The sequence below is a fragment of the Streptomyces liliifuscus genome (assembly GCF_016598615.1).
Taxonomy (GTDB): Bacteria; Actinomycetota; Actinomycetes; order Streptomycetales; family Streptomycetaceae; genus Streptomyces; species Streptomyces liliifuscus.
On sequence record NZ_CP066831.1, the window covers coordinates 6,648,256 to 6,762,075 of the forward strand.

Below are 113,820 nucleotides of genomic sequence, written 5' to 3' on the forward strand. Positions count from 1 at the left end.
GAAAATCGCAGCGAACTGCACACGGAGAAGCCCTGATTCTGCACCGGTGGACGCGGGTTCGATTCCCGCCATCTCCACTCATCCCATGTTAAACAAAGGCCCCGCTGCCCAGGCAGCGGGGCCTTTGTCGTGCCTGGACCCTTGTCATGAGCCGCGGGGCACACGGCGCGCGGCTCCGCCGTGGGGTTCGGCTGATTGCCTCCGGAGGCCTACTGTCCACGGGGCGCGTCGTCCGGGATGCTCCTGTGGCATGAGCAGACCCGTGAGTAGAACCGCGAAGAGTTCTGGGGAGCGCGTCGACTCCCGAATGAAACGGTGGATCTGGCCCGTCGTGATCGGGCTCGCGGCGGCCGCGCTCGGTTCGGGTTCGCCGGCCGGTGCGGACGCCGACCGGAGCGGACTGCCGGAGGCCATCGACACCATCCTCGGGGACAGCCGGATGGAGGGCGGGGCGGCGAGTGTCGTGGTCGCCGATGCCACGAGCGGCGACGTGCTGTACCAGCACCGGCCGACCGAGCGGCTGATGCCCGCCTCCAACACCAAACTGCCCACCTCGGCCGCGGCGATGGAGATCCTCGGCCCCGACCACAGGTTCACGACGGACGTCCTGACGAACGGCAGACGGCAGGGCTCCGTCCTGCGCGGCGATCTGTATCTGCGCGGCAGCGGTGACCCGACCGCACTCGCCAAGGACTACGACAAACTGGCCGCCGACCTCGCCACGTCGGGTGTCACCCGTGTCGACGGGCGGCTCCTCGCCGACGACACCCGCTTCGACAGCGCCCGGCTCGGCCGCTCCTGGGCCGCCGACGACGAGTCCGCGTACTACTCCGCGCAGATCAGCGCGCTGAGTGTCGCCCCCGACACCGACTACGACACCGGGACCGTGATCGTGGAGGTCGCGCCGGGCGCGGAGGCCGGGGACGAGCCGACGGTCACCGTCACACCGAAGACGGACTACGTCGACCTGGACGTCCGGGCCACCACCGTCGCCGCGGGAGGCTCGAACGACCTCACCGTCGAGCGGGAGCACGGCACCAACACCATCGTGGTCGGCGGTACGACGCCCGTGGGCGGCTCCGGCGCCACGGAGTGGGTGAGCGTGTGGGAGCCCACCGGGTACGCGGTCGCCGTCTTCCGGGACGCGCTCGCCGCACACGGGGTGAAGGTGACCGGGCCGACACGGCTCGGGCGCGCCACGCCCGCGGGGGCACGGCAGCTCGCCTCGCACGCCTCGATGCCGCTCAAGGACCTGCTGATCCCCTTCATGAAGCTGTCCAACAACATGCACGCCGAGATCCTCACCAAGGCCATGGGCCTGAAGGTCTCGGGGGAGGGGAGCTGGAGCGCCGGGCTCGCCGCCGTCAGCGGTTACGCGAAGGGCGTCGGCGTCGAAACGGGCAAGCTGCGGCAGGTCGACGGCTCGGGGCTGTCCCGGATGAACAACTTCACCGCAGGCCAGTTCGCCAAGCTGCTGCTCGCGGTGCGGGCCGAACCCTGGTACGCCGACTGGTACAAGTCCCTGCCGGTCGCCTGCGGCCCCGACCGGTTCGTGGGCGGCACACTGCGGACCAGGATGTGCGGGACGCCCGCGGCGCTCAACGCCCGTGCCAAGACAGGCTCGTTGACCGGGGCGTCCGGCCTCTCCGGGTACGTGACGGACGCGGGCGGACGTGAACTCGTCTACAGCATCGTGCTCAACAACTACCTCGCCTCCTCCGTGAAGCCGCTGGAGGACGCGATCGTGGTGACACTGGCGCGGTCCACGGCGGACGCGGCCGCACTGGTGAAGCCGGGCAGCGCGCGGGCGGCCGAGCGGAACGGGGACCTGGAGTGCTCGTGGCGCAAGCCGGTGAAGTGCTGAGCGAGTGCTGAAGGAGTGAGGTGCGGTCCAGGGCGTCTCGTCGACGCCCTGGACCCCACAGGGCCCGGGCGGTCAGGGCCGCGGCATCGTGCTCGCGCGTACCGTCAGCCGGGGCGACAGCAGCGTGGCCTCCGGTACGGCCGTGGCGCCGCCGAGCTTCCTCATCAGCAGTTCCACCGCCCCCGTGCCCACCTCGGCGGTCGGTATGGCGATCGAGGTGACGGGGACGCGGGTCTGCTCGGCCACCTCGTCCGGGCAGATCGCCGTGACCGACAGATCCCCCGGGACCCGTAACCCGAGTGCCTCGAACGCGTCGATCAGTGGCTCCAGGACCGGCTCGTTGTGCACCACGACACCCGTCAACGCGGGCCGCTCCCGCAGGAGTTGCTCGGCGACCCGCCGGGCCGCCGCGGGTGCCGCCTCGCACGGGTGCACCGAGGAGGCGATGCCGTTGCGGTCGGCCGCGGCGGTGAAGCCCTGGACCACCCGCTGGGCGAACCCGGTCTCCCGTACGTACACCTCGGGCGGTGAGCCCACCAGGCCGATCACCCGGTGTCCGAGGCCCGCGAGATGCTCGACGCACAGCTCGCCCGCCGCCCTGAAGTCCAGGTCGATGCAGGTCAGCCCGGCGGGCTCGGCGGGGAAGCCGATGAGGACCGACGGGCGGTCCAGGGCGCGCAGCAACGGCAGGCGCCGGTCGTGGAGTTGGATGTCCATCACGATCAGCGCGTCCACGAGGGCGGTGTCCGCGACCCGTCGCAGCCCGTCCTCGCCCTCCTCCTGCGTGAGCAGCAGCACGTCGTGGTCGTGCCGGCGCGCGGCGGTCACGACGGACACCGCGAACTGCATCACCACCGGCACATGGATTCCGGTCCGCAGTGGCACCACCAGTGCCAGCACGTTCGACCGGCTGCTGGCGAGGGCCCGGGCGCCCGCGTGCGGCCGGTAGCCCAGCTCGCGGATGCTGTCCTCGATGCGCTGCCGGGTCTCCTCGGAGATCGGGCGCTTGCCGCTCAGCGCGTACGAGACGGTGCTGGGGGACACCCCGGCGTGCCGTGCCACGTCGGTGATCTTCACCATGCTCAGCCCCGCTCCTGCTCGGGTCCCGGCTCAAGGGACTCGGGGTCCGACTTCGGGTCCGACTCGGGGCCCAGTTCGAGGGAGAGGAACCCGGTCCCGGCCTTCGCCCGCGCCACCCGTTCCCCGGCCGCAAGCGCCCAGGGCGCCGACGGGTCGCTCGACGAGGCACGCAGTGTGTCACCTTCGCGTACGACGGTGAAGGTCACGCCGTCCACGGGCACCGTGACCTGCGCGCCGCGGTCGAGCCCGTACGCGTGCAGGGTCACCCCGTCCGCGTGCGGATAGTCCGGCCGGTCGTCGACGGCTCCCACCGGGATCACCGCGCCCGGCCTGACGAGGAGCGGCACGCTGGAGAAGCCGTGCCTCTCGCGCACCCAGCGGGGCCCGGTCACCGGCCGGCCGGTCAGGAAGTGGGTCCAGGTGCCCTCGGGCACGTAGTACGACACCTCGCCCTCGTCGGAGAACACCGGCGCGACCAGCAGGTCCGGACCGAGCATGTACTGCCGTTCCAGATGCGCGCACCCGGGGTCGTCCGGGAACTCCAGGAGCATCGCGCGCATCATCGGGACGCCCTCGGTGTGCGCGGTGCGGGCGGCCTCGTACAGATACGGCATGAGGCGCAGCTTCAGCCGGGTGAACAGGCGCAGGACGTCCACGGCCTCCTCGTCGAAGAGCCAGGGCACCCGGTAGGAGGAGCTGCCGTGCAGGCGGCTGTGCGAGGAGAGCAGGCCGAAGGCGAGCCAGCGCTTGAAGAGGGCGGGTGTCGGGGTGCCCTCGAAGCCGCCGATGTCGTGGCTCCAGTAGCCGAACCCGGAGAGGCCGAGCGACAGGCCGCCGCGCAGCGACTCGGCCATCGACTCGTAGGTCGCCTCGCAGTCGCCGCCCCAGTGCACGGGGAACTTCTGGCTGCCGGCGGTCGCCGAGCGCGCGAAAACGACGGCCTCGCCCTCGCCGCGGTGCTTGCGCAGCACGTCGAAGACGGTCCGGTTGTAGAGGTAGGTGTAGTAGTTGTGCATCCGCTCGGGGTCGCCGCCGTCCGCGTACGCCACGTCGAGCGGGACCCGCTCCCCGAAGTCGGTCTTGAAGCAGTCGACGCCCTGCGCGAGCAGCGCCTCCAGCTTCGACGCGTACCAGTCGCGGGCGGCCTCACTCGTGAAGTCGACCAGTGCCATGCCGGGTTGCCACAGGTCCCACTGCCAGACGCTGCCGTCGGGCCGCTTCAGCAGGTGTCCGAGGGCCTTGCCCTCCGCGAACAGCGGGGAGCGCTGCGCGATGTACGGGTTGATCCAGACGCTGATGTGCAGCCCGCGCTCCTTGAGGCGGGCCAGCATCCCCTCCGGGTCGGGGAAGACCCGGGGATCCCACTCGAAGTCGCACCAGTTGAACTCCCGCATCCAGAAACAGTCGAAGTGGAAGACGGAGAGCGGGAGTTCACGCTCCTTCATGCCGTCGATGAAGGAGGTCACGGTCGTCTCGTCGTACGACGTGGTGAAGGACGTCGACAGCCACAGCCCGAACGACCAGGCGGGCGGCAGCGCCGGACGGCCGGTGAGGGCCGTGTACTTGCGGAGGATGTCCTTCGGCGTCGGACCGTAGATGACGTAGTACGTCAACTGCTGTGTCTCGGCGCTGAACTGCACCCGGGACACCGCCTCCGAGCCGACCTCGAACGACACCCGGCCCGGATGGTCGACGAACACGCCGTAGCCGGCGTCCGTCAGATAGAACGGCACGTTCTTGTACGCCTGTTCCGTGGCCGTGCCCCCGTCGGCGTTCCACATGTCGACGACCTGGCCGTTCTTGACCAGCGGCCCGAAGCGTTCGCCGAGTCCGTAGACCTGGGTCCCCACACCGAGGTTGAGCTGCTCGCGCAGATAGTGGCCGCCCGTGCCCGCGTCCCGCATGATGCCCATGCCCTTGGCGCCGCTGGTGGTCAGGGTGCGGCCGTCCGCGAGGAAGTCGACGTGCCAGGGGCCGGTGCGGCTCACCCGTACGGACAGGGCGCCCGCGGTGAGGGTCGCGGACTCCTCGTCGTACTCGGCGTGCGCCGCGAACTCCTCCCTCCCCAGTTCGAATCGGGGCCCGCGCGGCTCCTCGCCCTCGAAGTGCGTGAACGTGACGCCGATGACGTCCGGCATCGGCGCGTGTGCGCTGATCGTCACGACCGGTCCCTTCAGCAGGTCGCCGCGGTGGCGGATGGGCTGGGTCGGCGCGTGGATCGCCAACACGCCCTGCCCGGCGGTCACATCGAGGACCTCGACCGGATGGGCCGCGCTCACGCCCTCGCGCAGCATCCAGTAGCCGTCGGTGAACTTCACACGCACACCCCTTACTTGACCGCGCCCACGGCGATGCCGCGGGTGAGCGTCCGCTGGAAGACCAGGAAGAAGACGAGGGCGGGCAGGACACCCAGGAGCGCGGCCGCGTTCGTCATCGTGGCGTCCATCAGGCGCTGGCCCTGGAGGACACCGAGCGCCACCGACACGGTCTGGTTGTCGTTGGAGATCAGCATGACCAGGGGAAGCAGGAACTCGTTCCAGGTCCAGATGAAGAAGAAGACCAGGAGCACGCCGATGGTGGGCCGGCTGACGGGCACCACGATCCGCCACAGCACCTGCCACTTGTTCGCCCCGTCGATCCGGGCGGCCTCGATGATCTCGCGCGGGAACTGTCCGAGGACGGAGGCGAGGAGATACGTGCCGAAGGCGGCCTGGATCACGACGAAGACGATGATCACGCTCAGCCTGGTGTCGTACAGGCCCGCTTCCTTGCTCAGGTAGTAGACCGGGTAGACCAGCGCCTCCTGCGGCAGCATGTTCGCCAGCACGAAGAAGGCGAGCACCCAGGTGCGGCCCTTGATGCGGCCGATGCCGATCGCGTACGCGTTGAGGACCGACAGGACGACGGCGCCCAGGGCCACAGACCCGCTGATGAGCACCGAGTTGACCAGCTTCTGCCCGAAGTCGACGCGCTGCCAGAAGTCCTTCAGACCGTCGAGGTAGACGCCCTCGGGAAGGCTGAGCGGGCCGTTCGCCGAGTACTCGGCGGGCGACTTCACCGCGTTGACGGCGACGATCAGGAAGGGCAGGACCATGAAGAGGGCCCCGATGAACAGGGCGACGAGCACCGGATAGCGGCGGGCGGCGGTCATACTCGGAGCCCTTCCTCGGCGTCTTCGGCCCGGGTCTGGAGCTTCAGTCCCACGAGGGCGAGGACGAGGATGATCACGGTCAGGACGGTGGAGATCGCCGCCCCGTAGCCCACCTGCGTCTTCTCGAAGAACGTGGTGAAGGAGAAGTAGGAGGGCACGTTCGTCGCCCCGCCGGGCCCGCCCTTCGTGAGGACGTACACCGCCCCGAAGACCTTGAGCGCGGCGATCGTGCACCACAGGAGTACGACGTGGATCTCGGGCCTGATCTGCGGCAGCGTGATGTGCCAGAACCGCCGCCACCAGCCGGCGCCGTCCAGCTCGGCGGCCTCGTACAGCTGGGGATCGACGCGTTGCAGGCCCGCCATGAAGACCACGAGCGGGAAGCCGATCTGCACCCAGACCATCACGCCCATGACGGTGTAGAGGGCGAGGTCGGGGTCGCCGAGCCAGTCCTGCTGGAGGCCGCCGAGCCCGACGGCCTTCAGGAGCTCGTTCAGCGAGCCGTTCTCCGGCGCGAGGATCCAGCTCCACACGATGCCCGCGACCGCGATCGGCAGGACCTGCGGCAGATAGAAGCAGGCCCGCAGCACGGCGACCGTCCTGCTGCCGAAGTGCTTGCCGACGAAGTCGAAGAGGGCGGCGGCCAGCACGAGTCCCACGACGGTCGGCACGGCCGCCATCGCCACGACCATGAACAGGCTGTGCCGGAAGGACGCCCAGAACTCCGAGTCGTCCATCAGCTCCCGGTAGTTGGCGAGCCCGGTCCACTTCGGCGTACCCACGCCCTGCCACTCGGTGAAGCTCACGCCCGTGTTCATCAGGAACGGCACGACGATGATCACGAAGAAGGCGAGCGCTCCGGGGAGCAGGAACAGCGCGTACGAGTCGCGGGGGCGGTGCGGTCCCTTCGCCCGGTGATGCGCTTCGACAGCATCACCGCCCCGACTGCCCCGTCCGCTCCGACTGCCCCGGCCGCCCCGTTCGACGGTGACCGTCATGGGGCCTGTACGCCCTTCTCGTACGCCGATTCCACCGCGTCCAGGTAGGCGTCCGGTTTCGCGCTTCCCGTCATCAGCTTCTGGGTCTCGGAGACGAGCACGTCGTAGAAGCCGGCGACCGGCCAGTCGGGGTAGAAGGCCAGCCCGTCCCGCTCGGCGAGGGTGTTGAAGTTGGCGATCAGCCCCTTGGAGCGCGGGTCCGTGATGGCGGCGGGGTCGGCGGCCACCGGGACTCCGCCGTTGTTGCCGAGCAGGTTCTGGATCTTCTTCGACATGGTGATGTCGATGAAGTCGTACGCCAGGTCCTTGTTCTTGGCGCCCTTGGGGACCACCCAGAGGTTGCCGCCCGAGCCGAGGGTCATGTTCGACTCCGGCCACAGGAAGGTGCCCCAGTCGACCTTGCTCTCCGCGACGAACCGGCCGTACCACCAGCTGCCGGAGAACAGGATCGGGCTCTTGCCCTGGATGAAGGAGACCCCGGCGTCCTCCGCCTTCGTACCGGTGGACTTCTCGCTGATGTACCCCTTCTTCACCCAGTCCGCGAAGGTCTCGGCGCCGTACGTCCAGGCGGCGTCGTGGAAGTCGGGCTCGCCCTTGTAGAGCTCGTACGAGTCCACCCAGGCGCGATCGGCCTTCGACAGGGCCAGCTGGTAGAGGTACTGGTGGGCGATGTACTCGGCGCCCGCGTTGGCGAGCGGGGTGATGCCCTCGTCGACGAACCTGTCCATGGCGGCGGTCAGTTCGTCGAACGTCTTCGGCTCGGCCAGCCCGTACTTCTTGAAGAGGTCCTTGTTGTAGAACACCATCGTGTACTCGGCGTAGTTGGGGATTCCGTACCACTTCCCGGAACCCATCACGCCCTTGGCGTCGTACTGGCTGGTGGTCCGCACACCGGCGCTGAGCTTCTTGTCCCAGCCGCGGTTCGCCGCCTCCGCGGACAGGTCGGTGAGCAGCCCCTGTCGGGAGAGGTGCCCGGCCGTCGCGTTGCCCTTGTTGTACTCCATGAGGTCGGGCGCGTCATTGGAGTTGAGGACCATCGGGGCCGTCTTCTGGATCTGTTCGAAGCCCTTCTCCTCGAACTTCACCTCGACGCCCGGGTGGGTCTTCTCGAACTCCTTGATGGCCTCCGTCCAGGCCACGCCCATCGCGCTGTTGGGTGCCTCGTAGTGCCACAGCTTCAACGTCTTCCCGTCGGAGGACTCGCTGCCCGAGTCGCCGCCGCAGGAGGCCAGCAGCAGGGTGGTGCTCACCACCGCCGCGGCCACGGCCATCACACGCCTTCGTGCCGTCAACATCCAGTGCCTCCGGGGGAGTCGGATGGGTATCGGGACATCACGCAGCGTTCATCGAATCGTTTCGATGCGCGACGTCGAAGCGCTTCGACGGGGGAACGTATGTGGGGGCTGTGGGCGCGTCAATGGGGTGCGCGCGAATTGGGGCGGGTGTTCGGCGGGTCGGACGGGTGGGGTGTCGTCAGGGTTGGGCTTCGGCCTGGGCTTGGGCCTCGGCTTGGGCTTGGACTTGGACTTGGGGTGAGGCTTGGGGCTGGGGCTGGGCTTGGGCTTGGGGTGAGGCCTGAGCGTGGGCGTGGGCGTGGGCCGGGGCCGGGCGGCCCGTCGTTGCCGTGACCGAGATCAGGAGGGCGGTCGCCGCCGCTGCGACCGGTACTCCGTAGCCCGCGGTCGTCGACACGTGTTCCACGGCCCATCCGCCGGCCGCCGCCCCGCAGGCGATCCCGCCCAGCAGTCCCGTCACCGCCAGGGTCATCCCCTCGTTCAACCGGCCCTCGGGCGTGCGGTGCTGGACCAGGGTCATGCCCGTGACCATCGCGGGGGCGGTCGCCATCCCCGCCAACAGCAGCGCCCCGGCGAGCACCACGAGGGAACCCGTGAGGGAGGCGGCCAGCAGCGGCAGCCACATCAGGAGGGCCATCGCGGCGAGGGTCCACGGATGCCGCCGCTCGGCCGGGCCCGTTGCCCTCAGGGCCCCGTAGAGGAGCCCGGCGGCGCACGATCCGGCGGCCTGTAGCCCGAGGACGATCCCGGCCGCCGCCCGGTGCCCCTGCGCGTCGGCGAACGCGATCGTCACCACCTCCATCGAGCCGAACACCGCACCCGTGGCGAGGAATCCCACCAGCAGCGGCGGCATCCCGGGCGCCCGGACCGGCGACCGCGTCGCTGTGCTCGTACGGCCCCGGGCGGGCGGTTCCGTCGAGCGCTGGGCGGCGAAGGTGAGCACGCCGGTCAGCAGCAGGACGACCCCGACGAGGGTGCCGGCCTCCGGGAACAGCGCCCCGCACAGGGACGCGGCCAGTACCGGCCCGAGCATGAAACACAGCTCGTCGGCGGCCTGCTCGAAGGAGTTCGCGGTGTGGAGGCGTACCGGATCGCCCTTCAGCAGATACGCCCAGCGTGCCCGGGACATACCGCCGGTGTTGGGTGTGGTGGCCGTGGCGGCGTACGCGGCGAACAGCGTCCAGTCGGGTGCCCCGTACCGGACGCAGAGCATCAGCGCGAGCGAGCCGAGCGCGGCGATCGCCGTCGCGGGCACGGCGATCCGCGCCTGTCCGTGCCGGTCGACCAGCCGTGCCGTCCAGGGTGCCACGACCGCCGTCGCAGCCAGCCCGGTCGCCGTGACGGCACCGGCGAGCGCGTACGAGCCCCGCGCCCCCGCGATCATGATCACCGCGCTCACGCTGAACATGCCCATGGGGAGCCGGGCGATCAGATTCCCGAGGGTGAAGGCCCGGGTGCCGGGGATGGTGAAGAGGCGGCGGTACGGGTTGGTTCCGCGCCGAGGCCGCCCTTCCGGGCGGGAGGCCCGCCGCCGCGGTCCGAAATCGGCCACCACCAGGCTGTCGGCGGTGACGGCGGGGACGGTCGTACGTGCGTCGGGGTGGGGGCGGGACCGGGGTCGGGGGTACGGCCGAGGGGGCTGCTGGAGGGGTGGTCGGGGTGGTCGGGGCATGGATCAACGTTCGCCCGGCCCGTCGGCGGGGGTCCAACACTTACTCCGTACCGATTCACGCACCCGCGTTGTAGGTTCGCCGGATGCCCGCCCACCTCGACCCCCGCCTGCTGCGCGCCTTCCTCGCCGTCGCCGAGGACCTGCACTTCACTCGCGCGGCCGCCCGGCTGTACGTCGCCCAGCAGGCCCTCAGCCGTGACATCCGGCGGCTGGAGCGGGAGTTGGGCGCCACCCTCTTCGTACGCACCACCCGGCAGGTGACGCTCACCCTCGACGGCGAGCGGCTGCTGCCCCACGCGCGGCGGGCGCTGGAGGCGCAGGACGAGCTGCTGGCCGCCTTCGGGCGGCCGGACGCCGAGCGGCCCCTGCTCGTGGACGTGAACAGCCCCGGGCTGGTCTCCGGGCGCGTGCTGGCCCTGGCCCGTGAACTCGCCCCCGACTGCGAGCTGATGACCCGCTTCGAGAGCGGCCTCACCGGCGCCGCCGCCGAGCTGCTCGCGGGGCGGCTCGACGCGTCCTTCGGGCGGTTCGCGGGCCTGGACCCGGCGGTCCGCGCCCGCCTGGAACAGCAGCCCGTGCGGTACGAACCCATGGCCGTCGTGCTGCCGGAGGACCACCGACTGGCCGAAATGGATGCCATACCACTCGACGCGCTGGCGGGCGAACAGGTGTACGCGGGAGCCGGGAATCCCCGGACGCTGGAGTGGACCGACCTCGCCCGTCAGCTTTTCGAGGGACGCGGGATCGAGGTCGCGGCGCCGGCGCCACTCGCCGTCGGCACGGAGGAGTTCCAAAGGATCATGGCCAAGAAACGAAACCCCGTCCTGGCCGTGATGGATTTTCCGGCCATGCCCAAATCCGTCCTCCGGCCCCTGGTCGACCCGGTTCCGCTGTCACCGGTGTCGCTGGTGTGGCGGAAGGGACTGGTGCATCGTGGAGTGGAGGCGTTGCGCACTGCGGCGGCTCGGCTTGCGGGGGCGGAAGGGTGGCTGGAGCGTCCATCGGAGGGTTGGATTCCGGCCACAGATGCACTCATCATGATGAGCCGGGCCTGACACAGAACCCTCACTGTTGCTTACGTGCGCTACATTCATGGGCCGGGTGCAGTGTGATAAAGGGGGCGCTCGGGCCGGATGGGGGTCCGGTCCGGACGACGAGTACGAGTGCCCGGGTCGTACATGCACCCCTGTGAACCAGTCCCGTGGGGGGATGTGCGTGCGCGTGGAAAGTTGGCGGGAAGACGCCCAACCGGGTCGGAGCGATTCCGATCATCCGGGTGAGGGTGGAGCCGATCCGTCGGCCCGTCGTAAGGACGCCCTGTCGTTCCGTGGTGAGGCCGGTCAGGCGGCCCCTCGGGAGACCGATCAGCCGTTTCGCGGCGACTCCGATGGCGATGGGTTCGACGGCAGAGCCTCCGGCGGCAGAGCCTTCGGCCGTGGGGACTTCGGCCGTGGGGATTCCGGCCGTGGGGATTCCGGCCGTGGTGACTCCGCCCGTGGTGATTCCGGGCGGTGGGATTCCGATCGGCGCGACATCGACGGGCGTGACATCCAGGGGCGTGACGCCGACCGGCGTGACACCGACCGGCGTGACGCCGATGAGCGTGGGACCGACGTGTGGTTCCGCCGTGCTGCGGCGCCGTCGGTGCCGCGGCAGAGAGACGACGAGCCGAACGACCACGAGCCGAACGACAGCGACTACGAGCCGAACGACGACGGGCGGAACAACGACGTGCTGAGCGACGACCGGCGCGGTGACAGCCTGCGTGGTGATGGCCTGCGTGGTCAGGCCCTGCGTGGTGACGGCCCGTGGAGCGACGGCGAGTATCGGAAGTACGGCGAGCGCGGTGAACACGGTGCACGCGGTGAGCGCGGCGAGCGCGGGGAACAGAGAGACGGTGACTCGGGCGTGAGCCTGTCGCAGCCCGGCAGGTCCGGAGGGTCCGCCGGGCCGGTCGGGCCCGTGGTGTCCACCGAGCCCGCCGTGTCCACCGAGACCGTCATATCCACAGGGTCGGCCGGATCCACAGGGTCGGCCGGATTCACTGGGTCGGCGGGATCCGTCGGGTCCGCCGGGTCCCCCGGGTCCCCCGGATCCGTATGGGACGACGCCGATTCCGACGCCGCCCAGGACTCCTGGCAGGAGTCCGAGCACCCCGAGCACACCCACGACCCGCACGAGGTCACGGTCCAGCTCGACGGTGTGGGGCGGCAGTTGGAGGACTGGCTCGTCCAGCAGGCCAAGGGTGCCCCCAGCACCAAGGAGGCCTCGGACGGCCCGGTGTTCGTCGACGAGACGGGCCGCCGCAGCCGCAGGTACCGCAGGATCGGCATGGCTGTCGGCATGGCCTGCGCGGTCTACGCGGTGGTCATCCTCGCCACGCTCATGTCGGGCAACTCCAGCGCGCCCTGGCTCCCGGAACTGGGCCAGGAGCAGGAGGACAAGCCCGCCGGAAAGGTCGAGATCCCGCCGCTGCCCGCCGACTCCGCGGACCCGTCCGGCTCGGTGGTCCCCTCGCCAGGCGTGACGCCGTCGGCGGGTGGCACGGTGAGCGACGCGCCGGGCGCCGGCACCTCGACGGGCCCGTCGGCCAGCCCCACGGGCACGGGGAAGAGCGCCGATCCGAAGCCGTCGGCCACCAACACGAAGCCCGCCTCACCGAAGCCGACGAACACCGCGCCGTCGAACACACCCCCGGTCACGCCCGACCCCGAGCCGAGCGTCACCGAGAGCAGCGACCCCTCGGATCCGCCGGCCGACACCGACACGGTCGCCGGTGACCCGCTCACGCCCGGGCCGGTCGTCTCGCCGGACCCGAGCGCCGCCCCAACCGCACAGTCCCCGGAGAACACCCTCTGATGGCACCCCGCACCAGCCGCCGCGGTGCAGAGCGGGGCGCCGTCCGGCGTCGACGCCTGCCCATGCGCTATCTACTGCCCTCGCTCATCCTCGTCGCCCTGATGGCGATGCTGATGCTGCGCGGCTTCGTCCACAGCGAGATCCTCGCCGACCACCGCGTCCAGTCGCCGGCCGCGTCCGACCGGGTCCCCAAGGAGATCCTGGAGGGCGGCCCGGTGATCGACACCCGCAACGGCCGCGCGGACAGTGTGAACATCCCGGACCGCAAGCTGGTTCTGACCTTCGACGACGGCCCGGACCCCGAGTGGACGCCCAAGGTGCTCGACGTGCTCAAGAGGCACGACGCGCACGCCGTCTTCTTCATCACCGGCACCATGGCCTCGCGCCACCCGGACCTCGTTCAGCGCATGGTCGACGAGGGCCACGAGATCGGCCTGCACACCTTCAACCACCCGGACCTCTCGCTCCAGTCCAAGAGCCGGGTCGACTGGGAGCTGTCCCAGAACCAGCTCGCGCTGGCGGGCGCGGCCGGCATCCGGACCTCTCTCTTCCGGCCGCCGTACTCGTCGTTCGCGGGCGAGATGGACAACAAGTCGTGGCCGGTGACCGAGTACATCGGCAGCCGTGGCTACATCACGATCGTCAACAACACCGACAGCGAGGACTGGCGCAGGCCGGGCGTCGAGAAGATCATCAGCAACGCCACGCCCAAGGGCGGCAAGGGCGCCGTCGTGCTGATGCACGACTCCGGCGGCGACCGCTCGCAGACCGTGGCCGCGCTCGACCGGTTCATCTCCGGACTCCAGGACGACGGCTACCGCTTCGACACGCTCACCGCCGCCCTGAAGGTGCCCAGCGCGCACACCGAGGTCGCCGGCCTCGACCTGTGGAAGGGCAAGGCGTGGGTCGTGGCGGTCCAGGCCTCCGAGAACACGACCTCCGTGCTGGTCGTCGGCCTCGCCATCATCGGTGCCCTCGTCCTCGCCCGCTTCGGGCTGATGCTGCTGCTCTCCGTCCTGCACGCGCGCAAGGTCCGCCGCCGCGGCTTCAGTTGGGGGCGGCCGATCACCGAGCCGGTCTCCGTCCTGGTGCCCGCCTACAACGAGGCGAAGTGCATCGAGCAGACGGTCCACTCGCTCGTGGCGAGCGATCACCCCATCGAGGTGATCGTCATCGACGACGGGTCGAGCGACGGCACCGCGCGCATCGTCGAGAACCTGCGCCTGCCGAACGTACGCGTCGTGCGCCAGCTCAACGCGGGCAAGCCCGCCGCCCTCAACAGGGGTGTGGCGAACGCCCGTTACGACCTCATCGTGATGATGGACGGCGACACCGTCTTCGAACCGGCCACCGTCCGCGAACTGGTCCAGCCCTTCGGCGACCCGAGCGTCGGCGCCGTCGCGGGCAACGCGAAGGTCGGCAACCGCGACTCGCTGATCGGCGCCTGGCAGCACATCGAGTACGTGATGGGGTTCAACCTCGACCGCCGTATGTACGACATGCTCAACTGCATGCCGACCATCCCGGGCGCGGTCGGTGCCTTCCGGCGCTCCGCGCTCAAGCGCGTCGGTGGCATGAGCGACGACACGCTCGCCGAGGACACGGACATCACCATCGCGATGCACCGCGACGGCTGGCGGGTCGTGTACGCGGAGAACGCCCGCGCGTGGACCGAGGCACCGGAGTCCGTCCAGCAGCTGTGGTCGCAGCGCTACCGCTGGTCGTACGGCACGATGCAGGCGATCTGGAAGCACCGCAGGGCGGTCATCGAACGGGGCCCGTCGGGCCGCTTCGGCCGGGTCGGCATGCCCCTCGTCTCCCTCTTCATGATCCTTGCCCCGCTCCTGGCCCCGCTGATCGACGTATTCCTTCTCTACGGGCTCGTGTTCGGCCCCACCGAGCAGACGATCCTCGCCTGGTTCGGCGTCCTGGCGGTCCAGGCGATCTGCGCGGCGTACGCGTTCCGCCTCGACAAGGAACGCATGACCCACCTCCTGTCCCTCCCACTCCAACAGATCCTGTACCGCCAGCTCATGTACGTAGTGCTGCTCCAGTCCTGGATCACCGCCCTGACCGGCGGCCGACTGCGCTGGCAGAAGCTCCGGCGTACGGGCGCGGTCGGCCTTCCCGGCGCCGCGGGCCCGGGCGGCACCGCCGCGCAACAGCCGGAGATGGACCGGAGGCCGGTCGGATGAGCACGCCGCCCCCCGGGACTCCGTGGCCGGGGTCACCCGGCACTCCGGGCACTCCCGGCACTCCGTGGCCGGGCACGGACGCAGGAGCAGGCACAGGTACCGGAATCGGTACGGGTACGGGTACCGGAATCGGTACCGGCACAGGCACATGGGCCGGACAGGACACCTCGATGCACGACTCGTACGACGGGACATTCCCCGGCCCCGCCACGGCACCGGCCTACCCGGACGGAGGCCCGACGGCGACGAGGCCGGGGCCGGGTTCGGGTGCGGGTTCTGGGCCGGTGTCTGAGCCGGGCTGGGGTTCGGGACCGGGCGGGACTTCGGCCGACGCGTCGGACTCGGGGTCTGGCTCGGGGTCGAACTCTGCTTCGGACGCTGCTCCGGACTCCGCCAAGCGTTCCGGCCCCGTCCGGGACCGTTACTTCGACCTGCTCCGCGCGCTCGCCCTCTTCCGCGTGGTCCTCTATCACCTCACGGGCTGGGCCTGGCTGCCGCTGGTGTTCCCGTCCATGGGCGTGATGTTCGCGCTGGCCGGCAACCTGATGGCCCGCTCGCTGAAGCGCCCGGCCCCGCAGGTCATCCGCAGCCGCATCCGCCGCCTCATCCCCCCGATCTGGCTGCTGGGCGCGATCGGCGTCACCGGCATGGTCCTCCAGGGCTGGGGCCCGGACGAGGACGGCCACCCGGGCTGGTGGCTCCTCCACCTCACCTTCTGGATCCTCCCGATCAGCGATCCGCCGTACGCCGAGGGGCTGCCCGGAATCCACGGCTTCATCGGCGACAACTGGGCCTCGGACCTGGCGGGCCCGCTCTGGTACGTCCGCGCGTACCTCTGGTACGTACTGCTGTCGCCGTTCCTGCTCCGCGCCCTGCGCGCGCTGCCGGTGGCGACGATCGCGGCGCCGATCGCGCTGTCGGCGGCGTTCCAGCTCGAGTACCTGTCGCTGCCCGGTGAGCGGATTCCGTCCGCGCTGACGGACTTCAGCACGTTCGGTGCGTGCTGGATCCTGGGCATGGCGCACCAGGAGGGAATCCTGCAGCGCCTCCCGCGCTATGTGGTCCCCTCCGTCGCCCCGGCCATCGCTCTGCTGGGCCTCTGGTACGCCACGAACAACAACTTCACCGAGGGACACGACCTGGACAGCATCCCGCTGGCCCAGGCCCTCTGGTCGTGCGGCACTGTGATGCTGCTGCTGCACTTCAGCCCGTCCTGGTCGGAATGGCCGCGCAGGCTGCGCCGCTGGGACAAACCGATCACCCTGCTCAACTCCCGTGCCGTGACGATCTACCTCTGGCACAACACGTGCATCCTCATCGCCGCGACGCAGTGGGACCGCCTGTGGAACTTCGACGTGCTGTGGCAGAACGTGCCCTGGCTCCTGGAAAGCCCCTGGCCCGTCCTCGCCCTCACGTGGGTCCTCATCGGAGCCTGCGTCCTCTCCTTCGGCTGGGCGGAGGACCTGGCAGCCAAACGCCGCCCACAGCTGTGGCCGACGGGTTCGAAGAAGCCGGGCCCGAGCTCGCGGGGACACCGGGCCAAGGTGCGGTAGGCGTAGGCGACACGGGACTCCGATGTCGAGGTGACGCTTCCGGTTTGTTTGCGCGGGCCAAGTCGAGGACTTGGCCCGCGACTTGGAGTAGTCGCCTCGCTGCTCTTTAGGCCATCTCCTGTACCGAAATGCGAGCTTTGACGCCCAGTTCGTGACGCGGTTGATGCAATTCGCTCTGGTGTCGTCTCTTACCCCCTCGGTAGCGTGGCTGGGCTCATGTCCCCCTCGCCCCACCGGGAGCCGTCCGTGAACCGCCGCCCCACCCTGCTCGCAGCGATCGCGCTGACCGCCGCCGCGGCCCTGTCGCTGTCCGCCTGCGGTAGCGACGACAGTTCCAAGGACAAGGACAACGACAAGATCGCGGGCGCCGACACAGGCACCGAGAAGTCGGCTTCGCCAAGCGCTTCCGCTGCAGCGGCTGCTGGCCGGCCGAAGATCGAGCTGCCTTCGGATCTCCACTACACCTTTGAGTGGGACAAAACGGGTGACGCGGACAAGGACGCTGTCCTGTCCGACGGTGAGCAATTCATCAAGGCAACGGACCAGGCCATCGCCAACCAGGATCCGCTGGACCCCGCGTATCGCTTCTACTCCGAGGGGGAGTTGGCGGCGACCACTCAGGAGTACGTGCAGCGATTCGTGGATCACAAGGCTCGCACTACCGGGACCTACCGCTTCTATGACGAGTCGGTGACGGTCCGCGGCGATGGAACAGCGACGCTCACGTACTGCGAAGACCAGGGCAAGGCCTACAACAAGTACGTCAAGACTGGGAAAGTCGATAAGACCCCGGTGACCAAGAACAGTTACGTGCTCTACAACACGGCCTTGAAGAAGAACAAGGCCGGCGTATGGGTGACCCAGGACATGCTTTCAGAGAGGGCGAGTGGCAAATGCCAGCCGTGAAGAGGCGGGGAGTCGTTGTCGGCTCAGCTGTCGTCCTGATGCTCTTGGCCAACTCGGGCCTCGCATCAGCTGACGACGACTTCGGAAGTGGCAGTCAGAAGCCGAGTCCCCCACCGGTCTCCGGAAACGCCGATGACGACGGCACGCTTTCGTCAACGGCAGGTGCCGTTGTCTTCGACCGCTCGAAGAACGGCTCCGGGCAGTCGGCCGGTCCGGTCACCTCCACGGCGTCCAACTGGACTCCGCCCGCCTGCTATTACGCCCCCAAGTACTCCCCGGACCAGCTGAAGAATTACCTGGAGCCGATCTGGGAGGCGGGCTCGACCGGATACGAGTGGGACGCGGAGCAGCGTAAGAAGTTCGTCGGTGGTGACCCGTACAAGGACTTCAACAAGGACAAGGCCGGCGAGGGCTATTTCTGGGCCTCCTACGTCACGGAGGGCAGGGAGGGCGATCCCGGTGCGCTCGACTGCACCAGGGACTACTTCTGGGTGGACACGGGCGACCCGCCGCCGCCCGAGATCCCGCAGGCGATCACTCCCGAAATGCTGGCCCAGCTCGCGTACGCAGAGATCCGCGTGCCCTCGACCAAGGTTGAACTCGCCCCGGAGGGCACCACAAAGGTGAACCTGCCGACGTGGGCGTGGCTGGACGCTGCGGACTTCAAGCCGGTCTCGGTGACGGCGTCCGTCCCGCTGCTGGGCGTCCAGGCGACGACCACGGCCGAGCCGATCTCCCTGAAGATCGAACCGGGCACGGCCGACGCGACGACCTACCCGGCTTCCGGCGTGTGTGAACTCAACGGCGACCAGATCGGCGAGGCCTTCGCGAAGGGCAAGGCGGACGAGACCCCACCGTGCGGTGTGAAGTACCTCCGTTCCTCGGGCGACGACTCCTACAAGCTCCAGGCCACGGTCACCTGGAAAATCCACTGGACCGGCACCGGTGTGAACGGTGACCAGCCTCTGCCCGACGGCGAGTTCGGTGCCGACCAGGACGTGATCGTCCAGGAGATCCAGGCCGTCAACCGCTGACCGAGTTGCCTGCTTAAGCCGACTGGCCAACCGCTTTCCCGACGAGCGGTTGGCCGAGCGCCGTGAAGAACGGATAGCGTGATTCCGCTCTCAGTACGGCGGGCGAAACGGGGAGAGGTAACGGTCGTGGCGGAGCGGTTAGCGGTCGACGGGGATGAGCTCGGGCGCTTCATGAAGATGCTGAACAAGTCGACGGACTCGCTCAAGGGCGTCCGCAGGGCGTTGTCCGAAGCGAACATCACGGGCCTCGGCACCGACGACCTGGACTCCGCGTGCGAGGACTTCCAGGAGGACTGGAAGTACGGCTCGGAGGAGATCGGCAAGCAGACCGAGGACCTGGCCGAGATCATCGGCAAGAGCCGGGACAGCTACCGCGAGGTCGACAAGGCGCTGGAGGAAGCGCTGAAGAAGGCCGGGGACGGTAGCGGAGGCGGCAAGAAGTGACTCAAACGCCCGGTATCGAGCCGTCGCCCTTTTCCCAGTCCGAGGCCGCGAGGAACGGTCCTCTTCCACAGGGACTGAAATCCTCCCCGAGGATCGCGAACCCCGATTACCCCAACCTGGGCTTCAACCCCGTGCCGGGCAGCACCGAGACCGTGAGCGGCCTGCACAAGAAGCTCGCCGGCTGCGCGAAGGTCCTCGAAGACACGCGTGACCTGGTCACCAAGTTGATGGACGGCAGCTACTGGAAGGGTGACGCGGCCGTCGCCTTCCGGGAGCAGCTCGACGAGGGCCCGCTGCCGCTGAACCTGAAGAACGCCGCGCGTTCCCTTCGTAAGGCGGCCAAGCAACTGAGCCTCTGGGAGGGCGAACTCGACGACTTCCAGCGGCGAGCGAAACGCCTCGACGAGGAGGCGAAGGATGCGCGCGCTGCGGTCGACACGGCCAAGGGCAAGGCGACAACAGCGGGCGACGATCCGGCCCTGGACAAGAAGAAGAGCGCCGGACACGACGACGCTCAGAAGGCCCTGAACAGCGCGAACACAGCCGTCGATGAGGCAGAGGCCGACCTCGAGAAGATCCTGGGCAGAGCTCGGAAACTCGCCGAGGAGCATGAGAGTCAAGCTCAGTACCGAGCAGGCAAGATCCGTGACGCGACGAAGAAGCTGGCGCCACACGAGCCGGGGTGGTTCGACTCGGCGATGGACTGGCTCTGGGAGAACCTGCCGGACATCCTCAGTTTTGTGGCGGGGGTCGTCGGGCTGGTGGCGATCATCTTCGCCGGTCCGCTCGGGATCGCGATGGTGGCGGCGTTGATGCTGACAGCGTCGGCGATGAGTGCTACGGCCCTGTCGCTACGGCTCTCTGACGCCGAGACGTGGGAGTCCCTGAAAGACGGCTTCACCAAGGGGGAACTGGATGCCGACTTCTGGAGCAACGCCGTTTCGGTAGGAGCTGATCTTGCTGGGGCCCTGCCGGGAATTGGAGCAGTGGTCAAGGGCGGTGTTGAGGCCACCCACGCAATTCGAGCGGGAAGCCAATCACTTGGCTTCTGGCAGAGAGCCGCCACCTACGGTACGAAGACCCTGGATGAGGCGGGCGCCATCACGAGCCTTGACAACCCCTTGATCGCACGAGCGGTGCGGGGTCTCAGCAACCCTGAAGCGGCAGCCAAGGCAGTGTCGGCGACGTCGGGCGGGGTTGGTGCGGGCACCGGCGGCTTCGGCCTGTACAACAAGGTGGTGGACGCGGACGACGATGGCATCAAGAGCGGCGCCACTGCCGGAATCGACGGTACCCGCCTTGTCGTCGACAACGGCGGAATTCTCAACCTGGTCCGCCATGTCTTCTGACGCCTCGTGCACGGAGAGGAAAAGTCTGTGAATCCCGCCGACCACCGCACTGCCTGGGACCATCCGCCAACTCGCCGGGCCTGGACAGAACACATGACTATGACCGTCATCGCTCTCGTCGGCTGGGTTACTGCCTGGTGGACCCTGCTCTATGTTCTGATCGTATTCCTGTCCCCTGGGTTCGCCGTCCTTTTCGTGCTGCCTCTCCTCTACTCTCTACATCGAGCCGTCACCCAACTGCGCTATTTCCGCCCAGCACTCTTCATGCGGCGCATTCTACGGGCTTACCCCTGGCAGATCCTGCGAGATGTCCCGCACGGACTGACCAAGCGTCCCGAAGTCGTCGGCAAGCACTACGGATGGTTCGAGTTTCCCAACCCCGCTCGCTCCGACCAGCAACTGCCGCTCGTTTTCCCGCAGCACCTTCGTGTGGAGTGGTGGGCGCGTCGCATGGCTCCTCGCGCCAGGCCTCAGCTGAAGGATCAGATCGAGATCGTCTGGTTCGCAGGCGATCCGCGTTTCGTCGGACTCATTGCTGCCCCCACAAGCAGGGGAACGGCCCCCCGACGCCTGCACGTCATTGAGCAACGGACGGATGCGCAGACTGGTCAGCGTTTCGCGGACTGGGGTGCCACCCCCGAGGACATCGAACGTGGCCGACGGGCTGGCGTCCATCCCGTCCATCTCTGATTCGTATTGGGAAGCGTGCTCGTGAGTGCCCCCACCGTTATCCTCACCGACTCCGTCAACGACCCCGAAGCGGAGCTCTGGTTCGCCGAACCCGCAGGTTTCACATCCCTTCCCCTCGACGGCCTGCTGCCCGAGCCAGGGTCCCCGGCTGCTGACACCCTCCGTACTGCCGTTGCCCCGTTCCTCGACGCGGCGCCCAACGAGATGGTCCGCCAGCAATTCATCTCCCACTTCGCCTCAGGGCAGCAGTTGCTTTGGGCGTTGAGAGAGGTAGGCACCGTCCACTGCTCGATCGGCCTGCACCGCGACGACGTGGACGAGGCGGGCATGAATAGTGGCCAGCCGTTGCTCTCACTCTTCACTCTCTCCTGGCGGGACACGGCAGTGGCTCCTCGTGGCGTGACGGCCGCCCGAGCGCTAGCCGTCAACGAGGGCCGCACGCACATCGAGTATCTCGAACTACCCTGCGGTCCAGCCACGTTCAGCGAGTCAGTGTGCACACCATCAGCCGACAGTGGTCTCCCGCAGTTGTCTCTCTTGCAAGTCCACGCCCACTTGCCACACCCGGACTGCAAGCGCCTGGTCGTCCTCACACTCAGCACAACGGCTGTGGCTCGCCGCGAGCAGTACCGAGCGGTCCTCCAGCAGATCGCCGAAACGGTCAGTTTTGACGATCCGCTGGTACCCGGCACGAGCGAAGCGCGTTGACCGTGGAAACCGTGGGAGAAGGCTCTGCCGGCGGCGAGGACGGCACGAAGCGACGGCGTGGCCTGTCTTGTCTCATCATGGTGGGCCTCATCCTCGGGCTCTTCGTCGTCCCTGGTGTTGGAAAGGGGCAGTGGGGCCCGGAGGTCTGGCGCTGGGCTGGGACCTCCTGGCCCGGTGGGGCTTACGGGTTCGCGGTCGCAGTTGGTCTCGCCGTTCCCCTTCTGGCCGTGGTCTTCCTCCTCTGTGTGTCCAAGGCCGTGGAGCTGTGGGAGCCCGGACTCCGGCGCTTCACCTGGGGTGTGGGTGCCGTCGTCTGCATCGTCGTGCTTGAAGTTCTCTTCGGCGCCATCCTTGAAACGTGGCCCTTCGGCGGAGGCCGACGCGGCAGTCCCGGCGGTACAGACACCTCCAGGCGATACCCGGCCCTCTGGGTGACCGGCCTCGCCGCCACCCTTGTCGGAGTTCCTTTGGCCAAGCTGTTCATCCGCGTGTACGACAGGCTCTTCCCGCCTCATGCGCGCAGCGAGCCGTCGCGGCCCTGATTCCTGAGGCAGCCTTCGCGCACGCATCGGCGGCGCGTGCTTGGGTGTCCCAAGGTGTCCAACCGTTCAGGTGGTGCGTGGGGACGAATGCGCCTTCAGTGTTCGTATCAGCTCATGTAGGCGAGGGCGGGTGGTGACGAGGATGACGTCGGGTTCGTCGCTCTCGCGGAGGTGGACCGTTCCCGTAGAGGTGGTCGCCACGTAGACACAGTTGGCAGCTTCGGCGCTGTACGACGACTTCTGCCAGGTGAGTTCGGGCATGGAGGCTCCTCAGAGGTCTTGTGCGAGGCGCTGGATGAGGTCTCGGGACTTCCGCTCAGGCAGGGCTCGCGATTCCATGCGGTCCAGCACCGAGCGGTAGCGCTCCAACTGTGCCTCTGCGTCCAGGAATTCGCAGCCATGGTCGGTGTCCAGGACGATGGTGTCGAGCCCTGGAACAGAACCGACAGCGCAGGTGATGGGCTGGCCGGATGCCGGGAACCCCGCCTTCCCGAACGGGATCACCAGGATGGTGATCGTGGGCTGCTCGCTCATCTCCAGTAGATAGCCGAGTTGCGCTCGGCCGATCTCAGGTCCGCCGAAACCCATGCGCAGCGCCGCCTCGTGCACGATGGCCGTGTATGGGGTTGCGATTCGCTCGAAGAGAACGGCTTGGCGCTTCACGCGGTGCGAGACGCGGTGCTCGATCTCGTAGGACCGTAGCGATGGAACCGCTTCGCGCATCACCGCGCGGGCATGCTCCGCGGTCTGCAGCAGGCCGGGCATGTGGATCGTGACGGCCACCCGGAGTGCGGTGGCGTGGTACTCCAGCTCGGCTAGGTCCAGCAAGTTGGAGGGGAGCACGTCGCGGTACTCCTCCCACCAGCCACGGGTCCGTCGGCCGGTCATGGTGGCGATGGCGTCGACCAGCCGCTCGTCCGCGCAATCGTACGAGCGCGCCAGGGCGCGGACGCGGTCGGCGCTGAGGGAGCTGCGGCCGGTCTCGATCATGCTGACGCGTCCCTGGTTGACGCCCAGCAGCGTGGCGGCGCCGGTGACTGTCAGCCCAGCCCGCTCACGGAGTTTGCGGAGTTCGGCGCCCATTCGCCGCTGGCGCAGAGTCGGGGCGTTGGTGGGCGGCAAGACGCCTCCTTCCGGCCGCGTCGCGGCGCTCGGGTACCCCACACGAGGTAATCGCTGATGGATATCGAAGGTTTGGGAGATGCATCTCCTGGATGGCGCTAGCTTAAGACCGTACCGCCAACTGCCCGCGCCCCCAAGCCGGAAGCGCACCCGCCCAGGCACTGCCACCGCAAGGCGCGGACGTTGAGCGAGCCCAAGTTCTCTCTCCCATTCCTCTCCCTCTCCCCTTCCTCCCGGAGGCGTTCATGGTCACCGTAGCCCCGCCCGATACCTGGGCGTACGCCCTTCGCCTGCCCCATGACCCCCGTGCTGCACGCGTCGCACGTATGACCGTGCGGGCCGTGCTGAACGGGCATGGAATGGCCGAAGTCCTCGATGTGGTCGAGCTGTTGACGTCCGAGTTGGTCACCAATGCGTACCGGCACACGAAGGGGCCCGCCTCCCTGCGGCTGCGCGCGCCGGGTGAAGGCCGCCTGAGGGTCTTCGTGTGGGACACCAGCCCGTACATCCCCCCACCCTTCGATCGATCCTCGGACACCCACGCCCCGCCCCCGGCCTCGGCGGACGCCGAAGCCGGCCGCGGCCTCCTCCTCGTCCAGCAGTGCGCGGACCTCTGGGGCTGCTGGCCGCTCGGTGACGGCCGTCTGGATCGGGGCGCGGGGAAGCTGATGTGGTTCGAGGTGGGCGGGGCGGGAGCCCGGGGGAAGCGGGCGGCCGCATGATGCCCGACCGCCAGCCTGCCCAGGGCATCGAGCCCAAGACCGCGCCGCGCTCGCCGCAGTACACAACACGGGCAGCAGGGAAGACCCCGCATTCCGGTCCGGCATGGACGAACTGACCGCAGTCGAAGCGGAGGCGCAGGGCGGTGTCCGCGTGACCTGGCAATGGGAAGTACGACCCGGACGAACTGCACGTGGCAGGCGGCGCCCCTCCCGCCTTCCTTGCGGAGGTCGAGAAGCGGGTCGACGAGCTGGTCCGCGCCGCCGCAGCCTTCTGCGTCGACGGCACCACCCGCCAGGGCGAAGGGCCGAATGGAGGCTTCGCCCACGTGCCTGGCGGCTTCTTCAACTACTTGATCGTCCCCCGGCATGAACGGCTCTACATCATGCAGGTGACCTTCCTGTGACTGGCTTACCCCTGCCCCCTTTCCCCTGCATCCGTTGTCATCGCAGGGGAGGGGCTCAGTGAGCGCAGCCGGGTAGTTCGGCGGATGGAATGACGCTGCCGGCGAATCCGGTCAGCGCCCGTCAAGTGCCGTGCGAGTCCGAGTGACACGCCGCCTGCACAGCGTGTCACTGGGACTGAGCGCCCAATTGGCTCTCGTTCAGCGATTCGCCAACAACATCCGTACGCCGCCGCAGGCCCCTGGTCGCCCGTGAGCCCTACCCCCAGCCCCGGCTCGTACCCCCCACCCCGGCCGCCCGGCTCGTGCCCTGTTCATCGGGCCCCCGCCGCCAGCCCGTGGGGCGGCACGCCAGTCGGCTCCTGCGTCGATCCGGGCGCGGCCCCGCACCGCGGCAGCCGCACGAGTACAGGCCTGAGCACCCGCAGGAGTCTTCGCAGTCGCAGCCCTGGCACCCCCCTCACCAGTAGAAACCCCCCACCCCCCGAAAAAACCCTCACCGTGCCCCCCGCCCCGGGGTGAGAGCAAAGTTCCCGGGTGGTCACCCGTTGGCACAGGCCGGAAACGAGTCGTCCCTACCTTCGGGTGGACCAGCCGGAGAAATTGTGGAGGCGTGAGATGACAGCCCCGAGCAGCAGCATCGCACCGCGCAAGGGGGGCCGCTGGATCGAGCAGTGGGACCCGGAGGACGAGACGTTCTGGAAGGAGACGGGGGAGAAGGTCGCCCGGCGCAACCTGTTCTTCTCCGTTCTTTCCGAGCACATCGGGTTCTCGATCTGGACCCTGTGGTCCGTGATGGTGCTCTTCATGGGGCCCGAGTACGGGCTCACCCCGGCCGACAAGTTCTTCATCATCTCCATGGCCACGCTGGTCGGCGCCATCGTGCGCGTGCCGTACACCTTCGCGGTCGCGCGCTTCGGTGGCCGGAACTGGACCATCGTCGCGGCGAGCATGCTGCTCATCCCCACGATCGCGGCGTTCATCGTGATGGAGCCGGGGACGTCCTTCGGGACCTTCCTCGTGTGCGCCATGCTCGCCGGCGTCGGAGGCGGCAACTTCGCCTCCTCCATGACCAACATCAACTCGTTCTTCCCGTTGCGGAAGAAGGGGTGGGCTCTTGGGCTCAACGCCGGCGGCGGCAACATCGGGGTGCCGGTCGTACAGCTCGTCGCGCTCGCCGTCATCGGGGCCAGCGGCGGTCCGCGGGTGCTGCTCGGGATCTACATTCCGCTGATCGTCGTCGCCGCCGTGCTCGGGGCCCTCTACATGGACAACATCACGTCCGTGAAGAACGACACCGGTGCCGCCAAGGAGGCGGTGAAGGACCCGCACACCTGGATCATGTCCTTCCTCTACATCGGGACGTTCGGGTCGTTCATCGGATACAGCTTCGCCTTCGGGCTCGTGCTCCAGACGCAGTTCGGGCGTACGCCGCTGGAGTCGGCCTACGTCACCTTCATCGGGCCGCTGCTCGGCTCGCTGATCCGGCCCGTGGGCGGCTGGCTCGCCGACAAGTACGGCGGCGCGAAGATCACCCTGTGGAACTTCGTCGGCATGGGCGCCGCGACCGCCGTCATCGTGGCCGCCTCCATGGAGGAGTCACTGGCCCTGTTCACCACGGCGTTCATCGTGCTGTTCGTGCTGAGCGGGCTCGGCAACGGCTCCACGTACAAGATGATCCCCGGCATCTTCCAGGCCAAGGCCGCCGCCCTGGGGCTCACCGGTGAGGAGGCCGCGTCCTACGGGCGGCGGCTGTCCGGTGCCTCGATGGGGCTCATCGGGGCCGTGGGCGCGGTCGGCGGTCTCGGCATCAACCTCGCCTTCCGGCAGTCGTTCCTGAGCGTGGGCTCGGGCACCGGGGCCTTCGTCGCCTTCCTCGCCTTCTACGCGGTCTGCTTCGGGGTCACCTGGGCCGTATACCTTCGCCGCCCGGCGGCCGCCGAGTCCCCGGCGGTGACCGCTTCCGAGGCGAAGCCGCAGCTCAGCTACGCGGAAGTGTGACGTAACACGGATGACATCAAGCGGAACCGAGCCTGTCACGCATGATTGACAGGCTCGGTCATCCGCCATGATGCGGGCAAATAGGGCGTTCAGTGAACGCCCCGGAGCAGGACGCACCGGCCCTGGGACCGGGCGCCCCACCACGGAGGCTCCACGCGGTACGCCCCAACCCAGCGGGTGACGCAGGACGAACACCACTCGAGCGGGACGAGAGCCATGTACGAAGAGCAGCGACCGGAGCAACGCCCTGAGCCACGACCCGAGCAGCGAGCAGAGCAGCGATCCGAGCAGCGGGCCGAACAGCGGGCCGAACAGCGCGCCGACCGGCCCGATCACGGTCCCCTCGCCGGGTTCACCGTCGGTGTGACCGCCGCCCGCCGTGCCGACGAACTCGGAGCCCTGCTCCAGCGGCGCGGCGCCGCCGTCATGCACGCGCCCGCCCTGCGCATCGTGCCCCTCTCCGACGACAGCGAGCTGCTCGCGGCGACCAAGCAACTGCTCCACGAGGCCCCGGACATCGTGGTCGCGACCACCGCGATCGGGTTCCGCGGGTGGGTCGAGGCCGCCGACGGGTGGGGGCTGGGCGAGGACCTGCTCGACACACTCCGCGGAGTCGAGCTGCTCGCCCGCGGACCCAAGGTCAAAGGTGCGATACGGGCCCAGGGGCTGACCGAGGAATGGTCCCCGTCCTCCGAATCCATGGCCGAGGTGCTCGACCGGCTGCTGGAGGAGGGAGTCGAAGGGCGCCGGATCGCCGTCCAGTTGCACGGTGAGCCGCTGCCCGGGTTCGTCGAGTCGCTGCGGGCCGCGGGCGGGGACGTCGTCGGCGTGCCCGTGTACCGGTGGATGCCGCCGGAGGACATCGCCCCCGTCGACCGGCTGCTGGACGCCACGGTCACCCGCGGTGTGGACGCGCTGACCTTCACCAGCGCCCCGGCCGCCGCCTCGCTGCTGGGCCGCGCCGAGGACCGCGGACTGCTGCCCGAACTGCTCGCCGCCCTCAGCCACGACGTGCTGCCCGCCTGCGTCGGCCCGGTCACCGCGCTGCCGCTGCAGGCCAGGGGCATCGACACGGTCCAGCCGGAACGCTTCCGGCTCGGCCCTCTCGTACAGGTGCTGTGTCAGGAACTTCCGTCCCGGGCGCGAACGTTGCCGATCGCCGGTCACCGGGTGGAGATCCGGGGGCACGCCGTGCTGGTGGACGACACACTGCGGCCCGTGCCGCCCGCCGGAATGTCCCTGCTGCGCGCGCTGTCCCGGCGGCCCGGCTGGGTGGTGGCCCGCGCCGAACTGCTGCGGGCCCTGCCCGGCGCCGGCAAGGACGAGCACGCCGTGGAGACCGCGATGGCCCGGCTGCGTACGGCACTGGGGGCGCCCAAGCTCATCCAGACCGTCGTCAAGCGCGGCTACCGGCTGGCGCTCGACCCGGTGGCCGACTCCAAGTACGGCGACGACTGACGACCGCTCCGGCCGTGCCGCCCGTACAGCACCAGAGCCTGCGCCAGCAGGCCGAACGCCACGACGTGCAGTACGGCGCGTACGACGTTCCAGGCCACCCACGGGTCCTCGAACCTCTCGCGCACGGCGGCCGGATCGGCCGTCGTGGCCGGATTCCCGGCGTCCATGATCTCGTTGTTCAGCGGGATGTTGAAGACGACGGTGACCAGGAACGCGAGCGCGTACACGACGAGTGCCGCGAAGACCCACACCCGGACCCGTGGCGAGCCGCGCAACTGCCAGGCCGAGAAGGCCGTGAGCAGCAGGGCGCCGTTGAAGCTCAGCAGGAACACCGGGTTCTGGATGACGTCGTTGATGTTCTGGATGACCTCGATGTAGACGCGGTCGTCGCTGCGGGCCAGCGCCGGCATCACGTTGTTCGCGTACGCGTAGAAGAGCCCGGCGACCAGACCCGTGACGACCGTGGCCGCGACCAGTACACCCCCGGCGGTCGAACGCCGCCCCTTGTTGCTCTCTGTGGTGGTTGCCATGTCTTTCAGTCAACCGGCGGGTCCCGGCGGACGACATGCTTCGGACGCGCGCCCGCATAAGCGGACGTCCAGCGGGGAGAGCCGGGCGGCGCGAGGGAGGGTACGGCCCGGCGCGGGGCTTCCCGCCGCGCGCGGGGGAAGGCACTGTAGGGAGTACGGGCCCTGCACGGCCCCCTCCCGTACCCCCACTCACGACCACTCACCGACCCCGCATGGCGGCAACCCCAAGGCGGTGACAGGCACATGGCACTGGGCACGGCCACAGCCACGGCCTCGTACGAGCTGCGGTTCGACTCCGGACGGATCTGTCTCGATCTCCTGGCGACCACGCACCCCGAGGAACGGCTCGACTCGGCGGAGCCGTTGCGGGCCTGGATCACCGGATCCGGACTCGTCCCGGCGGGCACACCGCTCGCGTCCGTCGACTCCTCCTGGCTCGTCGGATTTCGCGAACTACGCAGCCATATAGGCCAGTTGGTGCGTTCTGAGCCCTCCAGGGACTCCCGGCCCTTCGTCATCGCGCTGGCCCGCGTGAACGAACTCGCCCGCACCGCACCGCCCGTGCCGAACGCGGTGTGGGACGCCGGAGGCTCGCTCGTACGCGCCCTGGACGGCCCGCCGGCCCCCGCCGCGCTGCTCGCCGCCGTCGCCCGTGACACAGTGGAGCTGCTGACGGATCCGGCCGCCCGCGCGAGCATTCGGCAGTGTGAGGGAGACAACTGCCCCATCGTGTACCTGGATACGTCCAGAGGGCGTCGTCGCAGGTGGTGCTCCAGTGAGGTGTGCGGGAACCGCGAACGCGTTGCCAGGCACCGGCGCAGAGCAGCCCTCGCGCGGGCTTAGAGTTCCTCCGTGAAGGAGAGCCCCCAACTTCCCCACACTCTCCTCACAAAGAATGCCCGTCACTTTGAACACAGCCGCGCCTGCGCCCGTATCCCGGGATGAGCGACCGACTGGGGGATCCCCCGGACACCGGAGGTAGGCGTGCGCAAGGATTCCGCCGTGGCCGATGAACGATTGCCGAGGGCCCGACATCGTATGTCCCAGCCCTCGGAGCCGGACGAGGAGCTGATGCGTGCGCTCTACCGTGAACACGCCGGGCCTCTGCTCGCCTATGTGCTGCGGCTGGTCGCCGGGGACCGGCAGCGCGCGGAGGACGTCGTACAGGAGACGCTCATCCGTGCGTGGAAGAACGCCGGGCAGCTCAACCGAGCTACCGGTTCGGTACGCCCCTGGCTGGTGACGGTCGCTCGGCGCATCGTCATCGACGGGCACCGCAGCCGGCAGGCCCGGCCGCAGGAGGTGGACCCGTCGCCGCTGGAGGTCATTCCCGCGGAGGACGAGATCGACAAGGCGTTGTGGCTGATGACACTCTCTGACGCGCTCGACGACCTGACCCCCGCCCACCGGGAGGTACTGGTCGAGACGTACTTCAAGGGGCGTACCGTAAACGAGGCCGCCGAAACCCTGGGGATACCCAGCGGCACGGTGCGCTCACGGGTGTTCTATGCCCTGCGTTCGATGAAGCTCGCACTGGAGGAGCGGGGGGTGACGGCATGAGCACATACGGGGGATACGGAACGGGTAGTCCTGGACCCATGCAAAGTTCGCAAGGGCAGGGCGATGTGCACGAGACGGTTGGTGCCTATGCGCTCGGCATCCTCGACGACGCCGAAGCCACCGCCTTCGAGGCGCACCTCGCGACCTGCGAGTGGTGCGGCCAGCAACTCGACGAACTCGCCGGCATGGAGCCGATGCTCGCCGCCCTGGCGGATCTGCCGGCGGCCCAGGGCACACCTGCCATCGGTGAGTCGCTTTCCGCCCGCCCGAGCCCACAGCTCGCGGACCGGCTGGTCGGCGAAGTCGTGGAGCGTCGGGTCAAGGCGAAGAGGAGCCGTCGCGCCTTCTTCGGGCTCGCGGCCTCACTGATCATCGGCGGCCCCATCGTCGCGATCGCGGCCACCGGCGGCGACACGGCCCAGGAGGCCAAGCCCCTGCAGTCCGCCAGTCCCGCCAAGGACGCCTTCACGCACATGACCGACAAGGTCGAGGCCACGGACCCGACCACCAAGGTCAGCGCCGTGGTGGGCATGGAGGGCAAGGCCTGGGGCACCCATTCGGTCCTGGAGCTGAAGAACGTCAAGGGGCCGGAGAAGTGCTCCCTCATCGCCGTCGGCAAGAACGGTGAGCGGGAGACGGCCACCACCTGGGCGGTCCCGAAGTGGGGCTACGGCATCAAGAACGCCACGACGGAGCAGGCCAAGAACCCGCTCTACGTACACGGTGGCGTCGCCATGAACCCCGAGGACATCGACCACTTCGAGGTCATGACCTTCGCCGGCAAGAAGCTGGTCGAGGTCGACGTGTAGGCGATCAAGAGCGGAAACGTAGCCTCACGGGCTCCCCTTCGCGTACGGTTGACGGCTGCCATGCACGTCAGAAGGGGGCCCGGTGGCCGCTCAGGTTCAGCAGGAAACGGCGTTCGATCCGGTGGGCGACTCCGTGCGCGACCGCGAGATCGGCGTCGAACAGGAACACCTGGACCGGGTGTACCAGCGCCTCGAGGAAAAGATCCACGAGGCGGAGTTCCTGATGAACGACGCCGCCCAGCGCGGCCAGGTCGGTACACCCGGAGCACTCGCGGAGCGTGACGCGCAGGTGTTCCGGGCGGGGATCCACCTCAACCGCCTGAACAACGAGTTCGAGGACTTCCTCTTCGGAAGGATCGACCTCCTCGCCGGCAAGGACGGCAAGAAGGGCCCGGACGGCGCGTACACGGCGGTGGAACCCGCCGAGGGCGCCGTACGGCCCGACAACACCGCGGAGATCGCGGAGACCCTCCACATCGGCCGTATCGGCGTCCTGGACTCGGACTACGCGCCGCTGGTCATCGACTGGCGGGCCCCGGCGGCCGCGCCGTTCTACCGCTCCACACCGGTCGATCCCGGCCGGGTGGTACGCCGCAGGGTCATCCGCTCCAAGGGCCGCAGGGTCCTCGGGGTCGAGGACGACCTGATGCGCCCGGAGCTGAAAGCTTCCCTCTCCGGCCGCGAACTGCCGGTGATCGGTGACGGCGCGCTGATGGCCGCGCTCGGCCAGGCCCGCAGCCACACCATGCGGGACATCGTCGCCTCCATCCAGGCCGAGCAGGACCTGGTCATCCGGGCACCCGCCGCCTCCGTCACGTACGTGGAGGGCGGGCCGGGCACCGGCAAGACGGCGGTCGCCCTGCACCGGGCCGCCTACCTGCTCTACCAGGACCGCAGGCGGTACGCGGGCGGCATCCTGATCGTCTCGCCCACGCCCCTGCTGGTCGCGTACACCGAGGGCGTCCTGCCGTCGCTCGGCGAGGAGGGCCAGGTCGCCATCCGCGCGGTCGGCTCCCTGGTCGACGGCGCCGAGGCCACGCTGTACGACTCCCCGGCGGTGGCCCGCGCCAAGGGCTCGTACAGGATGCTCAAGGTGCTGCGGAAGGCGGCGCGAGGGGCACTGGAGGCGCCGGGCGGACCCGGCCAGGGGCCCGCGCGCGGCAGGCGGAACGGGCAGGCCAGCCGCAACGGCCACAACGGTCAGGCCGGTCAGCTCGCGTTCGGCGACCCGGAGGACGGCTTCGCCGACGCCGACGACTCCGACGACGAATCGCAGGCTCCCTCCGCCGTATCCACCACCCGTCTCCGCGTCGTCGCCTTCGGGCGCCGGCTGGAGCTGGAGGCGCCCGAGCTGGACCGGATCCGCCAGAACGCGCTCTCGGGGACCGCCCCCGTGAACCTGCTGCGCCCGCGCGCCCGCAAGCTGCTGCTCGACGCCCTCTGGTCGCGGTCCGGCGCCGGGACCCGGCACACGGACCCCGAGCTGGCGGCCGAGCTGCGCTCCTCGTTCGACGAGGACGTCAGCTCCGAGGACAGCTTCATCGCGTTCGTCGACGCCTGGTGGCCCGAGCTGGCACCGAGTGCCGTTCTGGAGGCGATGGCCGACGAGAAACGGCTCGGCCGCTGGGCACGGCGGATCCTCAACCCCGGTGAGGTACGGCGGGTCGCCCGCTCCCTCAAGCGGGACGGCCTCTCCGTGCACGACGTGGCCATGCTCGACGAGCTCCAGGCGATCCTCGGCACGCCGGCCCGCCCCCGCAAGAAGCGGGACCTCGACCCGCTCGACCAGCTGACGGGCCTGGAGGAGCTCATGCCCGTACGCGAGGAGTCGCAGCGCGAGCGGGCCGAGCGGCTGGCCCAGGAGCGTACGGAGTACGCGCACGTCATCGTCGACGAGGCGCAGGACCTCACGCCCATGCAGTGGCGCATGATCGGCCGCCGGGGCCGGCACGCCACGTGGACGGTGGTCGGCGACCCCGCCCAGTCCTCGTGGTCGGACCCGGACGAGGCCGCCGAGGCCCGTGACGAGGCCCTCGGCACCCGCCCGCGCCGCCGCTTCACGCTCACCGTGAACTACCGGAACCCGGCCGAGATCGCCGAGCTCGCCGCCAAGGTCCTGGCCCTGGCCATGCCCGGCTCGACCTCCCCGTCCGCGGTGCGCTCCACGGGCGTACGGCCGCGGTACGCGGTCGTACGGGACTCCCTGGCCAAGACCGTGCGGGAGGAGGCGGCGCGGCTGCTCGACCAGGTCGACGGCACGGTCGGTGTCGTCGTCGCCATGAACCGCCGCGCCGAGGCCGCGCGCTGGCTCGCGGGGCTCGGCGACCGCGTGGTGGCGCTCGGCAGCCTGGAGGCGAAGGGCCTGGAGTACGACGCCACGGTGGTCGTCTCCCCGGCGGAGATCGCCGACGAGTCGCCGGCCGGGCTGCGTGTGCTGTACGTGGCGCTGACACGGGCCACCCAGCAGCTCACCGTCGTCTCGGCCGACCGCGACGAACCGGACGCGAACGGGGTGCCGGACCTGCTGCGGGACTGACCGGGCCCCGGCTCGCGGCCCGGTTCCGGCCCGCCCAGCGGGCCGGACCGGACCTCGCCGGAAGAACCTTCTCCGTGAACCTCCGGTACGGGAATTGCCTTACGGGGATCGTTTGTTACGGTTGGTGTGGCACCGGCCCGATCCAAGCCCCCGGGCCCAACCTTCGTCGCTACGAGCGACCACTTGCCGCGAGGCGAGCATGGCGGGTCGGTGTCATTGAACGAGTTCCGCTCGACATGTCGTGAGCGGAAGAGAGGTCCCTGTCACCCAGTGACAGGGGCCTCTCTTTGATTGAGAACAAAACGTTCGCAATCCGGGGCGGCTACCACGTACTCCGCGGTAGGTGCGACGATCGGACGGCAAACCCGCGAACCAGTAGCGCTCGCAGTACCCGGTGAAAGCAGAGGAAGTCGGCCATGGCAACGGCGCCCAGCGTCTCCTACTCGATTACGGTCCGGTTGGAGGTGCCCGCGAGCGGAACCGCGGTCTCCCAGATCACCACGGCCGTGGAGTCCCACGGAGGCTCGGTGACCGGCCTCGACGTGACGGCCTCCGGCCACGAGAAGCTCCGGATCGACGTCACCATCGCGGCGTCGTCCACGGCGCACGCGGACGAGATCGTCGAGCAGCTGCGCGGCATCGAGGACGTCACGCTCGGCAAGGTGTCCGACCGTACGTTCCTGATGCACCTCGGCGGCAAGATCGAGATGCAGTCCAAGCACCCGATCCGCAACCGTGACGACCTCTCGATGATCTACACCCCGGGCGTGGCCCGCGTGTGCATGGCGATCGCCGAGAACCCCGAGGACGCCCGCCGTCTGACCATCAAGCGCAACACCGTCGCGGTCGTGACGGACGGCTCGGCGGTGCTGGGCCTGGGCAACATCGGCCCGATGGCCGCCATGCCGGTCATGGAGGGCAAGGCGGCCCTCTTCAAGCGCTTCGCCGACATCGACGCCTGGCCGCTGTGCCTGGACACCCAGGACACCGACGAGATCGTCGCGATCGTCAAGGCGATCGCCCCGGGCTTCGCGGGCATCAACCTCGAGGACATCTCGGCCCCGCGCTGCTTCGAGATCGAGGCCCGCCTCCGTGAGGCCCTCGACATCCCCGTTTTCCACGACGACCAGCACGGCACGGCGATCGTCGTGCTCGCGGCCCTCACGAACGCGCTGCGCGTGGCGGGCAAGGCGATCGGTGACATCCGGGTCGTCATGTCCGGCGCGGGCGCGGCCGGTACGGCCATCCTGAAGCTGCTGCTCGCCGCCGGCGTCAAGCACGCCGTCGTCGCCGACATCCACGGTGTCGTGCACGCGGGCCGTGAGGACCTGGTGAAGGCCGCCGCCGACTCGCCGCTGCGGTGGATCGCCGACAACACCAACCCCGAAGGGGTCACGGGGACGCTCAAGGAGGCCGTGCGCGGCTCGGACGTCTTCATCGGTGTCTCGGCCCCGAACGTGCTGGACGGCGACGACGTGGCCGCCATGGCCGAGGGCGCCATCGTGTTCGCGCTCGCGAACCCCGACCCCGAGGTCGACCCGGCGATCGCCCGCCAGACCGCGGCCGTCGTGGCCACCGGCCGCTCCGACTTCCCGAACCAGATCAACAACGTGCTGGTCTTCCCGGGTGTCTTCCGCGGTCTGCTGGACGCCCAGTCCCGCACGGTCAACACGGAGATGATGCTTGCGGCCGCAACCGCCCTGGCGGACGTGGTGACCGAGGACGAGCTCAACCCGAACTACATCATCCCCAGCGTCTTCAACGACAAGGTCGCGGGCGCGGTCGCCGGCGCGGTCCGCACCGCGGCGAAGGCGGCGGGCGCGACGGCCTGAGCGGTCGTACCGCCCCTTCTGGGGCCGGGGGTGGCAGGTTCGTGGTGACGGGTGCGGGTCCGCTGTAGCCGGCCGCGCAGTTCCCCGCGCGCCTGGGTATCTCGGCCCCGAGGTCTCTCGAAACCCCGGGCATTTCAGCCCCTCCGGCGATTGAGGCGCGGGGGTTCGGGGGCGGAGCCCCTGAAATGCACGGGACTGGGTAGGGGAGGCGGGGGCGGGGAAATTCCCCGCCAGGTGGCGACTGTGACGGTTGCCACCCGGCCCCCGTACCGGCGCGTCGCCGGACGTGGGGCGACAGGCCGCCTCTAGGGTGGCGGCCATGGCTCAGTCCCTGACGGCCCACCAGGCCTTTCAGGCCCTGCGGTCCGCTGCCGGGAACCGACGGAGCGTCACCAATTCGAGGCCGTGGCGCTTTTCGTGTGACTCCCAGGGGTGCCGGATTGGCTTTCCCGCCGCAGGTGGGGGCAGGATGCGTCTTCGGGCGCGAGGGTCCGGCCACGGACCCGGGTCCGGGGACCGACGAGGAACCTGGCAGCATCGGCTTCGACGTGCCCAATATGCGGCTCCGCCGCGTGGCACGCCTCAACGGCAAGAAGAACACGGGAGTAACAACATGAACCGCAGTGAGCTGGTGGCCGCGCTGGCCGACCGTGCCGAGGTGACCCGCAAGGACGCCGACGCCGTTCTGGCCGCCTTTGCCGAGACCGTCGGTGAGATCGTCGCCAAGGGCGACGAGAAGGTCACCATCCCCGGCTTCCTGACCTTCGAGCGCACCCACCGTGCCGCTCGCACCGCGCGGAACCCGCAGACCGGCGACCCGATCCAGATCCCCGCCGGCTACAGCGTCAAGGTCTCCGCGGGCAGCAAGCTCAAGGAAGCCGCCAAGGGCAAGTGACCTTGCCGTCTACACCTCGCGGGACGGTGTTCGGCAGGTAGTGGCAGCTAGGTAGGCAGTAGTAGGAAGTGCGATGGGGCGGCACCCGGGATCCGGGTGCCGCCCCATCGCTGTCGCGCTCACCAATGGCCTCGAACGCCGGCCGGGCTGGACAGTGCCCGGCCGGGCCGAGTGGCGCCGGCCGGGCGGAGTCCCGCTAGCCGAGCGCCTTGCCCGGCAGCTCGACCTTCGCGCCCAGTTCCACGAGCTTCTCCATGAAGTTCTCGTAGCCGCGGTTGATCAGGTCGATGCCGTGGACGCGGGACGTGCCCTGGGCCGCCAGCGCGGCGATGAGGTACGAGAAGCCGCCGCGGAGGTCCGGGATGACCAGGTCGGCGCCCTGGAGCTTCGTGGGGCCCGACACGACCGCCGAGTGGAGGAAGTTGCGCTGGCCGAAGCGGCAGTGCGAGCCGCCGAGGCACTCGCGGTAGAGCTGGATGTGCGCGCCCATCTGGTTGAGCGCGGAGGTGAAGCCGAGGCGGGACTCGTACACCGTCTCGTGGACGATGGAGAGGCCGGTCGCCTGCGTGAGGGCGACGACGAGCGGCTGCTGCCAGTCCGTCTGGAAGCCCGGGTGGACGTCCGTCTCCAGTGCGATGGACTTCAGCTGGCCGCCCGGGTGCCAGAAGCGGATGCCCTCGTCGTCGATCTCGAAGGCACCGCCCACCTTCCGGTAGGTGTTCAGGAACGTCATCATCGAGCGCTGCTGGGCGCCGCGGACGTAGATGTTGCCTTCGGTCGCCAGGGCCGCGGAAGCCCACGAGGCGGCCTCCAGGCGGTCCGGCAGGGCCGCATGGGTGTAGCCGCCGAGCTTGTCGACACCGGTGACACGGATGGTGCGGTCGGTGTCCATCGCGATGATCGCGCCCATTTTCTGCAGAACGCAGATCAGGTCCTCGATCTCCGGCTCCACGGCCGCGTTCGACAGCTCCGTCACGCCCTCCGCGAGGACGGCCGTCAGCAGCACCTGCTCGGTCGCGCCCACCGACGGGTACGGCAGCGTGATCTTCGTGCCGCGCAGCCGCTGCGGAGCCTCCAGATACTGGCCGTCCGCGCGCTTCTCGATCGTCGCGCCGAACTGGCGCAGCACCTCGAAGTGGAAGTCGATCGGCCGGCCGCCGATGTCGCAGCCGCCCAGCCCCGGGATGAACGCGTGCCCGAGGCGGTGCAGGAGCGGACCGCAGAGGAGGATCGGGATACGCGACGAGCCCGCGTGCGCGTCGATGTCCGCGACGTTCGCGCTCTCCACGTGCGACGGGTCCATGACGAGCTCGCCCGGCTCCTCGCCCGGACGGACCGTCACACCGTGCAGCTGCAGCAGCCCGCGTACGACCCGTACGTCACGGATGTCGGGGACGTTGCGCAGTCGACTCGGAGCACTACCGAGCAGCGCGGCGACCATGGCCTTCGGTACGAGGTTCTTCGCACCGCGGACACGGATCTCGCCCTCCAGCGGGGTTCCGCCGTGGACAAGGAGTACGTCGTCTGAGCCGTTGACGGTCATGTATCTCGCGTTCCGGTTGGTTGGGCAGGGGCGAAGAAGCAAGCGTAATGGCCGCCTACCCCCCTTCAGTAAGCCCAAGGGCGCCCCAGGGACGTCATAGCTTTGCCACAACACGAACCGCTCCTAAACGGACACACGGGGTCACCGGCGGGGGCGTGCGCTCCACCTGCATCTGTACGCCCTGAGCTGCATTCACCCGGGTACGGGTATTGCCTCCCCCCGCACGGGGAAGATGCGGGATCATGTCTCGCATGACCGAGGTGTCCTCGCTCACAGGGCGGCTGCTCGTGGCCACGCCCGCCCTGGCGGACCCGAACTTCGACCGTGCGGTGGTGCTGCTCCTCGACCACGACGAGGAGGGCTCCTTGGGTGTCGTCCTCAACCGCCCCACACCGGTGGATGTGAGCGACATCCTCTCGGGCTGGGCGGATCTCGCGGGCGAGCCAGGCGTGGTCTTCCAGGGCGGCCCGGTCTCGCTCGACTCCGCGCTCGGGGTGGCGGTGATCCCGGGGGGCGCGTCGGGGGAGCGCGCTCCGCTGGGCTGGCGCCGGGTGCACGGGGCGATCGGGCTCGTGGATCTGGAGGCCCCGCCGGAGCTGCTGGCCTCGGCCCTCGGCTCGCTCCGGATCTTCGCCGGATACGCGGGCTGGGGCCCCGGACAGCTGGAGGACGAGCTCGGCGAGGGCGCCTGGTACGTGGTGGAGTCGGAGCCAGGAGACGTCTCCTCGCCCTCTCCGGAACGGCTGTGGCGCGAGGTGCTGCGCCGCCAGCGCAACGAGCTGGCGATGGTGGCCACCTACCCGGACGACCCTTCGCTCAACTGATGCCTCCCGGCTTCAGTACTCTTGCGTCTATGAGCACTCTTGAGCCTGAGACCCAGCCCCAGCGAGGCACTGGGACGGGGACCCTCGTAGAGCCGACGCCGCAGACGTCGCACGGCGACGGGGACCACGAGCGCTTCGCCCACTACGTCCAGAAGGACAAGATCATGGCGAGCGCGCTGGACGGCACGCCCGTCGTGGCGCTCTGCGGCAAGGTGTGGGTGCCGGGCCGCGACCCGAAGAAGTACCCCGTGTGCCCCATGTGCAAGGAGATCTACGAGTCCATGGGCGCCGGCGGCGACGAGGGCAAGGGCGGCGGCGACAAGAAGTGACGCCCCCGGCGCGCCTCCGGTGACCTCCCGCCCGGTGCGGGGTGCCGCCGGGCGCAGTGGCGCCGGGCGAAGCGCCGCGCGGTGCCTTGTCGTGGTCCAACTTCCCGGTGGGCGGACGGCGTTGCCGTGAGTGTGGGCCCCGGATGCGTTCTTTGGGCGCTTCCGGGGCCTTTGCACTGCCCGTGTACGAGCCACTCGTTGCACGGAGTGCTTCGAGTGGTCACAGAGTGGTTGAGACCTCTTGTGGCCGTGTTCATGTACTCCATAGCCTCCGACGTGTTGTGCAGCGCAAAACCACCATTGCACGTGCTGCAACGCGCTCCCCCGGAGGACGCCTCGTGAAGCTCTCGAAACTCATCGCCCGAACGGCCGCCCCGATAGCGGCGCTCGTCGTCGCCGGGCTCACGGCCACCGCCTGCGCCCCCGAGTCCTCCGACAACTCCGGGGGCAAGGACGAGAAGAGCGGCACCCTGCGGGTGTGGCTCTTCCAGGAGGTCGACACCGCACCGAAGGAGAAGGTCGTCGACGGTGTCGTCGCCGCCTTCGAGAAGGCCCACAAGGGCACGAAGGTCGACGTCCAGTACATCCCCGTCGAGACCCGCGCCGAGAAGATCAAGGCCGCTTTCAACGACCCCAAGAGCGCGCCGGACATCATCGAGTACGGGAACACGGACACGGCCGGTTACGTCAAGGACGGCGGACTCGCCGACGTCACCAAGGAGTTCACGGACTGGAACGAGTCCAAGGACACCGACCCGACCGCCAAGCAGTCCGTCACGGTCGACGGCAAGATCTACGGCGCCCCCTACTTCGTCGGCGTCCGCGCCCTCTACTACCGCACGGACGTGTTCGAGGAGCTGGGCCTCGAAGTACCCAAGACCCAGGCCGAGTTGATCAGCACCGCCAAGGCGATCCGACAGGCGAAGCCGGACCTGTACGGGCTCGCGGTCGGCGGCGCCTACACGTACGGCGCGATGCCGTTCATCTGGTCCAACGGCGGCGAGATCGCCGAGGGCAAGGGCGGCTCGTACGCCTCGACGATCGACGGCGCGGACGCCCAGAAGGGCATCAAGGCGTACACCTCGCTGTTCGGTGACGACAACTGTCCGGCCGCCAAGTGCGCGGGCATGGGCGGCAACGACACCGTCACCGCGTTCGCCTCGGGCAAGGCGGGCATGGCGATCGGCGGCGACTTCAGCCACGCGGCGATCGAGGCCGGGAAGGTCAAGGGCAAGTACGCGGTCGTGCCGCTGCCCGGCGTGAAGTCCGGTGAGATCGCTCCCGCGTTCGCGGGCGGCAACAACCTCGGTGTGCTGAACAGCACCTCGCACCGCACGCTCGCCGTCGACCTGATGGAGCAGCTCGCCTCGAAGAAGTCGCAGGACAAGCTCTTCGACGCGATGGGCTTCCTGCCGACGTTCACGGACGTGCGCCAGGACGTCGCCAAGCGCGAGCCGTTCGTCGCGCCCTTCGTGAAGACCCTCGGCGCGGGCGCCAAGTTCGTCCCGGCCTCGCCGGCCTGGTCCCAGATCGACGCGTCCCTCGTACTGCCCACGATGTTCCAGGAGGTCGTCAGCGGGCGTAAGAGCGTGGACGCGGCCTCGAAGGACGCGGCGAAGAAGATGAACGCCGCGTTCAGCTCCGCGGGGTGAGCCGGATGACGAACCGTCCGCTGCCGGGCCCGTCCGCCCAATCGCCCTCGCGCGAGGACGGGCCGGACGGGGCGGAGCCCGGGGCCGCGGCCTTGCCCGCGGCCCGTCGGGGCGCGGGGTCAGGTCCGGCGAAGGGTGCCTCGCCCGCACCCGTGACCGCGGCGGCCCGCCCGGGCCGCCGCGGCGGCGGGGGCCGCAGGTCCCCGCTCGCGCGCGGCGGATGGACTCCCTGGCTCTACCTCGCCCCCGCGCTCGTCGTCATCGGCGGGCTGCTCGTCTACCCCGTCTACCAGCTCGGGCTGATCTCGTTCCTGGAGTACACACAGGCACAGGTCAGCGGCGGGGAGCCGGCGACCTTCCAGGGGTTCGGGAACTACACGACGCTCTTCGGGGACCCGCAGTTCTGGCAGGTCCTGCTGGCCACCGTGCTGTTCGCCGGCGCGTGTGTGGTGTCGACGCTCGCGGTGGGCTGCGCGCTCGCCGTCCTCCTGACACGTGTCCGTGCCGTGCCGCGGCTCGCGCTGATGCTGGCCGCGCTCGGCGCGTGGGCGACACCCGCGGTGACCGGGTCGACGGTGTGGCTGCTCCTCTTCGACCCCGACTTCGGTCCGGTCAACCGGATCCTCGGGCTCGGCGACCACTCCTGGACGTACGGCCGCTACAGCGCCTTCGCCCTCGTCCTGCTCGAAGTGGTCTGGTGCTCCTTCCCGTTCGTGATGGTCACGGTGTACGCGGGCATCCGCGCCGTACCGGCCGAAGTGCTGGAGGCCGCGTCCCTGGACGGCGCCTCCCAGTGGCGGATCTGGCGCTCGGTGCTCGCCCCGATGCTCCGGCCGATCCTCGTGGTCGTCACCATCCAGTCGGTCATCTGGGACTTCAAGGTCTTCACGCAGATCTACGTCATGACGGGCGGCGGCGGCATCGCAGGCCAGAACCTCGTACTGAACGTGTACGCCTACCAGAAGGCCTTCGCGTCCTCCCAGTACAGCCTCGGCTCGGCGATCGGAGTGGTGATGCTGCTGATTCTGCTCGCCGTCACGCTCGTATATCTGAGGCTGATCAGAAGGCAGGGGGAGGAGCTGTGAGTTCCGCAAGTCCCGTGAAAACAGAAGGCTTTGTACGTGATTTCGCACGCCGTTCCGTACAGCGGCCGTGGCGGCTGGCCGCCGAGGCGTCCGCACTGCTGATCGCGGCGGTCGTCGCATTCCCCCTCTACTGGATGGTGCTCAGCGCCTTCAAGCCCGCCGGGGAGATCGAGTCGACCGAGCCGCGGCCCTGGACGCTGGACCCGACGGTCGATTCCTTCCGACGCGTCTTCGGGCAGCAGGAATTCGGCCGGTACTTCCTCAACAGCCTCGTCGTGGCGGTCACCGTGGTCGCCGTCTCGGCGCTCATCGCGTTTCTCGCGGCGACCGCCGTGACCCGATTCCGCTTCCGTTTCCGCACCACCCTGCTCATCATGTTCCTGATCGCGCAGATGGTGCCCGTCGAGGCCCTGACGATCCCCCTCTTCTTCCAGATGCGGGACCTCGGTCAGCTCAACACGCTGGGCGCGCTGATCCTGCCGCACATCGCCTTCTCGCTGCCCTTCGCGATCTGGATGCTGCGCGGCTTTGTGAAGGCCGTCCCGGAGGCGCTGGAGGAGGCCGCCTACATCGACGGGGCGAGCAGGACGCGGTTCCTGTGGCAGATCCTTTTCCCGCTGGTCTTTCCCGGGCTCGTCGCCACCAGCGTGTTCTCGTTCATCTCCGCGTGGAACGACTTCCTCTTCGCCAAGTCCTTCATCATCAGCGACACTTCGCAGTCCACTCTGCCGATGGCCCTCCTTGTCTTCTACAAGCCCGACGACCCCGACTGGGGCGGTGTGATGGCCGCGTCCACGGTGATGACCATTCCGGTACTGATCTTCTTCGTACTCGTACAGCGACGGCTGGTCTCCGGACTGGGCGGCGCGGTGAAGGACTGAGACATGACCACCACGGAACTGATTCCCGGGCCGCGGACCACGTCGACCTGGGGCGACGGTGTCTTCCCGCTCGACGAGGAGACGACCCTCACGGCGGGGCCCGAGACCGACGGCACGGCACGCTGGCTGCGCGCGGTGCTCGTCGCCGCCACGGGGCTTCCCCTGCGCGAAGGCGAACCCGGGCCGCCCGGAGGCGCGGCGGAGAACTCCGTCGAACTGCGCCTCGACCCGCAACTGCCGCCCGAGGGCTACCGGATCACGGTCCGCGACCGGCGGGCCCTCGTCGCCGGAGGCGGCCCGGCCGGGGTGTTCTGGGGCGCCCAGACGCTACGGCAACTGCTGGGCCCCGACGCCTTCCGGCGCGCCCCTCTGAGGCGCACCGGCTGGCAGTTGCCGGAAACCGAGATCCAGGACGCCCCGCGATTCGCCTGGCGCGGCCTCATGCTCGACGTCTCACGGCACTTCATGCCCAAGGACGGTGTCCTGCGCTATCTCGACCTGATGGCGGCGCACAAGCTGAACGTCTTCCACTTCCACCTCACCGACGACCAGGGCTGGCGTATCGAGATCAAGCGGTACCCGAAGCTCACGGAGACCGGATCGTGGCGGGCGCGCACCAAATTCGGCCATCGCGCCTCGCCCCTCTGGGAGGACAAGCCGCACGGGGGCTTCTACACCCAGGACGACATCCGCGAGATCGTCGCGTACGCCACCGAGCGGCATATCGCCGTCGTCCCCGAAATCGACATCCCGGGGCACTCGCAGGCCGCCATCGCCGCATATCCGGAACTGGGCAACACCGACGTCATCGACACGACCTCCCTCTCCGTCTGGGACACCTGGGGCGTCTCGAAAAACGTACTCGCCCCCACTGACAACGTCCTTCGCTTCTACGAGGGCGTCTTCGAGGAAGTCCTCGGTCTGTTCCCCGCGGACGCGGTCGCCTTCTCGGAGTTCGTCCACGTCGGCGGCGACGAGTGCGCCAAGGACCAGTGGGAGGCGTCGCCGACCGCGAAGACGCGGATCGTGGACCTCGGTCTCGCGGACGTGGACGAACTCCAGTCGTGGTTCATCCGGCACTTCGACAACTGGCTGGCCGCGCGCGGGCGCCGGCTGATCGGCTGGGACGAGATCCTGGAGGGCGGCCTCGCCCCGGGCGCCGCAGTGTCCTCGTGGCGCGGCTACCGGGGCGGCATCACCGCCGCGCGGGCGGGCCACGACGTCGTCATGTGCCCCGAGCAGCAGGTCTACTTGGACCACCGTCAGCACGACGGTCCCGACGAGCCGGTGCCGATCGGGTTCGTACGCACCCTTGAGGACGTCTACCGCTTCGAGCCCGTTCCACCGGAGTTGACCTCCGATCAGGCGCGGCACGTCCTGGGCACCCAGGCCAACCTGTGGACCGAGGTCATGGAGGACCGCACACGCGTCGACTACCAGGCGTTCCCCCGGCTCGCGGCCTTCGCCGAGGTCGCCTGGAGCGCACTGCCCGACCCCGCGGAGCGCGACTTCGCCGACTTCGAGCGGCGGATGGCCGCCCACTACGGGCGACTTGACGCCCTCGGGGTCTCCTACCGGCCCCCCGCCGGGCCGTTGCCGTGGCAGCAGCGTCCAGGAGTGCTCGGACGCCCGATCGAGGGAGCGCCCCCGAACGTGTGAGGTGCCTCCCAAGGGGTGTCGTCCGAAGCCGTTGCCCTGGGACGGTGACCCTCAAGGAGAAAGGCCCCCAAGGGCCATCGAAGGCTGCCAATTCGCGCTGACGGGCGATGTGGTGCGAAAACGGACCATCCGCTGGTGGCGGTAGGAATGCCTCCTAGCGGACCCCCGCGTCGAGGGGCGGGGAAGATGTGCCAGAGTTGCCACGTCCGCCCTGTCAGCACGTACCGTACGGCAACACAGGTGGGACCAGGTGGGGCAGCGGGAAGGGGCAGCCGGTTTGACCACGCACGCACCGCAGGCGGCGCAGGCCGTGACGCTGCCCGCCTCGCTGGACGAGGCCGTGGCGGCTCTCGCAGCCATGCCCGCGGCCGTTCCCGTGGCCGGCGGCACCGACCTCATGGCCTCCGTCAACTCCGGGCAACTGCGGCCCGCCGCACTCGTCGGCCTCGGCCGGATCAGCGAGATCCGCGGCTGGCAGTACCAGGACGGCCACGCGCTCCTCGGCGCGGGCCTCACCCACGCCCGCATGGGACGCCCCGACTTCGCCGCACTCATCCCCGCCCTCGCGGCCGCCGCCAGAGCCGCGGGACCGCCGCAGATCCGCAACGCGGGCACCCTCGGCGGCAACATCGCCTCGGCGTCCCCCACGGGGGACGCGCTTCCCGTGCTCGCCGCACTGGAGGCGACGCTCATCATCGCGGGCCCCGGCGGCGCCCGCCGCGAGATCCCCGTCTCCCACCTGCTCGCGGGCATGGAGATGCTCCGCGGCGGCGAACTCATCGGGTACGTGCGCGTGCCGCTCCTGCACGCCCCGCAGGTCTTCCTGAAGGCGACCGGACGGACCGGGCCCGGGCGCGCCATCGCGTCCGTCGCGCTCGTCCTCGACCCCGCCAGGCGCGGAGTGCGGTGCGCGGTGGGCGCCATAGCGCCGATGCCGTTGCGGCCCCTGGACGCCGAGCAGTGGGTCGCCTCGCTGATCGACTGGGACAACAACCGCGCGATCGTCCCCGAGGCGCTGCACGCCTTCGGGGAGTACGTCGCCGCGGCCTGCATCCCGGACCCCGCGCCCGCCGAGGACGGCTCCGCCCAGCAACTGCCACCCGCCGTACTGCACCTGCGGCGCACCGTCGCCGCGCTGGCCCGACGAGCACTGGGGAGGGCACTTTCGTGACCGACGACCAGCACGGAGAGAGCGGCCCCCGGTCGGGCAGCCGCTGGGATCCGCTGCCCCAGGGCGACTACGACGACGGCGCCACGGCCTTCGTCAAGCTCCCCGAAGGGGGCATCGACGCACTCCTGGCGGACTCGCCGCTCGCCGCGCCCGGCCACGGCTACGTACCGCCGCCGATAGCGCCCTCGCCCGCCACGGAGGACGGCGCCAATCAGGCCGCGCCCGGCTCCTGGGCCGCGCCGCCCGAGGGCGGACAGCCGCAGCCCGTGCAGTGGCCCGACTCCAACGCCCTGCCCGAGGAGCACCGGCAGGGCACCCAGGACGCTTTCGCGTACAACCCGGGGGCCACCGGCCAGTGGACCTTCGACGAGCCCGCACAGGGCGGCCAGGGCGGTCACGGGGACCAGGGCGCGCCCGGCCAGGACGTGACCGGACAGTGGTCCATTCCCGTCGCCGACGGTGATCTGCCCGACGAGTCCGGCGAGTTCACGACGTCGGCCCTGGTCGAGCAGTGGGGCGGCACGCCTCCGGCCACCCTGCCGGGCGGAGCGGCGGCGCCCTGGGCCAACGAGCCCTGGGCCCAGCAGCCGGCTCCCGAACAGCAGTCGCCCGCCGAGGAGGCCGCGGCCCACGCCGAGCACGGCGGCGTCGGGCCCAGCGCCGCGGAGATCGAGGCCGCCGAGATCATCGACGTCTCCGGAGAGCACGCCGACGAGATCGCCGTCTCCGTGGACCGCGAAGAATCGATGCGCGAAGGTACGATGCGCGACGAGCCGGGTGAGGCACCGGCCGGTCACGGCTCCCCGGAACGGTCCGACGAACCGGCCTCCGAGCCCGGGGCGCACTCCCCGGAGGAGACCACCGAGTCACCTGTCGACGCCGCCGAGGGACCCGCGGCCGACGACACCCCGGGTACGCCCGCGCACAACGACCACCCCCTCGCCTCGTACGTCCTGCGGGTGAACGGCGTCGAACGGCCCGTGACGGACGCCTGGATCGGCGAATCGCTGCTCTACGTACTGCGCGAGCGGCTCGGTCTCGCGGGCGCCAAGGACGGCTGCTCGCAGGGCGAGTGCGGGGCCTGCAACGTGCAGGTGGACGGCAGGCTCGTGGCGTCCTGCCTGGTGCCCGCCGTGACCGCCGCCGGGAGCGAGGTGCGCACCGTCGAGGGACTCGCCGCCGACGGACAGCCCTCCGACGTCCAGCGGGCGCTCGCCAAGTGCGGTGCCGTGCAGTGCGGATTCTGCGTCCCGGGCATGGCGATGACCGTGCACGACCTCCTGGAGGGCAACCCGGCGCCGACCGAACTGGAGACGCGCCAGGCCCTGTGCGGCAACCTCTGCCGCTGCTCCGGCTACCGCGGCGTCCTGAACGCCGTACGCGACGTCGTCGCCGAGCGGGAGGCCCACGCGTCCGGCGACAACGCCCCGGACGCCGCGCCCTCTGCGGATGCCCGTATCCCGCACCAGGCGGGCCCCGGCGCCGGAAGCGTCAACCCGTCCGCGTTCGAGTCACCACAGCCGCACCAGCAGCCGTACGGCCAGGACGGAGGCCAGGCGTGAGCAACGACACCGCCACCGCGACCACCGCGGAGCCCGGCACCGCCCCGGAGCCGCTGCCCCACGGCCTCGGCGTGTCCCTGCCGTCCGCGGAGGCCCGCGCCAAGACCGAGGGCACCTTCCCGTACGCGGCCGACCTGTGGGCCGAGGGCCTCCTGTGGGCCGCCGTCCTCAGATCACCGCACCCGCACGCGCGCATCCTGTCCATCGACACCACCCACGCGCGCGAGATGCCCGGAGTACGGGCCGTCATCACCCACGAGGACGTGCCCGGCACCGCCCTGCACGGCCGCGGCCGGGCCGACCGCCCGGTGTTCGCCTCCGAGGTCGTACGCCACCACGGGGAGCCCATCGCGGCCGTCGCCGCCGACCACCCCGACACCGCCCGCATGGCCGCGGCCGCCGTCATCGTCGAGTACGAGGCACTCGACCCGGTGACCGACCCGGAGCAGGCCTTCGAGGCCGAGCCCCTGCACCCCGACGGCAACCTGATCCGCCACATCCCGCTGCGCCACGGCGACCCGGACGCGGCCGGTGAGATCGTCGTCGAGGGCCTGTACCGCATCGGCCGCCAGGACCCGGCCCCGATCGGCGCGGAGGCCGGCCTCGCCGTGCCCCGCCCCGACGGCGGGGTCGAGCTCTACGTGGCGTCCACCGACCCGCACGCCGACCGCGACACGGCCGCCGCCTGCTACGGCCTGGAACCCGAGCGCGTGAAGGTCGTCGTCACGGGCGTGCCCGGCGCCACCGCCGACCGCGAGGACCAGAGCTTCCAGCTCGCCCTCGGACTGCTCGCCATGAAGACCGGATGTCCGGTCAAACTCACCGCGACACGCGAAGAGTCCTTCCTGGGCCACGCCCACCGCCATCCCACGCTCCTGCGCTACCGGCACCACGCCGACGCCGAGGGCAAGCTGGTCAAGGTCGAGGCGCAGATCCTGCTCGACGCGGGCGCGTACGCCGACACGTCGTCCGAGGCCCTCGCAGCCGCCGTCTCCTTCGCCTGCGGCCCGTACGTCGTCCCGAACGCCTTCATCGAGGGCTGGGCCGTACGCACCAACAACCCGCCCTCCGGACACGTACGCGGCGAGGGCGCCATGCAGGTGTGCGCCGCCTACGAGGCCCAGATGGACAAGCTGGCGAAGAAGCTGGGCGTCGACCCGGCCGAACTGCGCCTGAGCAACGCGATGGCCACGGGGGACGTGCTCCCCACCGGCCAGACCGTGACGTGCCCCGCCCCGGTCGCCGAACTGCTGCAGGCCGTCCAGGACTTCCCGCTGCCCGCCCTCCCGAAGGACACGCCCGAGGACGAGTGGCTGCTGCCCGGCGGACCCGAGGGCGCCGGCGAACCCGGTGCCGTACGGCGTGGCGTCGGCTACGCCCTGGGCATGGTCCACATGCTCGGCGCCGAGGGCGCCGACGAGGTCTCGACCGCCACCGTGAAGGTCCACGACGGCATCGCCACCGTGCTCTGCGCGGCCGTGGAGACCGGCCAGGGCTTCACCACACTGGCCCGGCAGATCGTCCAGGAGACGCTCGGCATCGAAGAGGTGCACGTCGCCTCCGTGGACACCGATCAGCCCCCCGCCGGGCCCAGCTGCCGCGGCCGCCACACCTGGGTGTCCGGCGGCGCCGTCGAACGGGCCGCCAAGATGGTCCGTACGCAGCTGCTGCAGCCCCTGGCCCACAAGTTCGGGATGTCCACCGAGCTCCTCCAGATCACCGACGGCAAGATCACCTCGTACGACGGTGTGCTGTCGACGACCGTCACGGAGGCGATGGACGGCAAGGAGCTGTGGGCCACCGCGCAGTGCCGCCCGCACCCCACCGAGCCGCTCGACGGCACCGGCCAGGGCGACGCCTTCGTGGGGCTCGCCTTCTGCGCGGTCCGCGCGGTCGTCGACGTCGACATCGAGCTGGGTTCGGTGCGGGTCGTGGAGATGGCGCTCGCCCAGGACGTGGGACGGGTGCTGAACCCCGCGCAGCTCGCCTCCCGGATCGAGGCCGGAGTCACCCAGGGCATCGGTGTCGCCCTCACGGAGAACCTGCGCACCGCGCGCGGGCTGGTGCGCCACCCCGACCTCACGGGGTACTCGCTGCCGACCGCCCTCGACACCCCCGACATCCGCATCGTCAAGCTCGTCGAGGAGCGTGACGTGGTCGCGCCCTTCGGCGCGAAGGCCGTCAGCGCGGTGCCGGTGGTCACCTCCCCGGCCGCGGTCGCCTCCGCGGTACGGGCGGCCACGGGGCGTCCGGTGAACCGGCTGCCGATAAGGCCGCAGGCGGCCGTGGTGACGGCGACGCAGTGACCCCTCCCGAGCCGCCGCGCTACGAACCGGGGCCGAGTGTCGGGAAACTGATGCTGTGGCTGCTGGTGTTCGTGCTGGCGGCGGTCGTGGTCGTCGCGGGCGGCGTGTACTTCGGTTGAGGCCGGCTGAGGTCGGTTGGGGCCGGGCTGAGGTCGGTTGAGGTCCGGACCCGGCCGAGCGTTGTCGGGAATCCGCTGGTCACGGCGGTGCCGGGGCGTTGTCAGTGGTGCCGCGTAATGTTCTGGGCAGTGGGGAGGACCGCTGGGCGGCGGGGCATCCTCCACGGATTCTCCATGCGTTTTCCGTGAGTCTGTCCACAGGTTCCGTGCGTGGTTTTCCGTGGTTTTCCCTGAGTGTGCCGCCCGGTCCGGTCCTGCCGGGGGACTGTGAACAACCATGCGCGGGGGAACGATGAGCACGACGGACGCCGGCACCAGGACGATCACCCTGACCGAGGACGAACTGGACCCGTATGTCACGCACGCGGCGACGCGGCGCTGGCTGGCGGGCCCCGGACTGCCGGGCGACGGCGGCCTGCTGACCTTCGAGGCACTGCGCACGGACGGCCCCCGGACGGTGGCGGACTCGACAGGCGACCCGGACCTGCTCGCGGACGACCTGCGGGATCTGTTGGTGATAGGCGCGCTGCGTGGCCCCGCCGACGCCGAGACGGAGTCGGTGCTGCTCGACGGAGCGACGGGCGAGGTCTCCACCACGTACTTCTTCCACGACCGCCCCGACCTGATGGACCGTCGCCCGCTCGCCCCCTCGCTCCAGGCGCTGACGGAGTTCGTGGCGGCGACGGAGGAGATGGCGGCCAGACGCGGCCAATTCGCCTCCTACGAGGGCCGGTTCGGGCCGAAGGCAGTGGCCGCGATGTCACGGCAACTGCTCGCGGTGTTCGAGGAGGGCACCGGCGGCGAGGTCCCGCCGTTCTGGCGGATGGCGGCGCTGATCCGCCCGCTGGCCCTGGTCGCGGGCCCGCCCGCCGACGAGACCCTGGCCCTGGACCTGCCGGACCGGCTGCTGGACCAGGAGTTCGGCCAGGGCCGGGTCGTGCGCTTCGAGGACGTCGACTTCCCGGCGGCGCTGGCGCACGAGCCGACCCGCCGCTTCCTGCGCGACACGGGACTGCCGGAGGACGGCTTCCTCTTCCAGCTGGACACGGACGTGCCGCTGCCGACCCTCGCCGAGTACTACGAGGACGAGCGCCCGGGCGAGTACACCGCAGCCGAACTCCCGGCAGGTTCCGACCACTTGATACGCCTGGGCCACCTCATCGAGGACAACAGCCTGGTCGTCGACGGCTCGACGGGCGCGGTCCTCAACTGGAGCGAGCCCGAGGCCACCCTGCACGCCCTCAACACGGACGTCTCCACCCTGGCCTTCACCCTCTGGCTGCTCCACCGCGAGAAGGCCATCGACGGCACCCTGTCCCACGAACTGACCACGGAGGCCTACGACCAGCTGGCCACGACGATGACGCAGACCCTCTCGACGGTCGACCCCACGGGCTCCGCCTCCCAGGCGGACTGGCACTACTGGACGGAACTGTTCCAGGACGAGGCGGGCGGGGTGCTGTGAGCCCGTCCCGTGCACGGGGGCGTGCCGCGGCCTGAACCAGTTCCGCACGGCCGCCACACACGCGTCGGGGCCGACCGCCTGACAGCGGCCGACCCCGACACCGAACAGAGGCCGTGGCGGGAATTGAACCCACGTGCCTCGCTTTGCAGGCGAGTCCCTAAGCCACTCGGGCACACGGCCAAGCTTGAGTCCGGGGTTCCGGTGTTCGGTCACCCGGTGTTCCGGACTCGTTGTGTCGACCGTAGGGCGCTGTCGGCAGGGGCTCAAGGGACGGGGCTGGGCTGCAATGGGACTGCCACACGGCGTTCATGAAAGGGGGCGGGGAGGGGACGGGGGAGGGTGGTCCTACGACCAAGGTCTCGGGGGAGGTCCCGTCTCTCGACAGGGGTCAATGTCAGTCGTGCCCCTTACTCTGGCGGGCATGACCACCCTGGAACCGAGCGACACCGGCGTCGCTGAGACCCCTGCCGACCTGGCATCCCCGAGCGTACAGATCCCGGCGACCGAGGCCGACGCCCGTGAAGGTGTCCTCGGGCGGGATCATCGGGCGCTCAGTATCGGGATCGTGTCCGTCGTGCTGCTGATCGCCTTCGAGGCTACGGCGGTCGGGACGGCCATGCCGGTGGCGGCGCGGGAGCTGGGCGGGGTCTCGTTGTACGCGTTCGCGTTCTCCGGGTACTTCACGACGAGCCTGTTCGGGATGGTGCTGGCCGGGCAGTGGTCGGACCGCGCGGGCCCGCTGGGGTCGCTGACGGCGGGGATCGGGGCGTTCGCGGCGGGGCTGCTGCTGTCGGGGACGGCCGGGGCGATGTGGCTGTTCATCCTCGGGCGGGCCGTGCAGGGGCTCGGCGGCGGGCTGGTGATCGTCGCGCTGTACGTGGTCGTGGGGCGGGCCTATCCGGAGCGGTTGCGGCCGTCGATCATGGCGGCGTTCGCGGCGAGCTGGGTGATCCCGTCCGTGGTCGGACCGCTCGCCTCGGGCGCGGTGACCGAACATCTCGGGTGGCGCTGGGTGTTCGTCGGGATACCGGTCCTCGTCCTCCTGCCGCTGGCGTTCGCGCTGCCGCAGATACGGCGACGGGCGTCCGGCCCGGCCGAGGGCGCCGTGGCCGCGCCCTTCGACCGGCGGCGTATCCGGCTGGCGCTGGGCATCTCGCTGGGCGCCGGGCTGTTGCAGTACGGGGCGCAGGACCTGCGGTGGCTGTCGGTGATCCCGGCCGCGGCGGGAGTCGCCCTGCTGATCCCGGCCGTGCTCGGGCTGCTGCCCAGAGGGACCTATCTGGCGGCGCGCGGGCTGCCGTCCGTCGTGCTGCTGCGCGGGATAGCCGCCGGGTCCTTCATCGCGGCCGAGTCCTTCGTGCCGCTGATGCTGGTCACCGAGCGGGGGCTGTCGCCGACGCTGGCCGGATTCTCACTGGCGGCGGGCGGGGGCACCTGGGCGCTGGGTTCCTTCGTGCAGTCCAGGGCGCGCGTGGAACCGTACCGGGACCGGCTGATGATGCTGGGCATGGTCATGACCGCCGCCGCCATCGCCGCCGCGCCGAGCGTGCTGATCGACGGGGTGCCGGTGTGGACGGTCGCGGTGGCCTGGGCCTTCGGGTGCTTCGGCATGGGCCTGGTGATCTCCTCCACCAGTGTGCTTCTCCTCCATCTCTCCGCCCCGGAGGAGGCCGGCACCAACTCCGCCGCCCTCCAGATATCCGACGGCCTCTCGAACGTCCTCCTCCTCGCCGCGGGCGGCGCGGCCTTCGCGGCCCTGGGGGGCGGCACGGTCACCCATGCCGCCACCGACGCCTCAGGCGGCCATCCGGCCGCCTTCGCCGCGGTGTTCCTGCCGATGGCCGGGGTGGCGTTGGTGGGAGCCTGGGTGACCACACGGCTGCGGACGGAGTCCCGGTGACGCCCGATCCGGCAGCGCTTGCTGTGACGTGAGTCCCATCCAAGGGTGACCCCGCGTCGTCCGCGCGTTGACGCGCTCGGGGCGCCGGTAGGGTGGCCCGGTTGTCATACGCAGCCGTTGCCGAGCCGCCCAACCACCCCACGGAGACCGTGACTACCACCGCCGCCAGTGCCACCTCCTCGCATCACCTGTCACCCGCGTTTCCCGGGCGTGCCCCTTGGGGCACGGCCAGCAAGCTGCGTGCCTGGCAGCAAGGTGCCATGGAGAAGTACATCCAGGAGCAGCCGCGTGACTTTCTCGCCGTCGCCACACCCGGAGCCGGCAAGACGACCTTCGCGCTGACGCTCGCCTCCTGGCTGCTGCACCACCATGTCGTGCAACAGGTGACCGTGGTCGCGCCGACCGAGCATCTGAAGAAGCAGTGGGCGGAGGCGGCCGCGCGGATAGGGATCAAGCTGGATCCCGAGTACAGCGCGGGGCCGCTCAGCAAGGAGTACCAGGGCGTCGCGGTCACGTACGCCGGTGTCGGTGTGCGGCACATGCTGCACCGCAACCGCGTCGAGCAGCGCAAGACCCTGGTGATCCTCGACGAGATCCACCACGCCGGTGACAGCAAGTCCTGGGGCGAGGCCTGCCTCGAAGCCTTCGAGCCCGCCACCCGCCGGCTCGCGCTCACCGGTACGCCCTTCCGGTCCGACACCAACCCCATCCCCTTCGTCACGTACGAGGAGGGGAACGACGGGATCCGGCGGTCCGCCGCCGACTACACCTACGGATACGGCAGCGCGCTGGGCGACGGCGTCGTGCGGCCCGTCATCTTCCTCTCCTACAGCGGCAACATGCGGTGGCGTACGAAGGCGGGGGACGAGATCGCCGCCCGGCTCGGCGAGCCGATGACCAAGGACGCCGTCTCGCAGGCCTGGCGCACCGCCCTCGACCCGCGCGGCGAGTGGATGCCCAGCGTGCTGCGCGCCGCCGACCAGCGGCTCACGGAGGTCAGGAAGGGCATCCCGGACGCCGGCGCCCTCGTCATCGCCTCCGACCAGGAATCCGCCCGCGCCTACGCCAAGCTCATCCGTGACATCACCGGCAGCAAGGCCACCCTCGTCCTCTCCGACGACACGGGCGCGTCCAACCGCATCGACGAGTTCAGCCACAGCGACGACCGCTGGATGGTCGCCGTCCGCATGGTGTCCGAGGGCGTCGACGTGCCCCGGCTGGCGGTGGGCGTGTACGCGACCACCATCTCCACGCCGCTCTTCTTCGCCCAGGCCGTCGGCCGCTTCGTACGGTCCAGGCGGCGCGGCGAGACCGCCTCCGTCTTCCTGCCGACGGTCCCCGACCTCCTCACCTTCGCCAACGAGATGGAGGTCGAGCGCGACCACGCCCTCGACAAGCCCAAGAAGGAGGGCGAGGAGGACCCGTACGCCGAATCCGAGAAGGAGATGGAGGAGGCGAACCGGGAGGAGGACGAGGACACCGGGGAGCAGGAGCAGTTCTCCTTCGAGGCCCTTGAGTCCGAGGCCGTCTTCGACCGGGTGCTCTACGACGGCGCCGAGTTCGGTATGCAGGCCCACCCGGGGAGCGCGGAGGAGCAGGACTACCTGGGGATTCCGGGGCTGTTGGAGCCCGACCAGGTCCAACTCCTGCTCCAGAAGCGGCAGGCCCGGCAGATCGCGCACAGCCGCAAGAAGCCGGACGACGAGGCGGATCTTCTCGAACTGCCCGCCGAGCGACGGCCCGTGGTCTCCCACAAGGAGATGCTTGAGCTCAGGAAGCAGCTCAACACGATGGTCGGCGCGTACGTCCATCAGAGCGGCAAGCCGCACGGTGTGATCCACACCGAGCTGCGCCGGGTGTGCGGCGGGCCGCCGAGTGCGGAGGCGACGGCCGGGCAGTTGCGTCAGCGGATCGCCAAGGTGCAGGAGTGGGCCACCCGTATGCGGTGACCGCGCCCCCGCCCGGGTGCGTCCAGGCCCGCCTCGGTGCGTCCACACGAGTCCGGGTGCGTCCACGTGAGCCGGGTACGTCCAACGAGCGCCGGTGTCGTCATGACACCGGCGCTCACGCGTGTGCGCGCTCTGTGCAGGGCTCGTGCACGCCCAGTGGTGTGCGCTGGACATATCGCCGCGAAAGTGAACCTAACTCCGGGTAACCGAACCCGGTCCGTACCTGCGAACGCCCGGATTCTGGACGGAGACTTCCGCTGAGCGAACCAGCTCGCTACTGTCCCGCTACGCACACGCCCCGTGGCAGCGCCGCCGCGGAGCGCAGCCGGTGCCCGCCCGGGAGAGCCCGGGACGCTGCCGAACCGGCGGCCTCTGACGCGCGTCGCCGATGGGACCGGTGACGCATCCGCCGCGTAGGGGGCCGTCGACTCTCACCACTAAGGAGTGGGCGTCGTGACCGCGGAAACCTCCCAGACGCTCGACCGGGGACTCCGTGTCCTCAAACTGCTCGCCGACACCGACCACGGTCTGACCGTCACCGAGCTGTCCAACAAACTCGGAGTCAACCGGACCGTTGTGTACCGCTTGCTCGCCACGCTGGAACAGCACGCCCTCGTACGTCGTGACCTGGGCGGCCGTGCCCGGGTCGGGCTCGGTGTGCTGCGGCTCGGGCGGCAGGTGCATCCGCTGGTCCGCGAGGCCGCGCTGCCCGCGTTGCGCTCGCTGGCCGAGGACATAGGGGCGACCGCCCATCTCACGCTGGTCGACGGTGCGGAGGCGCTCGCCGTCGCCGTGGTCGAGCCGACGTGGACCGACTACCACGTGGCCTATCGCGCCGGGTTCCGTCATCCGCTCGACCGGGGGGCCGCAGGCAAGGCGATTCTCGCCGCGCGGGCCGCTTCCGCGGAGGAGCCGGGGTACACCCTCACTCACGGGGAGTTGGAGGCGGGTGCCAGTGGGGCGGCTGCGCCGCTGCTCGGGGTCACCGGGGTGGAGGGGAGTGTGGGGGTGGTCATGCTTGCGGATGCCGTGCCCGAGCGGGTGGGGCCGCGTGTCGTTGACGCGGCCAAGGAAGTTGCTGAGGCGTTGCGTTGAACTTGGTTCAGGGGGTGCTCGGGGTTGTGGGCGCCGTGGGTGTCGTGGGGAGGTTGTGCGTCGGCTGCGGGTGGGTGGGGGCTGGTCGCGCAGTTCCCCGCGCCCCTAAAAGATTGCGCAGTTCCCCGCGCCCCTTAGGGGCGCGTCGGTCCCCGTGCGCCTGAAGAGTGCGCTGCTCCCCGGGCCCCCAAGCCCCGTGATTCCAGGTTGGCCCCCAAGCCCCGTGTTTCCAGGTCCGCCTCTGCTTTGGCCTTGTGGCCAAAGCCTTGGCCGTAGCTCTGGCTGATTCGCTCATCGGACCTTGTCGCTCGCTCTCCATCATCAGGGGCCAGGCAGGGAACGGTGGAGGGAGTCAGGGTGAAGACGGTTGGTGGGGTGCCCGGGGTGGGGCAGGGGTCGAGGCCCGGCGGGCGGTTGACGCGGCGGCAGGAGGTGGGGGCGCTCGTCGCCGACGCGGCGGACAGCCCGCTCAGGCGGACCATGGGGCTCGGGCAGCTGACGCTGCTCAGCATCGGTGCCACGCTCGGCACCGGCATCTTCGTCGTCCTCGGGGAGGCGGTGCCGGAGGCCGGTCCCGCCATCGTCGTCTCGTTCCTCGTCGCCGGGACGACCGCGCTGTTCTCGGCGCTGTCCTACGCCGAGCTGGCCGGCATGATCCCGGGCTCCGGATCCTCGTACAGCTACACCTACGCGACGCTCGGCGAACTCGTCGCCTGGGTCTGCGGCTGGTGTCTGATCCTGGAGTACGGGGTGTCGGTGGCCGCGGTCGCCGTCGGCTGGGGCCAGTACGTCAACGAGCTGCTCGACCTCACCGTCGGCGTCACGCTCCCCGACTCGCTCAGCGCCCCGCCGGGCGACGGTGGCCTGCTGAACATCCCGGCCGCCTTCATCGTCGTACTCTCCATGGTCGTGCTCCTGCGCGGCGCCCGTGAGAGCGCCGTCGTCAACACGGTCATGGTCGCCGTGAAGGTCGTCGCGCTCCTGATGTTCTGCGCGGTCGCCTTCACCGCCTTCCGCGCCGGGAACTTCACCCCGCTGTTCCCGCTGGGCGCGGCCGGGATGAGCGCGGGCGCCGCCTCGCTGTTCTTCTCGTACATCGGGTTCGACGCCGCGTCGACCGCCGGTGAGGAGGCGAAGAACCCGCAGCGGGACCTGCCGCGGGCGATCATCCTCTCCCTGCTCGTCGTCACCGCCCTGTACGTCCTCGTCGCGGTCGCCGCGCTCGGCGCGATGCCGTGGCAGAAGTTCGAGGGCACGGAGGCGACGCTCAGCCAGGTGCTCGTGCAGTCCGTGGGCGGGGGCAGCCTGTGGCCGATCCTGCTCTCGATCGGCGCGGTCGTCGCGACGACGAGTGTCGTGCTCACCGTCCAGTACGGGCAGATCCGCATCCTCTTCGCGATGTCCCGCGACGGGCTCGTACCGCCGCTGTTCGCCAAGGTCCACCCGAGGACCGGTGTCCCGCGCGCCAACACGGTCATCGTCTCCTCCTTCATCGCGGTGCTGGCGGCCCTCGTCCCGCTGGGCGCCCTGGCCGACGCCACGAGCATCGGCACGCTCTTCGCGTTCATGCTGGTCAACCTGGCCGTGGTCCTGCTGCGCCGCCGCAGCCCGGAGACGCCGCGTTCCTTCCGTGTCCCGTTCTCGCCGGTCACCCCGCTGCTGGGCGTGGGCTTCTGCGTCTACATGCTGTTCAGCCTCGGGCCGGACACCTGGATCGCGTTCGGCGGCTGGATGGCCGTCGGGCTGCTGGTGTACTGGACATACGGGATACGGCACTCGAAGCTCAACCGGTCGCAGCCGCAGCCGCAGTCTCAGCCGCAGGGGAGCGGCAGTTGAATCCCCTCGGCCCCCCGGCCCCTCTCGACCCGCTCGCCACCGACGTCGTCGGCCTCACCCGCGCGCTCGTCGACATCCCCTCCGAGAGCGGTGCGGAGGAGGCCCTCGCCGACCTCGTCGAGGCCGCCCTGCGCCCGCTCGACCACCTCGTCGTGGAGCGGGTCGGGAACTCGGTCGTGGCCCGTACGGACCTCGGCCGCGACGAGCGGGTGATCATCGCCGGGCACCTCGACACCGTGCCCGCCGCGGACAACCTGCCCGCGCGCCTGGAGGCCGACCGGCTGTACGGGCTCGGCGCCTGTGACATGAAGGGCGGGGTCGCCGTCGCCCTGCGCCTGGCCGCCACCGTCACGGCACCCGTGCGTGACGTCACGTACGTCTTCTACGAGTGCGAGGAGGTCGAGGGCGACCGCAACGGGCTCCACACGATCGCCGGTCGCCGGCCGGAGCTGCTCGCGGCCGACCTCGCCATCCTCATGGAGCCGTCCGACGCGGGCGTCGAGGCGGGCTGCCAGGGTGTGCTGACGGCCGACATCACCGTCCGCGGGGAGCGGGCGCACACGGCTCGCGCGTGGCGGGGGGTGAACGCCGCCCACCGGGCCGCGCCCGTCCTCCAGCGGCTCGCCGACCACACGCCCGAGCGGGTCGTGATCGACGGCCTGGAGTACCGGGAGGGGCTCAACGCCGTCGCCGTACGCGCCGGGGTCGCCGGGAACGTCGTCCCCGACACGTGTGTGATCACCGTCAACGCCCGTTTCGCGCCCAGCCGTTCGGCCCAGGAGGCGGAGGCGTACGTGCGTGGGCTCTTCCCCGAGCGGGAGTACGAGGTCGACGTCACCGAGGTCGTGCCGGGTGCCCTGCCGGGGCTCGGCCGGCAGGCGGTCGCCTCGCTGGTCGGCGTGCTGGGGGCCGAGCCGCGCCCGAAACTGGGCTGGACGGACGTCGCCCGGTTCGCCTCGCTCGGCACGCCCGCGCTCAACTACGGCCCCGGGGACCCGGTGTTGGCACACACGGCGGGGGAGTACGTACCGCTCGCTCAACTGCGGGAGTGCGAGGCGCGGCTCAGGAACTGGCTGACGCCCTGAAGCCCCGCCGCGGGATCACGTCCGGAGACTCCGGCCCGGTGTCACGCCCTGAGCCCGGCCAGGGTTCTCAACTGCAGCCACAGCACCAGCCGTTCGTCGGGGTCGTCGAGGTCGATGCCGACGTGCTGCTGGGCCTGCCGCAGCCGGTAGCGGCAGGTGTTGGGGTGGACGGCGAGCAGTTTCGCCGCACCTGCCATGTCGCAGCCGGCGTCGAACCAGCAGACGAGCGTACGGGCGTAGTCGGTGCCGTGCTCGGTGTCGTACGCGAGGACGCGCCGCCACGAACCCGCCGACAACTCCCGCCGCTCGCCGAGGAGTTCGGTGAGCCGCAGCAGGGTGACCCGCGGGCGCACCTCGTCGACCGCCGCGACCGGGAGCTCGGGGCCGAGCACGCGCAGCACCAGGTCCGCGTCGTCCCGGGACGCCGTGACGTCCGCGAGCCCCGGCACGACCTCGCCGAGCCCGGCCCGCACCGGAACCCGCAGCGCCTGCCCGGCCCGCGCCACGATGTCCTCGGCCAGCCGCCGATGGCGGGCCCCGCCCCGCTCGCCCACGGCGGGCAGCAGCGCGTACACGACCCCGTCCATCAGCACGCACACGTGCCGCCCGTACCTCACCTCGCACTGCAGCCGTACGAGGTCCAGGAGCCGCAGTGAGGTCTGCTCGCTGTCGTGCGCCGGAGTTCCGGAGCCCAGCACGAACGCCGCGACACGCACCGGGCCCTCGCCGAGTCCCAGGCGGTGGGCGGCGGTCGCGGTCTCCGCCGTACCGTCGAGCAGCCGTCGCAGCGACTCCCCGTCCTGATGGCGGGCCAGTTCCTGGGCGGCCCGCGCCCGCAACAGCAGCAGCGCCGCCGTGGACGCGCCCTGCGCGAGCGCCTGCTCGGCGTCCTCCGCCAGCGAACCGTCGTCCACCACCCACAGCGAGCCGAGCGTCTCGCCCCCGGCGCGCACGGCGACCGCGAGGCGGGGCAGGTTCCCCTCGCCGAGGGCGGGCAGCCGCACCACGCCCCGCGCCGCGAACAGCACCCGGTACTGCTCCGAGTTCGCGGGGCTGCCCGGCACCTGGAGGCCCAGGATGCCCTGGCGGCGGTCCTCGTCGACCGCCTGGCCCGGGATGGTCGAGTACGCGAGGATCCGCTGGCGCGGGTCCTCGACGGCGGTGGCGCCGCCGACGGCCGTGGCGACGGCGTCCGCGAGCGCGAAGAGGTCCCCGAGGCCGTTCCCGGCGGGGGAGGGGCCGGCGCCGATCGCCGACGCCAGCAGCAGATGGGCGTGGTGCCAGGCCGCGTCTTCGTCGACGGAGAGCAGGGCCACGCCCGCGGCCTCCGCCTCGGCGACGGGACCGCCCGGGCCGCGTACGACGAGCCCGGTCATCCCCGCCTTCGCCGCCGCCCGGGCCAGCGGTCCGGCCGCCGCGGCCCGCACGCCGACCGCGAGCAGCAGCGCCCCGGGCACGCTCGGCAGCGGCGCGTGGGCGTCGTACAGCAGTGCCTCGGTGACGGGTGCGGTCAGTCCGGCGGGTGCGGTGTGCAGGCGTACGGAGGGGCCGCCGATGACGTCCAGCAGGTCGCCGAGGGTGCAGGCGTCCATCGGGAGTCCTTCCGTCGTGGCCCGGCCGGTCCGCGGGCCTGCGGTGCCTGTGGTCGGCCCGCGGTGGGCTTGGCCGATCTCATCAGGAACGTACGCGGGTGTTGTCCGCTTGCACAACGTGGGCGCCGCGATGGGCTCCGAGACTCGTTCCCATGACAGAGGTCAGCATCCGTACGGTCCACGACGTCACCGGTCTCGCCGCCGTGACCGACTTCTTCAGCGACGTCTGGCAGACCCCGCGCAGCACCCCGCCGTACCCGGCCGAGGTGCTGCACAGCCTTGTCCACGCGGGCGGCGCGGTGCACGCCGCGTACGACGGGAGCCGGCTGGCCGGAGCCTCCGTCGCCGTGTTCGGGCCGCCCGGGCGGCGGGACACGTACTCCCTCGTCGCCGCCGCCGACCCCGGGATCGGGCACGCGGTGAAACAGGCCCAGCGGGCCTGGGCCCTGGAGCGCGGCGCGCGCACCATGCGCTGGACCTTCGACCCGCTCGTCGGCCGCAACGCCCGCTTCAACCTGGTCAAGCTGGGCGCGGTCGGCACGGAGTACCTGGTCGACTTCTACGGACCGATGGCCGACGGCGTGAACGACGGCGACGAGAGCGACCGGCTGACCGTGACGTGGGACCTGGCTGCTCCCCGCCCCACCGCGCGGGAGGATGACCGCGCCGTCCCGCCGGAGGAGGACCGGGCCACCGCCCCCGCCACCCATCGCGCCCCCGACGGGGATCCCCTCGCCCGGCGCGACCTGGCCGACCGCCGCGTCTGGTGCCGCGTGCCCGAGGACGTCGTCAAGCTCCGCGCCGCCGACCCCGTGCTCGCCCTGCGCTGGCGCCACGCAGTCCGCGAGGTCTTCACGGAGGCCTTCGCCGAGGGCTACACGGCCACGGCGATGTCCCGCGACGGCTGGTACACGCTGACCCGCGCCGCCGAAGAGGCCGCAGTCGAGGAACTCCCCGCCGAGGAAGGCACCCCCGCATGAAACTGGAACGCGTGGAGATCGTCCACATCGCGCTGCCCCTCGTCACCCCGTTCCGCACGTCCTTCGGGACCATGACGACGAAGGACACCTTTCTCCTCCACGTCGTCACGGACGCGGCCGAGGGCTGGTCGGAGTTCGCCGCCGACCCCGAGCCGCTCTACTGCTCGGAGTTCGTGGCCGGCGCCGAGATCGTGCTCCGCGACTTCCTGCTGCCGCGCGTCGCCGCCCTCCCGGAGCTCACCACCGCGGCGCTCGCCCCCGCGCTGGCGAAGATCAAGGGCCACGAGCTGGCGAAGGCGGCACTGGAGACGGCGGTCCTGGACGCCGAGCTGCGCGCGTACGGGATGCCGCTCGCGACCTACCTGGGTGCCGTGCGCGACCGGGTGCCGGCCGGTGTCTCGGTCGGCATCAAGGAGTCCCTCGGGGAGCTGCTGGACGACGTCGAGCGCTACCTCGACGAGGGCTACGTACGCATCAAGCTGAAGATCGAACCCGGCTGGGACCTGGCCCCCGTGCGCGCCGTGCGGGAGCGGTTCGGGGACCGGCTCCCCCTCCAGGTCGACGCCAACACGGCCTACACGCTCGCGGACGCCGAACACCTGGGCCGGCTCGACGAGTTCGGGCTCCTGCTCATCGAGGAGCCCCTGGAGGAGAACAACCTCCACGCCCACGCGCGGCTCCAGCGGCGCGTCGCGACCCCCGTCTGCCTCGACGAGTCCCTGCACAGTGCCCGCGACACCGCGTCCGCGATCGCGATGGACGCGTGCCGGGTCGTCAACGTGAAGCCCGCCCGGGTCGGCGGCTACCTGGAGGCCCGCCGTGTCCACGACGTCGCGCACGCGCACGGCGTCCCGGTCTGGTGCGGCGGCATGCTGGAGACGGGAATCGGCCGGGCCCCGAACCTGGCGCTGGCCGCCCTCCCCGGCTTCACCCTCCCCGGGGACACCTCGGCGTCCGGCCGCTACTTCGCCGAGGACATCACCGAGCCGTTCGTGCTGGAGGACGGTCATCTGCGGGTGCCGCGGACGCCGGGCATCGGGACCGAGCCGCTGCCGGACGCCCTGCGGCGCTTCACCACGGCCCGCAGGGTGCTGCACAGCGGCTGACCGGGCCCGGGCCCGGGCCCTGGCGCCGACCCGCCCCGGCACCGCCCCGGCACCGACCGGCCTGCACTGTCGCCCGCCGGGCCCCGGCGCAGACCGGGCCCCGGCCGGAAATCGTCCTCGCGTTAGATTGATCCCGTGCTCTCTCGCCTCACGCGCCCCCAGGCCGTCGCCGTCTGCGCCCTTCCCGTCGTGGCCCTGCTCGCCACGGCGGTGTTCGCGCCGCTGCCCTTCTCGGTGGCGCAGCCCGGGATGACGGCGAACGTCCTCGGCGACAACAAGGGCGAGTCGGTCATCACGATCACCGGTGCGGACACCCACAAGACGCGTGGCCAGCTGCGGATGACGACCATCGAGGCGACGGGCCCCGACCAGGACGTGAGCCTGAGCGATGTGCTCGACGGCTGGTTCCGTACGGACCAGGCGGTGATGCCGCGCGACTCCGTGTACCCGAGCGGCGACACCGTGAAGGAGATCGAGGAGCACAACGCCGAGGAGATGAAGAAGTCCCAGGACACCGCCACCGAGGCGGCCCTGAACCACCTCGGCGAGCAGTCGGACGACATCAAGGTCACCCTGAGGCTCGCCGATGTCGGCGGGCCCAGCGCCGGGCTCCTCTTCTCCCTCGGCATCGTCGACAAGCTGGACGGCGACGGCAGCGGCGGCGACCTCACGGGCGGCCGCAACATCGCGGGCACCGGGACGATCGACGCCGACGGAAAGGTCGGCCCGGTCGGCGGCGTCGCCCTCAAGACGCAGGCCGCCCGCCGCGACGGCGCCACCGTCTTCCTGGTCCCGAAGGCGGAGTGCTCGGACGCGAAGACGGACCTCCCGAAGGGGCTCCGCCTCATTCCGGTCACCACTCTGAAGGGCGCGATCACCGCCCTGGTGGCCCTGGAGAAGGACCAGGGCTCGGTACCGAGCTGCTAGCGGAACCGGACCGCTCCCCGGGAGAGTCCCCGCTCAGCCCTCCTTCACGAACCCCTCGTCCTTCATCCAGTCCAGCGCGACCGCGTGCGGATCCTCCCCGTCCACGTCCACTCGTGCGTTCAACTCCTGTGCCACGTCGTTGTTCAGGCGTTTGGTGATCGGGTCGAGGACCTGCGCGATCGCCGGATACTTCTTCAGCGCCTTGGAGTTGATCTCCGGAGCCACGTTGTAGTTGGGGAAGAACTTCTTGTTGTCCGCCATCACGACCAGGTTCATCGACTTGATGCGCCCGTCGGTGGTGAACACCTCTCCGTAGGTGCAACTCCCCTTCGCCGCCTGGGTGTAGATGATCCCGGTGTCCATCTGCGTGACGTTCCCGGCGGGCAGCTTCATGCCGTACGCCTTCTCCATGCCCGGCAGCCCGTCGGCCCGGTTGGCGAACTCGCTCTCCACGCAGAGCGTGACCGCCTTCGGATCGGACTTCGACAGCGCGGCCACGTCGGAGAGGGTCTTCGTGCCGTACTTCTTGAAATTGGCCTGGTTCATGGCGAGGGCGTAGGTGTTGTTCAGCGCCGACGGAGGCAGCCAGGTCAGCCCGTTCTTCAGATCCGCCTCGCGGACGGCCTCCCACTGCTTGCGCGGATCGGTGATGGGACCGCTGTTGCCCTGGTAGGTGATCCAGGCGGTGCCCGTGTACTCGTACATGCCGTCCGCGTCCCCGCTCTTGACGGCCTCGCGGGCGCCGATGGAGCCCTGGATGCCCGTGCGGTCCAGCACCTTCGCACCGGCCGCCTCGAAGGCGATGCCCATGATCGCGCCGAGGATCAGCTGCTCGGTGAACTCCTTGGACGTCACGGTGAGATCGGCGCCCTTGAGCGGCTTCCCCTGCCCGATCGAGCCGGGCTCCACGTCGTCGACCATGGGCGAGCCGCTGGTCAGCCCGCACCCCGCCGAGGCCGCCAGCATCGCCCCGGCGGCCACCAGACCCGTACGCCGTCTCATGTCCCCGCCTCCAACCCGAGTGGGCTGAGCAGCAGTTCGGCCAGCGAGGCCAGCCAATCGACCAGCAGCGCGAGGGCCACGGTCAGGATCGAGCCGAGCACCAGCACCGGCATCCGCTGGTTGGTGATCCCGGTCGTGATCAGCACGCCGAGACCGCCGCCCCCGCCGAAGGTGGCAAGGGTCGCCGTGCCCACGTTCAGGACGAGAGCGGTACGGACACCGGCGAGGATCAGCGGTACGGCCAGGGGCAGTTCGACCCGGGCCAGTACGCCCATGGGCGACATGCCGATGCCCCGGGCGGCCTCCAAGAGCGTTGGGTCGTTCGCCTTGAGCCCGGCGATCGTGTTCGACAGGACCGGCAGGACGGCGTACGCGATGATGCCGATCAGCGCCGCCTTCTGGCCGATGCCCAGCCAGATCACGAGCAGCGCCAGCAGACCGATGGCGGGGGTCGCCTGCCCCATGTTGGCGACGGCCATCGCGGCCGGGGTCGCCCTGCGGAACGCCTTGCGGGTCAGCAGGATGCCCAGCGGGATCGCGATGATCAGCACGAAGAACGTGGAGATCACCGTCAGTTCGATCTGCTGCCGCAGTGCCTTCCACACCTGGCCGCCGGAGAGCGCGTTCTCCGAGAGCGGGTCCAGGTCCGCCTGCCGGAACCAGAGCCAGGTGGTGAGCAGCACCACGGTGAGCACGGCCGGCAGCAGGGTCAGCTTCTGCCAGGTCACCCGGGAGGCACGGGACTTGACGGCCGGGGGAGCCTTCGCCGCCTCGGACCCGGAGCCCGCCCCGGGATCCGCCCCGGAGTCCGTCCCGGCGCCCTCGTCGCCCGGGTCCGTCCCGGTGTCGTGGTCGGTCTCCGGGGCCCTCACGCCTTCGCCTCCCCGCCGGCACCGGCGGTGCCCTCCTGCTCGTGGTGGGTCTGCTCGGCTCGCGTCTCCTCCAGTTCGTGCTGGTGCTCCATCGCGTCGAGCCGGTCGGCCTCCAGCAGTTCGTGCACGGAGTTCATCAGCGTCTCCATGTCCACGACGCCGGTGTACTCCCCGCGCCGCCCCGTCACCACGACCCGCCCCGCGTTGTCGATGAGCACGGCCTCCAGCGCGTCCCGCAGCGTCGCGTCCCGGGTCACCGTGTCGTGCACCAGCGTGCCCGCCCGGGCCAGCGAGCCCTTGGCCCGCATCAGGTCCCCGCGCCGCAGCCACTTGTAGGGCCGCCCACGCCGGTCGAGCAGCAGGATCTCGTTCGTACCGCTCGACCTCAGCCTGTTGAAGATCTCCTGCAGCGGATCGTCGACGGTCACCGTCGGATAGTCAGTGATCTCCACATCCCGTACGCGCGACAGATTGAGCCGCTTCAGCGCGGCCCCGGCGCCCACGAACCCGGACACGAAGTCGTCCGCGGGGTTGGTGAGGATGGCCTCCGGGGTGTCGAACTGGGCGATGTGCGACCGCTCCCGCAGCACGGCGATCCGGTCGCCCAGCTTGATCGCCTCGTCGAAGTCGTGGGTGACGAAGACGATCGTCTTGTGCAGCTCGTGCTGCAGCCGGATCAGCTCGTCCTGGAGGTGGTCACGGGTGATGGGGTCCACGGCCCCGAAGGGCTCGTCCATCAGCAGTACGGGCGGATCGGCGGCCAACGCCCGTGCCACACCGACCCGTTGCTGCTGCCCGCCGGACAGCTGCCGCGGATAGCGCCCGTGGAACTCGCCCGGGTCGAGACCGACCAGATCCAGCATCTCCTCGACCCGCGAGGTGATCCGCGCCTTCGGCCACCCCACCATCCTCGGCACGAGGGCGATGTTCTGGGCGACCGTCATGTGCGGGAAGAGCCCCGAGGCCTGGATCGCGTACCCGATCTTGCGGCGCAGCTTCACGGGGTCCATGTGGGTGACGTCCTCGCCACCGATCCTGATCCGCCCGCCCGTCGGCTCGATCAGGCGGTTGATCATCTTCAGGGTGGTGGACTTCCCGCACCCCGAGGGGCCGACGAAGACGACGAGTTCACCCGCGTTGATCTCCATGTTGACGCTGTCGACGGCGGGGTCGGGGCTCCCCGGGTAGCGCTTGGTGAGGTTCTCCAGCTCGATCGTGGCGCCGGTGGTGGCGTTCGCGCCGGTGGTCGCAGCGGCAGACGTGGTGGTCGCGGTGGTCGCGGTCGGCTCAGGCACGGATCCCCCTGGGAATGGTCAGCCGCCCGATGAGGACGTACGCGGCGTCGAACAGCAGGGCCAGGACGATGATCCCGAGCGTGCCCGCGAGCACCTGGTTGAGCGCGTTCTTGCTGCCCAGGGAGGCGATGCCGCGGAAGATCTCGTTGCCGAGACCCGGCCCCGAGGCATAGGCGGCGATGGCGGCGATCCCCATCAGCATCTGGGTGGAGACCCGGATCCCGGTCAGGATCGGCGGCCAGGCGAGCGGCAGTTCGACCCGCAGGAGCCGGGCGAGCCGTGACATCCCGATGCCGGTGGCCGCGTCGACGAGCGAGGGGTCGACCCCGCGCAGCCCCACGATCGAGTTGCGCACGATCGGCAGCAGCCCGTACAGGGTCAGCGCGATCACCGTGGGCGGAACCCCCAGCCCCACGATCGGGATGAGCAGACCGATCATGGCGAGCGAGGGGATGGTCAGCAGGGTCGCCGTCGTGGTCGTGGCCAGGCTCCCGGCCCACTCGCTCCGATAGGTGACGACACCGACCACCACACCGATCACCGTGGCGACGACCATGCACTGGAAGACGGCGCTGGCGTGCTGGTAGGCGTCGGCGAGGAGCTGCTGATGGCGACTGCCCAGGTACTCCCAGAAGCTCACCCGCTTTTCACCCCTGTCGCCTCAGCCGTCACTGTCGCCTCAGTCGTCGTCCTCCGCGGCCTGCTCCACCAGCGGGATGATCCGCAGCGGCACGGGGTTCTCCATGACGATCGCCGTGGAGGCCCGGACGATGCCATCAAAACCGACAACCCGGTCGATCACCCGCTGAAGATCGGCGTTGGACCGCGCCACGAGCCGGCACAGCATGTCCCCGCCGCCCGTCGTCGTGTGCAGCTCCAGCACCTCGGGCACGGTCGCCAAGTGCGCCCGTACGTCCGTGCCTTGGCCCTGGCGGATCTGCAGCGTCGCGAAGGCGGTGACGGGATAGCCGAGGGCCGCGGGATCCACCTGCGGCCCGAACCCCCGGATGACTCCATTCGACTGAAGCCGGTCGAGCCGCGCCTGCACGGTCCCGCGCGCGACCCCGAGCCGCCGGGACATCTCCAGCACACCGATCCGCGGCTCCCGCGCGAGCAGCACCAGCAGCCGCCCGTCCAGATGATCGATCGCCATGAAGGCCTCCGAGGTGGTCATCCTGTACACAAAGACCGATCTACCCGGCCTTTCTCTGCACATATTGCCCAGCAGGTTCGCAAACTATTGCGCACCTTGCCGAACGGAGAGAGCCTGCGGCCATGGCAGCTATCTCTGCGAACACCCACACCACCCCCGACACCGCGCGGCAGGCAGACCCCTTCCCGGTCAAGGGAATGGACGCGGTCGTCTTCGCCGTGGGCAACGCCAAGCAGGCGGCGCACTACTACTCCACCGCCTTCGGCATGAAGCTGGTCGCCTACTCCGGACCGGAGAACGGCAGCCGCGAGACCGCGAGCTACGTCCTGGAGAACGGCTCCGCCCGCTTCGTCCTCACCTCCGTCATCAAGGCCGCCACCCCCTGGGGCCGCTTCCTCACCGAGCACGTGGCGGAGCACGGTGACGGCGTGGTCGACCTCGCCATCGAGGTCCCGGACGCCCGCGCCGCGTTCGCCTACGCCGTCGAGCACGGCGCCCGCCCCGTCACCGAGCCCTACGAGCTGAAGGACGAGCACGGCACGGTCGTACTCGCCGCCATCGCCACGTACGGAAAGACCCGCCACACCCTGGTCGAGCGCACGGGCTACGACGGCCCCTACCTTCCCGGGTTCACGGCCGCGGACCCGATCGTCGAGCCGCCCGCCCATCGCACCTTCCAGGCCATCGACCACTGCGTCGGCAACGTGGAACTCGGCCGTATGAACGAGTGGGTCGCCTTCTACAACAAGGTCATGGGCTTCACGAACATGAAGGAGTTCGTGGGCGACGACATCGCCACCGAGTACAGCGCCCTGATGTCGAAGGTCGTCGCCGACGGCACGCTCAAGGTCAAGTTCCCGATCAACGAGCCCGCCATCGCCAAGAAGAAGTCCCAGATCGACGAGTACCTGGAGTTCTACGGCGGCGCCGGCGTCCAGCACATCGCGCTCAACACGAACGACATCGTGGAGACCGTACGGACCATGCGCGCGGCGGGCGTCCGGTTCCTCGACACCCCGGACTCCTACTACGACACCCTCGGCGAATGGGTCGGCGACACCCGCGTCCCCGTCGACACCCTGCGCGAACTGAAGATCCTGGCCGACCGCGACGAGGACGGCTACCTGCTCCAGATCTTCACCAAGCCGGTCCAGGACCGCCCGACCGTCTTCTTCGAGATCATCGAACGCCATGGCTCGATGGGCTTCGGCAAGGGCAACTTCAAGGCCCTCTTCCAGGCGATCGAACGGGAGCAGGAGAAGCGCGGCAACCTGTAGTCGCCGCATCCCGCAGGGCAGCCGGGGCGCTGTCGCACCGAGCCGTACCGAGTCACACCGACTCACACCTGACCCAGTGCCCCCAACGCCTCCTTCGCCGCCGGAACGCCCAGCGGCGAGAAGTACGGACTGATCCGCAGCGCCTCCTCAAGATGGCGGCGCGCGGGTCCCTCCATCTTCAACCGCCGCTCGATCATGCCCCGGTGGTACGCGTAGGGCGCGCTGCGGACCGCGCCCACGTGCTGCTTGTCCGTGGCCTTCGTGGCGAAGACGAGCGCGTCCTCGTGCTGCCCGGCGCGATGCAGCGCCCACCCCAGTGCATCCGCGACCGCCGCGGAGGGATGCCGCTCCCACTCCTCCCGCAGCAGCCGCACGGCGGCCTCCGGGTCACCGTGGTCCGCCTCGAAGAGACCCGCCACGAGGTCGGAGTTCACCCCACCGGCGGCGCCCTCCCGCACCCGCTGCCGCACCACGTCGTACTGGGCGCGCGCCTCGTCGCCCAGCCCCAGCGACTCGTACAACTCGCCCAGCTCCCACGCGTACTGAGGCAGCGCCCGCTTCTCCGACGCGGCCCGGTACGCGCGCACGGCCTCCGGGGTCCGGCCCAGCGCGGCCAGCGCCCGGCCCTGCCCCGCGAGCGCGGAGTGCCCGTCGGGATCGGCCCGCACCGCGGCCTCGAAGGCGCGCAGCGACTCGGTGGGCTCCCCGCGCTCCCAGGCCAGCTCCCCGGCCCCGGCGAGACAGTCCGCCCGCTCGGCCGGAGCCGAGGCGAGCGCCACCGCGTCGGAGAGCGCGGCGGCGGCATCCTCGCGCTGCCCCTGGTCCCGGTGCACGAGGGCGGCCCGCGCCAGCACCCGTGCCCTCGGCGCCGCCGCCCCCTTCGGCAGCCGGACGAGCCTGGCCAGCGCCTTGTCCGCGGCCTTGAACTCCCCGAGCCCCCGGTACGCGTCGATCAGCGCCGGATAGGCCGTCCACCGCTTCGGCGAGGCCGCCACCGAGGCCTCGCCCCACTTCCGCGCCGCCCGGAAGTCGTGCCGGGCATTGGCGAGCGCGGCCAGTCCGTCGAGCGCCTCCACGTTCTTCCTCGGCTTCGCCCGCAACGACGTACGCAGCGCCTTCTCGGCCTTCGGGTAGAACCGCGCGTCGCCGGTCCGCTCACCCCGCTCCGTGTACGCCGCGCCGAGCACCGCCCACGACCGCACATCACCCGGATGGGCCCGCAGATGCGCCTCGCGGTCCCCGATCAGCGCGACCAGATCGGGCAGCGAGGCGGGCGCCCCGGCCCCGACGGCGGTCTCGGCCCGAGCCACCGGACCGGGCGCGGGCGGCGGCCCGCCGCGCTCGGGGGGCGCCGCCGTCAGCACACCGCCCAGCACGGCACACCCCACGACGGCAGACCCCACGACGACACCGACGAGCGTCCACCTCTTGGCCGAACGGCCCCCTGGGCCATCCGCCGGGCCACCGACCGGATCGCCCGCCGGACCGCCCGCCGAACCCGAGGCCAGCTCTTTTCCCATGCCGCTCTCCATGCGGCTCACTGTGCGCCAATACGAAGAGCACACCCGGCCACCACCCCGGCACGGAAAGCCTCGCGCGGGCGGGGTTCACACCGATGGCCCCGGGTGCGACGCTGTGATCATGAGCCGTATCGAAGCCCGACCCGATGAAGACACCGTGGCGGTGGGCAGCCTCGTCGACCGTCTCCTCGCGGGCCTGCCGGCCGAGGCGGTCCTCACCGACCCGGACGTCACGGTCTCGTACGCCAACGACATGGCCAGCTTCTGCGAGGCCGGCACCCCCGCCGTCGTGGTGCTGCCGCGCACCGTCGAGCAGGTCCAGCACGTCATGCGCGTCGCCACCGAACTGCGTGTCCCGGTGGTCCCGCAGGGCGCCCGTACGGGCCTGTCGGGCGCCGCCAACGCCTCCGAGGGCTGCATCGTGCTGTCCCTCGTCAGGATGGACCGCATCCTGGAGATCAGCCCGGTCGACCGGATCGCGGTCGTAGAGCCGGGCGTCGTCAACGCCACGCTCTCCCGCGCCGTCAACGAACACGGCCTCTACTACCCGCCGGACCCCTCCAGCTGGGAGATGTGCACCATCGGCGGCAACATCGGCACGGCGTCCGGCGGCCTGTGCTGTGTGAAGTACGGGGTGACGGCCGAGTACGTCCTCGGCCTGGACGTGGTCCTCGCCGACGGACGCCTGATGTCCACCGGCCGCCGTACGGCGAAGGGCGTCGCCGGATACGACCTGACCCGCCTCTTCGTCGGTTCGGAGGGCTCGCTCGGCATCGTCGTACGGGCCACTCTCGCCCTCAGGCCGCAGCCGCCCCAACAGCTGGTGCTGGCCGCCGAGTTCGCCTCCGCCGCGGCCGCCTGCGACGCGGTCTGCCGGATCATGGAGGGCGGCCATGTGCCGTCCCTCCTCGAACTGATGGACCGTACGACGGTGAAGGCCGTCAACGACATGGCGAACATGGGCCTTCCGGAGTCCACCGAGGCCCTGCTCCTCGCCGCCTTCGACACCCTCGACCCGGCCGCCGACCTGACGGCCGTGGGCGCGCTCTGCGAGGCGGCCGGCGCCACCCAGGTCGTACCGGCGGACGACGCGGCCGAGTCCGAACTGCTGCTCCAGGCCCGCCGGTTGTCCCTCACCGGCCTCGAAGCGGTCAAGGGCACGACGATGATCGACGACGTGTGCGTACCGCGCTCGAAGCTCGCTGAGATGCTCGAAGGGGTCGACCGGATCGCCGAGAAGTACCAGCTGACCATCGGCGTCGTCGCACACGCCGGTGACGGCAACACCCACCCGACCGTCTGCTTCGACGCGGGCGACCCCGACGAGTCCCGGCGCGCCCGCGAGTCCTTCGACGAGATCATGGCCCTCGGCCTGGAACTCGGCGGGACGATCACCGGCGAGCACGGCGTGGGCGTCCTCAAGAAGGAATGGCTGGCGCGCGAGATCGGCCCGGTGGGCGTGGAGATGCAGCGGGCGATCAAGACGGCGTTCGACCCGCTGGGGATCCTCAACCCCGGCAAGCTCTTCTGAATCCCGGGAAAGCTCTTCCGGGCCACCTCCTCGGCTTCTCGCGCCCCTCCGTCTCACTCCCCGTCCTTGGACTCGTCCGAGGGCCAGGGGTCGCGCAGCCAGAGATCGTCGGCCGGGGTGGGCGCGAGCAGCTCGGCGAGGCCGTCGTCGATACCGAGCTGCTCGGCCTCGGAGCCCGGGGGCACCGCCCGCAGGGTGCGCTCCAGCCAGGCCGACACCTGCGCGGCGGGCGCTTCGAGCAGGGCGTCCCCGTCGGGCGAACTCAGCGCCATCAGGACCACGCTCCGCCCGGCGACCTTCGTCGGCCACACCCGCACATCCCCGTGCCCGCACGGCCTGAACACCCCCTCCACGAGCAGCTCGCGCGCGAACGTCCAGTTCACGGGGTGGTCGGAGCCGATGTGGAAGGCGATGTGGACGGCGTACGGATCGTCGGTGCGGTAGCTCAGCCGGGCCGGGACCGGGATGCTGCGCTCGGGGGACAGGACCAGTTTCAGTTCGAGCTCGCGCTCCACCACGGTGTTCATGTCGTGCGTTTCCTCTCGTCCGGTGGCCCTGTGGGCGGGCCCGTACGAGTGGAGAGGGCGCGGGCGGCGAAGCATTACGCGGGTTCGCGGAACTTTTTCCGCGGGCGCCGGCACACAACCGCCGTAGACGACCGGCAGACACGATCAGCACACGGCCGGCAGACGATCGTCACCCGACCGGAAGCGGCCGGAAAACGTGGCGGAACCTTGCTCGAAGGGGGTAGGTACGCGAGGAGCGGCAATGGCCGTTGCGCCGGTCTGATAGATGTGGACGCTCAACACGACCCCCGAGCAGATACGGGACGACGGACATGAGCGCCCCAACCCCGGCCCCAGGCGACGACAGGCCCCGCGAAGGGTATTACCCGGACCCCTCCATTCCCGGATATGTCCGGTACTGGAACGGTGCCGCGTGGGTGCCGGGCACCAGCCGGCCGGCGCCGTCCGGCGGCGAGCCGCTGTCGTCGCCCGCGGACGAACGGTCCGTGCCCGCCTCCACGGAGGAGACGGGGCCGCACTTCTTCGACGAGGACCCGCCGGCCGCGAACCCGTCGCCCGCCGACGCCCAGCACGGCAGCCGGCCCGAGCCCGCGACCGCGTGGGGCGCCGACCGCTCACGGCAGACCGGCTTCGGCGGCGACCCGGACCGCCGGATCCGCTGGGGCAAGCCCGATCCGCGCGTACCCGCCGAGCAGCAGGCCGAGTCCGCCGGGCCCTCCCTGCCGTCCCAGCCCGACGGCAGGTCGGACCACACGGACGGCATGGCCACGTTCCAGTCGTACGAGTCCCAGGCCGATTCCGGTTCCGGTGCCGAGTCCGACGGGGGCTCGGGGGCCCTCAAGCCGCCGGGCTCCGGCGGTTCGGTGGTGTTCCGCAGGCCGACCGGACCGGTGCAGCCCACCGGAGCGGCGGGCTCCGCGGGTTCCGAAGGCGCCGGGGCCTCGGACAGGGCCGCCGGGCCGGCCGGGGGAGCGGGCGCGGCGGGAGCCATGGGCGCCGGACGCGCGCATGTCTCGGGCGCCGACCGTTCGGGCGCTGTCCCCGGCTCCCGTGAACCCCTCGCCTCCGAGGGCACGATGACGTTCAGGGCCGTACCGCGCGGGGGACAGCAGCGCGGGTCGGGGGCCTCCGCCGCCCAGTCCTCGGCGGCGGCCCAGGCAGCCGCGGCCCAGGCCCAGGCCGCCCCCCAGGGCCCCGCAGCCGCCTTCCCGGCGGCCCCCGCGACCCCGCAGCGGTCCGCCGCGCCGCAGTCCGCCCCTGAGCGGTCCACCCCCGGCACCCCTGCGCAGTCCGGCTCCGGCGCGCCCATGGCCGCGGGTGCCGGCGGCGGGCAGCCCTCCTGGGCCCAGCAGGTGCACCGCCTGGCCGGGCCGGAGGCCGACCAGCCCGTCGTGCCGTGGAAGCCGGTGCGGGAGGACCCGTTCCAGGCGGTGGCCCGCTCGCAGGCGAACGCGCGCCCGGCGGGACTCGGCAAGCGTCTGGCGGCCAGGCTCGTGGACACGGTGGTGCTGGCCGCGGTCACCGGCGCGGCCGCCGTTCCGCTGGGCACCAGGGCCCTGGACCACGTCAACGAGAAGATCGACGCGGCCAAGCTGTCGGGTGAGACCGTCACGGTCTGGCTCCTTGACGGCACCACCGCGGTCTACCTCGGCATCATCCTCGCCGTACTTCTCCTCTTCGGTGTCCTCTACGAGGCGCTGCCCACCGCCAAGTGGGGCCGCACCCTCGGCAAGAAGCTCTGCGGCCTCCAGGTGCGGGACATCGAGGGCGGCGACCCGCCGTCGTTCGGTCTGGCGCTGCGCCGCTGGCTCGTCTACAGCGTTCCGGGGCTTCTCGCCATCGGTGTCGTGGGTGTCCTGTGGGGCGCGTTCGACCGCCCGTGGCGCCAGTGCTGGCACGACAAGGCGGCCCACACGTTCGTCGCGGGCTGACCGCTCCCCCGGACGGCCGCCCCCCATTGCGCAGTCGGGGGGTTCGCGGTCGACTCGGGATATGACGACCGAGCCGCCGCCCCCGCCGGATGACGATCCGTTCAAGAAGAAGCCGTCGGACGAGGGCTCGTCCGGCGGGCAGCCGCCGCCCGGCGAGGGCCCGCCGTTCGATCCCACCCGCGGCAACGAGCCCCCGCCGGGCACCGGTTCCCCGTACGGCGCCACCCCGCCGCCACCGCCCTACGGCGGCGGTGACCCGTACGGCAGCGGTGGTGGTGACCCGTACGGCGGCGGCCCGTACGGCAACGACCCGCTGGCCGGGATGCCTCCGCTCGCCGACAGCGGCAAGCGCACGCTCGCGCGGATCATCGACATGATCCTCGTCGTCATCGTGGTGTGGCTGGTGACGTGGGCCTTCAACGTCAACGAGTACGACGTGGACACGGACAAGATCGACTACGGCAGGTCGTTCGGCCAGTCGCTGATCGCCGCGGTGCTCTACGTCGGCTACGACACCGTCATGACCGCCAGGGCGGGGCAGACCCTCGGCAAGAAGTGGCTGCACCTGCGGGTGGCGAACCTCGACAACGGCTCCACGCCCTCCGTGCAGACCTCGCTGGTCCGCGCGCTGGTCCTGTGGCTGCCGTTCGCGTTCTGCTGCGCGTGCATCTGGACGGCGATCGCGGGCGGTTGGAGCTTCTTCGACAAGCCCTACAAGCAGGGCCTGCACGACAAGGCGGCCAAGACGGTGGTGGTCAGCACGGGCTGAGTTCCACAGGAGTCGGCACGGGCTGAAGTTCCACAGGAGTCGGCAAGGCCGAGTCCACAGGCGGCGCAGACGACCGGCGGGTCCGTGGTCAACGGGCCCGCCGGTTCGTGTTGCGGTTCGGGGCGGCTCAGGCGCGCTCGCGGACCGGCTCGGGTGCGCTGGCGGCCGCGACGGTCTCGCGCTGCACCGGAACTCGGTGTTCCGAGAGGGTGACAGACGCGGGCCGGGCAACGGACACGGTCGGCGCGGCGGGCTTCGGTACGGGAACCGTCATGGCCACGAGGAGGCCGAGCACGAGGGCGGAGAGCGCGATCACCACGACTCCCAGGCCCGAACTCGTCTGTGACAGCAGCAGCATGGCGAGCGTGGAGAAGATCACGGTGCAGGAACCGTAGGCGAGCTGTGCGGCGGTCGGACGAGGCATGGCTATTCCGATCCTCGGGGTGGGGGTCTCCCCCCGTGCCTCTCGCGATGGGGGAGGGTGCGGATAAGAATCTGGGGTTCGACAACGGTGTCCGGTTGGCAAACCACCGGAAATCCGGCGAGCCGCCAACCGACTCTAATCGGCTGTCTGCCCGAGCGGAACGAGCAGTAAGCGTGACCTAACCCACGGTGCCGGTGCACAGGGGGCGCACGGAGTCATGGCGTCCATCAAGTGGACGTTCGAACGCGCCTGTTGATTCGTACACCGTTCTTCCGTGAGCGGACGAATGTCCGTGCGCGGCGCACGACCGCCGGTGCATAGCCCACTTGACCTGTTCAAGTCAAGATCTGTCTTTTCTCCTTCAACTCCGGTCGAATGTCGTCACTTGTGACGCGCATAGAGCGCGCGCGGACTCCATGACCTGGACACCCCTCCATTCCGCGCGCCCGGGCGCGGGGGAGGACTGCATCAAGTGACCAGCAGACCATGGACGTTCAGAGCAGCCGCGGTGGGTGTGTCGCTCGCAGCGGCCGCTGCCACGTTCTCGACCTTCGCGGTGGCGCAGGCCGCTGCCGGCGAACAGCCGGCCGCGGCGGCGGGCCGTCAGGATCCGGCCGCGAACCGGCAGGACCCGGCGCGCGCCGAGAACCACACCGATCGCGAGCACGACCTGAAGGGCCCGCTGACCGAGCGTCAGGAGGCCCAGCGCGAAGAGGCGCTCAAGAAGGTCATATCCGGCGACGCCACCGTCAAGAACCGCGGCGGCTCGCAGGTCGTGAAACTCCAGGACGGCAAGTACGTCGAGCTCGGCCGGGAGAAGACCGATCAGATCTTCACGATCCTCGTGGAGTTCGGCGACAGGACGGACCCACGCTACGGCGGCACCCCGGGTCCCCTGCACAACCAGATAGCCGAGCCGGACCGCTCCGAGGACAACAGCACGGCCTGGCAGGCGGACTACAACAAGAAGCACTTCGAAGAGCTCTACTTCGGCACCGGCAAGGGTGTCGAGTCGATGAAGAAGTACTACGAGAAGCAGTCCTCGGGCCGCTACTCCATCGGCGGCGCGGTCTCCGACTGGGTCAAGGTGCCTTACAACGAGGCCCGTTACGGCTCCAACAAGTGCGAGCCCGACACCTGCGCGTGGAACGCCGTCGCCGACGGTGTCACCGCCTGGGTCGACGCCCAGAAGGCGGCCGGCAAGTCCGACGCCGCCATCAAGTCCGAGCTGGCCGCCTACGACAAGTGGGACCGCAACGACTTCGACGCCGACGGCAACTTCAACGAGCCCGACGGCTACATCGACCACTTCCAGATCGTGCACGCGGGCGAGGACGAGTCCGCGGGCGGCGGCGCCCAGGGCGAGGACGCCATCTGGGCCCACCGCTGGTACGCGTTCGGCACGGACGCCGGCGCCACCGGGCCCACGGGCAACAAGATGGGCGGGGCGCAGATCGGCGACTCCGGCATCTGGGTCGGCGACTACACCATCCAGCCGGAGAACGGCGGACTCGGCGTCTTCGCCCACGAGTACGGCCACGACCTCGGTCTGCCGGACCACTACGACACCACCAACACCGCCGAGAACTCCACCGGGTTCTGGACGCTGATGTCGTCCGGTTCCTGGCTCGGCGAGGGCAGGAACACCATCGGTGACCTGCCCGGCGACATGACCGCCTGGGACAAACTCCAGCTCGGCTGGCTGAAGTACGACACGGCCAAGGCCGCGACGCGCTCCACCCACAAGCTGGGCGTGGCGGAGTACAACACCAAGAACGCCCAGGCGCTGGTGGTCGAACTGCCCGAGAAGGAGGTCACCAACCCGGTGGTCACCCCGGCGCAGGGAGCCACCCAGTGGTGGAGCGGCAGCGGTGACGACCTCAAGAACACGCTGACCCGTTCCGTCGACCTCACCGGCAAGTCCTCGGCCACGCTGACCCTCGACGGCTGGTACGACATCGAGACCGACTTCGACTACCTCTACACCGAGGTCTCGACCGACGGCGCCAACTGGACGCCGCTGGACGGCACGGTCGACGGCGCGGCCCTCCCGCGCGACGGCAGCGGCAAGCCCGCGCTGACCGGCACCGTGGACGCGTACAAGAAGCTCTCGTTCCCGCTCGACGCCTACGCGGGCAAGAAGTTCGACCTCCGCTTCCGCTACCAGACCGACGGAGGGGTGGCCCAGAAGGGCTTCGCGGCCGACGTGATCACGGTGACGGCCGACGGTTCGCCGGTCTTCTCGGACAACGCCGAGACCGCCGACTCCGCCTGGAAGGCCACGGGCTTCTCCCGCATCGGCGCGGCCGTCACGGACGACTACGCGCAGTACTACATCGCCGAGAACCGCCAGTACGTGTCGTACGACAAGACCCTCAAGACCGGCCCGTACAACTTCGGCTTCTCGAACACGCGCCCGTCCTGGGTGGAGCACTTCCCCTACCAGAACGGTCTGCTGATCTGGAAGTGGGACACCTCCCAGAACGACAACAACGTCAGCCAGCACGCCGGCACCGGTCTGCTGCTGCCGGTGGACGCCCACCCGAAGCCGCTGAAGTGGTCCGACGGCACGCTGATGCGCAGCCGCATCCAGTCGTACGACTCGCCCTTCAGCACCTACCGGACGGACGCCCTCAGGCTGCACAAGGCGGACGTCGCGACGAAGATCCCGTCGCTTCCGGGCAACCGGATCTTCAACGACCACAAGAACACGTACTACGACGAGACCAACCCCACCGCCGGTGTCCGTGTCACTGACACCAACACCAAGATCGCGATCGTGAAGGAGCCGCGCGACGGCTCGACGATCACGGTGAAGGTCTCGGCCGCGACGAAGTAAAAGGCATTTCCGCAGGTCAAACCATGATCGGCCGCAACCCTCTGGCGGGTTGCGGCCGATCGTGTTTAGGTGCGTGCTGTGACTCTCTTATTGACACTGGTTCTCACGGGGGTGTGACTGCATGGCCGCAGGAGGTTTCTGCAAGCTGCCGAACGGCACGGTGGTGGTGGCGTTGAACCTGCCCCGACCGCCCGCCGCGGGCAGCGGCTCGGTACGCGTGCTCGTGCACGCCCAGAACCGCGCCCGCGCCCTGACGCGGCTGCGCAACCTGGGCATGCGGGCGGTGTACCTGCGCGGCAACGCGGAGCCCCCGACCCCGGACGAGATCACCGCGGTCCTGCACCATCCCGACGGCCTCATATGGCGCACGGCCCCCGGTGCCGACGCCTGCGCGGCGGAGCTCTGGCACCCGATCCGGGCGCTGATGCGACGCACGGCCACGCCGCAGGGATTCTGAGTATTCGGCTGGCGTTCGATGAGCCGCTGCGGGTTTGTCGTGGCTCGTCGCGCCCACGCGGCGGAGCCGCAAATGTCACAGCCCCGCGCCCCTTACGGGGCGCGGTCAGACGATCGGCTTGCCGCTCAGTTCCACGCCCGCCGCGCTCAGCTCCTCCAGGGCTCGCTCGGTGGTCTCCTCGGACACTCCTGCGGTGAGGTCGAGGAGGACCTGGGTGCGGAAACCCTCGCGGGCCGCGTCCAGGGCGGTGGCGCGGACGCAGTGGTCGGTGGCGATGCCCACCACGTCGACCTCGGTGATCTGGCGGGCACGCAGCCAGTCGCCCAGCGGCACGCCGTTCTCGTCGGCGCCCTCGAAGCCGCTGTACGCCGCCGCGTACGCCCCCTTGTCGAAGACCGCGTCGATCGCGCCGGAGGCGACCGCCGGGGCGAAGTTCGGGTGGAAGCCGACGCCCTCGGTGCCCGCCACGCAGTGCGCGGGCCAGGAGTGGACGTAGTCGGGGTTGTCGGCGAAGTGGCCGCCGGGGGCGATGTGGTGGTCGCGGGTCGCCACGACGTGGCGGTAGTCGGCGGGGGCCTGCCCGATCAGCTCCGTGATCGCGGCGGCGACATCGGCTCCGCCGGACACGGCGAGGCTGCCGCCTTCGCAGAAGTCGTTCTGCACGTCTACGACGATCAGGGCGCGGCGCATGTCGGTGTCCTTCTGCGGGTTGTAGTGGGCTGATCGCACAGTTCCCCGCACCCCTGACGGGGCGTGACTGTGCGACCGAGCTGTTGCCGTTGCATTCCCGCTCCTCGTCCGTTCATGCCCGTTCGGGCTCGGGGTGGCCTGAGGTGTGCGCCCGGGTGTTCCTCGGATCCGGTCCCACGTGGCTCATACGTACTCGGTCGGAATGACGGCTTCCCCGCGGGAGAGCTGGGTCGCCGAGAGGGGCAGGTTCGCGCGGGCCGCCGCGTGCCGGTCGCGTACGACGTCCAGGGGCTCGCGGGCGAGGACCTGGCCGCCCTTGACGAGCTCCACGAGGAGCTGACGGTCGCTGAGCTCGGCAGGGACGGCCCCGAGGCCGACCACCTCGGCCTCGGCGACCCCGTACGGGTCGAGCCGCCGCGCGGCCCATTTGCGGCCGCCGATGGACGTCTTTCCGCCCGTCGACTTCTTCGCCACCGGAACCAGCGGAGCCTTCGGGTCCGCGGACTCGGCACGGGCGACGAGCTTGTAGACCATCGAACATGTCGGATGGCCGGATCCCGTCACCAGCTGGGTGCCCACGCCGTACGCGTCCACGGGCGCCGCGGCCAGCGAGGCGATCGCGTACTCGTCCAGGTCCGAGGTCACGATGATCCGGGTGTTCGTGGCGCCCAGCTCGTCCAGCTGCTGGCGCACCCGGTGCGCCACGAGCAGCAGGTCACCGGAGTCGATGCGGACCGCCCCGAGCTCGGGCCCGGCCACCTCGACGGCCAGCCGGACGGCCTCGGCGACGTCGTACGTGTCGACCAGCAGCGTGGTGCCCCGGCCGAGCGAGTCCACCTGGGCTTGGAAGGCGTCCCGCTCGCTGTCGTGGAGGAGCGTGAAGGCGTGGGCGCTGGTGCCGACGGTCGGGATGCCGTAGCGGAAGCCCGCGGCCAGGTCGGAGGTGGTCGTGAAGCCGCCGACGTACGCCGCCCGGGACGCCGCCACCGCGGCCAGCTCGTGGGTGCGGCGGGCACCCATCTCGATCAGCGGGCGCTCCCCGGCGGCCGAGGCCATCCGGGAGGCGGCGGCCGCGATCGCCGAGTCGTGGTTGAGGATGGAGAGGATCACGGTCTCCAGGAGCACGCACTCCGCGAAGGAGCCCTCGACCCGCAGGATCGGCGACCCGGGGAAGTACACCTCGCCCTCGGGATAGCCCCAGACGGCGCCACTGAAGCGGTAGGAGGCCAGCCACTCCAGGGTCGGCTCGTCCACGACGCGGCGCTCGCGCAGGAAGCCGAGGACGTCCGCGTCGAAGCGGAAGTTCTCGATCGCGTCCAGCACCCGTCCGGTCCCCGCCACGACGCCGTAGCGGCGGCCCTCGGGCAGCCGGCGTGTGAAGACCTCGAAGACCGAGCGCCGGTCGGCGGCACCGCCCTTGAGGGCGGCCTGCAGCATGGTCAGCTCGTAGTGGTCCGTGAAGAGCGCGGTGGAGGGAACATCAACCGGCAGCCCTAGGTCCGCAGTGTTCATGGCAAAGAATGGTACCCCCTATCTCGTCACTCTGACGATTTGTGGGGCTCGTTTGGCCGGGCACCCACCTGTGGTGGCAGCATGGGCCGTGTGACGGCTCCCGCACCCCTAGAGACCGAAAAAACCGAGTCGGCGGAGGAGGTCTTCGCCGTACCCGAGCCCGACGTCCCCTGGGTGACCATCGTCCACAACGACCCGGTCAACCTGATGAGCTACGTGACCTACGTCTTCCAGACGTACTTCGGCTATCCGAAGGACAAGGCCACCAAGCTGATGCTCGACGTCCATCACAAGGGCCGGGCCGTGGTCTCCAGCGGCACACGCGAGGAGATGGAGCGCGATGTGCAGGCCATGCACGGCTACGGTCTGTGGGCCACCCTCCAGCACGACCGGAAATAGGCCTGAAGCAAGGCCGGTGGCAGACCGGCAAACACAGTCCGACCGGCAGTTGCCCGACGCCCGCGCAGTACTGGAAGTAGCGACGCACCTGATGCCAGGACACTTCGAACCGCTCCCCGGCGGCGGCGCGGCCGTCGCGCTCGACGAGGTCGAGATCTCCATCATCCGCTCCCTCGCCGTACAGCTCCTGGAGCTCATCGGGCCGGGACCGGGCGAGGACGCCTCCGACGACCCGCTCGCCGAGCTGTTCGCGGAGGGGCCGAGCGAACCGCCCTCCGATCCCGTGCTGAAGCGGCTCTTCCCCGACGCGTACAGCGGGCCCGACGTCGAGGCGAACTCGCCCGAGCAGGCCGAGGAACAGCGCGCCTACTCCGCGGAGTTCCGCCGCTTCACCGAGAACGACCTGCGCGCGGCCAAGCGCGAGAACGCGCTCACCGTGATCCGCTCCCTGGACACGCTCTCGGCCGTGGGGGAGGGCGGGGCGGTCCTCAAGCTCTCCGCCGAGGAGTCCGAGCAGTGGCTGCGCGCCCTCAACGACCTGCGCCTGGCCATCGGGTCCCGCCTCGACGTCGTCGACGAGGAGGACACCGACCTCCTCTACCGGCTGCCGGACGAGGACCCGCGCAAGCCGATGGTGATGGCGTATCTGTGGCTGGGCGGGCTCCAGGAGACGTTGGTTGAAACGTTGATGTCCTGACATCTTCCGTTCGCTCAGCGGACGCTCAAATCCGAATAACGATCCCGTCACCGTGACCGCGCCCTATGGGGCGCGGTCCGACTTTTGTCCGGTTCTCCCTGTGGTGTGCGCTACACGCGCCTCGGGTGATCAGCATTGCGGCCGTGATAAATCTTCACGACCGCCCGGCGGGACGCCACCCATGTCCGGCCGGGTGCGCCACCGGTCGGCGGATCGCCGACCAGGCACGAGTGGGCCGGGGAGCCCGCTCAGCTCCATTCAATCCGGGGGGATCGGGACCCGATCCGGAGCCGACGACGGCTCGGATCGGCATGGAGAAAGGCGCATCAGACATGACCTCGGTGCAGGTCGGCAAGAACGACGACGGGCACGACCGCAAAGGTGTCGTGGGCAGCGAACCCCCTGAGGAGGGTCACGCCCCCGAAGAGGGCTACGAACGCGGCCTCAACAGCCGTCAGGTCCAGATGATCGCGATCGGCGGCGCCATCGGCGTCGGCCTCTTCCTGGGGGCCGGGGCGAACATCGCCAAGGCGGGCCCCAGTCTCATCCTCATGTACGCCCTCGCGGGCGTCATCATCTTCTTCATCATGCGGGCCCTCGGAGAGCTCCTGCTCTACCGTCCCGTCTCGGGCTCCTTCGCGGAGTACTCCCGCGAGTTCCTCGGCCCGTTCTTCGGCTACTTCACCGGCTGGACGTACTGGCTGATGTGGGTCGTCACCGGCATGGCGGAACTCACCGCCGCCGCGATCTACGTCAACTACTGGTTCCCGCAGATCCCCCAGTGGGTCACCGCCCTGGTCTTCCTGCTGGTCCTCTTCGGGGCCAACCTGATCTCGGTGAAGCTCTTCGGCGAGATCGAGTTCTGGTTCTCGATGGTCAAGGTCACCGCCCTCATCGGCATGATCGTGATCGGCCTGGGCGTCCTCACCTTCGGCTTCAGCTCCGCGGGCGACTCGGCCGCCGTCTCCAACCTCTGGGCCTTCGACGGCTTCTTCCCCAAGGGCATCGGCTCGTCCCTGATGACCCTGCAGGGCGTGATGTTCGCGTACCTCGCCGTCGAACTCGTCGGCGTCACCGCGGGCGAGTCCGAGAACCCGGAGAAGACCCTCCCCAAGGCGATCAACACCCTGCCCTGGCGCATCGCCCTCTTCTACGTCGGCGCCCTCACTGTCATCCTCTGCGTAGTGAAGTGGACCGAGTTCGCACCCGGCGTGAGCCCCTTCGTGGAGGCCTTCGCGAAGATCGGCATCCCGGCGGGCGCGGGCATCGTGAACTTCGTCGTCCTGACGGCGGCCCTGTCCTCCTGCAACTCCGGCATGTACTCCACCGGCCGCATGCTGCGCACCCTGGCGGACAACGGCGAGGCCCCCAGGATCTTCAACAAGCTGTCCTCCACCAAGACGCCCGCGCTCGGCATCACCGTCTCCATGCTCTTCATGGGCATCGGCGTGGTCCTGAACTACATCGTCCCGGAGAAGGCTTTCGGCTACGTCATCTCGGTCGCCACCGCGGCCGGCATCTGGACCTGGCTGATGATCCTGGCCAGCCACATCCTGTACCGCCGCGCGGTCGACGCCGGACGCCTGCCCGCCTCGTCCTTCCCGGCCCCGGGCGGCTCGAAGCTCAGCTGGGTCGCGGTCGTGTTCCTGCTCTTCGTCACCTGCCTCATCGCGTACGACGCCGACTCCCGCGTCTGCCTCTACGTGATGGCCGGCTGGGCGGCGGCACTGGGCATCGGCTGGACCGTACTGAAGTCGCGGAACCCGGAGGTCACCGAGCGCCGCGACCCGGAGTTCGAGAAGATCGGCTGACGGATCTCACGCAGAGCATGTAGGGCTCGTGGCCCAGCATGTGGGCCGCCTCGTACCACCCTTCGGTACGGGGCGGCCCTTCTGCTTATCCTGACGACCATGCTGACCATCACCCAGGTCCTCTTCGACCAGATCGTCGCGCACGCGCGCAAGGACCACCCCGACGAGGCGTGCGGCGTGGTCGCCGGCCCGGAGGGCACCGGCCGCCCCGAGCGGTTCATCCCGATGCTCAACGCCGCGCGCTCGCCCACCTTCTACGAGTTCGACTCCGGCGACCTCCTCAAGCTCTACCGCGAGCTGGACGACCGCGACGAGGAACCGGTCGTCATCTACCACTCCCACACGGCCACCGAGGCGTACCCCTCCCGCACCGACATCTCGTACGCGAACGAGCCCGGCGCGCACTACGTCCTGGTCTCCACGGCGGACGCCGACGACGCCGGGCCCTTCCAGTTCCGGTCCTTCCGGATCCTGGAGGGCGAGGTGACGGAGGAGGAGGTCACGGTCGTGGAGACGTACTGATCCCGTATTTCGGTCAGAATTCATCCAGTATCTGAGATCACATTCCAGAACCCGGACCGGGAATCGATACGATGACCCCATGGTTTCCCACGACGTGAGCGACAAGACCCCGGGCATGCTGCTCGTGGCACGGTTGCACGTCGACCTGTGCAGGCTGCAGAGCGCCATCTGTACGCGCTGAACCCTGCCGCCGTACGGCCGTGAGCCGCGGCGCCTCACGACGCACACCTGCTCTTCTGCGCTGCCGCGCGCCCACCGACCGACTCACTCCCGACAGGAGCCCACAGCCATGGCCATCGAGGTCCGCATCCCCACCATCCTCCGCACCTACACCGACGGCCAGAAGGCCGTCGAGGGCGGCGGGGAGACCCTCGCCGCCCTCTTCGCCGACCTGGAGACCCGGCACACGGGCATCCAGGCCCGCATCGTGGACGGCGGCGAGCTGCGCCGCTTCGTGAACGTGTACCTGAACGACGAGGACGTGCGCTTCCTCGACGGCATCAACACCAAGCTGACCGACGGCGACAACGTCACGATCCTGCCGGCCGTGGCCGGCGGCATGGTCTGACCGGCACCGGGCTCTGATCGCTGATGCGTTACGACTCCCCGCTGGCCGCGGTGGGCAACACCCCTCTGGTGCGCCTGCCGCGGCTCTCGCCGTCCGCCGACGTCCGCATCTGGGCGAAGCTGGAGGACCGCAATCCGACCGGCTCGGTCAAGGACCGTCCCGCGCTCCACATGATCGAACAGGCGGAGAAGGACGGCCGGTTGACGCCCGGCTGCACGATTCTGGAGCCCACCTCCGGCAACACCGGCATCTCCCTCGCCATGGCGGCGAAGCTCAAGGGCTACCGCATGGTGTGCGTCATGCCCGAGAACACCTCCCAGGAGCGGCGGGAACTGCTCGGCATGTGGGGCGCCGAGATCATCCCGTCCCCGGCGGCCGGGGGTTCGAACACGGCGGTGCGGGTGGCGAAGGAACTGGCCGCCGAGCACCCCGACTGGGTGATGCTCTACCAGTACGGCAACCCCGACAACGCGGGCGCGCACTACGCGACGACCGGGCCGGAGATCCTCGCCGACCTGCCCTCGGTCACCCACTTCGTCGCCGGGCTCGGCACCACCGGCACGCTGATGGGTGTGGGCCGCTTCCTCCGCGAGCACAAGCCCGACGTCAAGATCGTCGCGGCCGAGCCGCGATACGACGATCTTGTGTACGGGCTTCGGAACCTCGACGAGGGGTTCGTGCCCGAGCTGTACGACGCGTCCGTTCTGACCACCCGGTTCTCGGTCGGCTCCGCCGATGCCGTCACCCGTACGCGGGAGCTTTTGCAGCAGGAGGGGATCTTTGCCGGGGTCTCCACGGGGGCGGCGCTGCACGCGGCGATCGGGGTCGGGCTGAAGGCCGTGAAGTCGGGCGAGCCCGCCGACATCGTCTTCGTCGTGGCCGACGGGGGTTGGAAGTACCTCTCCACCGGTGTCTACACCGCTGCCACGACGGAAGAGGCCATCGAGACGCTGCAGGGGCAGCTCTGGGCGTAGCCCGGGTTTCTCGCCCCCGCCGCCCCTACCCGTCCCGTCCCTGGGGGCTGCGCCCCCAGACCCCCGCTATCGGCCTGAACGGCCTCGTCCTCAAACGCCGGACGGGCTGAAAATGTCGGCCCGGGCCGCGAAATCTCCAGCCTCTCCGGCGTTTGAGGAGCGGGGGTTCGGGGGCTGGCCCCCGAAAAGGGACGGGAATGGGTAGGGGCGGCGGGGGCGAGGAAAGCCCTAGTGGGGGAGGTTGCGGACCTGGTCCCAGATCATGGGGTCCACCGGGCCCACCCGGCGGCGGAAGTCCCGTACCGGCAGCCCGCGCAGCTCATCCGTCTCGAGGAAGCTGGCCCGCCCCCGGGCATCCCCCACGGACCCGGGCGGCAGCGGAATGACCCCGGCCCGCCGCTCGTCGTGGTTCTTGCTGGTGATCTTGGCGACGACAGCCGTACGCCCCCGCACCGACAGAACGAGACACGGCCGATCCTTCGCCCCGGGCCCGTCCTCGTAGGGAACGTTCGCCCACCAGATCTCGGCAGGCTGCGGACGGGAAGAACGAGACGGGCGAGAAGAGCGCCGGAACCCACCCAGGGCCCGCGGTCGCCCCGGAGGACGGTCCGGCCCGCGACGGGGCGACCGGCCCCGCCAACGGCCCCGTCCGCCGGAAGACCCCCGCCCCCACCCGTCCACCACCGTCGCGACACCCGCCAACAGCACCACGGCCACCAACGCGAGCCACCACGACGTATCCATGGATATGACGGTACCGGCGTGACGGGGCCCACGCTTGGCCACCCCGCTGGCCCCCGAACCGGTGACACCGCAGGTGAGTTCCCCCACAACAGCCCTCGACGGAGGAGCGACAGGACCTTTTGCGCCTTACGCTCGACGGACCGCACGACCCCCGTCTTCACTCCCCGCCAGCGGAGGTTTCTGCTTTATGAAGCTCACCGTCGTCGGCTGCTCGGGGTCGTTCCCGTCCGCGGAATCGGCCTGCTCGAGCTACCTCGTCGAGGCCGACGGCTTCCGGCTGCTTCTCGACATGGGCAACGGTGCCCTTGGCGAGCTGCAGCGCCACTGCGGTCTCTACGACCTTGACGCGATCTTCCTCAGCCATCTGCACGCCGACCACTGCATCGACATGTGCGCGTACTTCGTCGCACGCTACTACCGCCATGACGGCGGCCGCTGCGATCCGATCCCCGTCTACGGACCGGAGGGCACGGAGCAGCGCCTGACCACCGCGTACGCGGACACCCCCTCCGCCTCCTCCATGAGCGAGGTCTTCGACTTCCACACGGTCAAGCCGGGCTCGTTCGAGATCGGCCCGTTCTCGGTGCACACCGAGAAGGTGAGCCACCCCGTGGAGGCGTACGGCATCCGTGTCGAGCACGGCGGCCGGTCGCTCACGTACTCCGGGGACACCGGCGTGTGCGACACGCTGGACGAACTCGCCAGGGACACCGACCTGTTCCTCTGCGAGGCCGCGTTCACCCACGGCAAGGAGAACATCCCGGATCTCCACCTCAACGGCCGCGAGGCCGGCGAGACCGCGACCCGCGCCGCGGCTCGCCGCCTGGTCCTCACCCACATCCCGCCGTGGACGGACCCCCAGGCGAACCTGGCGGACGCCCGAGCGGCGTTCGGAGGGCCGGTGGAACTCGCCACGCCGCGAGTCACGTACGAGATCTGACGTCGTCCGTACGCAGCACTGCACACGCAGCACTGCGCAGGCTGCGCAGCACGAGGCCCCCGGAGCCGATCGGCTCCGGGGGCCTCGTCATGTCCTACGTCCTGGTCCTCGTGCCTTGGAACTCAGGCCTTGTTCCTCACGCCTTGGTGAGGTCCTCGACCTCTTCCTCGGGCTCTCGGCCCGGCGTCGCGAGGTTGAACCTGATGATCGCGAAGCGGAAGGTCGCGTAGTAGATCGCCGCGAAGACCAGGCCGATCGGGATGATCATCCATGGCTTGGTGGCGAGGTTCCAGTTCAGGAAGTAGTCGATGGCACCGGCGGAGAAGCTGAAGCCGTGGTGGACGCCCAGCGCCCAGGTGACGGCCATCGAGATCGCGGTGAGGACCGCGTGGATCACGTACAGGACCGGCGCGATGAACATGAACGCGAACTCGATCGGCTCGGTGATACCCGTGACGAACGAGGTCAGCGCGAGGGAGACCATCATGCCGCCGACGGCCTTGCGGCGCTCGGGGCGGGCGCAGTGCGTGATCGCCAGGGCGGCGGCCGGGAGCGCGAACATCATGATGGGGAAGAAGCCCGTCATGAACTGACCGGCGGTCGGGTCGCCGTGGAAGAAGCGCGGCAGGTCACCGTGCCAGACGGCACCGGCGGAGTCCGTGTAGGTACCGATCTCCTGCCAGGCGACGGTGTTCACGAACTGGTGCATGCCGACCGGCAGCAGCGCGCGGTTGATGGCGCCGAAGATGCCCGCGCCGACCGCGCCGAGGCCGGTCATCCACTCGCCGAAGTTGGTGATGACGTCGCCGACGGGCTCCCAGACGAGGCCGAAGAAGACGCCGACGGCGGTGCCGATGAAGGCCATCAGGATCGGTACGAGACGGCGGCCGTTGAAGAAGCCGAGCCAGTCGGGGAGCTTGGTGCGGTGGAAGCGCTGCCAGGTGACGGCGGCTATCAGGCCCATCACGATGCCGCCGAGGACCTTGGGGTCGTTGTAGGTCGCGGCGACGTCCGCGCCCTTCTGGACCTTGGCCTCGCTGATCGGGAACGCGGTGAGCACGTTCTTGTAGACGAGGAACCCGACGAGCGCCGCGAGCGCGGTGGAGCCGTCCGACTTCTTGGCGAAGCCGATGGCGATGCCGACGCAGAACAGCAACGGCAGGTTGGCGAAGACCGCGTCGCCGGCGGTGGCGAACACGGACGCGACCTTGTTCCAGCCGAGCCCGTCCGGGCCGAACACATCGGGCTGGCCGAGACGGAGCAGGATGCCGGCGGCCGGCAGCACGGCAATGGGGAGCTGCAGGCTGCGGCCGACCTTCTGCAGGCCTTGGAGCAGGCCGGATCCCCACTTCTTCGCGGGGGCCGCCGGAGCTGTGGCGGTGGTCATGGTTCCTCCATGTGCAGGGTGCTGCCGGGGACGGGAAGTGAACGGAAGTGAATTGCACGGGGGATGGACAGCATCCACGTGGTCTACACCACTCAGTGGTGTAGACCTGTTGTAGCACGGTGAAGGTGAGATAAGGAACCCGCAGTTTTTGCGGCCTGGACATGCAGGATCAAGTGTCTGGAAACATGAAAAAGCGCCCCTAAGGGGCGCGGGGAACTGCGCGAACGGCCACGCCGGTCCGCAGACTGCGAACCGGCTTCGGGGCCCAGGAAAGGCGGAGCGCCTACGCCTTCGTCACGTCCTCGACCTCGTCCTCCGGCTCCCGGCCCGGCGTCGGCAGGTCGAACTTCGTGATCGCGAACCGGAACACCACGTAGTAGACGACGGCGAAGCACAGACCGATCGGAATGATCGCCCAGGGTTTCGTGGCCAGATTCCAGTTGATGACGTAGTCGATCAGACCCGCCGAGAAACTGAACCCGTCGTGCACACCCAGACCCCATGTCACCGCCATCGAGGCACCCGTGAGAACCGCGTGCACCGCGTACAGCGCGGGCGCGATGAACACGAAGGAGTACTCGATCGGTTCCGTGATGCCCGTGACGAACGACGTCAGGGCGATCGACAGCATCAGACCCCCAACTTCCTTGCGGCGGTGGGGTTTCGCGCAGTGCGCCATCGCCAGGCACGCGGCCGGCAGAGCGAACATCATGATGGGGAAGAAGCCGGACGTGAACTGCCCCGCGTTCGGGTCGCCCGCCAGGAACATGTTGATGTCGCCGTGCACGACCGTGCCGTCCGGCTTGGTGTAACTGCCGAACTGGAACCACATGGGCACGTTCAGGAACTGGTGCAGCCCGATCACGAGCAGTGCACGGTTGGCGAGACCGAAGACTCCCGCACCCCACGCGCCCAGGCTCACCAGCCAGTCGCTGAAGTCCTCGAGACCCCTGCCGATCGGCGGCCACACCCACAGACACAGCGCCGCGAACGCGATCGCCACGAACGCCATGATGATCGGGACGAGGCGGCGGCCGTTGAAGAAGCCGAGCCAGTCCACCAGCTTGGTGCGGTGATAGCGCTGCCAGAAGTAGGCCGCCATCAGGCCCATGATGATGCCGCCGAAGACACCCGGATTCTGGTACGTGAACACCACCACCGAGCCGTCGTCCGCCTGACAGCCGGCAGCCACCACCTTCGCCTGCTGCGCACAGTCCTCGGGGAACTGCCGCAGCACGTTGTAGTAGACGAGGAACCCGGCCACCGCCGCGAGCGCCGTCGAACCGTCGGCCTTCTTCGCCATACCGATCGCCACACCGACGCAGAACAGCAGAGGCAGCCCGAGCGAACCGTCCAGCAGCGCGCCGCCCGCGCCCGCCATCACCTTGGAGACGTTCGTCCAGCCGAGACCGTCGTCCCCGAACACATCCGGCTGGCCCAGGCGGTTGAGGATGCCGGCGGCCGGCAGCACGGCGATGGGCAGTTGCAGGCTGCGGCCCATCTTCTGCAGGCCCTGGAACAGGTTGCTCCAGCGGGTGCGCGCGGGCGCGGCGGCGCTTTCGGCACTCATCTGCGGTCCTCCTGCATCCTCCCGCGCCCCTCCACCGGTCTCCCGCCGCCCTTCCGCACCCCCGGGAACGGGGCCGGGTTTGGCGGCCGTTGAAAACTGGTGTAGACCAGTCGGCGAACGGTTGCGCTGTCGTGTTCGCCATCATTCGGTACGGGTGACGTGACCGCTCGCGAAGATGGGCCAACTGTGGGTTACTGCGACAAAGCGGTTCGGATCAGGGAGTAGGACATGGCCAGCAAGGCTGAGAAGATCGTCGCCGGGCTCGGTGGCATCGAGAACATCGAAGAGGTCGAGGGCTGCATCACCCGCCTCCGCACCGAGGTCATCGACCCGAGCAAGGTCGACGAGGCCGCCCTGAAGGCCGCGGGCGCCCACGGCGTCGTCAAGATGGGCACCGCCATCCAGGTCGTCATCGGCACCGACGCGGACCCGATCGCCGCGGACATCGAAGACATGATGTGAACCTCCGGACTCCGGGCCCCGGCCCGAGGACCTGAGGTGTCACTCCTGAGGGGCCGCTTCCGTTACCCGGGGCGGCCCCTCACCCGTATACGACTAGGCTCGACGCCATGTCTCGAATCGACGGCCGCACGCCCGAACAGCTCCGCCCGATCACCATCGAACGCGGCTGGAGCAAGCACGCCGAGGGCTCCGTCCTCATCTCCTTCGGCGACACGAAGGTCTTCTGCACCGCCTCCGTGACCGAGGGCGTCCCGCGCTGGCGCAAGGGCAGCGGCGAGGGCTGGGTCACCGCCGAATACTCCATGCTCCCGCGGGCCACCAACACCCGCGGCGACCGCGAATCCGTCCGCGGCAAGATCGGCGGCCGCACGCACGAGATCAGCCGCCTCATCGGCCGCTCGCTGCGCGCCGTCATCGACTACAAGGCACTCGGCGAGAACACCATCGTCCTCGACTGTGACGTCCTCCAGGCCGACGGCGGCACCCGCACCGCAGCCATCACCGGCGCGTATGTCGCCCTCGCGGACGCCATCTCCTGGGCCCAGGGCAAGAAGATCATCCGCGCCGGCCGTCAGCCCCTCACCGGAACGGTCAGCGCCGTCTCCGTCGGCATCGTCGGCGGCGTACCCCTCCTCGACCTCTGCTACGAGGAGGACGTCCGCGCCGACACCGACATGAACGTCGTCTGCACCGGCGACGGCCGATTCGTCGAGGTCCAGGGCACCGCCGAGGCCGAACCGTTCGCCCGTGAGGAGCTCAACTCCCTTCTCGACCTGGCCGTTCTGGGCTGCACAGAACTCGCTGTCGCCCAGCGCACGGCGCTTGATACGGTCCTGGAAAGGTAAAGGACACACCAAGACGGCCTCCTGCCACGGGCAACCACGGCACCGGCCGTCGCGTCCCTACCAGTACGGGCGTACGGCACACCGCGGTACGCCCGGCCAGCACCACACGGGGGCCTTGTGGCCTACGCAACGGGGCCCTCGGGCCTGACGCATCGGGAGGACCGTTTCATGGCCGCGAGTCGCCGCCGAGCACGCCGTACCACTGCCATCGCCGCCGCCGTGGCAGCCGTCGCGCTGACGGCCGGGCTGACCACCGGCTGCGACGCCGTCAACAAGGCCCTGGACTGCGTCCAGACCGCCGACACGATCGCCGACAGCGTCACCGACCTCCAGCAGGCCGTGGAGAACGCCGCGAACGACCCCACGCAGGCCGACGAGGCGCTCGACTCCATCGACAAGAACCTCGACACCATCGGTGACAAGACCGACGACACCGACATCAACAAGGCCGTGGACGACCTCCAGAAGGCGGTCACCAACGTCCGCGACGCCATCAAGAACGGCGACGAGACGCCGGACATCAGCCCCGTCACGGACGCGGCCGGCGAACTGACCAAGGTCTGCACGCCGTAGCGGCAGCGGCAGCGTTAGCAGTACGCGATCGCGGCAGCCGTAGCCGCAAGGCTCGTTCTGCCGCGGGGCAACGGCCGGTCCGCCGCAGGGCAGCGACCGGTCCGCCGTGCGGCAACGGCCGTCTCACCGCGGGGCAACGGCCGTCTCGCCGGGGGCGGGCCACTACCGGTCCGCCGCGGGTGAACGGCCGGGCCCTCCGCAGGTGGACGAGTGGCCCATCCGCGGGTGGGCACCCGGTCCCGCCGCGGGTGGGTTACTGGCTTCTCCGTGGGCGGACGACCGGTCCCGCCGCAGGTGGATGACTGACCCCGCCGCGGGTGGCAGACGATCACGGGCAGCGGCAGCGGCAGCGGCAGCGGCAGCGGCAGTGGGCGCGGGAGTGACAGTGGGCTGGGGAGCGGCGGGGGCCAGCCGGTCAGATCGCAGGCACCGGTGGGCGATCGCAGGCATCGTGCGAGCGGTACGGGCCGGCTGGCTAGGGTGAGCACCATGACCCGCCTGATCCTCGCCACCCGCAACCCCGGAAAGATCACCGAGCTGAGGGCGATCCTCGCCGCCGCAGGTCTGCACCACGACCTCGTCGGCGCGGACGCCTACCCGGAGATCCCCGACGTCAAGGAAACCGGCGTCACCTTCGCCGAGAACGCCCTCCTCAAGGCGCACGCCCTCGCCCAGGCCACCGGCCTCCCGGCCGTCGCCGACGACTCCGGCCTGTGCGTCGACGTCCTCGGCGGCGCCCCCGGCATCTTCTCCGCCCGCTGGTCCGGCACCCACGGCGACGACCAGGCCAACCTCAGGCTCCTCCTCGCCCAACTCGGCGACATCGCCGACGAACACCGCGCCGCCCACTTCGCCTGCGCCGCCGCACTGGCCCTCCCCGACGGAACGGAACGCGTGGTCGAGGGCCGCCTCAGCGGCACCCTGCGCCACGAGCCCACGGGCACCCACGGCTTCGGCTACGACCCGATCCTCCAGCCCGACGGCGACACCCGCACCTGCGCGGAACTCACCCCCGACGAGAAGAACGCGATCAGCCACCGGGGCAAGGCGTTCCGCGGACTCGTACCCGTGGTACGGGAGTTGCTGGGCTGACCCTCCCTCCCGGGACCCCGGCTACTCCTCCCCGCCGTACGACCGCATCGCCACCCGCGCGTCCAGGTCGATGCCGTTCGCGCCCGCCGGGGCCGGTAGCCGCAGGACCCTGTCGAGCACGGGGCCCAGCCGGCCGCAGCCTGAAGTACCCGGCGCCGAAAAGCGGTTGTCGGCCACCCCGAAGGAGACGACCAGCGGATCCGGCGAGACGACCCCCGGCGGATCCGTCTCCTTGAGCACCAGGTGGACCGGGGCCGCGTCGGTGCCTATGGAACAACCGCGCGGTACCTCCGGCCCGGATATACGGAACGTCAGATCCAGCTCGCCCCGCCGCTCGTCGTTGGACTCGAAGTCCGAATACCCGCCGTACCGAGGCGTGATCGACAGCGGTGTGCCCCGAACTCGTAGGGGAGTGGCGGCCATCGCCCCGAACACCTGACGGAACTCGCCGTCGACCGTGCCCTCCGCGAAGGTGATCGCCAGGGGCCGGTCGATCGGCACCTCGACGCGACCGAGGCTCAGATGCCCGGTCGCGGTCATCGCCTCGCACCGCCACTTCGCCGGATCCGCGCCTTCGGGAAGCTCGGCGAGGCTCGGACAGTCCGCGAAGCCAAGCTGCCGCGCGCCCGAGCCGACACCGGTGTTGGTGTTGGTGTTGGCGTGCGCGGGACCCGCAGTCGCCGCGCCCGTGCCGGCGGCGAGGGCCAGGGCGGACAGAGCCATGACGAGACGTCGGGCGCGAAGCATGAAGGCCTCCAGGTGAATGGCGGACGGGCGGGAGGGTCCCGCGATGTCGATGTCCACGCCTCAAGGATTGCAGCGATTCCTCTGCAATGGAAGGTCTGCAGAGAAAATTCTGCAAACTTCACTCTGCAGAGGTTCGGCTGTGAGACGGTAGGCTGCCCCCATGAGCGATGAAGGCGAGCCCGAGCCCGGGCCGGAGGCCGACGCGGGCACCGAGACGGGTGTCGAACCGGACGGCGAACGGCGCACGATCGGCGACCCGGCGGCCCTCAAAGCCCTCGCCCACCCACTACGGCTGAAGATCCTCCGCCACCTGGCAGTCTCCGGCCCGGCGACCTCCACGACCCTCGCCGCCGCCCTCGGGGAGAACACCGGCACCCTCAGCTACCACCTGCGCCGCCTGGAGCGCGGGGGCTTCATCGAGGACGTACCGGAACGGCCCAACAGCCGCGAGCGCTGGTGGCGGGCGGTGCGCGGACTCGACGTACGCAGGCCCGCGCAGGACGAGATGACCGACGGCGAGCGGGCGGTCGCGGGGGCCCTCGACCGCATGCGGCTCGACGAGGACATCGAGCTGGCCCGCCGCTTCACCGAGGAACAGGCCGAGTCGGACGGCTGGATGCGCGGCTCCCGCAGCCTCAGCCACCTCACCAAGGAAGAGGTGACCGCCTTCCACGACGCCTACCTCGACCTCCTGACCCGCTTCGCCCGAGGCCCGGAGGACGCGCCATCGGACGCCAAGCCGGTGCTGCTGCGGTGGTTCGCGCTGCCGGTTGAGTAGCGTTCCCGCCCTGCAGTCACGTGACTCGCCGCAAAGAAAAGGCCTGCGAATCGATCTTTCGATTCGCAGGCCGTCACTGTGCGGCGGAAGGGATTCGAACCCTCAAGCCGTTTCACGGGCCACAGATCCTAAGTCTGCTGCGTCAGCCGTTGCGCCACCGCCGCCAGCCGACTGTCATCGTACCGGTCACGTGGGTGCTGGTGAGTGGGGGTTTGCGTCACGCTGTTCTCCCTGGCTTCGGCGACCTCCTCTGCACCAGGTGCTGGTGATCGCATGACAGTTGGGGCACAGCAGTCGTAGGTTCTCGCGCCGGTCGTCGCTCCAGTCGCCATTGACGTGGTCGATCTCCAGCGTCATGGGTTGCCCATTCCACTCGGGTGGAGTCCCGCACTCGTCGCAGCGCTCCGGAACGCCGATCTCGGCGAGCGCCCGACGTAGCAGAACCGCGCGGGTGCGACACGATCCATCGCGCTTGACGAGGATGTCTTCCGCGCTTCTCGCCGGCGCCGTTCCGGGCTTCCCTCGTTGATGGGCCTGTCCAAGGAAGTGCGCCACAGAAAGTTCGTCCTCCTCGATCCACCGGCGCAGGGCGGCTCTCCGGCTGCCGTTGTCCGGAAACCCGAGCATCCGCAGGTCTCCGCCAGAGACCACGACGCGGCCACGGCTCGGCGCAGCGTCTGTGTCTCCGGCTTTGGGACGCGGGGGCGGCCGCTCATGTGGCGGTGCCCGTGCGGTGGCGCTTGCTCCTGCCTCGGTACGAGTCCGTCGCCGCATGACAGTTGGGGCACAGGAGGCGCAGGTTCTCCGGGCGATTGTTCCGCCAGTTCCCGTCGACATGGTCGACTTCGAGTGGCAGTGGACGCCCCCGCCAGAGCGGCTCGGTACCGCACCTTGAGCACTGTTCGGGTGTGCCGAGGTCCAGCAGGGCTCGCTTGAGCCGGTCCGGATGTTCTCGGCGTTTGTCCTTCGACTCGTGCTGGACGAGGACCTGATCGGTCGTTCGCTGACGTCGGTTGCCCTTCGGTCGTTCGGCGCGAGGGCAGAAATGTGAGGTGTCGAGACCGTAGGCCTTGATCCTGCGGGTGATGTTGGTGTGATGGCCGCCCACAAGGTCGAGGCCGAGATGGCGGAGTACGTCATTCACCGACTTGGAAGCCGCCACCGCGGGGACCAGAACTTCTCGGGTCCAGCGCGTTCCTTCGCGCTGGAAGTGAGCCGTGTCCACCCCCAGCTTCTTCATGCGCCCCCGGATGTAATCGCGCGTCGAACTCTTCGGATCCACCCCCAACCTCCCCAACGCCTCCGACAATGTCCGCGACGAACTCGCCGCCTCCTCCAGGCGCTCCCTGGTGTACGGACTGACCGCCATGGTTCCCCTCCGTCCCGGTCGCCTGTTCGCGACCTCGTACGGAGTAACGAACCGTTTATCGGATGGTCACGACCGGAATGCGGAACGGCCCGCGCCGCTTGTCGCGGGGCGGGCCGTTCCGGTGTCGGTGATTCGAGAGGAAGGGGCGGGCCAGGCCTCGGATCCCCCAGTCGTCAGATCTTCAGGTCCTCAGATCCCCAAGTCCTTGATGATCTTCGCCACGTGGCCCGTGGCCCGGACGTTGTACAGCGCCCGTTCGACCTTGCCCTCCTCGTCCACCACGATCGTGGAGCGGATGACGCCCATGTAGGTCTTGCCGTAGTTCTTCTTTTCGCCGTAGGCGGCGTAGGACTCGGTGACCGTCTTGTCGGGGTCGGCGAGGAGGGTGATCTTCAGGTTTTCCTTGTCGCGGAACTTGGCGAGCTTCTCGGGCTTGTCGGGGGAGACGCCGATGACGTCGTAGCCCGCGCCGGCGAGGAGCTCGAGGTTGTCCGTGAAGTCGCAGGCCTGCTTGGTGCAGCCGGGGGTCAGGGCGGCCGGGTAGAAATAGACGATGACCTTGCGGCCCTTGCGGTCGGCCAGGGAGACCTCGTTGCCGTCGGCGTCGGGCAGGGTGAAGGCGGGGGCGGTGTCGCCGGGCTGGAGTCGCTCGCTCATCTCGTGGGGTCTCCTTGCGGGGTGGTGGATACGCACCCGAGCGTAATGGGGGTGCCGGGCGGTGCGCGGCGTGCGGAGCTGACAGACTGTCGACCAGAGAAAAGGCCGAAGAGAACAGGCCACGGGAAGAAACGACCACGACCACGGAGGCAGCGCGTGTCGGACACGTCGAGCACGCCGGACACCAGGACTCCGGCGCAGATCGAGGCGGACATCGAGCGCCGTCGCGAAACCCTCGCCGAGACGCTCGACGAGATCGGTGTGCGGGTGCATCCGAAGACCATCGTCGGGGACGCCAAGGCCAAGCTGGCGTCCAGCGTCGACCACACGCTCGGACGTGCCTACGTCGGCGTCAACCGCGTCGTCGGCGATGTGAAGGGGCAGTTCGTGACGGAGGAGGGCGCGCCGCGGCTGGACCGTATCGTGCCCGTCGCCCTCGTCGTGGTCGGAGTCGTCGGACTGCTCACCCTGAGTACCAGGCGTCGCAGGGGTTGACCCGCCGTCACCCCCGGCCGCACGCACGCCAGTACCCGCACCCGTACCAACGCCAGTACCCGCGCCCGTGCGCCGGGCACCGAGCCGGTCCGGCCGACCGCACCCCACGTACGTACGAACCGTGTGAAGGCAGGTAGGTTCGAGACGTGAGCGAGAAGAACCATCACGACAAGTTGCCCATCCGGATGCTCCACGACCGTGTGCTCGTGCGGCAGGACACCGCCGAGGGCGAGCGACGGTCCGGCGGCGGCATCCTGATCCCCGCGACGGCGGCCGTGGGCCGGCGGCTCGCCTGGGCCGAGGTCGTCGCGGTCGGGCAGAACGTACGGACCGTGGAGCCGGGCGACCGCGTTCTGTACGACCCGGAGGACCTTGCCGAGGTCGAGGTGCGCGGCACCGCGTACGTGCTGATGCGTGAGCGCGACCTGCACGCCGTGGCGGCGGACCGGTTCGAGGGCTCCGAGGACTCGACCGGCCTGTATCTCTGAAACAGAGGTCGAACCTGTACCTCTGAAACCGAGGTTGAAAGAGTCAGAAGGGGCTGGTGACCATCGTCACCAGCCCCTTCTGCTTGGCCAATGATTGGCCTTTGCTACCTTGGAAGGACCCCGACGAGACGCGCCGTACCGGGACTCGCAAAGACGACGCACCCCTGTTGATCAACGCCTGTTGATCCGTTCACGGAGGTGCCTCATGGCCTGGGTCCTGCTCGTCGTCGCCGGTCTGCTCGAAGTCGGCTGGTCGATCGGTATGAAGTACACCGACGGTTTCACGCGGCTCGTGCCGAGCGTTCTCACCGGTGCGGGCATCGTCGCCAGCATGTTCCTGCTGTCGTACGCGGCGAAGACGCTGCCCATCGGTACCGCCTACGGCGTCTGGGTCGGCATCGGCGGGGCCGGGGCGGCGGTGTTCGGCATGGCGGTGCTGGGTGAACCCACGACCGCCGCCCGGATCTTCTTCGTCTGTCTGCTGCTGGTCGCCGTGGTGGGGCTGAAGGCGACCTCCGGTCACTGACCCCTGGACGCCGGGGGACGGCGGGCGGCCCCCGAACTACGGGAAGCCGCCGAAGTTCGTCCCCGTGACCCCGCCGTCGTCCCCCGTTCCGTCCGTCGTTCCGCCGTCCGTCGTCGTACCGCCGTCGGTGGTGCCGCCGGAGTCGCCGGTGCCACCCGTGGGGAAGCCGGTGCCGCCGCCCGTCGTCGCGCCTCCGGTGGTCGCCCCTCCGTCGCCGGTGGTGCCGCCGTCGGTCGTCGTCCCGCCGTCGCCGGTGGTGCCGCCGTCCGTGGTGGTGCCGCCCGTCTGGCCCTCCGTCGCGGGGGTCTCCTCGCCGCCGGTGGTCGTGCCGCCGTTGTCCTGCCCGGCGTCCGTGCCCGGCTGGTCCTGGTCGGGGTCGGCCGGTGGCAGTTGCTGCTCCTCCGCGCCGTCCTGGAGCCGCAGGTCGAAGTCCTGGGCGGAGGTGCCCTTCAGAGCGGCCTTCGTGTACTGGGCCCAGATCTGCGCCGGGTAGCCGCCGCCGTTGATGCGGGGCTGTCCGAGCGCCCCGTACAGCGGCTTGTGCGCGCCCGTGTCGGGGTCCTGGCCCATGATGGCGACGACCGTGGCGAGGTTCGGGGTGTAGCCGGCGAACCAGGCCGCCTGGTCCTCCTCCGCCGTGCCGGTCTTGCCCGCGGCGGGCCGCCCGGCGGCCTGCGCGGCCGTGCCGGTGCCGCCGTCGACGACGCTCTGCAGGACCGAGGTCGTGGTGTCGGCGGCCTCTCGGCTCACGGCCTGCCAGGTCTTGCGCTCGGGCAGGTCCACCACGTCCGCGCCGTCCTTGGTGATCTTCTCGATCATCGTGTACGTGCCGCGCTTGCCGTGGTTGGCGAGGGTCGCGTAGGCCTCCGCCATGTCGAGGACGCTGGCCGTGGCCGGGCCGAGTGCGATCGACGGGGACGCCGTCAGGTCGGGGGTGTCGGACGGGATGCCGAGGCCGACGGCGGTCTTCTCGACCTTCTCCGGGTCGACGTCCACGGCCATCTGCGCGTACACGGAGTTCACGGACTTGTCCGTGGCGGTGCGGACCGAGATCTGCCCGTACGAGACCTGGTCCTCGTTCTCCGGGGCGTACGTGCCGCCCTCCCAGCCCTGTACGGGGCGTTTGTTGGTGCCGTCGTAGACGGTGTTCGGGGTGATCGTGCGGCCGTCCTGCGTGGTCGAGTCGTTCTGCACGGCCGCGGTGAACACGAACGGCTTGAAGGTGGAGCCGACCTGGTAGTCCCGGCGGGTCGCGTTGTTGTAGTACTGCTTCGTGTAGTCGATGCCGCCGTACATCGCGAGGACCTTGCCGGTCTTCGGGTCGATGGAGGCGCCGCCCGCGCGGACGTAGTTGTCGACCTTGCGGTCCTTCTTGTCGAGCTTCTCCATCACCTGGTCGTCGACGGCCTTCACGAAGGCGTCCTGCTTGGGCTTCTGCAGGGTGGTCGTGATGCGGTAGCCGCCGGCGTTCAGCTCGTCCTCGTCGAGGATCTTGTTGTCGGTCAGGTAGTCGTTGACGGCCTTCACGATGTAGCCGCGCTGGCCGGACATGCCGGCCGCGATCACCGTCTGCTTGGGCTCGGGGAACTTGACGCCCGAGCGCTCCGAGGAGGTGATCCACTTCTTCTTGACCATGCCGTCGAGGACGTAGTTCCAGCGGGCCAGCGCCGCGGGCTTGTTCTCGGGGTGGGCGACCACGTCGTACTCGCTCGGCGCGTTGAGCAGCGAGGCCAGGTAGGCGCCCTGGCCGACCGTCAGGTCCTTGGCGTCGACGCCGTAGTAGGCCTGGGCGGCGGCCTGGATGCCGTAGGCGTTGCGGCCGAAGTAGCTGGTGTTGAGGTAGCCCTCAAGGATGTCGTCCTTGCTCTTCTCGCGGTCCAGCTTGATCGCGATGAAGAACTCCTTCGCCTTCCGGGTGACCGTCTGCTCCTGGGCCAGGTAGTAGTTCTTCACGTACTGCTGGGTGATCGTCGAGCCGGACTGCTTGCCCTTGCCGGTCGCGGTGTTCCAGCCGGCGCGGATCATCGCCTTGGGGTCGACCGCGGACTCGCTGTAGAAGTCGCGGTCCTCGGCGGCCAGCACCGCGTGCTGGGCGTCCTTGGAGATCAGCCCCAGGGTCACGTTCTCCCGGTTGACCTCGCCGTCACGGGCGAGCTGGCTGCCGTCCGAGTAAAGATAGACGTTGCTCTGCTTCATCGCCGCCGAGTTCGCGGCCGGGATCTTCACCAGGTAGTAGCCGAGTGCGAACAGGCCGATGAGGAGCAGGAGCCCGGTGAGGACCGTGCCGAGCACGATCCGCCAGGTGGGGATCAGGCGTCGCCATCCGGTGCGTTTCGGTCGCTTGGGCTTCTTGCCGGGTGTCTCCGGTGCCGCCGCGGCGGCGGGCCCCGGTTCCCTCGGTGCCCAGCCCTCGCTCGGCTGCTGCGGCTGCCGCTGGTCGTTCATGTTGTGCCGGACTCCCGTTTCGCGTCATACGTCTCGTACGCCCTCGTACGCCTTGTGCGCCCCTCCTTGAAGACTGTCGCACCCGGCGATTCGTTCCCGGCACGTGGCACGCGTCCCGGGGAGAAAATGCGTGGCACGCGAAACGGCTCCCGGGCTAGGCTCCTGCGCTTTGGCTCGGACCGGTCGAAGGGGGCCCGACGTGGGGACTTGGCGGTTGTACGCGGCCGTCGCGACGGGCGCGTTCCGGCGGTACGCGACCTACCGGGTGGCGACCGCCGCGGGCGTGTTCACCAACACCGTCTTCGGGCTGATCCTGGCGTACACGTACATCGCGCTGTGGGACGAAAGGCCTGGCCTCGGCGGGTACGACCAGTCCCAGGCGGTGACGTACGTGTGGCTCGGGCAGGGGCTGCTCGCGGCGGTCGCGGTGATCGGCGGCGGCTTCGAGGACGAGATGATCGAGAGAATCCGTACGGGTGACATCGCGATCGACCTCTACCGGCCCGCGGACCTCCAGATGTGGTGGCTGGCGGCCGACGCGGGGCGGTCCGCGTTCCAGTTGGTGGGGCGTGGTGTGGTGCCGATGGCGTTCGGGGGGCTCGTGTTCCAGCTCGCGCTCCCCACCGATGCCGGGACCTGGCTGGCGTTCCTCGTCGCCGTCGTCCTGGGCGTCCTGGTGAGTTTCGCGATCCGCTATCTCGTGGCGCTGATGGCGTTCTGGTTCATGGACGGGGCGGGTGTGCAGCAGCTGGCGGTGCTCGCGGGGCTCTTCTTCTCCGGGATGACGCTGCCGCTGAACGTCTTTCCGGGTGTCCTCGGCGAGCTGGCCCGGGCGCTGCCCTGGTCGGCGCTCATCCAGGCCCCGGCGGATGTGCTGCTCGGCGAGCGCACGGGCCTCGCTCTGCTGCGGACGTACGCCTTCCAGGCCGCGTGGGCCGTCGGGCTGCTCGCGGTGGGCCGCCTGGTCCAGTCGGCGGCGACGCGCAGGGTGGTGGTCCAGGGTGGCTGACCTGGGGGAGAGGCACGACGTGCACCGCGGCTTCCCGCCGACCGGTCGCTCGCGTGCGGTGGACGGGCTGCGGGCCTACCGGCTGATCGCCTGGATGTGGATCCGCTCGACGATGGCGTACCGCGCGTCCTTCGCGATGACCGTCTTCGGCAACTTCGCGGGGACCGCGCTCGACTTCGTCACGATCCTGCTGATGTTCTCGCGGGTCGACGAGCTCGGCGGCTACTCGCTGGGCGAGGTGGCGTTCCTGTACGGGCTGTCCAGTGCCGCGTTCGGCCTCGCCGATCTGGCGTTCGGCTCGGTGGAGCGGCTCGGGCAGCGGGTGCGTGACGGCACGCTCGACTCGCTGCTCGTACGGCCGGCGCCGGTGCTCGCGCAGGTCGCCGCGGACCGGTTCGCGCTGCGCCGCCTGGGCCGGATCACGCAGGGGCTGCTGGTCCTCGGGTACGCGCTCGTCGTGGTCGACATCTCCTGGACGCCGCTGAAGGTGCTGCTGATGCCGGTGATGGTGGTCAGTGGGGCCGCCATCTTCGCGTCGGTGTTCGTGGTGGGCGCGGCCTTCCAGTTCGTGGCGCAGGACGCGTCCCAGGTGCAGAACTCCTTCACGTACGGCGGCACCACTCTGCTGCAGTATCCGCCGACGGTCTTCGCGAAGGACCTGGTGCGCGGGGTGACGTTCGTGCTGCCGCTGGCCTTCGTCAACTGGCTGCCCGCGCTGTACGTGCTGGACCGGCCCTATCCGCTCGACCTGCCCGAGTGGGTCGCGTTCCTGCCGCCGCTGGTGGCGGTCGTCTGCTGCGCGCTCTCGGGGGTCGCCTGGCGCGCGGGTCTTCGTTCGTACCGGAGCACGGGGAGTTAGCCGCACATGAAAACGCAGACGGACGTCGATCCCGCCGGCGGCCACGCCGAGGGCTTCATTCACCTCGACCGCGTCGAGAAGGTATTCGACGTACGCAAGAAGACCGGCTTCATGCGCAGTGAGCGGCGGCAGGTGCGGGCGGTCGACTCGATCTCCTTCGCCGTGGCGCGCGGCGAGATGGTCGGCTACATCGGGCCGAACGGCGCGGGCAAGTCCACCACCATCAAGATGCTCACCGGCATCCTCACCCCGAGCGGCGGACGGCTCCGGGTGGCGGGTATCGATCCGTCCCGCGAGCGCACCCGGCTCGCGCAGCGCATCGGGGTGGTGTTCGGGCAGCGGACGACCCTGTGGTGGGACCTCCCGCTGATCGACTCGTACCGGCTGATGCACCGCATGTACCGGATCCCGGACGCCCGGTACGCCGAGAACCTGGACCGGTGTGTCGAACTCCTGGAACTGGGCGAGCTGTTGGACGTCCCCGTACGGCAGCTGTCGCTCGGGCAGCGGATGCGCGGGGACATCGCTGCGGCGCTGCTGCACGACCCGGAGGTGCTGTACCTGGACGAGCCGACGATCGGGCTCGACGTGGTCAGCAAGGCGAAGGTGCGGGAGTTCCTGCGGCACCTCAACGCCGAGCGCGGCACGACCGTCCTGCTCACCACCCACGACCTGACCGACATCGAGCAGCTGTGCCGGCGGGTGATGGTCATCGACCACGGGCGTCTGATGTACGACGGGCCGCTGACCGGGCTGCACGAGATCGGTGAGAGCGAGCGGACGCTCATGGTGGACCTGGAGCGTGAACTCCCGCCCATCGAGGTCGAGTCGGCGCGGGTGGTGAAGGTCGAGGGGCCCCGGCAGTGGCTCGCGTTCCCGGCGGCGGAGTCGGCGGCGCCGCTCGTGGCGCGGATCGCCGCCGCGTATCCGCTGGTGGACCTGTCGGTACGTGAGCCTGACATCGAGGCGGTCATCAGCCGCATGTACGAGGAGAAGGCAACCTCGTAGGCTTCTGTCCATGACGGACGAACTCCCCGACGGGCTTCCCGAGCTGCGAGCCTCCGACGCCGACCGCGAACAGGTCGCCGAAGTGCTGAGGGACGCCCTCGCGGAGGGCCGCCTCGACATGGAGGAGTTCGAGGAGCGTCTGGAGGCGACGTACAAGGCGCGTACGTACAAGGACCTGGCGCCCATCACGCGGGATCTGCCCGCGCCCGGGGTGACTCCTCCCGCTCCCACCGTCTCCATGGTCAAGCAGCCCGCGGGGGCCGGCGGCTGGGCGGGCCGGATCGTCGGCGGTGACGGTTCGTCCCGGTGGGGTGTCGCGATTCTGGGCGGGTTCGAGCGCAAGGGGCGCTGGACCATGCCGAAGCAGTTCAACTCCTTCGCGTTCTGGGGTGGCGGTGTCATCGACCTGCGCGAGGCGAACTTCGCCGACGGCGAGGTCGTCGTCAACTGCGTCGCGATCATGGGCGGGATGAGTGTGATCGTGCCGCCGGGTGTCGAGGTCGTCGTCCGCGGCATCGGCGTCATGGGCGGCTTCGACCACAGCGAGGAGGGCGTCGAGGGCGACCCCGGCGCCCCGCGTGTCGTCGTCACCGGGTTCGCCTTCTGGGGCGGTGTCGGTATCGAGCGCAAGCTGACCCGGGCCGAGCGGCTCCGCCAGAAGGAGGAGCGGCGGCTGGAGAAGCTGGAGCGGAAGGCCGCGCGGCAGGAGGAGTTGGAGGAGTCCCGGCGCCGGGCCCTTGAGGGCTCCGGCGCCGGCGACTTGGGCCATCGGGACTCGTTGGACGACGCGCGGTCCATCCACCGGGCCGCGATGGAGCAGCATCGGGAGATGATGCGGGAGCATCGGGAGGCTCGGCGGGAGGAACGTCGTGAGCGGCGGGACGAGCGGCGGGACCGGGACTGATCCCTGGCCCCGGCCCGAGCGCTCCCGCAGGTAGTGCCGTGCAGCGCGGGCCGGATGTGGCTGGTCGCGCAGTTCCCCGCGCCCCTTTGGGGCGCTCACAGCTCGGCCGGAGCTGATCCCTTCAGGTCCTTCAGGTCGAAGACCTCCGCCATGCGCTTGTAGCCCTTGTCGCTGGGGTGGAGGTGGTCGCCCGAGTCGTAGTCGGAGCGCAGGCGGCGGGGGTTGTAGGGGTCGCGGAGTGCCTTGTCGAAGTCGACGTAGGCGTCGTAGACCTTGCCGGCGCGGATCTGGGCGTTGACGGCCTGGCGGGTGTCCTCCAGGTGTGGCCGGTAGCCGCGGTGGCCCTGGAAGGGCATGAGCGTGGCTCCGACGACCCGCAGGCCCCGGGCGTGGGCCAGCCGCTTCAGTTCGCGCAGCCCGGCGGTGATCTTGTTCGCGTCGGTCTGCTGGGGCGTACGGAGGATGTCGTTGACGCCGAGGGCGATCACGACCGCCCTGACGTTCGTACGGCCGAGCACGTCACGGTTGAAGCGGATCAGGCCGCTCGGGTTCTCGGCGGGCCGGCCGAGGCCGCTGCCGAGGACGCGGTTTCCGCTGATGCCCTGGTTGACCACGCTGTAGCGGGGCCCGTTCGAGTTGTCGCGCAGCCGGTCGGCGAGGACGTCCGTCCAGCGCCTGTTCTCGCCCACGGACGAGGTCGAGCCGTCGGTGAGCGAGTCGCCGATGACGACGACCGTGCCGTCCGACTCGTTGCTCAGCACGTCCAGCGCGGTCACATAGCGCCAGTACGGCGTCTGCCCGGTGTACGCGGTGCCGGTCACGTCCTCCGTGAGGTCGCCCTCGGCGGTGTACGAGATCTGCCGTGCCTGCGGGTGGATGGTGACCGGCCCGGACGGGGTCGGCGAGTACGTCGTCACCAGCACGTCCGTGTCGTGCGGGACGAGCAGGCGCACGGCGTCGCTGACCACCTGCTGCCCGGCCGGCACGACCACCGACGGGCTGCCGCGGAAGGTGAGGCGGCGCATGGTGCCGGTGGCGGCGGCGGGGTTGTTCGCGGCGGCCGCGACGGCGACCGAGGCGTGCGTGATGCTGAGCGGCTGCTGTCCGTAGAGGTTGGACAGGGTGATCCGGGCCGCGGTGCCGCCGACGCCGACATGCACCACGTTGCGGACCGAACGGCCCGCCATCCCGTTGGTCTCGGTGCCGGGCTCCGCCCCTGACGGGGACGCAGACCAGGCGCCGACCCAGGTGCCGACGGACGCGGGGGCCGCCGAGTTGTGTGGTGTACCGCCGCCCACGAGCGGCTTCTCCTCGCCGTCGTCGGCGGCGACCCCGACGTATATGGCGGCTGAGATGACCACGACTACGGCGACGATCGCGGCCAGCAAGGCATAACCGTGACGCTTGGTCATGCGGTGCAAGTCTCCTCGGGCAGTGGGAGCCCGAGGCTCCGATGTGATGACCCCATGATGAGGCATGGCGTGGGGGAAGCGGACAGGGCCCCATTGCCCCCGCCGCCCGTATCCGGTTTTTCCGGCCCCGCCCGGCAAGACGCCGGGAACTCCTGTTCCGTTCCAGTAGTCGGTCAGGTTGGGACAATGGGTGTGGGGGACAGGGAACGGGTGGAGTGGATGGAAAGCACGAAAGCGGATCAAACGGATGACGCGGGGCCCGAAGGGCAGCATGCCCGGCCCGGCGGTGTGGCGAACCGCACGGTGCCCGGGCGCGCGATGAACTCGTTCAGCCCCGCGGACGAGGAGAAGTTCCGCGGGGTGCGCCGGATGAAACTCACGGCGACGGGCATGCTGCTGTTCGTCGCCGTCGTGTACGTACTGGCCAAGTGGGCCGGGAACTCCGGTGCGGGCGCCTGGACGGGCTATGTCGCCGCCGCCGCAGAGGCCGGCATGGTCGGCGCGCTCGCCGACTGGTTCGCCGTCACCGCGCTGTTCCGGCACCCCCTCGGCATCCCCATCCCGCACACCGCGATCATCCCCACCAAGAAGGACCAGCTCGGCGTCTCCCTGGGCGAGTTCGTCGGCGAGAACTTCCTCTCGCAGGACGTCGTACGGCAGCGGCTGCGCTCCGTCGGCATCGGCAGCCGCCTCGGCGCCTGGCTGGCCCATCCGGAGCACGCCGACCGGGTGACCGCGGAGCTGGCCACCGCCCTGCGCGGCGCCCTCGCCGTGCTGCGCGACTCGGATGTGCAGGCCGTCGTCGGCGAGGCCATCAACCGGCGGGCCGACGCCCAGGAGATCGCCCCCGGCATAGGGAAGACGCTGGAGAAGGTCGTCGCGGACGGCGGCCACCGGCGCGTCGTCGACCTGATCTGCGTACGCGCCCACGACTGGCTGGTCCTCCACAACGACCAGGTGATGGACGCCGTACAGGGCGGCGCCCCCGGCTGGACCCCGCGGTTCGTCGACAAGCGGGTCGGCGAGCGCGTCTACAAGGAACTGCTGCGTTTCGTCACCGAGATGCGCGACATGCCCGCCCACCCCGCCCGCGGCGCCCTCGACCGGTTCCTCACCGACTTCGCCTCCGACCTCCAGTCCGACACCGACACCCGCGCCCGGGTGGAGAACCTCAAGCGGGAGGTCCTCGGCCGCGGCGAGGTCCAGGATCTGATCGCGTCAGCCTGGTCCTCCGTACGGCAGATGATCGTGTCCGCGGCGGAGGACGAGCGCAGCGAACTGCGGCTGCGCGTGCGGGCCTCGCTGCTCTCGCTCGGTGCGCGCATGGCCACCGACGCGAAGCTCCAGGCCAAGGTCGACGGCTGGGTCGAGGGGGCCGCGGTGTACGTCGTGACGACGTACCGAGACGAGATCACCTCGCTCATCACGGACACGGTGGCGGGCTGGGACGCCGAGCACACCTCGAAGAAGATCGAGGCGCACATCGGGCGGGATCTGCAGTTCATCCGGATCAACGGCACGGTGGTTGGCTCGCTGGCGGGCCTTCTGATCTATACGGTGTCCCGGGTTCTGGGGGCGTAGCGCTCCGCGGGGTGCGCGGGTGTGGGTTGCGGGTTCGTCCGCGGGTGGGTGGGGGCTTGTCGCGCAGTTCCCCGCGCCCCCAAAAGGGGCGTAGCCCCGGGCTGCGTGGCGGGTGGCGGGTGAGAGGGGCGCGGATCTGGGGACTCGGGGACGTGCCCCGGCGCCGCACGTGCCCGGGGGCGGAGGAGGCGAGCCATGGCCGTCACCGAGGCCGATACCGGCACCGTGACCACAGCGGTCCCCGCCCGTCTGGACCGGCTGCCCTGGTCGCGGTGGCACTGGACCATCGTCATCGGGCTCGGCACCGTGTGGATCCTCGACGGCCTTGAGGTCACCGTCGTCGGCAACATCGCGGGCCGGCTCTCCGAGTCCGGCAGCGGGCTGCCCGTCTCGGCCGCCCAGGTCACCGGTATCGCGGCCGCGCTCTATGTGGCCGGGGCCTGCTCGGGGGCACTGTTCTTCGGCCGTCTCACGGACGTCTTCGGCCGCAAGAAGCTGTTCATGATCACCCTGGCCGTCTACCTCGCGGCCACCGCCATGACGGCGTTCTCCTTCTCCACCTGGTGGTTCTTCCTCTTCCGCTTCCTCACCGGCTTCGGCATCGGCGGCGAGTACGCGGCCATCAACTCGGCCATCGACGAACTGATCCCCTCCCACTACCGCGGCCGCGTCGACCTCATCATCAACGGCAGCTTCTGGCTCGGCGCGATCGGCGGCTCGCTCTTGTCGATCGTCGCCCTGAACACGGACCTGTTCGCGATCAACGTCGGCTGGCGGCTCACCTTCCTCCTCGGCGTCGTCCTCGGCCTGGTGATCCTGCTCGTACGCCGCAACGTCCCCGAAAGTCCCAGGTGGCTGTTCATCCACGGCAGGGGAGAGGAGGCCGAACGCCTCGTCGCCTCCGTGGAACGGCAGATCGAGGAGGAGACCGGACGCGAACTCCCGCCGCCCGCGGGCGAGATCACCATCCACCAGCGCAAGAGCATCGGGTTCCTCACCATCGGGCGCACGGTCTTCTCCACGTACCGCAAACGCGCCGTGCTCGGCCTCTCCCTCTTCATCGGGCAGGCGTTCCTCTACAACGCGATCACCTTCGGCTTCGGCGCCATCCTCACCAAGTTCTTCGACGTGCCGACCTCCAAGACCGGCTACTACTTCGCCGTCATCGCGGCCGGCAACTTCCTCGGCCCGCTGCTGCTCGGCAAGCTCTTCGACACCGTGGGCCGCCGGATCATGATCTCGTCCACCTACCTGCTCTCCGGCATCCTGCTCTTCGTCACCGCCTGGCTCTTCGACCGGGGCTCGCTGAGCGCGACGACGATGACCGCCTGCTGGTGCGTGGTCCTGTTCTTCGCCTCCGCGGGCGCCAGCAGCGCGTACCTCACGGTCTCCGAGATCTTCCCGATGGAGACCCGCGCGATGGCCATCGCCTTCTTCTACGCCATCGGCACCGCGGCCGGCGGCATCAGCGGGCCGCTGCTCTTCGCCGACCTGACCAGCACGGGCGTGGTCGGCGACACGGTGCTCGCCTTCCAGATCGGCGCCGGGCTGATGTGCGCGGCGGGACTGGTCGCGGCGGCACTCGCGGTACGGGCGGAACGGCGGTCGCTGGAGGACATCGCCAGGCCGCTGTCGGAGGCGGCTTCCCCGTCATCGGGGGCGAAGCCTTCCGGGTCATCGTCTTCAGGGTCGCCGCCTTCGGGGCCGCCGCCTTCCGGGCCCTCGCCGTCCGGGGCGACGGCGTAGACCCGTCCCTTCCGGAGCCTTGAACCTCCGGCCCGTACAGCTGTCGGCTCGCCCTCCCGGGGTCCTGAACCTCCGGCCCGTACGGCTGTCGGGTTGCCCTCCCAGGGGCCTTGAATCTCCGGCCCGTACGGCTGTCGGGTCGTCCTCCCGGATTGCCCGACGCCCGTCGGGTGACCTGCGAGGATGCGCCGTGTCACCGTTCTCGGAACGACGCAGCGACACGACGACGCAGAGCCGCGACGACGACGGGAACGCGCGTCGAATCGGAGGACGAGATGACGACCTACCCGCTGGACCCGGAGCTTGCCGCGGTCGTGCCCATGCTGCCCAGGGCCGACACCTCGGACCTCGAAGGCGCCCGGGCCGAGATGCTCGTCGGTGTCACCGCGGCCCTCGCGGACGTGGACCCCACCGGCGTGGACGTCTTCGAGGTGGTGGCACCCGGGCCGGAGGGCGCCCCGGACGTCCCCCTGCGCGGCTACCGCCCGCAGGGCGTCGAGGGCCCGCTCCCGGTGATCTACGACATCCACGGCGGCGGCTTCATGCTGGGCAGCGTCGACTTCGACCACGGGACGAACGTGGCGCTCGCGCGGGAACTGGGCGCCGCCGTCTTCTCCGTCGAGTACCGGCTCGCCCCCGAGAACCCGTACCCGGCCGGCCTCGAAGACGCGTACGCCGGACTCGTGCACATCACCAAGAACGCCGCCGAACTCGGTGTCGACCCCACCAGGGTCGTCCTCTTCGGCGCCAGTGCGGGCGGCGGTCTCGCGGCCGGTCTGGCGCTGCTCGCCCGGGACCGGGGCGGCCCCGCGATCGTCTTCCAGTACCTCGGCATCCCCGAACTCGACGACCGCCTCGACACGCCCAGCATGCGGGACTTCACCGACACGCCCCTGTGGAACCGGCCCAACGCGATCATCAGCTGGGACGCCTACCTCGGCGCCGGTGTGCCGGGCGGCCCCGACGTCCCGATCTACGCGGCTCCCGCCCGGGCCACCGCCGAGCAGCTTGTGGGGCTGCCGCCCGCCTACATCTCGGTGATGGAGTTCGATCCGCTGCGGGACGAGGGCATCGACTATGCGCGTGCGCTGCTCGCGGCCGGGGTGAGTGTGGAGTTGCATCTGTTCCCGGGGACGTTCCACGGCTCGGCGATGGTCGCCCATGCGGAGGTCTCCCAGAGGGATGCGGCGGAGGCGGTTGCGGTGCTTCGAAAGGTGCTGAGGTAGCGCTCTGCTGGGTGTGGCGGGGGTACCTGTCGTTCGTCGCGTGCGGGTTCGTTGTGGCTGGTCGCGCAGTTCCCCGCGCCCCTAACGGGGCGCCAATCGGAGCGCGTACAGCGCCAGTTGGGCCCTGAAGCGGTCCTGGGGGTCGCTCAGGCGGTAGCCCAACGCCGTTTCCACTCCTGCCAGGCGGGCGGCGACCGAGCTGTGGTGGAGGTGGAGGTCGGTGGCGGCATGGCGGAGGGAGCCGGTGCGCAGGAAGGCGGTCAGGGCGGCCAGTGCCGCCGGGCCGCCCTTGCCCTCGGCGAGTTCGGCCAGGGCGCGCACGTCGGGCTGGGCCCGCAGCCGGTCGGCGGGGATGTCGGCCAGCAGTGCCACCGGCCCGAGGGTGTCGTGGTCGACGACGGCCTCGTCGGGCAGCCCCGCCACATCGACGGCGAACCGCAGCGCGAGCCGGGCCTGCGCCCAGGAGACCCCGGCGTCCAGGGCGGGAGCACTGCCGCCGATCCCGATCCGTACGCCCTCGGCACCGTGCTCACGGAGGAACGCCCGCAACTCCTCGGCGGCCGACTCGGCGCCCGGCGCCAGCGCCACGGCGAGCGGGCCGACCGCGGCGACCCGCACCCCGGGCCGCAGTTCGCGCCGCCCGAGCACGGCCACCGAGGACGCCCCGGCGACGGCCACCACCCGCAGCGGCTGCTCGGGCGCCAGACCCAGCAGGCGCAGCGCCCGCGCCCGGTCCTCGACGGCCTCGCGCTCCGACAGCACCCGCTCGACCAGCGCCGGGTCCGCCACCTGATGGGGCGCGCTCTCCTGCTCACGGCTGCCGTGCACGACGCCCGCGGCGATGGCCATCCACTCCAGCACCAGCTCGTCGAAGGGCCCCGGCGCGCCCGCCCGCTCCAGCCACACCCGGCCGCCCGGCGCGAACTCGGCGCTCCCGGAGACCGTGCCGACAGGCCCCGCCGGTACGGTCCCGCCCGGCCCGAACCGCACCACCCGCCCGCCCACCTCAAGGCCCGCCGGACACTCGGCGAGACCCGCCGTGGACCGCACGAGCGACTCGGTGTCGAGCCGCCCGGCCCCGAGCAGCGCCTCGAAGTGCGCGATGACCCGCAGCGCCGCCGCAGCGTCCGCGTCGAGGGCCGACAGCCGTAGCAGCAGTCCCTTCATGACCTGGGAGTCTAGGCCGTGGGTGGCGAATGTGGGCCGGTCGTACGGGCCGGTCGTACGGGCGGCCGTGCGGGGCGGTCGTGCGCCCCGTCGCACGCTGTACGGGCGGGAGGAGGGCCCCGGCGATCTGAGTACGCGTACTCTGTCGGCCCCGTGTGCGCCTGAGGAACGCTCGTTCCCATGACCGAGAAGCTGCTGGGCCTGCTGTCGAAGCGCCCCTGGACGGAACGCTGGCTGACCCGCCTGCTGGGTGCCGCCCTGTCCTCGGCGGCGTACCTTCTCTGCCTGCCCTGGGATCTGCGCAACCGCCCCGAGTCACCCGGTTCGACGACCGAGACGACTCCGGTGACCGTCCTCGGCGTCGCGGTCCTTGCCGTGACCCTGCTCCTCCTGGCCGTGTACTTCGGCCACCGCGACGCCCTCGCCTGGCCCCTGCTGTTGGTGGCGGCGCCCCCGGCGACACTCATGTACCTCTCGTTCCGCACGAACCCCGAGCCGCCGGACGCCTCCCTGTGGCCTCTGACCTGGGCGTTCTCCACGCTTGTGATGGCGGCCGGGGTACTCGTCACCGCGTCCGTCGCCCGGCAGTTCAGGCAGGACACGGGAGACTCGACGGACGGGCTGGTGTTCGCCCACTCCTCCTCGGGAACGGGCGGCGGCTCCTCGGCCCCGGCCGTCAGGCGCCCGTCGTGGAACCAGGGCGGACGATCATGAGGATCGTGACGGTGGCCCAGAGCAGATTGAAGATGCCGGTGAACATGGCGAGCCGGACTGTGGCGCGGGGGTTCGCGGCGACGCCGATGGACGTGGTGGTGCCCGTGGTGGTCTCCGTGGTGCCACCGGCCCCAGCGGCACCGCCGGCCCCGGTGGCCTCGGCGGTCGTGTCGGCCCCGGCCGCCGCCTCCACCGCTTCGAGGAGTTCCTCCTGACGCGGCAGCACCAGCGCCAGCAGGACCGCTGCCGCGACACCGGTCAGCGCCATCGAGGCGATCAGCCAGGCGTCACCGAGCACGCCCATGCTCATGGCCGTGGCGAAACCGAACACGGGAACGGCGATGCCGAGGCCCGCGTACACCCGGCAGATCCGGTGCAGCAGCCGTAGCGTCTCCGCCGCCCGCTGGTCCCCCGGATCGGCGAGGGCACGGCGCGCGCCGGGCGGGAACATGCTGGCCGCCACGGTGACGGGCCCGACGGCGACGATCGCGGCCAGGACATGGAGAACGAGGAAGAACTTGGTCACGAGGGGACGGTAGGCGGCGTACCGGATCTTGTGGAAGTGGCGGTATTGCCAGTGTTCAACGGATTCTCGCCAGGGCTCGTCGGAGTTCGCGAGGCTCGCCAGGGCGGCCTGTTCGGGCAGTCGGCAGGCCGACAGCAGGCCAGCAGCCGATCGGAAGCAGGTCGGCCCCAGGCGGAACGCCACGCCACCCTCCTGTTGGCCAGAACCCGCGCCACCCCTACTCTTTCGCCATGCACACAGTGGCCGTACTGGTACTCGACCAGGTCATCCCGTTCGACCTCGCCGCGCCGATCGACACGTTCAACTGGGCCCGGCTGCCGGACGGCCGCGCGCCCTACCGGGTCAAGGTCTGCTCGGTGGCGGAGGAGGTGAGCGCGGGTCCGTTCGCCGTACGGGCGCCGTACGGTCTGGAGGCGCTGGCCGAGGCCGACACGATCGTCGTGCCGGGCACCGCCGACCCGACCGTGCCGCTGCCGACGGGCGTCGCCGAGGCCCTGTGCACGGCGGC

The 113,820-nt window shown here is 70.1% G+C and carries 104 protein-coding genes, 2 tRNA genes, 1 other RNA gene and 1 riboswitch (2 of these 108 cut by a window edge); of the genes, 73 read left to right on the forward strand and 34 right to left on the reverse strand.

Annotation, left to right across the window (positions count from 1 at the left end):
• Both ssrA and dacB read left to right on the forward strand, forming a co-directional pair.
• Positions 1–80: a transfer-messenger RNA gene (gene ssrA / locus JEQ17_RS28685) on the forward strand (it extends 308 nt beyond the left edge of the window).
• Positions 81–307: 227 nt separating this feature from the next.
• Positions 308–1,864 carry a D-alanyl-D-alanine carboxypeptidase/D-alanyl-D-alanine endopeptidase gene (gene dacB, locus JEQ17_RS28690; protein ID WP_200397855.1) on the forward strand — a complete coding sequence of 519 codons (1,557 nt, stop codon included), beginning with the start codon at positions 308–310 and terminating at the stop codon, positions 1,862–1,864.
• A gap of 72 nt (positions 1,865–1,936) precedes the next feature.
• Here dacB and JEQ17_RS28695 read toward each other — a convergent pair whose 3' ends face one another.
• The 6 genes from JEQ17_RS28695 to JEQ17_RS28720 form a co-directional block, all read right to left on the reverse strand.
• Positions 1,937–2,944, reverse strand: a complete 1,008-nt coding sequence (locus tag JEQ17_RS28695) for a LacI family DNA-binding transcriptional regulator (RefSeq protein ID WP_200397856.1) — start codon at positions 2,942–2,944, stop codon at positions 1,937–1,939.
• Between the two features lie 2 nt (positions 2,945–2,946).
• Complete coding sequence (gene yicI / locus JEQ17_RS28700; RefSeq protein WP_200397857.1) at positions 2,947–5,262, reverse strand: alpha-xylosidase; 2,316 nt, start codon at positions 5,260–5,262, stop codon at positions 2,947–2,949.
• An 11-nt stretch (positions 5,263–5,273) separates the two neighbouring features.
• The gene (locus tag JEQ17_RS28705; protein WP_200397858.1) at positions 5,274–6,095 is read right to left on the reverse strand and encodes a carbohydrate ABC transporter permease; all 822 of its coding nucleotides are present in this window, start codon (positions 6,093–6,095) and stop codon (positions 5,274–5,276) included.
• Positions 6,092–7,093, reverse strand: coding sequence for a carbohydrate ABC transporter permease (locus tag JEQ17_RS28710; RefSeq protein ID WP_200397859.1), 1,002 nt, complete (start codon positions 7,091–7,093; stop codon positions 6,092–6,094). Before JEQ17_RS28710 ends, JEQ17_RS28705 begins: the two co-directional genes overlap by 4 nt.
• Positions 7,090–8,388 (reverse strand): ABC transporter substrate-binding protein, encoded by a 1,299-nt coding sequence (locus tag JEQ17_RS28715; RefSeq protein WP_200397860.1) that lies wholly within the window; start codon positions 8,386–8,388, stop codon positions 7,090–7,092. Before JEQ17_RS28715 ends, JEQ17_RS28710 begins: the two co-directional genes overlap by 4 nt.
• Positions 8,389–8,566: 178 nt before the next feature.
• Positions 8,567–10,060, reverse strand: a complete 1,494-nt coding sequence (locus tag JEQ17_RS28720) for an MFS transporter (protein WP_234048400.1) — start codon at positions 10,058–10,060, stop codon at positions 8,567–8,569.
• A gap of 83 nt (positions 10,061–10,143) precedes the next feature.
• On the opposite strand from JEQ17_RS28720, the gene JEQ17_RS28725 reads away from it, so the two are divergent.
• The 11 genes from JEQ17_RS28725 (at position 10,144) to JEQ17_RS28775 (ending at position 22,340) form a co-directional block, all read left to right on the forward strand.
• Positions 10,144–11,115: a LysR family transcriptional regulator gene (locus tag JEQ17_RS28725; protein WP_200397861.1), complete on the forward strand. Its 972-nt coding sequence runs from the start codon at positions 10,144–10,146 to the stop codon at positions 11,113–11,115.
• A 589-nt stretch (positions 11,116–11,704) separates the two neighbouring features.
• On the forward strand, positions 11,705–12,919 hold the full coding sequence (locus JEQ17_RS28730) for a hypothetical protein (protein ID WP_200402121.1): 1,215 nt from the start codon (positions 11,705–11,707) through the stop codon (positions 12,917–12,919).
• Positions 12,919–15,114, forward strand: a complete 2,196-nt coding sequence (locus JEQ17_RS28735) for a glycosyltransferase (RefSeq protein ID WP_200397862.1) — start codon at positions 12,919–12,921, stop codon at positions 15,112–15,114. The genes JEQ17_RS28730 and JEQ17_RS28735 overlap by 1 nt, the downstream gene beginning before the upstream one ends.
• A 284-nt stretch (positions 15,115–15,398) precedes the next feature.
• Positions 15,399–16,667 (forward strand): acyltransferase family protein, encoded by a 1,269-nt coding sequence (locus JEQ17_RS28740; RefSeq protein WP_200397863.1) that lies wholly within the window; start codon positions 15,399–15,401, stop codon positions 16,665–16,667.
• Between the two features lie 246 nt (positions 16,668–16,913).
• The gene (locus tag JEQ17_RS28745) at positions 16,914–17,573 is read left to right on the forward strand and encodes a hypothetical protein (RefSeq protein ID WP_200397864.1); all 660 of its coding nucleotides are present in this window, start codon (positions 16,914–16,916) and stop codon (positions 17,571–17,573) included.
• A complete protein-coding gene (locus JEQ17_RS28750) occupies positions 17,561–18,607 on the forward strand; it encodes a hypothetical protein (protein ID WP_200397865.1) in 1,047 nt (348 codons plus the stop codon). Before JEQ17_RS28745 ends, JEQ17_RS28750 begins: the two co-directional genes overlap by 13 nt.
• A gap of 126 nt (positions 18,608–18,733) precedes the next feature.
• Positions 18,734–19,051, forward strand: coding sequence for a hypothetical protein (locus JEQ17_RS28755; protein ID WP_200397866.1), 318 nt, complete (start codon positions 18,734–18,736; stop codon positions 19,049–19,051).
• Positions 19,048–20,400 (forward strand): hypothetical protein, encoded by a 1,353-nt coding sequence (locus JEQ17_RS28760; protein WP_200397867.1) that lies wholly within the window; start codon positions 19,048–19,050, stop codon positions 20,398–20,400. The genes JEQ17_RS28755 and JEQ17_RS28760 overlap by 4 nt, the downstream gene beginning before the upstream one ends.
• 93 nt (positions 20,401–20,493) lie before the next feature.
• A complete protein-coding gene (locus tag JEQ17_RS28765; RefSeq protein ID WP_200397868.1) occupies positions 20,494–21,090 on the forward strand; it encodes a hypothetical protein in 597 nt (198 codons plus the stop codon).
• Positions 21,091–21,111: 21 nt separating this feature from the next.
• Complete coding sequence (locus JEQ17_RS28770; RefSeq protein ID WP_234048401.1) at positions 21,112–21,798, forward strand: hypothetical protein; 687 nt, start codon at positions 21,112–21,114, stop codon at positions 21,796–21,798.
• A gap of 77 nt (positions 21,799–21,875) precedes the next feature.
• On the forward strand, positions 21,876–22,340 hold the full coding sequence (locus tag JEQ17_RS28775) for a hypothetical protein (protein ID WP_200397870.1): 465 nt from the start codon (positions 21,876–21,878) through the stop codon (positions 22,338–22,340).
• 66 nt (positions 22,341–22,406) lie between these two features.
• On the opposite strand, the gene JEQ17_RS28780 is transcribed toward JEQ17_RS28775, so the two are convergent.
• Together JEQ17_RS28780 and JEQ17_RS28785 are read right to left on the reverse strand one after the other, a co-directional pair.
• On the reverse strand, positions 22,407–22,601 hold the full coding sequence (locus tag JEQ17_RS28780; protein WP_200397871.1) for a DUF397 domain-containing protein: 195 nt from the start codon (positions 22,599–22,601) through the stop codon (positions 22,407–22,409).
• A gap of 9 nt (positions 22,602–22,610) precedes the next feature.
• A complete protein-coding gene (locus JEQ17_RS28785; RefSeq protein ID WP_200397872.1) occupies positions 22,611–23,462 on the reverse strand; it encodes a helix-turn-helix domain-containing protein in 852 nt (283 codons plus the stop codon).
• 341 nt (positions 23,463–23,803) lie between these two features.
• Between JEQ17_RS28785 and JEQ17_RS28790 the strand changes: the two genes are divergently transcribed.
• From JEQ17_RS28790 to JEQ17_RS28805, 4 genes are all read left to right on the forward strand, one after another.
• Positions 23,804–24,184, forward strand: coding sequence for an ATP-binding protein (locus tag JEQ17_RS28790; RefSeq protein WP_407700089.1), 381 nt, complete (start codon positions 23,804–23,806; stop codon positions 24,182–24,184).
• A 191-nt stretch (positions 24,185–24,375) separates the two neighbouring features.
• A complete protein-coding gene (locus JEQ17_RS28795; RefSeq protein WP_234048402.1) occupies positions 24,376–24,588 on the forward strand; it encodes a hypothetical protein in 213 nt (70 codons plus the stop codon).
• 615 nt (positions 24,589–25,203) lie between these two features.
• Positions 25,204–26,586, forward strand: a complete 1,383-nt coding sequence (locus JEQ17_RS28800) for a nitrate/nitrite transporter (RefSeq protein WP_200397874.1) — start codon at positions 25,204–25,206, stop codon at positions 26,584–26,586.
• Between the two features lie 216 nt (positions 26,587–26,802).
• The gene (locus JEQ17_RS28805) at positions 26,803–28,044 is read left to right on the forward strand and encodes a uroporphyrinogen-III synthase (protein ID WP_200397875.1); all 1,242 of its coding nucleotides are present in this window, start codon (positions 26,803–26,805) and stop codon (positions 28,042–28,044) included.
• On the opposite strand, the gene JEQ17_RS28810 is transcribed toward JEQ17_RS28805, so the two are convergent.
• Complete coding sequence (locus JEQ17_RS28810; RefSeq protein WP_200397876.1) at positions 27,993–28,574, reverse strand: anthrone oxygenase family protein; 582 nt, start codon at positions 28,572–28,574, stop codon at positions 27,993–27,995. The two genes, JEQ17_RS28805 and JEQ17_RS28810, sit on opposite strands and share 52 nt — an antisense overlap.
• A gap of 243 nt (positions 28,575–28,817) precedes the next feature.
• On the opposite strand from JEQ17_RS28810, the gene JEQ17_RS28815 reads away from it, so the two are divergent.
• The 6 genes from JEQ17_RS28815 (at position 28,818) to JEQ17_RS28840 (ending at position 36,206) form a co-directional block, all read left to right on the forward strand.
• Entirely contained in the window at positions 28,818–29,417 is a 600-nt protein-coding gene (locus JEQ17_RS28815) for a CGNR zinc finger domain-containing protein (protein WP_200397877.1), read from the forward strand.
• Between the two features lie 195 nt (positions 29,418–29,612).
• The gene (locus JEQ17_RS28820) at positions 29,613–30,134 is read left to right on the forward strand and encodes a sigma-70 family RNA polymerase sigma factor (protein ID WP_010039908.1); all 522 of its coding nucleotides are present in this window, start codon (positions 29,613–29,615) and stop codon (positions 30,132–30,134) included.
• A 38-nt stretch (positions 30,135–30,172) separates the two neighbouring features.
• The gene (locus tag JEQ17_RS28825) at positions 30,173–30,943 is read left to right on the forward strand and encodes a zf-HC2 domain-containing protein (RefSeq protein WP_200397878.1); all 771 of its coding nucleotides are present in this window, start codon (positions 30,173–30,175) and stop codon (positions 30,941–30,943) included.
• 82 nt (positions 30,944–31,025) lie between these two features.
• Complete coding sequence (locus JEQ17_RS28830; protein ID WP_200397879.1) at positions 31,026–33,479, forward strand: HelD family protein; 2,454 nt, start codon at positions 31,026–31,028, stop codon at positions 33,477–33,479.
• Between the two features lie 416 nt (positions 33,480–33,895).
• A complete protein-coding gene (locus JEQ17_RS28835) occupies positions 33,896–35,311 on the forward strand; it encodes an NAD-dependent malic enzyme (protein WP_200397880.1) in 1,416 nt (471 codons plus the stop codon).
• Positions 35,312–35,924: 613 nt separating this feature from the next.
• Entirely contained in the window at positions 35,925–36,206 is a 282-nt protein-coding gene (locus JEQ17_RS28840; protein WP_007382399.1) for an HU family DNA-binding protein, read from the forward strand.
• 196 nt (positions 36,207–36,402) lie between these two features.
• Here the strand turns inward: JEQ17_RS28840 and murA are convergent, their stop codons facing one another.
• Positions 36,403–37,749 (reverse strand): UDP-N-acetylglucosamine 1-carboxyvinyltransferase, encoded by a 1,347-nt coding sequence (gene murA, locus JEQ17_RS28845; protein ID WP_055614624.1) that lies wholly within the window; start codon positions 37,747–37,749, stop codon positions 36,403–36,405.
• Positions 37,750–38,000: 251 nt separating this feature from the next.
• On the opposite strand from murA, the gene JEQ17_RS28850 reads away from it, so the two are divergent.
• The 11 genes from JEQ17_RS28850 (at position 38,001) to JEQ17_RS28895 (ending at position 50,802) form a co-directional block, all read left to right on the forward strand.
• Positions 38,001–38,573, forward strand: coding sequence for a YqgE/AlgH family protein (locus JEQ17_RS28850; RefSeq protein WP_055614623.1), 573 nt, complete (start codon positions 38,001–38,003; stop codon positions 38,571–38,573).
• Between the two features lie 29 nt (positions 38,574–38,602).
• Positions 38,603–38,902 (forward strand): DUF3039 domain-containing protein, encoded by a 300-nt coding sequence (locus JEQ17_RS28855; protein WP_143632673.1) that lies wholly within the window; start codon positions 38,603–38,605, stop codon positions 38,900–38,902.
• A gap of 338 nt (positions 38,903–39,240) precedes the next feature.
• Positions 39,241–40,554, forward strand: coding sequence for an extracellular solute-binding protein (locus JEQ17_RS28860; protein ID WP_200397881.1), 1,314 nt, complete (start codon positions 39,241–39,243; stop codon positions 40,552–40,554).
• Positions 40,551–41,639, forward strand: a complete 1,089-nt coding sequence (locus JEQ17_RS28865; protein ID WP_407700090.1) for a carbohydrate ABC transporter permease — start codon at positions 40,551–40,553, stop codon at positions 41,637–41,639. The genes JEQ17_RS28860 and JEQ17_RS28865 overlap by 4 nt, the downstream gene beginning before the upstream one ends.
• A 14-nt stretch (positions 41,640–41,653) precedes the next feature.
• Complete coding sequence (locus tag JEQ17_RS28870) at positions 41,654–42,520, forward strand: carbohydrate ABC transporter permease (RefSeq protein ID WP_200397882.1); 867 nt, start codon at positions 41,654–41,656, stop codon at positions 42,518–42,520.
• Between the two features lie 3 nt (positions 42,521–42,523).
• A complete protein-coding gene (locus JEQ17_RS28875) occupies positions 42,524–44,179 on the forward strand; it encodes a beta-N-acetylhexosaminidase (protein WP_200397883.1) in 1,656 nt (551 codons plus the stop codon).
• 277 nt (positions 44,180–44,456) lie between these two features.
• Positions 44,457–45,350: an FAD binding domain-containing protein gene (locus tag JEQ17_RS28880; protein WP_200397884.1), complete on the forward strand. Its 894-nt coding sequence runs from the start codon at positions 44,457–44,459 to the stop codon at positions 45,348–45,350.
• Positions 45,347–46,912 carry a 2Fe-2S iron-sulfur cluster-binding protein gene (locus JEQ17_RS28885; protein WP_200397885.1) on the forward strand — a complete coding sequence of 522 codons (1,566 nt, stop codon included), beginning with the start codon at positions 45,347–45,349 and terminating at the stop codon, positions 46,910–46,912. Before JEQ17_RS28880 ends, JEQ17_RS28885 begins: the two co-directional genes overlap by 4 nt.
• Positions 46,909–49,218, forward strand: a complete 2,310-nt coding sequence (locus JEQ17_RS28890) for a xanthine dehydrogenase family protein molybdopterin-binding subunit (protein ID WP_200397886.1) — start codon at positions 46,909–46,911, stop codon at positions 49,216–49,218. Before JEQ17_RS28885 ends, JEQ17_RS28890 begins: the two co-directional genes overlap by 4 nt.
• On the forward strand, positions 49,215–49,337 hold the full coding sequence (locus JEQ17_RS50530) for a hypothetical protein (protein WP_267924800.1): 123 nt from the start codon (positions 49,215–49,217) through the stop codon (positions 49,335–49,337). The genes JEQ17_RS28890 and JEQ17_RS50530 overlap by 4 nt, the downstream gene beginning before the upstream one ends.
• A 292-nt stretch (positions 49,338–49,629) precedes the next feature.
• The gene (locus JEQ17_RS28895; protein ID WP_200397887.1) at positions 49,630–50,802 is read left to right on the forward strand and encodes an SUKH-4 family immunity protein; all 1,173 of its coding nucleotides are present in this window, start codon (positions 49,630–49,632) and stop codon (positions 50,800–50,802) included.
• 108 nt (positions 50,803–50,910) lie between these two features.
• Here the strand turns inward: JEQ17_RS28895 and JEQ17_RS28900 are convergent.
• Positions 50,911–50,982 (reverse strand) — tRNA-Cys (locus tag JEQ17_RS28900).
• A 241-nt stretch (positions 50,983–51,223) separates the two neighbouring features.
• Here JEQ17_RS28900 and JEQ17_RS28905 point away from each other — a divergent pair.
• From JEQ17_RS28905 to dapE, 5 genes are all read left to right on the forward strand, one after another.
• Positions 51,224–52,702, forward strand: a complete 1,479-nt coding sequence (locus JEQ17_RS28905) for an MFS transporter (RefSeq protein ID WP_200397888.1) — start codon at positions 51,224–51,226, stop codon at positions 52,700–52,702.
• Positions 52,703–52,851: 149 nt separating this feature from the next.
• A complete protein-coding gene (locus JEQ17_RS28910; protein WP_200397889.1) occupies positions 52,852–54,651 on the forward strand; it encodes a DEAD/DEAH box helicase in 1,800 nt (599 codons plus the stop codon).
• Between the two features lie 453 nt (positions 54,652–55,104).
• Positions 55,105–55,746, forward strand: coding sequence for an IclR family transcriptional regulator (locus tag JEQ17_RS28915; RefSeq protein ID WP_200397890.1), 642 nt, complete (start codon positions 55,105–55,107; stop codon positions 55,744–55,746).
• Between the two features lie 357 nt (positions 55,747–56,103).
• On the forward strand, positions 56,104–57,582 hold the full coding sequence (locus JEQ17_RS28920; protein ID WP_200397891.1) for an amino acid permease: 1,479 nt from the start codon (positions 56,104–56,106) through the stop codon (positions 57,580–57,582).
• Entirely contained in the window at positions 57,579–58,667 is a 1,089-nt protein-coding gene (gene dapE / locus JEQ17_RS28925) for a succinyl-diaminopimelate desuccinylase (protein ID WP_200397892.1), read from the forward strand. The genes JEQ17_RS28920 and dapE overlap by 4 nt, the downstream gene beginning before the upstream one ends.
• Before the next feature lie 41 nt (positions 58,668–58,708).
• On the opposite strand, the gene JEQ17_RS28930 is transcribed toward dapE, so the two are convergent.
• Positions 58,709–60,259 (reverse strand): PucR family transcriptional regulator, encoded by a 1,551-nt coding sequence (locus JEQ17_RS28930; RefSeq protein ID WP_200397893.1) that lies wholly within the window; start codon positions 60,257–60,259, stop codon positions 58,709–58,711.
• Between the two features lie 152 nt (positions 60,260–60,411).
• Here JEQ17_RS28930 and JEQ17_RS28935 point away from each other — a divergent pair, with 152 nt between their 5' ends.
• The 3 genes from JEQ17_RS28935 to JEQ17_RS28945 all read left to right on the forward strand — a co-directional run bounded on the left by JEQ17_RS28935 (position 60,412) and on the right by JEQ17_RS28945 (position 63,272).
• Positions 60,412–61,239, forward strand: coding sequence for a chorismate synthase (locus JEQ17_RS28935; RefSeq protein WP_200397894.1), 828 nt, complete (start codon positions 60,412–60,414; stop codon positions 61,237–61,239).
• Positions 61,236–62,345, forward strand: coding sequence for an o-succinylbenzoate synthase (menC, locus tag JEQ17_RS28940; protein ID WP_200397895.1), 1,110 nt, complete (start codon positions 61,236–61,238; stop codon positions 62,343–62,345). The genes JEQ17_RS28935 and menC overlap by 4 nt, the downstream gene beginning before the upstream one ends.
• Before the next feature lie 135 nt (positions 62,346–62,480).
• Complete coding sequence (locus tag JEQ17_RS28945; protein ID WP_200397896.1) at positions 62,481–63,272, forward strand: S16 family serine protease; 792 nt, start codon at positions 62,481–62,483, stop codon at positions 63,270–63,272.
• Between the two features lie 33 nt (positions 63,273–63,305).
• Here JEQ17_RS28945 and JEQ17_RS28950 read toward each other — a convergent pair whose 3' ends face one another.
• From JEQ17_RS28950 to JEQ17_RS28970, 5 genes are read right to left on the reverse strand one after another with little or no spacing between them, the layout of a single operon-like run.
• Positions 63,306–64,274: a glycine betaine ABC transporter substrate-binding protein gene (locus tag JEQ17_RS28950; RefSeq protein ID WP_200397897.1), complete on the reverse strand. Its 969-nt coding sequence runs from the start codon at positions 64,272–64,274 to the stop codon at positions 63,306–63,308.
• A complete protein-coding gene (locus tag JEQ17_RS28955) occupies positions 64,271–65,146 on the reverse strand; it encodes an ABC transporter permease (RefSeq protein ID WP_200397898.1) in 876 nt (291 codons plus the stop codon). Before JEQ17_RS28955 ends, JEQ17_RS28950 begins: the two co-directional genes overlap by 4 nt.
• Positions 65,143–66,441, reverse strand: coding sequence for a betaine/proline/choline family ABC transporter ATP-binding protein (locus tag JEQ17_RS28960; protein WP_407700091.1), 1,299 nt, complete (start codon positions 66,439–66,441; stop codon positions 65,143–65,145). Before JEQ17_RS28960 ends, JEQ17_RS28955 begins: the two co-directional genes overlap by 4 nt.
• A complete protein-coding gene (locus JEQ17_RS28965) occupies positions 66,434–67,081 on the reverse strand; it encodes an ABC transporter permease (RefSeq protein WP_200397899.1) in 648 nt (215 codons plus the stop codon). Before JEQ17_RS28965 ends, JEQ17_RS28960 begins: the two co-directional genes overlap by 8 nt.
• Before the next feature lie 39 nt (positions 67,082–67,120).
• On the reverse strand, positions 67,121–67,594 hold the full coding sequence (locus JEQ17_RS28970; RefSeq protein WP_055617039.1) for an Lrp/AsnC family transcriptional regulator: 474 nt from the start codon (positions 67,592–67,594) through the stop codon (positions 67,121–67,123).
• A 122-nt stretch (positions 67,595–67,716) separates the two neighbouring features.
• Between JEQ17_RS28970 and hppD the strand changes: the two genes are divergently transcribed.
• Positions 67,717–68,871, forward strand: coding sequence for a 4-hydroxyphenylpyruvate dioxygenase (gene hppD / locus JEQ17_RS28975; RefSeq protein WP_407700092.1), 1,155 nt, complete (start codon positions 67,717–67,719; stop codon positions 68,869–68,871).
• Between the two features lie 62 nt (positions 68,872–68,933).
• Here the strand turns inward: hppD and JEQ17_RS28980 are convergent, their stop codons facing one another.
• A complete protein-coding gene (locus JEQ17_RS28980) occupies positions 68,934–70,403 on the reverse strand; it encodes a tetratricopeptide repeat protein (RefSeq protein WP_234048404.1) in 1,470 nt (489 codons plus the stop codon).
• A gap of 103 nt (positions 70,404–70,506) precedes the next feature.
• On the opposite strand from JEQ17_RS28980, the gene JEQ17_RS28985 reads away from it, so the two are divergent.
• Complete coding sequence (locus JEQ17_RS28985) at positions 70,507–71,922, forward strand: FAD-binding oxidoreductase (RefSeq protein ID WP_200397900.1); 1,416 nt, start codon at positions 70,507–70,509, stop codon at positions 71,920–71,922.
• A 53-nt stretch (positions 71,923–71,975) separates the two neighbouring features.
• Here the strand turns inward: JEQ17_RS28985 and JEQ17_RS28990 are convergent, their stop codons facing one another.
• Positions 71,976–72,449, reverse strand: a complete 474-nt coding sequence (locus JEQ17_RS28990; protein WP_200397901.1) for an SsgA family sporulation/cell division regulator — start codon at positions 72,447–72,449, stop codon at positions 71,976–71,978.
• 311 nt (positions 72,450–72,760) lie between these two features.
• On the opposite strand from JEQ17_RS28990, the gene JEQ17_RS28995 reads away from it, so the two are divergent.
• Both JEQ17_RS28995 and JEQ17_RS29000 read left to right on the forward strand, forming a co-directional pair.
• Entirely contained in the window at positions 72,761–74,380 is a 1,620-nt protein-coding gene (locus tag JEQ17_RS28995) for an RDD family protein (RefSeq protein WP_200397902.1), read from the forward strand.
• A 61-nt stretch (positions 74,381–74,441) separates the two neighbouring features.
• A complete protein-coding gene (locus JEQ17_RS29000; RefSeq protein ID WP_200397903.1) occupies positions 74,442–75,149 on the forward strand; it encodes an RDD family protein in 708 nt (235 codons plus the stop codon).
• A gap of 127 nt (positions 75,150–75,276) precedes the next feature.
• Here JEQ17_RS29000 and JEQ17_RS29005 read toward each other — a convergent pair whose 3' ends face one another.
• Entirely contained in the window at positions 75,277–75,573 is a 297-nt protein-coding gene (locus JEQ17_RS29005; protein WP_200397904.1) for a hypothetical protein, read from the reverse strand.
• A 472-nt stretch (positions 75,574–76,045) separates the two neighbouring features.
• Between JEQ17_RS29005 and JEQ17_RS29010 the strand changes: the two genes are divergently transcribed.
• The gene (locus JEQ17_RS29010) at positions 76,046–78,412 is read left to right on the forward strand and encodes an immune inhibitor A domain-containing protein (protein WP_200397905.1); all 2,367 of its coding nucleotides are present in this window, start codon (positions 76,046–76,048) and stop codon (positions 78,410–78,412) included.
• A gap of 121 nt (positions 78,413–78,533) precedes the next feature.
• Positions 78,534–78,869, forward strand: coding sequence for a hypothetical protein (locus JEQ17_RS29015; protein WP_189843439.1), 336 nt, complete (start codon positions 78,534–78,536; stop codon positions 78,867–78,869).
• A 105-nt stretch (positions 78,870–78,974) separates the two neighbouring features.
• On the opposite strand, the gene JEQ17_RS29020 is transcribed toward JEQ17_RS29015, so the two are convergent.
• Together JEQ17_RS29020 and JEQ17_RS29025 are read right to left on the reverse strand one after the other, a co-directional pair.
• A complete protein-coding gene (locus tag JEQ17_RS29020) occupies positions 78,975–79,559 on the reverse strand; it encodes a nicotinamidase (RefSeq protein ID WP_200401773.1) in 585 nt (194 codons plus the stop codon).
• 183 nt (positions 79,560–79,742) lie between these two features.
• The gene (locus JEQ17_RS29025; RefSeq protein ID WP_200397906.1) at positions 79,743–81,071 is read right to left on the reverse strand and encodes a nicotinate phosphoribosyltransferase; all 1,329 of its coding nucleotides are present in this window, start codon (positions 81,069–81,071) and stop codon (positions 79,743–79,745) included.
• 81 nt (positions 81,072–81,152) lie between these two features.
• Between JEQ17_RS29025 and clpS the strand changes: the two genes are divergently transcribed.
• From clpS to JEQ17_RS29055, 7 genes are all read left to right on the forward strand, one after another.
• On the forward strand, positions 81,153–81,470 hold the full coding sequence (gene clpS / locus JEQ17_RS29030) for an ATP-dependent Clp protease adapter ClpS (protein WP_189843437.1): 318 nt from the start codon (positions 81,153–81,155) through the stop codon (positions 81,468–81,470).
• A 91-nt stretch (positions 81,471–81,561) separates the two neighbouring features.
• Entirely contained in the window at positions 81,562–82,167 is a 606-nt protein-coding gene (locus tag JEQ17_RS29035) for a DUF2017 domain-containing protein (protein WP_055617034.1), read from the forward strand.
• Between the two features lie 332 nt (positions 82,168–82,499).
• On the forward strand, positions 82,500–83,978 hold the full coding sequence (locus tag JEQ17_RS29040) for an amino acid permease (RefSeq protein WP_200397907.1): 1,479 nt from the start codon (positions 82,500–82,502) through the stop codon (positions 83,976–83,978).
• Positions 83,979–84,077: 99 nt separating this feature from the next.
• A complete protein-coding gene (locus tag JEQ17_RS29045) occupies positions 84,078–84,500 on the forward strand; it encodes a Mov34/MPN/PAD-1 family protein (RefSeq protein WP_200397908.1) in 423 nt (140 codons plus the stop codon).
• A gap of 79 nt (positions 84,501–84,579) precedes the next feature.
• Positions 84,580–84,681: a putative leader peptide gene (locus JEQ17_RS50740; RefSeq protein WP_313904860.1), complete on the forward strand. Its 102-nt coding sequence runs from the start codon at positions 84,580–84,582 to the stop codon at positions 84,679–84,681.
• 108 nt (positions 84,682–84,789) lie between these two features.
• Positions 84,790–85,068 (forward strand): MoaD/ThiS family protein, encoded by a 279-nt coding sequence (locus JEQ17_RS29050; protein WP_189843435.1) that lies wholly within the window; start codon positions 84,790–84,792, stop codon positions 85,066–85,068.
• Positions 85,069–85,091: 23 nt separating this feature from the next.
• Complete coding sequence (locus JEQ17_RS29055) at positions 85,092–86,042, forward strand: PLP-dependent cysteine synthase family protein (RefSeq protein WP_200397909.1); 951 nt, start codon at positions 85,092–85,094, stop codon at positions 86,040–86,042.
• Positions 86,043–86,270: 228 nt separating this feature from the next.
• On the opposite strand, the gene JEQ17_RS29060 is transcribed toward JEQ17_RS29055, so the two are convergent.
• The gene (locus JEQ17_RS29060; protein WP_200397910.1) at positions 86,271–86,786 is read right to left on the reverse strand and encodes a type II toxin-antitoxin system PemK/MazF family toxin; all 516 of its coding nucleotides are present in this window, start codon (positions 86,784–86,786) and stop codon (positions 86,271–86,273) included.
• A gap of 187 nt (positions 86,787–86,973) precedes the next feature.
• On the opposite strand from JEQ17_RS29060, the gene JEQ17_RS29065 reads away from it, so the two are divergent.
• On the forward strand, positions 86,974–87,726 hold the full coding sequence (locus JEQ17_RS29065; RefSeq protein WP_189843432.1) for an MBL fold metallo-hydrolase: 753 nt from the start codon (positions 86,974–86,976) through the stop codon (positions 87,724–87,726).
• Positions 87,727–87,862: 136 nt separating this feature from the next.
• On the opposite strand, the gene JEQ17_RS29070 is transcribed toward JEQ17_RS29065, so the two are convergent.
• Both JEQ17_RS29070 and JEQ17_RS29075 read right to left on the reverse strand, forming a co-directional pair.
• Complete coding sequence (locus JEQ17_RS29070; RefSeq protein WP_200397911.1) at positions 87,863–89,113, reverse strand: PTS transporter subunit EIIC; 1,251 nt, start codon at positions 89,111–89,113, stop codon at positions 87,863–87,865.
• A 283-nt stretch (positions 89,114–89,396) separates the two neighbouring features.
• A complete protein-coding gene (locus JEQ17_RS29075) occupies positions 89,397–90,683 on the reverse strand; it encodes a PTS transporter subunit EIIC (protein ID WP_200397912.1) in 1,287 nt (428 codons plus the stop codon).
• A 228-nt stretch (positions 90,684–90,911) separates the two neighbouring features.
• On the opposite strand from JEQ17_RS29075, the gene JEQ17_RS29080 reads away from it, so the two are divergent.
• The 4 genes from JEQ17_RS29080 (at position 90,912) to rdgB (ending at position 93,655) form a co-directional block, all read left to right on the forward strand.
• Entirely contained in the window at positions 90,912–91,145 is a 234-nt protein-coding gene (locus JEQ17_RS29080; protein WP_018517946.1) for a glucose PTS transporter subunit EIIB, read from the forward strand.
• A 107-nt stretch (positions 91,146–91,252) separates the two neighbouring features.
• Positions 91,253–91,990: a ribonuclease PH gene (rph, locus tag JEQ17_RS29085; protein ID WP_200397913.1), complete on the forward strand. Its 738-nt coding sequence runs from the start codon at positions 91,253–91,255 to the stop codon at positions 91,988–91,990.
• Between the two features lie 168 nt (positions 91,991–92,158).
• A complete protein-coding gene (locus JEQ17_RS29090; protein WP_200397914.1) occupies positions 92,159–92,563 on the forward strand; it encodes a hypothetical protein in 405 nt (134 codons plus the stop codon).
• A 489-nt stretch (positions 92,564–93,052) separates the two neighbouring features.
• Positions 93,053–93,655, forward strand: a complete 603-nt coding sequence (rdgB, locus tag JEQ17_RS29095) for an RdgB/HAM1 family non-canonical purine NTP pyrophosphatase (RefSeq protein ID WP_200397915.1) — start codon at positions 93,053–93,055, stop codon at positions 93,653–93,655.
• 21 nt (positions 93,656–93,676) lie between these two features.
• Here rdgB and JEQ17_RS29100 read toward each other — a convergent pair whose 3' ends face one another.
• Positions 93,677–94,459 (reverse strand): hypothetical protein, encoded by a 783-nt coding sequence (locus JEQ17_RS29100; protein ID WP_234048405.1) that lies wholly within the window; start codon positions 94,457–94,459, stop codon positions 93,677–93,679.
• Between the two features lie 103 nt (positions 94,460–94,562).
• Between JEQ17_RS29100 and JEQ17_RS29105 the strand changes: the two genes are divergently transcribed.
• Complete coding sequence (locus JEQ17_RS29105) at positions 94,563–95,180, forward strand: ArsR/SmtB family transcription factor (protein ID WP_200397916.1); 618 nt, start codon at positions 94,563–94,565, stop codon at positions 95,178–95,180.
• 79 nt (positions 95,181–95,259) lie between these two features.
• Here JEQ17_RS29105 and JEQ17_RS29110 read toward each other — a convergent pair.
• The 4 genes from JEQ17_RS29110 to bcp all read right to left on the reverse strand — a co-directional run bounded on the left by JEQ17_RS29110 (position 95,260) and on the right by bcp (position 97,206).
• Positions 95,260–95,344: transfer RNA gene (locus JEQ17_RS29110), tRNA-Leu, on the reverse strand.
• A 22-nt stretch (positions 95,345–95,366) separates the two neighbouring features.
• Positions 95,367–95,954 (reverse strand): HNH endonuclease signature motif containing protein, encoded by a 588-nt coding sequence (locus tag JEQ17_RS29115; RefSeq protein WP_325176295.1) that lies wholly within the window; start codon positions 95,952–95,954, stop codon positions 95,367–95,369.
• Entirely contained in the window at positions 95,893–96,549 is a 657-nt protein-coding gene (locus tag JEQ17_RS29120; RefSeq protein WP_200397918.1) for an HNH endonuclease, read from the reverse strand. Before JEQ17_RS29120 ends, JEQ17_RS29115 begins: the two co-directional genes overlap by 62 nt.
• Before the next feature lie 189 nt (positions 96,550–96,738).
• Positions 96,739–97,206 carry a thioredoxin-dependent thiol peroxidase gene (gene bcp, locus JEQ17_RS29125; protein ID WP_200397919.1) on the reverse strand — a complete coding sequence of 156 codons (468 nt, stop codon included), beginning with the start codon at positions 97,204–97,206 and terminating at the stop codon, positions 96,739–96,741.
• Between the two features lie 156 nt (positions 97,207–97,362).
• Here bcp and JEQ17_RS29130 point away from each other — a divergent pair, with 156 nt between their 5' ends.
• The 3 genes from JEQ17_RS29130 (at position 97,363) to JEQ17_RS29140 (ending at position 98,715) form a co-directional block, all read left to right on the forward strand.
• Positions 97,363–97,701 (forward strand): DUF3618 domain-containing protein, encoded by a 339-nt coding sequence (locus JEQ17_RS29130; RefSeq protein WP_200397920.1) that lies wholly within the window; start codon positions 97,363–97,365, stop codon positions 97,699–97,701.
• Between the two features lie 185 nt (positions 97,702–97,886).
• Positions 97,887–98,189, forward strand: coding sequence for a GroES family chaperonin (locus tag JEQ17_RS29135; protein WP_055611843.1), 303 nt, complete (start codon positions 97,887–97,889; stop codon positions 98,187–98,189).
• A 93-nt stretch (positions 98,190–98,282) separates the two neighbouring features.
• Positions 98,283–98,352, forward strand: a riboswitch (guanidine-III (ykkC-III) riboswitch).
• Positions 98,353–98,394: 42 nt separating this feature from the next.
• On the forward strand, positions 98,395–98,715 hold the full coding sequence (locus JEQ17_RS29140; protein ID WP_200397921.1) for a DMT family transporter: 321 nt from the start codon (positions 98,395–98,397) through the stop codon (positions 98,713–98,715).
• 36 nt (positions 98,716–98,751) lie between these two features.
• Here the strand turns inward: JEQ17_RS29140 and JEQ17_RS29145 are convergent, their stop codons facing one another.
• A complete protein-coding gene (locus JEQ17_RS29145; RefSeq protein ID WP_200397922.1) occupies positions 98,752–101,160 on the reverse strand; it encodes a transglycosylase domain-containing protein in 2,409 nt (802 codons plus the stop codon).
• Between the two features lie 199 nt (positions 101,161–101,359).
• Between JEQ17_RS29145 and JEQ17_RS29150 the strand changes: the two genes are divergently transcribed.
• The 4 genes from JEQ17_RS29150 to JEQ17_RS29165 are packed head-to-tail and all read left to right on the forward strand — an operon-like array spanning position 101,360 to position 104,940.
• Complete coding sequence (locus JEQ17_RS29150) at positions 101,360–102,169, forward strand: ABC transporter permease (RefSeq protein WP_200397923.1); 810 nt, start codon at positions 101,360–101,362, stop codon at positions 102,167–102,169.
• Positions 102,162–103,028 (forward strand): ABC transporter permease, encoded by an 867-nt coding sequence (locus tag JEQ17_RS29155; RefSeq protein ID WP_383395381.1) that lies wholly within the window; start codon positions 102,162–102,164, stop codon positions 103,026–103,028. The genes JEQ17_RS29150 and JEQ17_RS29155 overlap by 8 nt, the downstream gene beginning before the upstream one ends.
• Before the next feature lie 6 nt (positions 103,029–103,034).
• The gene (locus JEQ17_RS29160; protein ID WP_200397924.1) at positions 103,035–104,036 is read left to right on the forward strand and encodes an ABC transporter ATP-binding protein; all 1,002 of its coding nucleotides are present in this window, start codon (positions 103,035–103,037) and stop codon (positions 104,034–104,036) included.
• A 10-nt stretch (positions 104,037–104,046) separates the two neighbouring features.
• A complete protein-coding gene (locus tag JEQ17_RS29165) occupies positions 104,047–104,940 on the forward strand; it encodes a DUF1707 SHOCT-like domain-containing protein (RefSeq protein ID WP_200397925.1) in 894 nt (297 codons plus the stop codon).
• A gap of 95 nt (positions 104,941–105,035) precedes the next feature.
• Here JEQ17_RS29165 and JEQ17_RS29170 read toward each other — a convergent pair whose 3' ends face one another.
• Entirely contained in the window at positions 105,036–106,352 is a 1,317-nt protein-coding gene (locus JEQ17_RS29170; RefSeq protein ID WP_200397926.1) for an SGNH/GDSL hydrolase family protein, read from the reverse strand.
• A 219-nt stretch (positions 106,353–106,571) separates the two neighbouring features.
• Between JEQ17_RS29170 and JEQ17_RS29175 the strand changes: the two genes are divergently transcribed.
• The 3 genes from JEQ17_RS29175 to JEQ17_RS29185 all read left to right on the forward strand — a co-directional run bounded on the left by JEQ17_RS29175 (position 106,572) and on the right by JEQ17_RS29185 (position 110,905).
• Positions 106,572–107,933: a DUF445 domain-containing protein gene (locus tag JEQ17_RS29175; protein WP_200397927.1), complete on the forward strand. Its 1,362-nt coding sequence runs from the start codon at positions 106,572–106,574 to the stop codon at positions 107,931–107,933.
• Positions 107,934–108,128: 195 nt separating this feature from the next.
• On the forward strand, positions 108,129–109,679 hold the full coding sequence (locus tag JEQ17_RS29180; RefSeq protein ID WP_200397928.1) for an MFS transporter: 1,551 nt from the start codon (positions 108,129–108,131) through the stop codon (positions 109,677–109,679).
• A gap of 275 nt (positions 109,680–109,954) precedes the next feature.
• Complete coding sequence (locus JEQ17_RS29185; RefSeq protein ID WP_200397929.1) at positions 109,955–110,905, forward strand: alpha/beta hydrolase; 951 nt, start codon at positions 109,955–109,957, stop codon at positions 110,903–110,905.
• A gap of 81 nt (positions 110,906–110,986) precedes the next feature.
• On the opposite strand, the gene JEQ17_RS29190 is transcribed toward JEQ17_RS29185, so the two are convergent.
• The gene (locus tag JEQ17_RS29190; RefSeq protein WP_200397930.1) at positions 110,987–112,072 is read right to left on the reverse strand and encodes a PucR family transcriptional regulator; all 1,086 of its coding nucleotides are present in this window, start codon (positions 112,070–112,072) and stop codon (positions 110,987–110,989) included.
• A 180-nt stretch (positions 112,073–112,252) separates the two neighbouring features.
• On the opposite strand from JEQ17_RS29190, the gene JEQ17_RS29195 reads away from it, so the two are divergent.
• A complete protein-coding gene (locus JEQ17_RS29195) occupies positions 112,253–112,786 on the forward strand; it encodes a hypothetical protein (protein WP_234048406.1) in 534 nt (177 codons plus the stop codon).
• On the opposite strand, the gene JEQ17_RS29200 is transcribed toward JEQ17_RS29195, so the two are convergent.
• Positions 112,749–113,312, reverse strand: coding sequence for a protease (locus tag JEQ17_RS29200; protein ID WP_200401776.1), 564 nt, complete (start codon positions 113,310–113,312; stop codon positions 112,749–112,751). The two genes, JEQ17_RS29195 and JEQ17_RS29200, sit on opposite strands and share 38 nt — an antisense overlap.
• Positions 113,313–113,542: 230 nt before the next feature.
• Here JEQ17_RS29200 and JEQ17_RS29205 point away from each other — a divergent pair, with 230 nt between their 5' ends.
• Positions 113,543–113,820 carry the start of a GlxA family transcriptional regulator gene (locus JEQ17_RS29205; protein WP_200397931.1) on the forward strand. 676 nt of this gene lie beyond the right edge of the window, so 278 of the gene's 954 nt are visible here — the first part of the coding sequence; the start codon lies at positions 113,543–113,545; its stop codon lies off the right edge, out of view.

Bases quoted from the DNA above. Each gene is read 5' to 3' on its own strand.
- dacB (WP_200397855.1), top strand. From the start codon at position 308: ATGAAACGGTGGATCTGGCCCGTCGTGATCGGGCTCGCGGCGGCCGCG.
- JEQ17_RS28695 (WP_200397856.1), bottom strand. From the start codon at position 2,944: ATGGTGAAGATCACCGACGTGGCACGGCACGCCGGGGTGTCCCCCAGC.
- JEQ17_RS28705 (WP_200397858.1), bottom strand. From the start codon at position 6,095: ATGACCGCCGCCCGCCGCTATCCGGTGCTCGTCGCCCTGTTCATCGGG.
- JEQ17_RS28710 (WP_200397859.1), bottom strand. From the start codon at position 7,093: ATGACGGTCACCGTCGAACGGGGCGGCCGGGGCAGTCGGAGCGGACGG.
- JEQ17_RS28715 (WP_200397860.1), bottom strand. From the start codon at position 8,388: ATGTTGACGGCACGAAGGCGTGTGATGGCCGTGGCCGCGGCGGTGGTG.
- JEQ17_RS28720 (WP_234048400.1), bottom strand. From the start codon at position 10,060: ATGCCCCGACCACCCCGACCACCCCTCCAGCAGCCCCCTCGGCCGTAC.
- JEQ17_RS28725 (WP_200397861.1), top strand. From the start codon at position 10,144: ATGCCCGCCCACCTCGACCCCCGCCTGCTGCGCGCCTTCCTCGCCGTC.
- JEQ17_RS28735 (WP_200397862.1), top strand. From the start codon at position 12,919: ATGGCACCCCGCACCAGCCGCCGCGGTGCAGAGCGGGGCGCCGTCCGG.
- JEQ17_RS28750 (WP_200397865.1), top strand. From the start codon at position 17,561: ATGCCAGCCGTGAAGAGGCGGGGAGTCGTTGTCGGCTCAGCTGTCGTC.
- JEQ17_RS28765 (WP_200397868.1), top strand. From the start codon at position 20,494: ATGACTATGACCGTCATCGCTCTCGTCGGCTGGGTTACTGCCTGGTGG.
- JEQ17_RS28775 (WP_200397870.1), top strand. From the start codon at position 21,876: ATGGTGGGCCTCATCCTCGGGCTCTTCGTCGTCCCTGGTGTTGGAAAG.
- JEQ17_RS28780 (WP_200397871.1), bottom strand. From the start codon at position 22,601: ATGCCCGAACTCACCTGGCAGAAGTCGTCGTACAGCGCCGAAGCTGCC.
- JEQ17_RS28800 (WP_200397874.1), top strand. From the start codon at position 25,204: ATGACAGCCCCGAGCAGCAGCATCGCACCGCGCAAGGGGGGCCGCTGG.
- JEQ17_RS28805 (WP_200397875.1), top strand. From the start codon at position 26,803: ATGTACGAAGAGCAGCGACCGGAGCAACGCCCTGAGCCACGACCCGAG.
- JEQ17_RS28810 (WP_200397876.1), bottom strand. From the start codon at position 28,574: ATGGCAACCACCACAGAGAGCAACAAGGGGCGGCGTTCGACCGCCGGG.
- JEQ17_RS28815 (WP_200397877.1), top strand. From the start codon at position 28,818: ATGGCACTGGGCACGGCCACAGCCACGGCCTCGTACGAGCTGCGGTTC.
- JEQ17_RS28820 (WP_010039908.1), top strand. From the start codon at position 29,613: ATGTCCCAGCCCTCGGAGCCGGACGAGGAGCTGATGCGTGCGCTCTAC.
- JEQ17_RS28825 (WP_200397878.1), top strand. From the start codon at position 30,173: ATGCAAAGTTCGCAAGGGCAGGGCGATGTGCACGAGACGGTTGGTGCC.
- JEQ17_RS28835 (WP_200397880.1), top strand. From the start codon at position 33,896: ATGGCAACGGCGCCCAGCGTCTCCTACTCGATTACGGTCCGGTTGGAG.
- JEQ17_RS28840 (WP_007382399.1), top strand. From the start codon at position 35,925: ATGAACCGCAGTGAGCTGGTGGCCGCGCTGGCCGACCGTGCCGAGGTG.
- murA (WP_055614624.1), bottom strand. From the start codon at position 37,749: ATGACCGTCAACGGCTCAGACGACGTACTCCTTGTCCACGGCGGAACC.
- JEQ17_RS28850 (WP_055614623.1), top strand. From the start codon at position 38,001: ATGACCGAGGTGTCCTCGCTCACAGGGCGGCTGCTCGTGGCCACGCCC.
- JEQ17_RS28855 (WP_143632673.1), top strand. From the start codon at position 38,603: ATGAGCACTCTTGAGCCTGAGACCCAGCCCCAGCGAGGCACTGGGACG.
- JEQ17_RS28875 (WP_200397883.1), top strand. From the start codon at position 42,524: ATGACCACCACGGAACTGATTCCCGGGCCGCGGACCACGTCGACCTGG.
- JEQ17_RS28895 (WP_200397887.1), top strand. From the start codon at position 49,630: ATGAGCACGACGGACGCCGGCACCAGGACGATCACCCTGACCGAGGAC.
- JEQ17_RS28905 (WP_200397888.1), top strand. From the start codon at position 51,224: ATGACCACCCTGGAACCGAGCGACACCGGCGTCGCTGAGACCCCTGCC.
- JEQ17_RS28930 (WP_200397893.1), bottom strand. From the start codon at position 60,259: ATGGACGCCTGCACCCTCGGCGACCTGCTGGACGTCATCGGCGGCCCC.
- JEQ17_RS28935 (WP_200397894.1), top strand. From the start codon at position 60,412: ATGACAGAGGTCAGCATCCGTACGGTCCACGACGTCACCGGTCTCGCC.
- menC (WP_200397895.1), top strand. From the start codon at position 61,236: ATGAAACTGGAACGCGTGGAGATCGTCCACATCGCGCTGCCCCTCGTC.
- JEQ17_RS28950 (WP_200397897.1), bottom strand. From the start codon at position 64,274: ATGAGACGGCGTACGGGTCTGGTGGCCGCCGGGGCGATGCTGGCGGCC.
- JEQ17_RS28970 (WP_055617039.1), bottom strand. From the start codon at position 67,594: ATGGCGATCGATCATCTGGACGGGCGGCTGCTGGTGCTGCTCGCGCGG.
- hppD (WP_407700092.1), top strand. From the start codon at position 67,717: ATGGCAGCTATCTCTGCGAACACCCACACCACCCCCGACACCGCGCGG.
- JEQ17_RS28980 (WP_234048404.1), bottom strand. From the start codon at position 70,403: ATGGAGAGCGGCATGGGAAAAGAGCTGGCCTCGGGTTCGGCGGGCGGT.
- JEQ17_RS28990 (WP_200397901.1), bottom strand. From the start codon at position 72,449: ATGAACACCGTGGTGGAGCGCGAGCTCGAACTGAAACTGGTCCTGTCC.
- JEQ17_RS28995 (WP_200397902.1), top strand. From the start codon at position 72,761: ATGAGCGCCCCAACCCCGGCCCCAGGCGACGACAGGCCCCGCGAAGGG.
- JEQ17_RS29000 (WP_200397903.1), top strand. From the start codon at position 74,442: ATGACGACCGAGCCGCCGCCCCCGCCGGATGACGATCCGTTCAAGAAG.
- JEQ17_RS29005 (WP_200397904.1), bottom strand. From the start codon at position 75,573: ATGCCTCGTCCGACCGCCGCACAGCTCGCCTACGGTTCCTGCACCGTG.
- JEQ17_RS29015 (WP_189843439.1), top strand. From the start codon at position 78,534: ATGGCCGCAGGAGGTTTCTGCAAGCTGCCGAACGGCACGGTGGTGGTG.
- JEQ17_RS29020 (WP_200401773.1), bottom strand. From the start codon at position 79,559: ATGCGCCGCGCCCTGATCGTCGTAGACGTGCAGAACGACTTCTGCGAA.
- JEQ17_RS29025 (WP_200397906.1), bottom strand. From the start codon at position 81,071: ATGAACACTGCGGACCTAGGGCTGCCGGTTGATGTTCCCTCCACCGCG.
- clpS (WP_189843437.1), top strand. From the start codon at position 81,153: ATGGGCCGTGTGACGGCTCCCGCACCCCTAGAGACCGAAAAAACCGAG.
- JEQ17_RS29035 (WP_055617034.1), top strand. From the start codon at position 81,562: ATGCCAGGACACTTCGAACCGCTCCCCGGCGGCGGCGCGGCCGTCGCG.
- JEQ17_RS29040 (WP_200397907.1), top strand. From the start codon at position 82,500: ATGACCTCGGTGCAGGTCGGCAAGAACGACGACGGGCACGACCGCAAA.
- JEQ17_RS29045 (WP_200397908.1), top strand. From the start codon at position 84,078: ATGCTGACCATCACCCAGGTCCTCTTCGACCAGATCGTCGCGCACGCG.
- JEQ17_RS50740 (WP_313904860.1), top strand. From the start codon at position 84,580: ATGGTTTCCCACGACGTGAGCGACAAGACCCCGGGCATGCTGCTCGTG.
- JEQ17_RS29050 (WP_189843435.1), top strand. From the start codon at position 84,790: ATGGCCATCGAGGTCCGCATCCCCACCATCCTCCGCACCTACACCGAC.
- JEQ17_RS29055 (WP_200397909.1), top strand. From the start codon at position 85,092: ATGCGTTACGACTCCCCGCTGGCCGCGGTGGGCAACACCCCTCTGGTG.
- JEQ17_RS29060 (WP_200397910.1), bottom strand. From the start codon at position 86,786: ATGGATACGTCGTGGTGGCTCGCGTTGGTGGCCGTGGTGCTGTTGGCG.
- JEQ17_RS29065 (WP_189843432.1), top strand. From the start codon at position 86,974: ATGAAGCTCACCGTCGTCGGCTGCTCGGGGTCGTTCCCGTCCGCGGAA.
- JEQ17_RS29070 (WP_200397911.1), bottom strand. From the start codon at position 89,113: ATGACCACCGCCACAGCTCCGGCGGCCCCCGCGAAGAAGTGGGGATCC.
- JEQ17_RS29075 (WP_200397912.1), bottom strand. From the start codon at position 90,683: ATGAGTGCCGAAAGCGCCGCCGCGCCCGCGCGCACCCGCTGGAGCAAC.
- JEQ17_RS29080 (WP_018517946.1), top strand. From the start codon at position 90,912: ATGGCCAGCAAGGCTGAGAAGATCGTCGCCGGGCTCGGTGGCATCGAG.
- rph (WP_200397913.1), top strand. From the start codon at position 91,253: ATGTCTCGAATCGACGGCCGCACGCCCGAACAGCTCCGCCCGATCACC.
- JEQ17_RS29090 (WP_200397914.1), top strand. From the start codon at position 92,159: ATGGCCGCGAGTCGCCGCCGAGCACGCCGTACCACTGCCATCGCCGCC.
- rdgB (WP_200397915.1), top strand. From the start codon at position 93,053: ATGACCCGCCTGATCCTCGCCACCCGCAACCCCGGAAAGATCACCGAG.
- JEQ17_RS29105 (WP_200397916.1), top strand. From the start codon at position 94,563: ATGAGCGATGAAGGCGAGCCCGAGCCCGGGCCGGAGGCCGACGCGGGC.
- JEQ17_RS29115 (WP_325176295.1), bottom strand. From the start codon at position 95,954: ATGCGGCGACGGACTCGTACCGAGGCAGGAGCAAGCGCCACCGCACGG.
- JEQ17_RS29120 (WP_200397918.1), bottom strand. From the start codon at position 96,549: ATGGCGGTCAGTCCGTACACCAGGGAGCGCCTGGAGGAGGCGGCGAGT.
- bcp (WP_200397919.1), bottom strand. From the start codon at position 97,206: ATGAGCGAGCGACTCCAGCCCGGCGACACCGCCCCCGCCTTCACCCTG.
- JEQ17_RS29135 (WP_055611843.1), top strand. From the start codon at position 97,887: ATGCTCCACGACCGTGTGCTCGTGCGGCAGGACACCGCCGAGGGCGAG.
- JEQ17_RS29140 (WP_200397921.1), top strand. From the start codon at position 98,395: ATGGCCTGGGTCCTGCTCGTCGTCGCCGGTCTGCTCGAAGTCGGCTGG.
- JEQ17_RS29145 (WP_200397922.1), bottom strand. From the start codon at position 101,160: ATGAACGACCAGCGGCAGCCGCAGCAGCCGAGCGAGGGCTGGGCACCG.
- JEQ17_RS29160 (WP_200397924.1), top strand. From the start codon at position 103,035: ATGAAAACGCAGACGGACGTCGATCCCGCCGGCGGCCACGCCGAGGGC.
- JEQ17_RS29165 (WP_200397925.1), top strand. From the start codon at position 104,047: ATGACGGACGAACTCCCCGACGGGCTTCCCGAGCTGCGAGCCTCCGAC.
- JEQ17_RS29170 (WP_200397926.1), bottom strand. From the start codon at position 106,352: ATGACCAAGCGTCACGGTTATGCCTTGCTGGCCGCGATCGTCGCCGTA.
- JEQ17_RS29175 (WP_200397927.1), top strand. From the start codon at position 106,572: ATGGAAAGCACGAAAGCGGATCAAACGGATGACGCGGGGCCCGAAGGG.
- JEQ17_RS29180 (WP_200397928.1), top strand. From the start codon at position 108,129: ATGGCCGTCACCGAGGCCGATACCGGCACCGTGACCACAGCGGTCCCC.
- JEQ17_RS29185 (WP_200397929.1), top strand. From the start codon at position 109,955: ATGACGACCTACCCGCTGGACCCGGAGCTTGCCGCGGTCGTGCCCATG.
- JEQ17_RS29190 (WP_200397930.1), bottom strand. From the start codon at position 112,072: ATGAAGGGACTGCTGCTACGGCTGTCGGCCCTCGACGCGGACGCTGCG.
- JEQ17_RS29195 (WP_234048406.1), top strand. From the start codon at position 112,253: ATGACCGAGAAGCTGCTGGGCCTGCTGTCGAAGCGCCCCTGGACGGAA.